This is a genomic window from Nonomuraea zeae, from assembly GCF_005889725.1.
Lineage (GTDB): Bacteria > Actinomycetota > Actinomycetes > Streptosporangiales > Streptosporangiaceae > Nonomuraea > Nonomuraea zeae.
Genome location: NZ_VCKX01000014.1, coordinates 1 through 89,376 on the forward strand (window position 1 = coordinate 1; position 89,376 = coordinate 89,376).

Sequence of the window (89,376 nt, forward strand, 5' to 3'; positions counted from 1 at the left end):
AGATGTGTATAAGAGACAGGTGCTGGGAGCTGAACCACGACGACGGCTCGGGCGCCGCGGGAGCGCCGTCCAGCGACGGGTGCCCGAAGGAGGGCGCGGGCGGCGGGCCCTGCCTCGGCACCTGCACGCGCGGCTGGCGGACGGGCAGCCCGCCGGTCTGGGGGTGGCGCGCGGGCGACGGACCGGCCTGCGGCTGGCGGGCGGACAGCCCGCTCGCCTGCGGCTGGCGCGTGGGCAGTGCGCCGGGCTGGGCACCGGGCAGTGCGCCGGGCTGGGCACCGGGCTGGACGCCGAGCTGGGCACCGGACTGCGCGCCGCGGGCCGGCATCGTGCCCGGCACCGCCGTGAGCAGCATGGGCGGCACCAGCACCATGGCGGTCAGCCCGCCGATGTCCTGGCGGCGCAGCTGGACCCTGATGTTGTGCCGCAGGGCGAGCCGGCCGACCACGAACAGGCCCATGCGCCGCGACACCGACACGTCCACGACGGGCGGGTTGGCCAGCCGCCAGTTGGCCTCCGACAGCTCCTCCGGGGTCATGCCGATCCCGTGGTCGGTGACCGACAGCATGAGGCTGCCGCCGTCGATGCGGCTGTCGGAGATGATGACCTTGGTGTCGCGCGAGGAGAACGAGACCGCGTTCTCGATCAGCTCGGCCATCAGGTGCACCACGTCGGTGACGGCCTGGCCGGCGATGGCGATGTCCGAGTGGACCTGGATGCTGACCCGGTCGTAGCTCTCGACCTCGCCGAGCGCCGCGCGCACGATGTCCATCAGCTCGACCGGCTCGCTCCACTTGCGCGCGGCCTCCTGGCCGGCCAGGACGAGGAGGTTCTCGCTGTTGCGCCGCATGCGGGTGGCCAGGTGGTCGAGCTTGAACAGGTCGCCGAGCCTGGTGTCGTCGCGCTCGCCGACCTCCAGCTTCTCGATCAGCGAGAGCTGCCGCTCGACCAGCGTCTGGCTGCGCCTGGACAGGTTGACGAACATGGCGTTGACGTTCGAGCGCAGCCGGGCCTCGTCGCCCGCCAGCCGCACGGCCTCGCGGTGCACCTCGTCGAAGGCGCGCGCGACCTCGCCCACCTCGTCCTTCGAGAAGATCCCGATGGGCGGCACCTCGGCGTTGACCGCGCCGTCCCGCGACTCGCGCAGGTGCTGCACGAAGTCCGGCAGCCGCCGGCCCGCGATCTCCAGCGCCTCACCGCGCAGGCGGCGCAGGGGTCGCACGAGCGACCTGGCCACGCCGGTGGTGATCAGCAGGACCGCGACGAGCAGCGCGAGCACGGCGATGGCGGTCACGAACGCGCGCTGCCGCTCGTCGGCGCTGAGCGCCTCGCTGCGGGCCACGATGCCCTGCGCCTGGCGTTCCTCGACCTTGCGCATGGAGTCGACGACCACGGCGGCCGCGTCGAACCACTCCTTGGCGTCGTCGGGCCTGGCCAGGTCGAGGCGGCGCAGCGGCAGCCCGTTGGCGGCCCTGATCAGCACGAGCTCGCGCAGGAACAGCAGGCGGTCGGCGGATCTGCCGTTGACGGTCTCGTCGAAGAAGCGGCGCTCCTCGGCGGTGGCCTCGGCGGCGAAGCCCTTGCGCTCGCCGGCCTCCCTGGCCTGCTCGCCGAGGAAGCGCTTGAGCTGGTCCTGGTCGAAAGCCCCCTCGACGAGCACCGTGGTGATCAGCGCCTGCTGGTAGGAGAGGCTCTCCTTGGCGCGGGCCAGCCCGTCGAGCATGCGGGTCTGCCGGAACAGCTCGTCGTCCGCGCTGCCCTTGATCAGCTCGGTGTGGACGGAGAGCAGGTCGCCGATCACCGTCGTGTAGAGCTCGACCGCGGGTCCGGCCAGCAGGTTGGCGTCGAGCGCCTGCTTGCGCAGGCCGGCCAGGTCGTCCAGGCGGCTGAGCATGTTCTCGATCTGGTCCGCGGTACGGCCGCTCGACTCGGTCAGCAGCTGTTGCGCGATGCCGCGTACCTGCTTGATCGACAGGTCCACCTGGGCCATGTGCGCCTGCACGCCGGCCAGGCCGTCGGCGGGCCGGTTCCGCGCGATGTACCAGGAGGTCCTGGCCCGCTCGGTGGACACCAGGTGCGTGAGCTCGCCCAGCTCGGCGGACAGGCGCGCGAACTGGTTGGTACGCGCGTAGTCGCCCGCCGCGGACGTGGAGGCGAGCACCTGGATGCCGCCGAGCAGCACCGCGGCGGCCGTCGGGATCAGGATGAGGGCGACGAGGCGCGCGCGGACGCGCCAATTGCGCAGCCGCCAGCCGCTCTGGCCGGCCTGCCTCTCACCCAGCTCTGTACTCACCGAACACACCTCGCCCGAATCGGCGTATATGAGAGGGGCTGTGCCCCTTGGGGGGAAATCAGTAAGTGCCGGTAATTGGAACACATCCCATGGCTGGTGGCCAACCGAACATAACGCGACAAATTTAGAGTGGTGTGACTCCTGGGAAGAGAACCTGGGGCTCCATGCTGCCATGATCTCTGGTGCGAAATAAACCCCCATCACGCGTCATGTCCACTTATGGGCGATTAGCGCGTTCCAAACGCATAACACCAGAGGAGCACCCAGATCTCTGGACGGTCACAGCGTTGAGATTCTCGTTATTCACGACATATGTTGAGCCACGGCAAAACGAGGAGGCGAGTGTGCGGGATTCTCCCGACAGCGCGGCTATCACCGTTCAGGGCCTTTGGAAGATCTTCGGATCCAGGGCACAAAAGGTGCTGGACAGCGAGGACAAGCAACTCGAACAGGCCGCGCTGAGAGAGAAGACCGGGTGCACCGCCGCCGTCAGGGACGTGAGCTTCGAGGTACACCCCGGCGAGGTCTTCGTCGTCATGGGTTTGTCGGGCAGCGGCAAGTCCACCCTCGTCCGCTGCCTCACCCGGCTCATCGAGCCCAGCGCCGGCGAGATCAGGATCGGCGGCGAGGACATCCGCGGCGCCTCCCCCGCGCGGCTCCGCGAGATCCGCCGGCACCGGGTCAGCATGGTCTTCCAGCACTTCGGCCTGCTTCCGCACCGCAAGGTGATCGACAACGTCGCGTACGGGCTGGAGATCCAGGGCACCGCCAGGGCGCCCAGGCACGCCCGCGCGGCCGAGATCCTCTCGCTCGTCGGCCTCGACGGATACGCCGACGCCTATCCCGACCAGCTCTCCGGCGGCATGCAGCAGCGGGTCGGCCTGGCCCGCGCGCTGGCCGTGGAGCCGGAGGTGATGCTGTTCGACGAGCCGTTCAGCGCGCTCGACCCGCTGATCAGGCGGGACATGCAGGCCGAGGTGATCCGCCTGCACCGGGAAGTCGGCAAGACGATGGTGTTCATCACCCACGACCTGTCCGAGGCGCTCAAGCTGGGCGAGCGGATCGCGATCATGCGGGCGGGCTCGATCGTGCAGCTCGGCACGGCGGAGGAGCTGGTGGGCGCGCCGGCCGACGACTACGTGGCCGACTTCGTCCGCGACGTGCCCAGGAGCCACGTGCTGACCCTGCGCTGGATCTGCCGCGACCCCGAGCCCGGCGAGCCGCTGGACGGCCCCGTGCTGCCGGTCACCACCGTCATCAAGGACGCCATCGCCGCCTCGTCGGCCTCCTCCCGCCCGATCAGGGTCGTGGACGGTGACGAGCTGGCGGGCGTCGTGGACCGCGTGGACCTGCTCTCCTTCCTGTCGGGACAAGACGTCTCCGCGCGGGCCACGGCATGAGCAGCGCCGCCGTCAGCGCTCCGTCCGGGCTCCGGTTGCCGAGATGGGCGGCCCCGGCCGGCGCGGCGGTGCTGTTCGCGGTGGCGTACCTGGTCTTCCGCGGCACCGGCACGCTGCCGCACGACAAGGAGGCGCCGCAGTTCCTGGCCGTCACGGACCTGCGCGAGTGGATCGACGACCACCGCAACGACAACCCGCTCTTCCTGTACTTCCTCAACTACATCCGGCTCTTCGTGGGCGGGCTCTACGACCTGTTCCAGAGCGTCCTGTACGCGCTCGGCTGGCCGGGCATCACCGGCGTCATGGGCGCGCTGGGCTGGCTGGCCGGCGGCTGGCGGATCGCGCTGCTGGCCGTAGGCGGGGTGAGCGCGTTCGGGGCGCTCGGGCTGTGGCAGTCGAGCGTCGACACCCTGGCCCTGGTCTCGGTCGCGGTGCTGCTGTCGCTGGCGATCGGGATCCCGATCGGCATCTGGGCCGGGTTGTCGCGGCGGGCGGGCAAGGTGGTCACGCCGGTCCTGGACGTCATGCAGATCATGCCGACGTTCGCGTACCTGGCGCCGCTCGCGCTGTTCTTCCACATCGGCGCGCCGGCCGGGGCCATCGCCACGATGATCTACTCGATCCCGCCCGCCATCCGCATCACCGCGCTGGCCATCTCGGAGGTCTCGCCCACGGCGGTCGAGGCGTCCTCGTCCCTGGGCGCGACGGGCAGGCAGACGCTCTTCAAGGTGTACCTGCCGCTGGCCAGGTCCACGATGGCGCTGGCGGTGAACCAGACCATCATGATGGCCCTGTCCATGGTCGTCATCGCGAACCTGATCTCGGCGCCTGGGCTGGGCGGAGACATCATCCGCGGCCTGTCGCGGGCGCAGGTGGGCATCATGCTCCCGGCTGGCGTGGCCATCGTGATCATGGCCGTGGTGCTCGACCGGATGATGATGTCGGTCGCCCGCAAGGAGCTGCACGTCAAGCGCGGCCGGGCCGATCTCGCCGCGGCGGGCGTGCTGGCCGCCGCCGGGCTCGCGCTCATCCCCGTGCTGCCCGCCGCCTGGCCGGAGAGCCTCACGGTCAACCTCGTCGCCGAGGTGAACGACGTCGTCCGCTGGGCCGAGACCAACTGGTTCACGGTCACCACGTTCATCAAGGACGTCACCTCCCACGCCCTGCTCAACCCGCTGGAAGCGCTGCTGACCTCGGCCCCCTGGTGGCTCGTCGCGCTCGCGGTCCTGGCCCTGGCCTGGCGGGTCAGCGGCCTGCGCCCGGCGCTGACGGCGCTGGCCTGCCTGCTGGCGATCGCGGCGCTCGGCGTCTGGGAGCACGCCATGCAGACGATGACCACGGTCACCGTCGCGGTGCTGGTCACCCTGCTCATCGGTTTGGTGCTCGGCGTGGCCGCGGCCCGCTCGCCGCGTTACTCGGCGATCCAGCGGCCGATACTCGACGCCGCCCAGACCATGCCCGCCTTCGTCTACCTGCTGCCGGCGCTGGCGCTGTTCGAGACCACCAGGTTCACCGCGATCTTCGCCTCGATCATCTACGCCGTGCCGCCCGTCGTGCGCCTGGTGGAGGACGGCATCAAGGCCGTGCCCGCCACGGTCGTGGAGGCGGCCGCCTCGGCCGGCTCGACCTCGGGCCAGCTCCTGTGGAAGGTGCAGCTGCCGATGGCCAGGCGGGCCATCCTGCTGGCCGCCAACCAGGGCATCGTGATGACGCTGGCCATGGTCGTCGTCGGCGGCCTGGTCGGGGCCGGCGCGCTCGGCTACGACGTGGTCGTCGGGTTCTCCCAGCGCACCGACTTCGGCATGGGCTTCGTGGCCGGCATCGCGACCGTGCTGCTCGGAGTCATGCTCGACCGCATCACGCAGGGCGCCGACAGGCGCCCTTCCCCCCGAAAGAGGAAGTTCACATGAAGATTCGCCTGCTCGCAGGCATGCTGGCACTCGGACTGGCCGCGGCCGGCTGCGGCGGCGCCAAGGTCGAGAGCTCCCCCAGCTCAGCCGCTCCGCAGGCCGGCGCCAGCAGCGCCGCCGCCACGGGCACCGTGAAGATCGCGATCAACCCGTGGGTCGGATACGAGGCCAGCGCGAACGTCGTCGCATACCTGCTCAAGAACGAGCTCGGCTACACCGTCGAGCTCCCCGAGATCAAGGAGCAGCTGGCCTGGGAGGGCTTCGAGACCGGCGACGTCGACGTCATCATCGAGAACTGGGGCCACCCGGACCTGAAGAAGCAGTTCATCGACGAGAAGAAGACCGCGCTGGTGGCGGGCTCGACCGGCAACAAGGGCATCATCGGCTGGTACGTGCCGAAGTGGATGGCCGACAAGTACCCGGACATCACCGACTACAAGAACCTGAACAAGTACGCCGACCTGTTCAAGACGTCGGAGTCCGGCGGCAAGGGCCAGCTGCTCGACGGTGACCCCAGCTACGTCACCAACGACGAGGCCCTGGTCAAGAACCTCAAGCTGAACTTCAAGGTCGTCACGGGCGGCAGCGAGGCGGCCCTGCTCAAGTCCGCCACGCAGGCGCAGGAGCAGCAGAAGGCGCTGCTGTTCTACTTCTGGACGCCCCACTGGATCTTCGACAAGGTGGACCTGGTCCGGGTCAACCTGCCGGCCTGGACCGAGGGCTGCGACGCCGACCCGAAGAAGGTGGCCTGCGACTACCCCGAGATGGACCTCGACAAGATCGTGAGCAAGAAGTTCGCCGACACCGGCGGCAAGGCCTACGAGCTGGTCAAGAGCTTCAACTGGACCAACGAGGACCAGAACGCCGTCGCCAACGACATGACCAACAACGGCATGACGGGCGAACAGGCCGCCAAGAAGTGGGTCGAGGCCAACACCGCCAAGTGGCAGGCCTGGATTCCCAAGTGACCCCTGCCTGACCGCGGCTCCCCCAGGCGGGGAGCCGCAGTCGCGGAGACCTCTCATGATCCGACACAAGACACTCGCGGGGCCGCTGGTCGCGGCCCTGCTCCTGGCCGCCTGCTCCGCCGAGGAGCCCTCCTCCACCGCCGGTTCCAAGGGAACCGTCAAGATCGACGTGCATGCCTGGGTGGGGTACGAGGCCCAGGCCGCCGTGCTGGCGTACCTGCTTGAGCACGAGCTCGGGTACAAGGTGAACAAGAGGTCCGAGAAGGAGGACCAGTCCTGGAAGGACTTCGAAGCCGGCAAGGTCGATGTGATCGTCGAAAGCTGGGGTCACAACGATTGGAAGAAGGAGTTCATCGAGCAGAAGAAAGTGGCGCTGTCGGCGGGCCTCACGGGCAACAAGGGGGTCATCGGCTGGTACGTCCCGGAGTGGATGGCCAAGAAATATCCTGACATTACGGACTACCGAAACCTGAATAAGTACGCACCCCTCTTCCGGACCGATAAAACCGGAAATGCCGGACAGATCCTGGACGGCGATCCGACCTTCGTCACCAATGACGAGGCGCTCGTCAAGAATCTGGGGCTGAATTACCAGGTCGTGTACTCGGGCAGCGAGGCCGCGTTGATCAAGGCGGCCCAGTTCGCGACGAAGAATCGGACGCCGCTGCTCATGTATTTCTACGAACCGCAATGGCTGTTCACCAAGGTCAAACTGGTCAAGATCGCACTGCCCCCGTACGCCATGGGCTGCGACGACGACCCGGCCAAGGTCGCCTGCGACTACCCGCCGTACCTGCTGGACAAGATCGTCAGCAAGAAGTTCGCCCAGACCGGCGGCAAGGCCTACGAGCTGGTCCGCAACTTCAACTGGACCAACGACGACCAGAACGCCGTGGCCGGTGCCATGATCAACGAGAAGCTGACCGCCGAGCAGGCCGCCAAGCAGTGGGTGGAAGCGAACAAGATCGTGTGGAAGGACTGGATCCCCCGTTGAGGTTCGACTACGTCATCGTGGGCGGCGGCTCGGCCGGCTGCGCCCTGGCCAACCGGCTGAGCGCCGACCCCGCGGTGTCGGTCCTGGTGCTGGAGGCAGGCAGGCCCGACTACCTGTGGGACGTGTTCATCCACATGCCGGCCGCGCTGATGTTCCCGATCGGCAGCCGCTTCTACGACTGGAAGTACGAGTCCGAGCCCGAGCCGTTCATGGACCGCCGCCGGATCTACCACGCCCGCGGAAAGGTGCTCGGCGGCTCCAGCAGCATCAACGGCATGATCTTCCAGCGCGGCAACCCGCTCGACTACGAGCGCTGGGCGGCCGATCCCGGCATGAAGAGCTGGGACTACGCGCACTGCCTGCCCTACTTCAAGAGGATGGAGACCTGCCTGGCCGAGCCGGGCACGGACTTCCGCGGCGGTGACGGCCCGCTCCTGCTGGAGCGCGGCCCGGCCCGCGGCCCGCTCTTCGAGGCGTTCTTCGAGGCGGTCCAGCAGGCCGGCCACCCCCTGACCGACGACGTGAACGGCTACCGCCAGGAGGGCTTCGCCGCCTTCGACCGCAACATCCACCGCGGCCGCCGCCTCAGCGCCGCCCGCGCCTACCTGCACCCGGTACGCCACCGCCGCAACCTCACGGTCAAAACCCGCGCCTTCGTCGAGCGGATCCTCTTCGACGGCACCAGGGCGACGGGCGTGCTCTGCGACGGCGAGCGCATCGAGGCCGGCGAGACCATCGTGTGCGGCGGCGCCGTCAACTCCCCGCAGCTCCTGCAGCTGTCCGGCGTCGGCCCCCGCGAGCTGCTCGAACCGCTGGGCGTGGAGATGGTCCACGACCTGCCGGGCGTGGGCGAGAACCTCCAGGACCACCTGGAGGTCTACGTCCAGCACGCCTGCACGCGGCCGGTCTCGCAGCAGCCGTCCCTGGCCAAGTGGCGCAGGCCCTTCATCGGCGCCGACTGGCTCTTCCGCAGGCGCGGCCCCGGAGCCACGAACCACTTCGAGGCCGGCGGCTTCATCCGCTCCAACGACGAGGTGGCCTACCCGAACCTGATGTTCCACTTCCTGCCGATCGCGGTGCGCTACGACGGCTCCGCCCCGGCCGGCGGGCACGGCTACCAGGTCCACATCGGCCCGATGTACTCCGACGCCCGCGGCTCGGTCCGCATCACCTCGCTCGACCCCAGGCGGAAGCCGGCCCTGCGCTTCAACTACCTGTCCACGGACCAGGACCGCCGCGAGTGGGTGGAGGCCATCAGGCACGCCAGGGCCATCCTGTCCCAGCCGGCCTGGGCGGACCTGGACGGCGGCGAGCTCTCGCCCGGCCCCGGCGTGCGTACGGACGAGGAGATCCTGGCCTGGGTGGCCCGCGACGGCGAGACCGCGCTGCACCCGTCGTGCACCTGCAAGATGGGCACCGACGACATGTCCGTGGTCGATCCGGAGAGCCTGCGCGTGCACGGCCTGGACGGGCTGCGCGTCGTGGACGCCTCGGCCATGCCGTACGTCACGAACGGCAACATCTACGCGCCGGTCATGATGCTCGCCGAGAAGGCCGCCGACCTCGTCCTCGGCAACACCCCGCTGCCACCCGAGCCCGTGGAGTTCCACCGCCACGGGCTCGGGTGAGCCTGGCTCACCGGTCGAGGCGCTGGTAGCGGCGCACCGACAGGACGAAGAACACGACCGTGATCGCGACCGGCCAGAGCACGGCCATCAGCACCGCGTGCTGGGCCACCCACGAGTCCCCGCCCCACCCGGGATTGCCGAACAGCTCCCTGGTGGCGGCGACCGTGGACGACAGCGGGTTCCACTCCGAGATCGCGCCCAGCCAGCCGGGCATGGTGCCGGGGGCGACGAAGGCGTTCGACAGGAACCCGATGGGGAACTCCAGCGTCTGCACCGCCACCACCGCGCCCGGGTCCTTGGCGAGCAGGCCCAGGTACATGCCCATCCAGAGCAGGGAGAAGCGCAGGAGCAGCAGCAGGCCCACCGCGCCCAGCGCGCCCGTCAGCGTGGCGGGCCGCCAGCCGATCGCCAGCCCGCAGGCCAGCAGCCCGGCCAGGACGAGCACCGAGTTGAGCAGGTCGGCGATCGCCCGGCCGATCAGGACGGCCGAAGGGGCCATGGGCATCGAGCGGAAGCGGTCGGTGACGCCCTTGGCGGCGTCGGTGGTGACGGCGACCATGGTGGCGCTCAGCCCGAAGAGCATCGTCATGCCGTACATGCCGGGCATGAGGAACGCGAAGTAGTCCGCCCCTGCGGGCACCTTCACCGCGCCGCCGAACAGGTAGCCGAACGCCAGGGTGATCACGATGGGGAAGACCACCCCGAACACCACCGTCATGGGCTGGTTGGCCCAGTGCATGAGGTCGCGACGGGCGACCGTCCATCCGTCGGCCAGCGCCCATCTCAGCCGCGTGGCCGGGCCGTCCTGAAGGGTCATGGTGGTCATTCGGCATCGCCTCCGGCGTCGGTGAGGTTGAGGAAGACTTCGTCCAGCGTCGGGCGGCGCAGCGCCACGTCCTCGGCCTCGATCCCGGCCGCGGCCAGGGCCGCGAGCACCTCCGTGAGCACCTGCACCCGCCCGCTCCCCGGCTCACTCGCCAGCCCGCCCACCGGCCCGCTCACTGGCCCGCTCATTGGCCCGCTCATTGGCCCGCTCATTGGCCCGCTCACTGGTGCGCTCACGTGCCGGGTGTCCCGATCGACCTCGACCGGGCCCTTCACGACGGAGCCGATCACCGCGGCGGCCTGCGCGACCCGGGCCGGGTCGTGGATCACCACGTCGAGCCGGTCGCCGCCGAGCTTGGACTTCAGCTCGTCCGGCGTGCCCTCGGCCACCACCCGCCCCGCGTCGATCACGGAGATCCGGTCGGCCAGCTGGTCGGCCTCCTCCAGGTATTGGGTGGTCAGCAGCACCGTGGTACCGCCGGCCACCAGATCGCGCACCGCGCGCCAGATCTCGGCCCGGCTGCGCGGATCGAGCCCGGTCGTCGGCTCGTCGAGGAACAGCACGGGCGGCGCCAGGATCATGCCCGCCGCCAGGTCGAGCCGGCGCCGCATGCCGCCCGAATACTCCTTCGCCGGCCCGGTGTGCTCCAGCCCGAACCGGTCGAGCAGCTCAGCCGCCCTCGCCCTGGCCGCGGCCGGGCCGAGGTGGTAGAGCCGGCCGAACAGCTCCAGGTTCTGCCGCCCGGTCAGCAGCTCGTCCACCGCGGCGTGCTGGCCGACCAGGCCGATGCTGCGGCGTACCTGGCGGGGCTGGGCCGCCACGTCGAAGCCCGCCACCTCCGCGCGCCCGCCCGAGGCGCGCAGGAGCGTGGTCAGGATGCGGACGGCCGTGGTCTTGCCTGCGCCGTTGGGGCCGAGCAGGCCGTAAACCGTGCCCTCTGCCACGTCGAGATCGACGCCGTCCAGCGCCGCCTTGTCGCCGTACGTCTTGCGCATGCCCTGCGCGAGCACTGCTGACATGCCGCCTCCTTGTGAATCGTACAGCGTACCGTACAACATACGATTCACTTCGGCAACCGTACGGTGTACCGTACGGAGGTGACAGTTGAGTATTCGGGGAAGGGCGACCCCGCGCGCAGCCTCGCGCTGCTCTGGCGGACCAGCGAGCGCACCAGCCGCAAGGGCAAGCCCGAGCTGAGCGTCGACCGCATCGTGCGCGCGGCCATCGAGGTGGCCGACGCCGAGGGCCTCCAGGCGCTGTCCATGCGCCGCGTGGCCGAGCGGCTGGGCGTGGGGACGATGTCGCTCTACACGTACGTGCCGGGCAAGCCGGAGCTGTTCGACGTCATGCTGGACACCGTCTACGGCGAGAGCGACCGCCCGGAGGACGTGCCGGGCGGCTGGCGGGGCAGGCTGGAGCAGATCGCGCGCGAGAACTGGGCGCTCTACCTGCGCCACCCATGGCTGCTGCAGGTGGCCGCGAGCCGCCCGGTGCTCGGCCCGAACGTCACGGCCAAGTACGACTACGAGCTGCGGGCCGTGGACGGCATCGGCCTGTCCGACCTGGAGATGGACTCGGTGATCACGCTGGTCACCGGCTTCGTGCACGGGGCGGCCCGTGGCGCGGTGGAGGCCGCGCAGGCGGAGAGCCAGACGGGGATGAGCGACGAGCAGTGGTGGGCCGCGCACGCCCCCTTCTTCAGCAGGATCGCCGACCACGGCCGCTATCCCGTCGCCACCAGGGTGGGCCAGGCGGCCGGGGAGGCGCTCAACGCGGCCTACAGCCCGGAGCACGCCTTCGAGTTCGGGCTCCAGCGCGTGCTCGACGGCATCGAAGCCCTGGTGAACAGCCGCTCGACCGGCGACTGACCCGCCGCGCGCACCCGATCCGGCCGCGCCGGGCCGACCCCGGCCCGGACCGCAATCAGCTCACGGGGCTCAGCCGGACAGGGCGCTCTCGTAGGCGCGCAACGTGTCCACGAACATGCGCCGCTGCTCGGGCGTGAGCGGCTCCAGCGCCTGCCGCCACGCCTTGGCGCCGTAGCCGAGCCACTCGTTGATCGCCGTCTGGTGCGCCTGCGCGATGCTGACGATCGTCCTGCGCCGGTCGGCGTCGTCCTCGCGCCGCTCCAGCACGCCCTTGCGGCTCAGCTCCCCCACCATCAGGCTCACCGTCGCGGGCGCCACCTCCAGCCGCGCCGCCAGCTCGTTCACCGTCATCGCGCCGTCGAAGAGCAGGTAGGCCAGCAGCGACAGGTGCCGGGGCGCCAGCGACAGCGACTGCAGCTCGGCGGGCACCCCCAGCTTCTTGGCCCGCCCCACCATGCGCGGCATCAGCAGCAGCAGCGTCCTGATCCCGTCGTCCACGCTCAAGCCGTCAGTCGACATGCCCGATGTCCTGCCCACCGTCCGCGCGTGACATTCGTGCCTAGTGCACGGGAGCGGCGCGCAGGCGTACGACGTGCTCGACGAGCGAGATCAGCGTCGCCTTGACCGAGTCGCGGTTGCGGGCGTCGGTCCGCACGATCGGCACCTGCGGCGAGAGCGCGAGCGCCTCCCTGACCTCCCCGTCGGTGTGCGGGAACTGCCCGTCCCAGCCGTTGATGCCCACCACGAAGGGCAGCTTGGCCTCTTCGAAGTAGTCGATTGCGGGGAAGCTGTCGGCCAGGCGGCGGGTGTCGAGCAGCACGACGGCGCCGATCGCGCCGCGTACGAGGTCGTCCCACATGAACCAGAAGCGGTGCTGCCCGGGCGTCCCGAACAGGTACAGGATCAGGTCGCGGTCGAGCGAGAGCCGGCCGAAGTCCATGGCCACGGTGGTGGTCTGCTTGTTCGGGGTCATCCCGAGGTCGTCGATGCCCGCGGACGCGTCGGTCATCACCGCTTCCGTGGTGAGCGGGAGGATCTCCGACACCGCCCCCACGAACGTCGTCTTCCCGACGCCGAAGCCTCCGGCCACGACTATCTTCGTCGAGGTGAGGCCAGGGCTAGAGCCTGCGTAGTCCACTGAGCACCCTTTCGAGCATGTTGAGGTCTGGTTGTCCCTGGCTGAGGCGTGGCTGGTGCAGGCGGACAAGCCCTTCGTCGGACATGTCCGCCACGAGCACCCTGGCCACGCCCAGCGGGACGCGGAGCAGGGCCGAGATCTCGGCGACCGACCGGAACGACCTGCAGAGCTGCATGATGGCCTCCTGCTCGGGGGTGAGCATGGCCATCTCGGCGTCCGGGATCGACATGGACGAGATCAACGTCTCCATCGCGAGGTGATAGCGCGGCTCGGATCGGCCGCCTGTCACCGCGTAAGGACGAAACAGGGGCTCGTCGTCCCCGGCCCCGTCAGTGCCGTACACGGCCCTCTCCCATCAGGTCCATCACATCACCGGGTCCTCGCGGCCTGCAGCTCTGCGCGCAGGGCCGGCGTGAGCGCCTGGCCGGCCCTGTCCACCAGCAAGGTCATCTGGTAGGCCACGAGACCCATGTCGCAGTCCGGGCCGGCCAGCACGGTGAGCACGGACCCGTCGCTGATCGCCATGACCAGGAGCAGGCCACGCTGCATCTCGACGACGGTCTGCGTCACAGAGCCGCCCTCGAACACCCTTGACGCGCCCACGGTCAGGCTCAGCAGGCCCGCGGAGACCGCGGCGAGCTGGTCGGCCCGATCGGGCGGGAAGCCTTCCGAGGCGGCCAGGCACAGGCCGTCCGCTGAGACGACGACGGCATGCGCGACTCCGGGCGTGTTGCGGACGAAGTCGGTGATCAGCCAGTCGAACCTGTGCGCCTCATGGCTAAGGGTTGTCACGCATCCTCCCCGGCGGGACGCTCACTCACTCTTGTTCCTCCTGTCCACGTACTTCCTGGCGGCCCCGTCGCACACCCTGCTGGTAGCTGGCCATCCGGCTGCGGATCCGGTCCGCTGAGACCGGTGGCGCCGGAGCCTGCCGTTGCGGCTGTTGCGGCTGCGCGGGCTGGCTTGCGGTGCCGGGCACCAGGTTCGCCTTGGGGGTGCGCTTCGGGAGCCCGGCGGCGGTGATGCCGCCGAGACTCGGCTCGCTGGCGGCGGCCGCCGCCTGCCAACCGGCGTCAGCGGCCGTTCGCCACGCTTCCTCCCCAGAGGGTACGGCTTGTGCGGGCTTCGACTCACCCTCAACCGGGGCGGGCGTCTGCTCCTCGGGCGGCCTGCGGAACCAGGCCGACTCCACCGAGGCGAAGATCGGCAGGTATTCCTCCTGCTCAGGCTCCATCGGCGACACGTCGACGGACGGCGTCGGCTCCGGCCTGCGCACGTCATTGGTCGGATACGACGGCACGGGCGGCGGCGTCTGGAACGCGCCATTACCGGATGGGAAAGAGCCCGTGCCCGGATACGACGGGTAGGAGCCCGAGTCGAAGGAGGGGGGCTGCCGCCGGTAGGAGCCGCCGTCGGTGTCGGCCGTGAAGCCGTTCACCCCCCGGCTGCCCGGGTCGGAGTTGAACACCCCGGACCCCGGCCTGGGCGTCCCAGGCGTGCTGTCGAACGTGCCCGGACCCTGCTGACCCGGACCCTGCAGACCCGGACCCTGCTGACTCGACCCTGGCCGGCCAGGACCCTGCGGTCCCGTACCCGCCTGGCCCGGGCCCTGGCGGCCGGAATCGGGCCGGCCCGGCCCCTGCTGGCCTGGATTGCTGGGGAAGGCGCCGCTGTTGAACGGGCCGCTGTTGAAGGCGCCCGGCCGCTGCGGCAGCGAGCCGTTGTCGAACGGGCTGCCCGGCCGCGCCGGACCCGGCCGCGCCGGACCCGGGCGCGCCGGCCCGCTGTCGAAGGAGTCGAAGCTGTTGAACGACCTGAACGACCCGTTCTGCACGGGCGGCGGCCCGGCGGGAGGCCCCACGGGGGTCTGGGCGGGCGCGGTCCCGCCGCCGAAGGCCGGACGCTGCGGCAGCGGCTGCTGCGTGCCGTCGGCCACCAGCGTGGGCGGCAGCAGCACCATGGCGATCAGGCCGGCGCCCTCGCCCTTCCTGAGCTGGACCCTGATCCCGTGGCGCAGCGCCAGGCGGCCGACCACGAACAGGCCCATGCGCCGCGACACCGACACGTCCACGACGGGCGGCTCGGCCAGGCGGCGGTTCGCCTCGGCCAGCTCGTCCTCGGTCATGCTGATGCCGCTGTCGGTCACCGAGAGCAGCGCGCCGCCGCCCTCGATGAGGCTGCTGGTCACCGTGACCTGGGAGTTGCTCGGGGAGAACTGGATGGCGTTCTCGACCAGCTCGGCGACGAGGTGGACCAGGTCGTTCGCGGCGCTGCCGAGCACGGAGGTGGCCCGGTGGACCTTGACCTGCACGCGCTCGTAGCCCTCGACCTCCGACAGCGCGGCGCGGACGACGTCGACCAGCTTGGCCGGCTGGCTGCGCCGGCGGGTGGCCTCGTGCCCGGCCAGGACCAGGAGGTTCTCGGAGTTGCGGCGCATGCGGGTGGCCAGGTGGTCGAGCTTGAACAGGTCGGCCAGCCGGCCGCCGTCCTGCTCGCCCTTCTCCAGGCCGTCGATCAGCGAGATCTGCCGCTCGACCAGCGTCTGGGTGCGGCGCGAGAGGTTCACGAACATCGAGCTGATGTTGCTGCGCAGGTCGGCTTCCTCGCCCGCCAGGCGTACGGCCTGCCGATGGACCTGGTCGAAGGCCCTGGCCACTTCACCGATCTCGTCGTTGCCCTCGACCTCGATCGGGCGTATGTCGCCGACGGACGAGTCGCCGCTGACCCGGAGCTGGTGGACCACGTCGGGGAGGCGGAAACCGGCGATCTCCAGCGCCTCGGTGCGCAGCCGGCGCAGCGGGCTGACCATGGAGCGGGCGATGGCCACGGTGAGGAGCAGGACGAGCAGCAGCAGCGCGAGGACCAGGGAGCCGGCGATGATCGCGTTGCGGATCTCGGACTCGCGCAGCTCCTGGCTGCGCAGGTTCACCTGGGCCGCCAGGTCCTTCTCGATGCCGTGCATGACGTCGATGCTGGTGGTGTTGTCGTTGAACCACTGCTCGCGGCTGGCCCGGGCGGAGATCAGGTTGTCGTTGATCCGCGCGCCGGGCTCCCGGCCGCTGGCCAGCGTGATCGCGCGGGACTTGGTGAGCTGGACGTTGACGTACTCGTTCTTGGAGGTGAGCTGCTGCGACAGGTCCAGGCCGATCTCGACGCCGGCCTCCGCGCCCACCGTCGCGATGTCGCTCTGCTGGCGGGCGTTGGAGGCGATGAACTGCTCGACCTCCTTGGCGTCCACGTTCTGGGCGTCGTAGGAGGCTTGGAGGAGCTGGACGCGCTGCCTGGACATCTCCTCCTTGGCGGAGGCGAGCGCGCTCAGGGCGCGGAACTGGCCGACGATCTGCGAGTCGTCGGACAGCAGGCTCAGCTCGTCGTGCAGCTTGAGCAGGGAGTCGGCGAGGAACCCGTACCGGCTGGTGTCGATCTGTCCCTCGGCCCTGATCCTGGGCAGCCGGCTGAGGTCGGACCGCGCCTGCCCGGCGGCCTTCACCACGCGGGGGCCGTAGGAGTCGTCGATCGTGTCGAGGTCGGAGCGCACGGTCTTGACCAACGCGTCGACGGCCGCCTTGCGCTGCTCCAGCGGCGCGGAGAGCTTCTTGCGCATCGCGCGCGAAGCGCCGATCCAGCCGCCGGTGTCACGCTCCAGCCCGAGGGCCTGGACGAGGTCGCGGACCCGGCCCGCCTGCTCGGCCGCGGTCGCCGTACGGTCGTAGTCGGCGATGCTCTGCACCGAGCCCACCACGCGCGCTCCCCCGAGCACGACGGCGGCGATGGTCGGAACCAGGATGAGCGCGGTCAGCCGCCATCTCACACGCCAGTTACGCAGGCCGAGACGTGGCAGCGGCCGCTTCCCGCGGTCCCGCTTCGCGGCATGGCCGCTGTCGGAGTTCCCCGTAGTCACTGCTCCCGCTACCCCTCAATCGTCCCGTTAGTAACGGGCTCTTCAAGCCGTCCACAAGGTATCCGCAGCATCTGACTTAACCGGCATATCGGGCACAATCGTTACAAATGTGACCGGTAGTTGTGTGCTGTTGGTTATCGCAGTGCGGCAAGAACCTGATCGCGGACTTGAGCCCTCTGCGCGTCGTCGCTGAGGGGGCGACCAGCGCGGTCCACAACATAGAAGACGTCCACCGCCTCCGCGCCGAGAGTCTCTACGCGGGCGGCTCTCACGTCAAGACCGCATTCACCGAACGCCCGCCCAATACGCCACAGAAGTCCCGGCCTGTCATGGGCTCTGACTTCCACCACGGTGGCCGTCGCGGAGGCGTCGTCGACCAGCGTTACCCGAGGTGGAGCCACAGGTACCCGGGGCGGCCGCATCGCGCGGGCGCGGCGGGCCAGCCGCTGCTCGATGTCAAGGCGTCCAGCAAGGACGAGACGGAGGTCGGACTCCAGGGTGGCGGGGTCGGGAGGGGAGCCGTATTCGGGGATGACCGAGAACTCGATCACGGCCGTGGACCCCGCCGAGGCGGACGAGGCCGAGCGCACGACGAGCCGGTGCGCGGACAGCACGCCGGCGGCGCTCCACAGCAGCCCCACCCGGTCGGGGGCGACGACCGTGACGGCTCCGCCGTTGACCCGGACGGCGCCGCCGCCGTGCCTGGCCAGCGCGGCCTGCGCGGTGGACAGCGTCGGCGGCTTGGGCGGCGCCGAGCCGGCCAGCACGGACCTGACGCGGCGCACGAGGTCGGCGACGAGCCCGGCCTTCCAGCTGTTCCAGGCGGCCGGCCCGGTCGCGTTGCCGTCGGCGACCGCCAGCGCGGCCAGCAGGTCGAGCACCTCCCTCGTGCCGACGGTGGCGGCGACCTTCTCGATCGTGACGGGATCGTCGAGGTCCCTGCGGGTGGCGGTCTCCGGCAGCAGCAGGTGGTGGCGCACGACCGTGGCGAGGGTGTCCACGTCCTGGGCGGGCAGGCCGATCCGGGTGGCGATGTCGCGCACCACGACCTCGCCGGTGGCCGAGTGGTCGCCGGGCCAGCCCTTGCCGACGTCGTGCAGGAACGCCGAGATCAGCAGCAGGTCGGGACGGGAGACCTCGCGGGTGTGGCTGGCGGCGTTGGCGGCGGCCTCGATCAGGTGCCGGTCGACGGTGAAGCGGTGGATCGGATTGCGCTGCGGGCGGTGGCGTACGCGCTCCCAGTCAGGAAGCAGCTTGACAAGGATGCCCGCCTGGTCGAGCTCCTCCCACACGGGCACGGCGGCACGGCCGGCGCCGAGGATCGACACCAGGGCGTCGCGTGCCTCCTCGGGCCACGGCACCGGCATCGGGGGCGACTGAGCAGCCAGGACGGACATCGTGGCCGGGGCCAGCGGCAGCCCGGAGTCAGCCGCCGCGGCGGCGGCCCGCAGCACCAGTACAGGGTCTTTGCGGGGGTTGATCCCTCTGGCGAGCACCACTTCGCCGCCGTGCTCCACCACGCCGTCCGCCAGGGGGCGGCGGCCTCGGGGAGCCGGGCCTGACAGGAGCCTGTCAACGGTGCGCCAGGTGGCGTCGAAGGCGTGCGAGACCGTGCGGCCGGCCTCGGCGAGCCGGCGCATCAGCGCCTCGGCGTCCAGCAGCCCGAGCAGCCCGGCCACGGCGTCCTGCTCCTGCAGCACGAGCCGGTCGGTGCCGCGGGCGGTGACGACGTGCAGCGCGTGCCGCACATCGAGGATGAACTCGTACGCCTCGCGCGCCCTCGGCCCCGGCGCGGAGGCGACCCAGGCGGCCGCCACGGCCTGCATGGCCTGGACGTCGCGCAGCCCGCCGCGCCCGTCCTTGAGATCGGGCTCCAGGAGGAAGGCGAGCTCGCCACTGACCTGAGCCCGCTTGTCGGCCGCGTCGCGCAGCTCGCCGAGCCTGCGCCGGGAGTCGGCGCGCCACTCGGCGAGCACGGCCTCCCTGGCCTTCCTGGTCAGCTCGGGATCGCCGGCCACATGCCTGGCCTGGATGAGGCCGAGCACGGCCTTCAGATCCTGCCTGGCGACGGCCACGGCTTCTTCCACCGTGCGTACGGAATGGTCGAGATTGACGGCCGAGTCCCAGATCGGGTACCAGATCCGGTCGGCGACCCTGGCCACGTCGGCCCGGCCGTTGTGGAGCAGGACCAGATCGAGGTCACTGCCGGGTGCCAGTTCGCCCCTTCCGAGGCTCCCGACGGCGACCAGTGAGACGTGGTCGCCGTCGCTCGCCGTACGAAAGAGGTCTTTGAGCCAGCGATCGGTGTCCGCGGCCCGCTCCTTGCGGGCCGCGGCGTACGAACGGGCCTCTCCTCTCACTGCTGTGCCCCCTTGCCGAGCGCCGCCCGGACGCCGTCGTCCGGGCCCCGCCGCGGATCCATCGAGAAAGCCCTGCCGTGCTCTGCCCTGACGCCGTTGTCCTGGCTTCGCTGCGGATACATCACAGGGCTTCCGGGCCCCGTTCTCCCGTGCGCACACGGATGACGGTGTCCACGGGCACCGACCAGACCTTGCCGTCGCCGATCTTGCCGGTGTGCGCCGCCTTGACGATGACGTCGATCACGTCCTCGGAGTCATCCTCTTCGGCAAGAACTTCCAGCCGGACCTTGGGCACCAGGTCCACCTGGTACTCGGCGCCGCGGTAGACCTCGGTGTGACCGCGCTGACGGCCGTAGCCGCTCGCCTCGCTGACGGTCATGCCCTTGATGCCGAACTGTTCCAGTGCGGCCTTCACGTCATCCAGTTTGAAGGGCTTGATGATCGCGGTGATCAGCCTCATGCGTCCACCTTCTTCTGTGCCGGGGCGGTGGGACCGTTGGAGGAGGCCACGCCGGAGGCGTAGACCGTGCCGAGGTCGTAACCCGTCTCGGCGTGTGTGGTGACGTCGATGCCGGTGACCTCGGCCTCTGCCGGCAGCCGGAAGCCCATCGTCTTGTCGATGATCTTACCGAGCAGCCAGGAGACCACGAAGGAGTAGCCACCGACCGCGACCGGGCCGAGCACCTGAAGGCCGAGCTGGCTGATCTGGCCGCCCTCGATCAGGATGCCCTTGTTCTGGCCGGGCAGGAACGGGTAGGCCGCGACGAAGCCGAGCGCGACCGCGCCGATCACACCGCCGACGAGGTGGACGCCGACCACGTCGAGAGAGTCGTCGAAGCCCAGCTTGTACTTCAGGCCGACGGCGTAGGCGCAGCCGACACCGGCGAGCAGGCCGATGACCACGGCGGCCCACGGGTCGACGAAACCGCAGGCGGGCGTGATGGCGACCAGGCCGGCCACCGCGCCGGAGGCGACGCCGAGCGTGGTCGCGTGACCGTCGCGCAGCTTCTCCACCACCATCCAGGCACCGGCGGCGACGGCCGTGGCGACCTGGGTGTTCATGAAGGCCAGACCGGCGGTCTGGTCGGGGGCGAGCTCGGAGCCCGCGTTGAAGCCGAACCAGCCGAACCACAGCAGACCGGTGCCGAGCAGCACCAGCGTCAGGTTGTGCGGCCGCATGGGCTCCTTGCGCCAGCCCTGGCGCTTGCCCAGCACGAGCGCGAGCGCGAGCGCCGCGGCGCCGGCGTTGATGTGGACGACCGTTCCTCCGGCGAAGTCCTCGATGCCGAGCTGGCCGAGCCAGCCGCCACCCCAGACCCAGTGCGCGACGGGGAAATAGACCACCGTGGCCCACAGCAAGGAGAACAGGACCCAGGCGCCGAACTTGGCGCGGTCCGCGATCGCACCACTGATCAGCGCGACGGTGATGACAGCGAAGGTGAGCTGGAAGGCGGAGAAGACCATGAGCGGGAAGTTGTCCGCCGCGGCCGCCTCGGCGGTGACGTTGCCGCCCTCGACGATGAGGCCCTCGTAGACGGCGTTGAACACCCCGCTGAGGCCGACGTAGTCCAGTCCACCGACAATCTTGTTGACGATGCCTGCGCCGTCGCCGGCCGTGTCGAACGCGAGGGAGTAGCCGTAGAGGACCCAGGCGACCGTCACGACGATGATGCTGACGAACGACATCATCATCATGTTCAGGACGCTCTTGGCCCTGGTCATTCCCCCGTAGAAGAACGCGAGGCCCGGAGTCATCAGCAGCACCAGGGCGGTGCATACCAGCATCCAGGCAGTAGTGCCGCTGTCGATCATCGAAGCGACCCTCCTTACATGTGACGTGTGGCCACAGCGTGTTCTCCTGGGGTTTCGTGGCTCGACCAGGTGTGTTTCACATTCGTGAATCTCGCCACGCTGGTGTTTCACCGGCGTTTCGGGCTTCTCACACGACCGATTTAGGCGCGGCTATATCGGACGTGAAATACTTAGGTTCGCCTTACCTAACCGATCAAGGAATGCCCATGCGTCTCAGGCTGGCCGTCACCGCCATGCTCCCCGTCTTCGCCCTCGCCGCGTGCGCGAGCTCCGGCTCCTCAGGCTCGGAGGAGGCGGGCGCCACCCGTACCGTGAAACACGCCATGGGCGAGACGAAGGTGCCCATGACCCCGAAACGGGTGGTGGTCCTCGACACGGACAAGCTCGACACCATGGTCACGCTCGGCCTCACCCCCGTCGGCGCGGCGCAGGCCGCGGAGAACCAGGCCTGGCCGAAATACCTCGGCTCGGCCCTGTCGGGCACCAAGGCCGTGGGCACCCTCCAGCAGCTCAACATCGAGGCCATCATGGCGCTGAAGCCGGACCTCATCCTCGGCACCAAGTTCCGGCAGGCCGCGTTCTACGACAAGCTCAGCAAGATCGCGCCGACCGTGTTCACCGAGCGGGTCGGCGTCACCTGGAAGGAGAACTTCCTGCTCGACGCCGAGGCGCTGGGCAAGAAGGACCAGGCCGCCCAGCTCCTGTCCGCGTACGAGACGCGGGCCAAGGAGGTGGGCGCCAAGTTCGCGAAGCTGAAGGTGGGCATCGTCCGGTTCATGCCCACCGAGATCCGCATGTACGGGCCCGAGTCGTTCAGCGGCATCGTGGTGGGCGACGCGGGCATCCCCCGGCCGGAGGTCCAGCAGCTCGCCGGCCAGGAGGACAAGCGCTTCGGCAAGCTGAGCCAGGAGAACATCGCCCAGGCCGACGCCGACGCCGTCTTCTACAGCGCCTACGGCGAGGCCGCCGCCAAGTCGCAGGCCACGGTGACCGGCGGGCCGCTGTGGAAGAACCTCGAAGCGGTCAAGTCAGGCAACGCCCACAACGTGGACGACGAGATCTGGATGCTCGGCATCGGCGTCACGGCGGCCGGCAAGATCCTGGACGACCTGGACAAGTACCTCACGCCACTAGCCTGACCGGATCGCCCTGCGCGATCCGGCCCGGGCGGGTCACGCGGGCATAGACGCCCAGGCAGGGCTGCGGACCCATGTCCAGCACCGGCACCCGGTTGTGCCTGGCCACCGTCCGCAGGGCGTCGGTGTCGCGCCCGAGCTCGCCGTGGGCCAGCGTGGGGATGGCGCACCGCGGGCTCGGCACGATCACCTCGATCTCCGCGACGTCGCCGATGCGCAGCCGGCGCCCCACCCAGTCGTTCTCAAGGAAGCCCTCCTCCACCGTGCCGATCACCAGATTGGGCCGGTAGCGGAGGGCTTCGACGGTCCCCCGCGGGCTGAGCGCGCCGACCCTGGCGATGGCCGAGGTGGAGACCAGGTGCAGCGGGGCGAAGTCGAAGAACGTCCCTTCCGGCGCCGCCCCGCCGAGCCGCCCGACGGTGTACGGGACCTCCGCCTCGATCCCCTCCGCCAGCACCCGCTCCGGCACGGAACGCTCGAACTCCGCGCCGTCCGGCGGCACGTCGATCAGGCGCACTTCGCGGCCGAGCAGGCGGGACAGCTCCTCGTCGCCCGGGACGCCGACGCCCTCGATGGCCAGCAGCCCGCGCCACAGCCGGGGGTTCTTGGCACTGGCGATCTTCCCGGTCGCGACGTCGAGCACCGCCCGCACCCGGTCGCCCGCGAGCCCGCGCTCGGTCATCTCGGCCTGCGCGACCTCCTCCCCCAGCATCGACTTGACGGGGTAGCGGCGCAGGGTTGCCAGATGCATGAAACCCACCTTACGGGCGGCCGGCCGGCTCCCTTTCCCAGAACCGGCGCAGGTGCGGCACCAGCTCGGCGGCCCGCTCGTCCGGGAAGAACAGCCGCCCGCCCTCGATCTCGACGATCTCCTTGACCCCGGGGATCGTGTCCCGCAGCCAGCGCGCCCAGCTCACGTCGAAGAACACGTCGCCGGTCCCCCACGCCACCAGCGTCGGCACCGTGAGCACGGTGAGCTGCGGCTCGATCGCGATCAGGTCCTTGGCGTCGATGGCGGTCAGCAGCCGCTCGAAGGCCCGGCCGCCGCCCGGCTTGTCGAAGATCGGCCGCAGGTACGCGTCCACCAGCACCTTCGGGTCGGCGATCCGCTCGTAGCCCTCGCCGAAGGCGGTCCGCGCGAGCAGCTCGGGCTGGTCCAGCACGGCCTCGGTCAGCGCCGCCAGCTCGCCTCTTTCGGCCAGCTCGACCGTGGGCCTGAACGCCTCTGGCGGCGTGTTGGTGTGCACGTCGCAGTTGGTCAGGGTGAGCGTGCGCAGGCGAGCGCGATGGCGGACGGCGAAGACCTGGGCCACGGCGCCGCCGGTGTCGTTGGCGACGAGATCCACCTCGGTGAGGCCGAGCCCGGCGCACAGCTCCTCCACCGCCTCGGCGAGCGCGGGGATGGACAGGTCGTCGCGCGAGGCGCTGCCACCGTGCAGCGGCAGGTCGATGGCCACGCAGCGGCGCTCGTCCTTGAGCTCGGCGATGACGTTGCGCCACAGGTAGGAGCTGGTGCCGACGCCGTGCACGAACAGGGTGACGGGGCCCTGGCCCACGTCTGTGTAGGCGATGCCGTCCATGGGTTCCTCCGTTTTCACAAACCGACTGTCGGTCTATGAAATTACCGACCGACAGTCGGTTTGTCTATAGTGGTTCCATGAACCTCAAGGCGGAACGCGGCGCGGCCACCCGCGACAGGGTCCTGGCGATCGCCACGCGGCTGTTCGCCGAGCGCGGCTACGACGACACCTCGATCGAGACCGTGCTGCAGGAGTCAGGGCTGAGCAGAGGGGCCCTCTACCACCACTACGCGGGCAAGGACGCGCTGTTCGAGGCGGTGCTGGAGGCCACGGAGTCGGCGGTGGGCGAGCAGATCATGCAGGCCGTGCGCGGGATCACCGACCCGGCGCAGTCGCTCGAAGCAGGCGTCCTGGCCTGGATCAGGCTCGCCGGCGATCCGGTCATCCAGCGCATCGTGCTCATCGACGCGCCCGCGGTGCTGGGGTGGCAGCGGTGGCGGGCCATGGAGGAGCGCTACTCGTTCGGGATGCTCAAGGCGGCGCTGGCGGCGACCCGCACGGTGCCGCGCGAGTTCCTGGACCTGCACGCGCACATGCTGCTGGCCGCCATCAACGAGAGCGTCCTGCTGGTGGCCAGGGGCGGCGAGCGCAGCACGGCCGAGGCGGCCGTCCAGGAGTTCCTGCGCCGCCTGCTGCGCGGGAGCCGGGAAGCACCCACCGAAAGCTGAGCGCCGCGCCCACGCGAAGAAGCCCTGCGCCGGCTCGGCCGGTGCAGGGCTTTCGTCCGGATGGGGTCAGGCGGCGGCGGTGGCCATCTTGCGCAGCCGCGCCAGCGCGTCCCGCTCGATCCGGCGGGCGCGGTCGCGCCCGATGCCGTAACGCTCCCCGACCTCGGTGAGCGTGTGCTCGCGGCCGTCCACCAGGCCGTAGCGCCAGCGCAGCATCTCGCTGGTGTCGCCCTCGAGCCCGGTCAGCCACTCGTCGAGCCGCTCCCGCTCCAGGATGTCGATGGCCTGCTGCTCGGGATCGGCCCACGTCTCGTCGGCGATCATGTCGCCGAGCTCGGTCTCGTCCTCGTCGCCCACGCCGAGCTGCAGCGAGACGGGGTCGGAGGCCCACCGCCGCAGCTCGCGGACCCGCTCGATCGGCAGGTCGAGGAGCCCGGCGAGGTCGTCATCGGTGGGCTCGGCGTCGAACTCGGCCAGGATGTCGCGCCGGACCCGCATCAACCGGGTCATCTGCTCCCCGGCATGGGTCGGCAGCCGCACCGGCCGCGCCTGCTCGTGGATGGCCCGGCCGACCGACTGCCTGATCCACCACGTCGCGTAAGTGGAGAACTTGTACCCCCGCCGGTAGTCGAACTTCTCCACCGCGCGGACCAGGCCCAGATTCCCCTCCTGGACCAGGTCGATCAACGGCATCCCGCGCCCGGAGTATTTCCTGGCCACCGCCACCACCAGGCGCAGGTTGGCCTGGATGAACTCGTCCTTGGCCCGCTGGCCGGAAATGGCCAGGCGCTCCAGCTCCTCGTCCGCCGCGTCCCCGATCCGCGGCTCCGAGCCCCCGCTGTCGAGCAGCTGCTCTGCGAAGAGACCCGCCTCGATCCGCTTGGCGAGCTCCACTTCCTCCTCCGCCGTGAGCAGCGGGACCCGGCCGATCTCGGCCAGATAGGTCCCCAGCAGATCGCGATCAGCGACGTGCTGCTCCTGCGTGCGACTCCCCGTAGGCCTTGCCATCCCCTGGCACCTCGTTCCGCAGCTGCGTTCTATACCCGGCCAACGTCCGGCCAGATGCAAAGATTCCCTAAACAACTACGACCGAGGGATGGTTCTGGATGTCCTCCTAAAGGAGGAGACCCTCGCGAAACACCTGGTGGACAAGGGGAACGCCGGGTCTGTAAGCGAGGTGTACGTAAGAGGGGGCCGCCAGCACGACGAGGTCGGCGCGGGCTCCGCGCCGCACCCAGCCTACGTCCGTGCGCCGCAGCGCGCGTGCCCCGCCGTACGTCGCCGCCCTGATCGCCTCCAGCGGCGTCATCCGCATCTCGCGGACGGCCAGCGCCACGCAGAACGCCATCGACGAGGTGAACGACGACCCCGGGTTGCAGTCGGTCGCCAGGGCCACGGTCGCGCCCGCGTCGATCAGCCGCCGGGCGTCCGGATAGGGCGACCGCGTCGAGAACTCGGCCCCCGGCAGCAGCGTCGCCACCGTGTCCGAGCCCGCCAGCGCGTCGACGTCGGCCGCCGTCAGATGGGTGCAGTGGTCGGCGGAGGCGGCGCCCAGCTCGCACGCGATCCGCACCCCCGGCCCCGCGCCGAGCTGGTTGGCGTGCACCCGCGCCCCGAGGCCCGCCTTCAGCCCGGCGCTCAGGATCTCGCGCGTCTGGTCGCCGTCGAAGGCGCCGCGCTCGCAGAACACGTCCACCCACTTCGCGTACGGTGCGCACGCGTCGAGCATCTCCCCGGCCACCAGCCGGACGTAGGAGTCGGCGTCCATGTCCGCGGGCACGACGTGCGCCCCGAGGAAGGTGGTCTCGTCGGTCAGCCCGGTGGCGATCTCCAGCGTCCGCCGCTCGTCCTCGACCGACAGCCCGTAGCCGCTCTTGATCTCCACGGTGGTCGTGCCCTGCGCGAGCATCTCGTTCACCAGGCCGAGTGCCCGGGTGGCCAGCGCGGCGTCGCTCGCCTGCCGGGTGGCGGCGACCGTGGTCCTGATGCCGCCTCCGGTGTACGGCTCGCCGGACATGCGGGCCTGGAACTCGGCCGTCCTGTCCCCGGCGAAGACCAGGTGCGCATGGCTGTCCACGAAGCCGGGAATCACGCAGCGGCCGGCCACGTCCACCCGCTCGTCGGCGTCGGGAGCCTCGCCGGCGGGCCCGGTCCAGGCGATCAGGCCGTCCTCGACGACCACGGCCGCGTCCCGGATCTCCTCGCGCTCGGGGTCGCCGGTGTACAGCAGCCCGATCCCGTCGATCAACGTCGTGGTCATCGCAGGCTCCCTATCGTTTCGGCCAGCATGGATCCGACATCGCCGAGCCGGTGCCGGCCATCGGCGACCACCCGGCGCCCGCCGGTGACGACCGAGTGCACGTCCGCCGCCGTGGCCGCGAACACCACGGCCTCCAGCCCCTTCGCACCCGCCGTACGCACGGAGTCCATCCGTACGGACACCAGGTCGGCCCACGCGCCGGGCACCAGCGACCCGGCGTCGGGGAAGCCGAGCGAGGCGTGGCCGGCGCCGGTGGCGGCGGTGAGCAGGTCGGCGGCGGGCCAGTGGCCGCGCTGCTCGGCGGCCAGCCGCTCGTTCAGCTCCACGGCCCTGGCCTCCTCGAACAGGTCGATCACGGCATGGCTGTCGGAGCCGAGCGTGATCTGCGTGCCCCGGTCGGCCACCGTCCTGGCCGGGCCGATGCCGTCCGCGAGGTCGCGCTCGGTGGTGGGGCACATGCACATGTACGCGCCGGACTGCCCGAGCAGCTCGACGTCCGCGTCGGTCAGGTGGGTCGCGTGCACCGCGGTCGAACGCGGCCCCAGCGCCCCGCGCTCCTGCAGCACCTGCATGGGCGTGGCCGCGTACAGCTCCACGCAGGCGGCGTTCTCCGCCCGCTGCTCGGAGACGTGCACGTGCAGCGGCGCGGCCTGGTGGGCGGAGAACTCGGCCACTACCGGCATCTGCTCGGGCGGCACCGCGCGCACCGAGTGGATGGCCGCGCCGATCTCCACCTCGGGCCTGCCCTCGTAGGCGGCGGCCAGGTCCTCGGTGCGGGCGGCCCAGCGGTCGGCGTCCCCGTCGCTGAAGCGCCGCTGCGTGCCGGACAGCGCCGCGCCGACGCCGCCCGACACGTAGCAGGTGTCGAGCAGCGCGATGCGCAGCCCGGCGTCGAGCGCGGCGGTGACGAGGGCGTGGCCCATCGCGTTGGCGTCCGCGTACGGTCGCCCGTCGGGCTGGTGGTGCAGGTAGTGGAACTCGCCGACACAGGTGACCCCGGCCAGCGCCATCTCGGCGTAGACGGCCCTGGCGAGCCGGAGGTAGCTGTCGGGGTCGAGCTCGGCGGCCACCTCGTACATGCCGTCGCGCCAGGTCCAGAAGTCGCCCTTCCCCTCCTGCGTGCGGCCGCGCAGGGCGCGGTGGAAGGCATGGGAATGGGCGTTGGCCAGGCCGGGGATGGTCAGCCCCGCCAGCCGCTCCGCCGCGCCCGGCTCCCCCTGGCCGACCCTGGCGATCCTGGTCCCCTCGATCTCGACGAGCACGCCCGGCGTGACGCCGGTGGGCAGCCAGGCCTGCTCGCACCAGTAGGTCAGCGACACAGATCCTCCAGCACGTCCGCGAGTGCCACCACTCCCGCCTCGCAGTCTGCCCGCTCGGCGTGCTCGTCGGGGGAATGGGAGACGCCCGTGGGGTTCCTGACGAACAGCATGGCGCTCGGGATGCCCGCCGTGGCGAGGATTCCCGCGTCGTGACCGGCTCCCGTGGGCAGGATCGGCGCGGGCGTGTCGCCGCCCGCGATCCCGGCCAGCCGGTCCCTGAGCGCCGTGTCGAAGTCGACCACCGGCGTCCACGACTCCTCCCTGACGCTCACACCCGGGCCACCCGTCCCGTCCGCGGCGCCCGCCGGCTCAGACAGCTCCGCGAGCCCAGAGAACCCGGCGAGCCCAGAGAGCTCGGCGAGCTCGGCGACGAGGGCCCGGACCGCGTGCTCGTCGGCCCCGCGCGCGTCGAGCCAGGCCGAGACGAGGCCGGGCACCGCGTTGGCGTTGCCCGGCGAGACGCGCACCTTGCCGACCGTGGCCACCACGCCGCGCCGGGCCGCGGCCTCCCGCGCGGCCAGGACCATGCGGGCGAACGGCAGCATCGGGTCGTCCCGGTCGGCCAGCCTCGTGGTGCCCGCGTGGTCGGCGCGCCCGCGGAAGTCGAAGCGCCACCGCCCGTGCGGCCAGATCGCCTGGGCCACGCCCACCGGCCGGCCCTCGGTCACCAGCCCGCGGCCCTGCTCGACGTGCAGCTCCACGAACGTGCCGACGGTGGCCAGCGTCTCGTCGTCGCGCCCGAGCCCGTGCGGCTCCCGCCCCGCCCTGGCCAGGACGTCGGCCAGCGTGTCGCCCTCGTCGTCGGTCAGCGCGAGCGCCCTGCCGGGGTCGAGCACCCCGGTCAGCAGCCGCGAGCCCATGCAGGGGACGCCGAACCTGGCGCCCTCCTCGTCGGTGAAGCAGGCCACGCCCAGCGGCACCGACGGATCGAGGCCGCGGGCGCGCAGGAGATCCAGCGCGGCGAAGGCGGACACGACGCCGAGCGGCCCGTCGTACGCGCCGCCCTGGCGGACGGAGTCGAGATGGCTGCCGGTCACCACGCCCGGGCGGCGGGACGGGTCGCCCCACCACGCCCACAGGTTGCCGTTGCGGTCTTCGCGCAGGTCCAGACCGCGCCGGGCGGCCTCGCCCGCGAACCACTCGCGCAGCTCCATGTCGGCCGCCGACCAGGCGTCCCTGAGGTAGCCGCCGGTCGCAGGGTCTCGTCCTATGTGCGCGAGTGGTTCAAGCATGGCCCCACTCTAGTGAATGGACCCATTCAGTTCAGTTGACGGGACCGCCTCTGGGCCGGACGGTCAGCTCGGTGAGGTGGGCGTCGGGGCCGGCGTTCACGGCGGCCAGCAGGGCCCGCGCGACGGTTTCCGGGGTGAGGTACTTGCCGGGCTCGAACTCGCCGCCTTCGTACTCCCGCACGCCGCGCTGCATGTCGGTGGCGGTCCTGCCCGGGTAAACGGTGGTGACCCTGAGCCGCGGCTCCTCCAGCCGCAACGCGTCGGCGAAGGCCTTGAGCGCGAACTTGCTGGCCGCGTAGGCGGCCCAGTCGGGGTTCGCGCGCTGCCCCGAGCCCGAGTTGACGCACACGACGTGGCCGCCCGCCTGCCGGAGCGCCGGCAGGAGCAGCCTGGTCAGCTCGGCCACCGCGACCACGTTGACCTCCATGGTCCTGCGCCACACGTCGGCGGGCTGGTCGGCGATCCTGCCGAGCACGCCGATCCCGGCGCTGTGGACGAGCACGTCGAGCCGCCCGATGCCCGCGACGTCCGCCTCCGTGACCGCGGTCAGCTCCACCGGCCAGGGCTCGGCGTCGGGCAGCTCCGCCGCCACGGCCGCGAGCGCCTGCTCGTCCCTGCCGCCGAGGATGACGTGGTGCGTCGGGCCCAGGGCCCTGGCGACGGCCGCGCCGATGCCCCGGGAAGCGCCTGTGACCAGCGCCGTTGGTCGTTCACTCATGAGGCCAGCCTATTTGAGGTTGACGATCACTCAAATTTGAGTACAAACTTGAATACATGTCATCGACCCGCATCCTGATCCTCGGCGCCCTGCTCGACGGCCCCATGAACGGCTACGGAGTCCGCCGGCGCCTGGAGGTCATGGGCGCCGACAACTGGGCGAACGTGGCGTTCGGCTCGATCTACCACGGCCTGGGCAAGATGGCCGACGAGGGCCTGCTGGAGATCGTCGAGGCCGGCAAGGGCGGCAAGGTCGTCTACGCGCTCACCGAGGACGGCCGCATGGAGTTCCGCCGGCTGCTGATGGGCGCGTGGTACGAGGTCAAGCCGATCGTGGACCCGTTCCAGGTGGCGATGACGTTCATGGACCGGCTGGAAAACCAGGAGCTTCTGGCCGCTCTGTATGGCAGGATGACGCAGCTCAAGACGAGCGTCGACACCATGGGCCATGTCATCGACCTCAAGCATCACCACGGCGCTCCTGATCACATTCGCGAGAACCTCCGCCTGACGAGAGCCATGCTCCAGGCCCAGCTCGACTGGGTCGAAAAGGCGATCAAGCAGGTTGAGGCCGGCGAACTGCCTTGAAAAAGCAAGGAGCTGAACACCTCAATGATCATCGAGGCACAGGGTTTACGTAAGACGTTCACCACGAGGAGCAGGAAGGGCACCCAGACCGTCGAGGCCGTGCGCGGCGTGGACCTCGACGTGGAGAAGGGTGAGATCTTCGGTGTGCTCGGCCCCAACGGCGCCGGCAAGACCACCACGATCAGGATGCTCTCCACCCTGATCACCCCCGACGCGGGCACGGCCGTCATCGCGGGCCACGACCTGCGCAAGGACCCCGCGGCCATCCGGCGCGAGCTCGGCTACGTGAGCCAGGCCGGCGGCGTGGAGGACACGACCAGCGCCAGGGCCCAGATCATGATGGCCGCCAGGATCCACTCCGTCGACGACCCGAAGGGCGCGACGGCCGGCGTGCTGGAGCGCTTCGACCTGGCCGAGATCGCCGACCGTCCCGGCCGCACGCTGTCCGGCGGCCAGAAGCGCCGGGTCGCCATCGCGATCGGGCTGGTGCACAACCCGCCGCTGCTGTTCCTCGACGAGCCGACCACCGGCCTCGACCCGCAGAACCGGGCCAACCTGTGGGAGCGCATCAGGCAGCTGCGCGAGGCGGGCACCAGCGTGCTGCTCAGCACCCACTACCTCGACGAGGCCGACGTGCTGTGCGACCGGCTGATGATCGTCGACCACGGCCTGGTCGTGGCCGAGGGCACCCCGGCCGCGCTCAAGCGCGAGGTCTCCGGCGACGTCATCACGCTCAGGGTGAACGAGCTGGAGCGGGCCGCCGAGACACTCAAGCCGCACGCCCGCGAGACCCGCGTGGACGAGGACGTGCTGCGCGTCTACGTGGACGACGGCGAGCACACGCTGCCCGCCCTGCTGCGCGCGCTGGAGGAGCAGGGCCTGGCGCTGACCTCGATCGCGCTCGACCGCTCCACGCTGGACGACGTGTTCCTGGCCAAGACCGGCCGCACCCTCCGCGACGCTGGAGCCGCCGCATGATCCGCCACGCCGCCCTGTTCACGGGCTACGAGCTGAAGAAGTCGTTCAGCAATCCCATCTGGCCGCTGTTCGGCATCATGCAACCGGTGCTCTACCTGCTGATGTTCGCGCCGCTGCTGAAGTCGCTGACCCCGGGCGGCACGACGGTCGACGCGGTGCGGATGTTCACCCCGGCGGCGATGATGATGATCGCCGTGTTCGGGTCGCTGTTCTCCGGGTTCGGGCTGATCGCCGAGCTGCGCAACGGCTCTCTCGAACGCTATGCCGTCAGCCCCGCGTGGCGGCCGGCCATCGTGCTCGGGCGGGTGGCCAAGGACATGGTCATGCTGGTCTTCCAGGCCATCCTGGTGCTGATCGTGGCCGTCGCGATGGGGGTCAGGATCGGGGCCGTCGAGGTGGTGCTGGTGCTGCTGCTCATGGCCGCGACCGGGCTGTTCGCCTCGGGGCTGTCGCAGGGGCTGGCGCTGACCGTGCGCGACGAGAACGGCATGTCGCAGACGCTCAACCTGTTCATGCTGCCGATCATGCTGCTGGCCGGGATGTTCGTGCCGATCGCGTTCGCGCCCGGCTGGATGCAGACCCTGGCCCCGATCAACCCGCTCTACCACGCGGTCGAGGCCGGGCGGGCGTTGTTCGACGGGCGGCTGTCGGACTCGTCGATCCCGATCGCGTTCGGGCTGTTCGTCGGGCTGGCGGTGCTCACCACGATCTGGTCGATGCGCTCACTGCGCAGGATCGCCGGATAGGAACGTACCGGTCTCGTCGGTCATCCGCTCGTACTCCTCCAGCCTGGCCTGGGTGCGCAGCGGCGCGGCGTCGGCCATGGCCTCCACCAGGGCCATGGCCAGCGCCAGCGGCGCCGCGTGGGAGTCGAACACGAGCCGGTCGCCGACCGGCGCGTCCAGCACGACCTCGGCCGGGAAGTCGGACCTGTCAGTGATCGCGGCCACCCGCAGGCCCATCTTCTCCGCGTATTCCAGCGCCTGCACGGCCTCGGTGGGATAGCGCGGCAGCACCACGGCCACCACCCACTCCGCGCCGGCCCGCCGCGCCGCGTGCAGCCCGTCGGTCAGCTCGGAGCCGCCGTGGGTGAGCAGCCGGACGTCGGGATGGATGCGGCGGGCGTAGTAGGCGAAGGTGGTGGCCAGCCCGCACGAGACGCGCAGCCCGAGCACCGGCAGCGGCTCGGTGGCGGCCAGCTGCTCGCCCAGCTCCTTCAGCGGGAACGCCGGCAGGCGCTCCCTGACCAGGGCCAGGTTGCGGATCTCACCGTCGATGGCGCCGCGCAGCAGGCTCTCCTGCGGGCCCTCCACCCCGCCGCCCAGCACCAGCGGCCGCAGCGCCTGCCGCAGCTCGGGATAGCCCGCGAACCCCAGCACCATGGCGAACCTGGTCACCGACGGCTGGCTGACCCCCGCCCGCTCGGCCAGCTCCACGCTGGACAGGAAGATGGCCTCATCGAGATGCTCGCCGAGATAGTGCGCGATCCGCCGCTGCACGGGTGACAGCCTCCGGCCATCCAGCAGCACGCCCAGCCCACCGTGATATCCGTCCGCCACGCCACCTCCAACGTTGCCTGACCGGCATTCTCATCCCTCAACCTGAGAACCGGCTCCCAGGTGGCGAGGTCAGGACTCGCGCATGGGGATGCGGACCCCGCGTTCGGCGGCCACCTCCGCGGCCGTGTCGTAGCCCGCGTCCACGTGCCGCATGACGCCCGTGCCCGGGTCGTTGGTGAGGACCCGGTTGAGCTTCTCCCCCGCCAGCGCGGTGCCGTCGGCCACGGTCACCTGGCCGGCGTGGATGGAGCGCCCGATGCCGACCCCGCCGCCGTGGTGGATCGACACCCAGGCCGCCCCCGAGGCCGTGTTGAGCATGGCGTTCAGCAGCGGCCAGTCCGCGATCGCGTCGGAGCCGTCGGCCATGGCCTCGGTCTCCCGGTAGGGGGAGGCGACCGAGCCGCTGTCGAGGTGGTCGCGCCCGATCACGATGGGCGCCCGGAGCTCGCCGGAGGCCACCATGTCGTTGAACCGCTCGCCCGCGATGTTGCGCTCGCCGTAGCCGAGCCAGCAGATGCGCGCGGGCAGCCCCTGGAAGTGCACCTTCTCCCCGGCCTTCCTGATCCACCTGGACAGGGGCTCGTTGTCGGGGAAGAGCTCCAGGATGGCCCGGTCGGTGGCGGCGATGTCGGCCGGGTCGCCGCTCAGCGCGACCCACCTGAACGGCCCCTTCCCCTCGCAGAACAGCGGCCTGATGTAGGCGGGCACGAACCCGGGGAAGTCGAAGGCCCGCGCGTATCCGGCCAGCTGGGCCTCGCCCCTGATGGAGTTGCCGTAGTCGAAGACCTCGGCGCCCGCGTCCTGGAACCCGACCATGGCCTCGACGTGCCGCGCCATCGAGGCCCGCGCCCGCTCGGTGAACCCGGCCGGGTCCTTGTCGCGCTCGGCCGCCATGTCCTCGAACGCCACTCCCAGCGGCAGGTACATCAGCGGGTCGTGCGCCGAGGTCTGGTCGGTCACGATGTCGATCTCCGCGCCGGAGGCCAGCAGGCCGGGCACGGCCTCGGCGGCGTTGGCGACGACGCCGATCGACAGCGGGCGGCGGGCGTCGCGAGCCTCGTAGGCCAGCCGCAGCGCCTCTTCCACCGACGACGCCTGCACGTCGAGGTAGCGGTGCTCGATGCGGCGGGTGACCGAGCGCGGGTCGCAGTCGACGCAGATGACCACGCCGCCGTTCATGGTGACGGCCAGGGGCTGGGCGCCGCCCATCCCGCCGAGCCCCGCGGTCAGCGTGATCGTCCCGGCCAGCGATCCGCCGAACCTCTTGGCCGCGACCGCCGCGAACGTCTCGTACGTGCCCTGGAGGATGCCCTGCGTGCCGATGTAGATCCAGGAGCCCGCGGTCATCTGGCCGTACATGGTGAGCCCGGCCGCCTCCAGCCGCCGGAACTCCTCCCAGTTGGCCCAGTCGGGCACCAGGTTGGAGTTGGCGATGAGCACTCGGGGGGCCCACTCGTGGGTGCGGAACACGCCCACGGGCCGCCCCGACTGCACGAGGAGGGTCTCGTCGCCCTCCAGCGTGGTGAGCGTCCTGACCATCGCGTCGAACGAGGGCCAGTCACGCGCCGCCTTGCCTGATCCGCCGTACACCACGAGCTGCTCGGGATGCTCGGCCACCTCGGGGTCGAGGTTGTTCTGGATCATGCGCAGCGCGGCCTCCTGCGGCCAGCCCTTCGCGGTGATCGTGGTGCCGCGCGGGGCGCGGACGGTCCTGCTCATGGGCGGTCCCTTCGTGAATGAACCCATTCACGAAGAGACTAACCCCGACTACCGAGATCGGCAGCATGCGACAGCGCGCTCAGCTGACCAGGAACTGCGTGGCGGCCAGCTCCCGGTACAGCTCGTCCGCGCCGACCAGCTCGTCGTGCGTGCCGACCGCCCGTACGCCGCCGCCTTCCATGACCACGATCCGGTCGGCGTTGGTCACGGTGGACAGCCGGTGCGCGATGACCAGCACGGTCGTCTCCGTCGCCACCTCGGCGATGACCTCGCGCAGCCGCAGCTCGTTGACCGCGTCGAGCTGCGAGGTGGCCTCGTCGAGCAGCAGCAGCCTGGGCTTGCGCAGCAGTGCCCTGGCGATGGCGACGCGCTGCCGCTCGCCGCCCGACAGCAGCACGCCGCGGTGCCCGACCGCCGTCTCCAGCCCCTCGGGCAGCCGGGAGACCAGGTCGTCGAGCCTCGTACGGGCGATCGCGCGGGTCAGCTCCTCCTCGGTGGCGTCCTGGGCGGCGAAGAGCAGGTTCTCCCGCAGCGTGCCGGCCAGCACGGGGGCGTCCTGCTCGACGTACCCGAGCGTGGCCCGCAGCTCGCCCAGCGGCCAGTCGCGGATGTCGCGCCCGCCGACGGTGATGACGCCGCCCTGGTGGTCGTAGAAGCGCTCCAGCAGCCCGAAGACCGTGGACTTGCCCGCTCCCGACGGCCCCACCAGCGCGGTCAGCCCGCCGGGCGGCACCTCGAAGGTGACCCCGTCGTGCACGATCGGCCGGTCGTCGCCGTACCTGAACTCCACGTCCTCGAACGTCACCCCGACCGGCTCGGCGCTCTCGGCCACCGCGACGCTGACCGGCTCGGCGGGCAGGCTCTCGATCTCCTTGATCCGGCTCATCGCGGCCAGCCCGTTCTGGAGCTGCACTCCGCCCTGGACCAGCTGCCCGATGGGCGGCACGAGGTAGAACAGGTACAGCAGGAACGCGATCAGCGAGGAGACGTCCAGCGCGCCCGAGGCGACCCTGGAGCCGCCGACCGCCAGCACGCACAGGAACGCGATCTGCACCGCCATCCAGGTCGCCACCCCGGCCAGCGAGGTCCACCCGGCGACCTGCAGCCCCCGGTCGCGGGCCCGCACGGCGGCGTCGCCGACCACGGCGATCTCCCGCTCCTCCGCGCCGCTCGCCTTGACCGTCCGGTACGCCTGCAGCGCCCGGTCCAGCACCGCGCCCATGTCGCCCACGGCCTCCTGCGCGGCCAGCTGCGCCCGCTGGATCTTCGGCATGATCAGCGCGACCAGGCCGCCGATCACCACCACCACCAGCAGCGTGACGAGCAGCAGCACCCCGTCCATGGTCGCCATCATGATGATGGCGCCGACCAGCATGAACGCCGCGCTGACCGATTCGACGATGCCGTTGGTCAGCACCGCGCGCAGCAACGTCGTGTCACCGGTGACCCGCGACAGCAGGTCGCCGGGCTTGAGCCGGTCCACGTCGGCCACCTTGAGCCGGAGCATCCGGTCCACCAGCTTGCGCCGCGCGCCGAGCACGATGCCCTCGCCCGTGCGCTCCATCAGATAGCTGCCGGAGGCCGACACGACGGCGCCGACCAGCACGGCGACGGTCAGTCCTAACAGCGGCCCGGCCATGGACTGATCCTGGCCGAACGCGTCCACCACGTACTTGGCCAGCAACGGCATCGCGAGGCCCGCCACCGAGCCGATCAAACCCAGCAACCCGCCCAGGACGAGGATCTTCCGGTGCGGGCGAATGTAGGCGAGCAACTCCTTGACCACCGCATCTCCTTTCACGACATTTCTCGATTTGCTTCAACGAACGGGACCGCGCGATCCGCACCCCCCGATGACGTCAACCTAGATTGACGACCTAAGTATGTCAACTTTGGTTGACCCCTCCTCCTTGAGGAGGAGACACCGAGGAGGAGAGGGCGTCGAAAAAAGCCGCGAGAGTGGCGACATCCAGAAGGCGGCCCTTGGACGAATAGGGCGTCGAGGAACCCGGCCGGAACCTCGTACCACCCGATCAGCCCTTTGGAAAGGACCGAACCATGGAGCTCCGGATCCACCGGCGCGCTCTTGTCGGAATTGGCCTCGCCGCAGCGGTAGCCGCGTCGTCGTTGGCCGTGCTCCGCACCGACTCCGGCATCGCTTCCTCACACCGTGAGGCCCCGGCCATCTCGGCCGACCCGCAACACGACAACACCGACGTGTACGCGTTCGTCAGCCCGGACAAGGCCGACACGGTGACCCTGCTGGCGAACTGGATCCCGTTCGAGGAGCCTCAGGGCGGCCCGAACTTCTACCCGTTCGCCACCAAGTCCCGCCACAACATCAAGATCGACAACGATGGCGACGCCAAGCCGGACATCACCTACGAGTGGGTGTTCCGCAACGAGGACAAGCGCGGCAACGACACGTTCCTGTACAACAAGGCGCCCGTCACCTCGCTGAACGACCCCGACCTGCTCTTCCGCCAGCGCTACACGCTCAAGCGCATCACGCCGAGCGGCTCCACGACGCTGATCTCGGACGGCATCGTCGCGCCGAGCAACGTCGGCCCCGCCTCGATGCCGAACTACGGCACGTTGCGCGCCCAGTCCATCAGGAACCTGCCGGACGGCGGCAAGACGTTCGCCGGGCAGGCGGACGAGGCGTTCTTCCTCGACCTGCGCGTGTTCGACTGCCTGTACGGCTGTGACCTGTCCGAGGTCGGCCAGGACACCACCAAGGGCTACAACGTCAACACGATCGCGTTGCAGGTGCCCGCTTCGGACCTGGCCATCAAGGGCGACGCGAAGAACAACCCCGTGATCGGCGTCTGGTCCACCACGGACAAGTTCAACGGCGAGAAGTTCGTCCAGGTCTCGCGGCTGGGCAACCCCCTGGTCAACGAGGTCGTGGCTCCCGCCGGGCTCAAGGACGCGTTCAACGCCCTGCCTCCGGAGAAGGACGCCGATGTGGACGCTCTGGTCAAGCGGGTCACCGACCCCGAGCTGGCCAGGCTGCTGCAGTCCTCCTACGGCATCAAGGCGCCCGCCACCCCGCGCAACGACCTGGTCGAGATCTTCCTGACCGGCATCGCCAAGGCCAACGGCCCGATCAAGGCCGACCTGAACTCGCAGAGCCTCAACAAGGACGCGGCCAAGCTGCGCCCCTCCGAGATGCTGCGGCTCAACATGTCGATCCCGCCCACGAAGGACCCGAACCGGCTGGGCGTGCTGGGCGGTGACCTCCAGGGGTTCCCGAACGGCCGCCGGCTCTCCGACGACGTCGTGGACATCGAGCTGCAGGCCGTGGCGGGCGCCGCCCAGTCCGGCAAGCTCGTGCCGGGGCTGACGGACAAGGTGGACAGGAACGACCGGCCCTTCCTGCAGTCGTTCCCGTACATCCCGCTCCCCAGCAACGTCGCGGTGAACAGGCGATAGCGACCTGACCGGCCTGCTCCCTCTCCAAGCAGGCCGGTCCTTCCGGCGGCAGACTCCCGTCTCCCATCGTCTGCCGCCATAGAGAGGGCCGGCCGGCCGTGTTCCCCGTCACGGTCGGCCGGCCCCGTACCCAGCTCTGGAGCATTGGACATGCGCGCCTTCGCGATAATCGCCGGACTTGCCCTCTTGGGGGCCATGGCCTTCACGATCTTCTCCTTCTCCGCCGCGCCCGCGCCGGAGCCGGTGGCGGACCGGCCTGCCGCCGAGACGCTGCAGGCGCGGCTCAAGCGCCTGCCCGCCGACTACCGCGGCTGGGCCCAGCTCGCCTCCCAGTACGTCGACCAGGCCAGGATCACCGGCGACCCGTCGTACTACACCAAGGCGGAGGGCGCGCTGGCCACCGGCGCCAAGCTCGCGCCGCGCGACGACACCGTCCTCGCCGGCCAGGCGGCGCTGGCCGCGGGCCGCCACGAGTTCTCCACCGCGGTCCGGCTGGCCGAGCAGGCCATCGCCGTCAACCCGTACGGCACTCCCGCCTACGGCGTGCTGGCCGACGCGAAGACACAGCTCGGGGATCTGCGCGGCGCCCAGCAGGCCGTGGACAAGATGCTGGGCCTGCGCCCCGGAGTGCCGGCCTTCGCCCGCGCCTCGTACGCGGCCGAGCTGCGCGGCGACACGGACGGCGCCCGCCGCTACCTCGAACTCGCCCACAACGACGCCTGGCTGCCCGCCGACCTCGCCTACGCCCGCTACTACCTGGGCGAGCTGGCGCTCCACTCCGGCGACCTGGCCACGGCCGGCGCCTGGTACGCCAAGGCCCTGCAGGCCTACCCGGCCTACACCCCCGCGCTCGCGGGCCAGGCCAGGACCGCGGCGCTGGGCGGCCGGCTGACCGAGGCGCTCGACGTCTACCAGACGGTGGTGGACCGGCTGCCGCTCCCCCAGTACCTCATCGAGCAGGGCGAGACCCGGCTCAAGGCGGGCCAGGCGGCCGACTGGACGCTGCTCAAGGCGCAGCGCAAGCTGTTCCAGGCCGCGGGCGTGCGCGACGACCTGACGTGGGCCGAGTTCGAGGCCGACCACGGGGATCCGGCGCTGGCCGTGCGGCACGCCAGGACCGAATACGCCCGCAACCCGAACCTCGTCGCCGCCGACGCCCTGGCCTGGGCCCTGTTCAAGGCCGGTCGGCCGGCCGAGGCGCTGCCGTACGCGAAGAAGGCCACCGCGACCGGCTGGCAGAACCCGCTGTTGCGCTATCACCGCGCCACGATCGAGCGGGCGCTCGGCCGCTCGGCCCGCGTGGATCCCGGCTTCGACCCGACGCTGTCCGCACTGGCGAGGTTCTCATGAGATTGGTCAGGCTCGGCCTGCTGTCCGTCGCGACGGGCCTGGTGCTGTCGCTGTGCGTGAGCCTCCTGCTCGTCGCCGCCGCCCACGCCGCGACCACGGCGCACCCGCTGGGGAACTTCACCGTCAACCACTACAACGGCCTGCGGGTCTCGCCCTCCGACATCCGCAACCACGCCGTCGTGGACATGGCCGAGCTGCCCACCCTGCAGGCCAGGCCGGACGTGGACGGCACGTACGCGGCCCGGCGCTGCACCGCGCTGGCCGCGGCCCAGCGCCTGGAGGTGGCCGGCCGGCCGGTGCCGTGGCGGGTGACCCAGTCGTCCTTCGCCTACACCCCCGGCCAAGGGGGTCTCCAGACCAGCCGACTGGTGTGCCGGCTCGTGGCCGAAGTCCGTGCCGCGGGGGCCGTGGAGTTCACCGACGGGTTCGAGCAGGACCGGATCGGCTGGCGTGAGATCACCGCGGTGGGCGACGGGGTACGGCTGACCGATTCGTCGGTGCCCACGACGAGCGTGAGCAACGAGCTGCAGTCGTACCCCGAGGATCTGCTGACCGACCCGCTCGACCAGCGCACGGCCACGTTCACCGTGTCCGGGCCCGCACTCGGCGGCGCGCCCGCGGCCGGGGGCGGCACGGGCGCTCCCGCGAGCGGCCTGCCGTCCGGGATCGAGATCGGCGGGCCGATCGGCGACGCGCTGGCCGCGCTCGACCGGACGTTCACCGGCCTCATCGGCTCCGACTCGCTGACCCTGCCGCTCGGTCTGCTGGCGGTCGGGCTGGCCGTGGTGCTGGGGGCCGGGCACGCGCTGATCCCCGGGCACGGCAAGACCATCATGGCGGCGTACCTGGCCGGCCGGCGCGGCCGCCCGCGCGACGCGCTCGTGGTGGGGGCGACGGTGACGGCCACGCACACGGTCGGGGTGCTGGTGGTGGGGCTGCTGCTGAGCGTCTTCACGGCGCTGGCGGGAGAGTCGGTGCTGGCCTGGCTGGGGCTGGCCAGCGGCGTCCTGATCGCCGTCATCGGCCTCCGCCTCCTCCTGAACGCCCGCCACACCTCCCTGCACGGCTTCGGCCACGGCCACGGCCACGGCCATGGGCACGGTCACGGTCACGGCCATGGGCACGGTCACGGTCACGGCCATGGACACGGGCACGACGGCGACGGCGACGGCGACGGCGACGGCGACAGCGACAGCGAGGGCGAGGGCGAGGGCAAGGGCGAGCGGAAGCGGAAGCGGACGGGGCTGATCGGCCTGGGTGTGGCGGGCGGGCTGGTGCCCAGTCCGTCGGCCCTGATCGTGCTGCTCGGCGCGATCGCGCTCGGCCGCACCTGGTTCGGAGTGGCGCTGGTGACCGCGTACGGCGTCGGCATGGCGGCCACCCTCACGCTCACCGGCCTGCTCCTGGTCAAGCTCGTGGACCGGCTGGAGCAGCGCGCCTCGGCCGGCCGCCGCCTGGCCGCCAGGCTGTCGGGCCTGGCTCCGGTGGGCACGGCCGCCATGGTCGTCCTGCTGGGCGCCGGCCTGGCCCTCCGCTCGGTCGCCTCCTTCTGACGGGCGGCCACCCCGTCAGTCGATGCCGGGCAGGTCGGGATCGTCGTGCTCGGCGTCCCCGTCCTCGACCCTGCGCAGCTTGATGTCCTCCACCCAGGACTGGGCGAAGAGCCGGATCTCCCTGATCCGCTCCTCGCCCACGCCGTAGTCCTCGAACGCCGCGTCGTCCATCATGTCGACGAACTCCAGCCGCACGAGCAGCTCGTCGAGCGAGAAGCGCTCGTGGTGCGCGACCGCGAGCTGCTCGAGCTCGCGACAGGAGTATGTGCCCGCCACGGAGGCGACGTCGATGACGTCGCGCACGAGGCCGCGCTCGTGCAGGGCGCGCATCTTCAGCCCGACCGCGTCGTCCAGGCCGAGCACCTTCACGGGCCCACAGGTGACCGGGCGCTGCCGGAGGGCCTCGCGCAGCAGGCCGAACCCGCACTTCTCGCCGGTCTCCACGTCCCGCACGACCAGCCGGCCCATCCGCGGCATGAGCTCGACGACCGACGCGGCCAGACCCGCGGCTCCGCACGCTCCGACGACGCCCTCGGCCACGGACGGCAACGGGATCTCCGCGGCGGTGGCGAACTGGAGGCCCTGGCTGGGCCGGTCGGTGAACCCATGGGCCCTGATCGCGTAGCCGCCCGCGAGCACCAGGCCGTAGCCGTCGCAGACCGGCAGCACGGCCTCCAGCACGCGCCCGTGGAAGGGCGGGAGGCGCATCAGGCCACTGTGGCTCACGTGTGCCGTCTCCCGCGCCGCGTCGACGGGAGATCGTGCCGCCCCGAGAGGAACTCCTGGAAGGCGATCTTGACCTTGATGACCGGCCGCCGCCACCGCTCCTCCCGATGGATGGCCTTGGCCATCTTGCGCGGCGAGCGCCTGGCGAAGAACCAGTGCGCCCACGGCGAGCCCGGCCGCGCCAGCCGGACCGCGCCGACGAGGAGCATCGGCGGGACGAACAGGCCCGCCATCCCCGTCCAGATCTTCCCCTTGAGCAGCGTGACGACGGCTAAAGCCAGGTTCGCGACGATCAGCGCGGCCGGGTTGACCAGGGTGCCGTAGTCCCAGGTGAGCGGGCGCAGGCCGATGAGCAGCAGGCCGGTGACGGCGACGGCGATGAAGACCGCGTCCACCGAGGTGCGGCCCTCCTCCTCCCAGTACACGTCGTGCAGGTGCAGGATCAGCGCGAACTCGTCCAGCACCAGCGCGGAGCCAATGCCGAAGATGCAGGCCGCGGCGCTCGGGCCGACCTGCGAGGCGGGTGAAGCGGGCGAGACGATGAGGCCGGCGACCCCGCCGACGAGCATCAGCACGACGCCGAACACGACGTGGTGGATGTGCATCTCGCCCACGTTCAGGTTGCGGAACCAGCCGATCTTCGCCCTGATCAGGCGCACGTTGATGCGCGTGGCGATGAACGCCACGATGAGCGTGACGAAGTAACAGAACAGCGGCAGCCGTCCCGTGGCGACGATACTTTGCTGGAACCAGTTCCCCATGACCCTGAAACTGATGGTACGAGCCCCCTGCCCCTTCTAGGTCACTTGCCGGGACCATCGTCGTCGTACATGCTCACGATCGTGAGACGGCGGACCGCCGTGGCCGCCGTGGCGCTGATCGCTTTGGCGACGCTCAGCGCCCTGGTCATCGGCAGCATGGATGCGGGCGCCGGCGTCGATCTGGGCGGCGTCGCCCAGGTGCTGCTCGGCCGACCGCCTGGCCAGGGACCCGGGCCTGCGCTCGCCACGGTACGGCGATGACGCGCCCGCCCGGCTGGCCCGCGACGGTCCAGGAGGGGGACGCGCGCTCACCGGCGCCGCCATCATCCTGCCGAAGGCGCTGACCCCGCAGGCCGCCTCCGACTACCTGGACTCCTGCCTGCCGGCCATGTCGTCCCGGCCCTCATCGCCGCCAGGCCGCCCGCCAAGGGCCCGTTCCGCCCGCGCCGCCGCTGGGCGCCGGAGGACGCGACGCGGTGGCTCGGCACGCTGGCCCGCGACCGGGACATCACCTGGTGGCGGCTCGCCGGGCGGCCGGGCGACGCGCGAGCTCTGATCGGCGGCGCGGTGCCCGGGGGCGGCCTGGCCGCGCTCGTCGCGGTCGTGCTCGCCTGGCCCGTCTCGCTGCTGTTCGGGCTCGCCTTCGGCGGCCATCACGCGTGTGCCGTCGGTCCCGTCTACCAGTTTCGCCACGAGCGGCTGCGCCGCCACCTGTCAGGAGAGGAAACCCCGTAAGAGGGCGGCAGTCCCTTCCAGGTGCTCGGCCACCGCCCGGCGAGCCGCGTCCGGGTCGCCGGCGAGGATGGCGTCCACGATGGCCTGGTGCTGCCCGGCGGCGTGGTCCAGGTTGACCTGCAGCATGGGGATGGCGTTCAGCAGGTCGCTGACCCTGGAGCGGGCGTCCGCGCACGTGGTGGCCAGCAGGGTCGAGCCGGTCAGCTCCGCGATGGACAGGTGGAAGGCCGTGTCGAGCCGGCGGTAGTCCTCGATGGCGGCCTCGTTCAGCTCCGACAGGCGGCGGACGAGCACGGCCCGCTTCTCCTCCGTCAGCTCGGAGGCGGCCAGCACCTGCGCCGCCCCGCACTCCACCGCCAGCCGGAAGGTCAGGGCGTCCGACAGCTCGGCCAGGCCCATCTCCCTGACCGCCTGCCGCAGATCGCCGTCCTCCGGCTGGGGCGGGGCGTAGGTGACGAAGGCGCCGCCGTAGCGGCCACGCCGTACGTCGAGGTAGCCCGCCTCGGACAGCGCGCGGATCGCCTCGCGCAGGGTGACCCGGCTGATGCCGAGCCGGACGGCGAGCTCGCGCTCGGGAGGCAGCTTGTCGCCCGGCGGGACCACGCCCAGCTTGATGGCCTGGAGCAGGCGCTCCACGGTCTCCTCGAAGGCGTTACCCGCCCTGACCGGGCGCAGCACCGTCATCAAACGCGCCGACTCGTCCAACGTGTCCTCAGGTCTTGACAAGCGATCCCGCCATGCACATCAATGGTCTGAGACTAGCCCAATTAACGGGAAAGCGCGTCAGGCCAGATCGGAGCGACGTAGCGTGAGCCAGTCACCGGGCACCGGATTCCTTTCTGTCGGCGACCTGTACGACGAGGTGACGGCCGGGCGGATCGACACCGTGCTCCTCGCGATCGCCGACATGCAGGGCAGGTTGCAGGGCAAGCGGCTGTCCGCGCGCTATTTTCTGGACGAGGTGCTGGAGCACGGCTCGGAGGGCTGCAACTACCTGCTCGCGGTGGACGTCGACATGAACACCGTGGCCGGCTACGCGATGTCGTCCTGGGAGCGGGGCTACGGCGACTTCGTCATGAAGCCGGACCTCGCGACGCTGCGCCGGGTGCCGTGGCAGGAGGGGACCGCGATGCTGATGGCGGATCTGGCCTGGGAGGGCGGCGGCGACGTGACCGCCTCGCCCCGCCAGATCCTGCGCCGGCAGATCGCCCGCCTGCGCGAGCGCGGGCTGGCCGCGTACGTGGGCACCGAGCTGGAGTTCATCGTCTACGAGGACAGCTACGAGGACGCCTGGAAGCGCGCCTACCGGGACATCTCACCGGCGAACCTGTACAACGTCGACTACTCGCTCCTAGGCACGGCCCGCGTCGAACCGCTGCTGCGCCGCATCAGGCGCGGCATGGAGGGCGCCGGGCTCTACGTCGAGTCCGCCAAGGGCGAGTGCAACCTGGGCCAGCACGAGATCGCCTTCCGCTACGACGAGGCGCTGCGGACCTGCGACCACCACGCCATCTACAAGAACGGCGCCAAGGAGATCGCCGCCCAGGACGGCAGGTCGATCACCTTCATGGCCAAGCCCAACCAGCGCGAGGGCAACTCCTGCCACGTTCACATCTCGCTGCGCAGCCTCGAAGGCGACCCGGTCATGGCGGGCTCGGAGCCGTACGGGTTGTCCCCGCTCGGCGCCCGCTTCATCGCCGGTCAGCTCGCCTGCCTGCGCGAGCTGACCCTCCTGTACGCCCCGAACATCAACTCCTACAAGCGCTACGTCCCGGGCAGCTTCGCCCCCACGGCCGTCAAGTGGGGCGTGGACAACCGCACCTGCTCCCTGCGGCTCGTCGGCCACGGCCTGTCGCTGCGCGTGGAGAACCGGGTGCCGGGCGGCGACGTCAACCCGTACCTCGCCGTGTCCGCGCTGATCGCGGCCGGGCTGCACGGCATCGACAACGAGCTGCCGCTGGAGGAGCCCTTCGCGGGCAACGCCTACGACTCCGGCGCCGAGACCGTGCCGCACACGCTGCGCGACGCGCTGGCGCTGTTCGAGGGGTCGAAGCTGGCCCGCGAGACGTTCGGCGATGACGTGGTCGAGCACTACGCGAACAACGCGCGGGTGGAGCTGGCCGCGTTCGACGCGGCGGTGACGGATTGGGAGCTGTTTCGTGGTTTCGAGCGGATGTGACGGGCAGGCATGAAGATCATCAACCCCGCGACTGAAGAGGTCCTGGCCGACGTCGAGGCGGTGGACGCGGCCGAGGTCGACCGGGCGGTGGAGCGTGCCAGGGCGGCCTACGGGAGCTGGCGCGAGGTGTCACCCGGCGACCGGGCGCGGCTGCTGCGGCGCTTCGCCGACCTGGTGGGCGAGCACGGCGCCGAGCTGGCGGGGCTGGAGCTGGCCAACGCCGGGCATCCGATCGGCAACGCGCGCTGGGAGGCCGGCGCCGTACGTGACGTGCTGCACTTCTACGCCGGAGCCCCTGAGCGCAACCACGGCAAGCAGATCCCGGTGCCCGGCGGCGTGGACATGACGTTCCAGGAGCCGCTGGGCGTCGTGGGCGTCATCGTGCCGTGGAACTTCCCCATGCTGATCATGTCGTGGGGCGTGGCCCCCGCGCTGGCGGCCGGCAACACGGTGATCGTCAAGCCGGCCGAATGGACTCCGCTGACCGCGCTGAGGCTGGCCGAGCTGGCCCTGGCGGCGGGCCTCCCCGAGGGGGTGCTCCAGGTGCTGCCTGGGGCAGGGGAGGTCGCGGGAGCCCGCCTGGTGGAGCATCCCGGCGTGGCCAAGATCGTGTTCACCGGCTCGACCGAGGTGGGCAAGGAGATCGCGGCCAAGGCCGCGGCGCAGGTGAAGCGGGTCACGCTGGAGCTAGGCGGCAAGTCGGCAAATATCGTCTTTGCGGACGCAGATCTCGAAAAAGCGGCCAAAACCGCTCCTTATGCCGTTTTCGACAACGCGGGGCAGGACTGCTGCGCCCGCTCCCGCCTCCTCGTCCAGGCCGGCGTGTACGACGAGTTCATGGAGCGCCTCGGCGCGGCCGTCCGCGACGTCAAGGTCGGCGACCCGCTCGACGAGAGCACCGAGATGGGCCCGCTGATCAGCGCCGAACATCTCGACCGCGTACGCGGCTTCGTCGAGGGCACCCCCTACCTGCAAGGGGCCTGCCCCCAGGGCAAGGGCTACTGGTTCCCGCCGACCGTGCTGACCCCCGCCGTCACCGACCGGGCGTTCACGGAGGAGATCTTCGGCCCGGTGCTGTCGGTGGCGCCGTTCGAGGACGAGGCGGAGGCCGTACGCATCGCCAACGACACCCCCTACGGCCTGAGCGGCTCCATCTGGACCCGCGACGTCGGGCGGGCGCTGCGCGTGGCCAGGGCGGTCGAGTCCGGCGCCCTCTCTGTGAACTCCCACTCCTCCGTCCGCTACTGGACCCCGTTCGGCGGCTTCAAGCAGTCCGGACTCGGCAGGGAACTCGGCCCGGACGCCCTGGCGGCGTTCACCGAGACCAAGAACGTCTTCATTTCCACGGAGTGGTGAACGACCCATGAGCAGGGAGTGAATGTGCAGCGGTTGCAGGATCGGGTGGCGGTCGTCACCGGCGCGGGCAGCGGCATCGGGCTGGCCACGGTGCGCAGGTTCGCCGACGAGGGCGCCAAGGTGGTCTGCGTGGACATCGACGAGGAGGCGGGCGTCAAGGCCGCGGCCGAGGTCGCCGGCATCTTCGTCAAGGCGGACGTTACCGACGAGGACGACGTCATCAGGATGTTCGGGACGGCCTTCGACACCTACGGCAGCGTCGACATCGCCTTCAACAACGCCGGCATCTCGCCGCCCGAGGACGACTCGATCCTGGAGACCGGCATCGACGCCTGGCGCCGCGTCCAGGAGGTCAACCTGACCAGCGTCTACCTGTGCTGCAAGCACGCCATCCCGTACATGCGCCGCCAGGGCAAGGGCTCGATCATCAACACCGCCTCGTTCGTGGCGGTGATGGGCTCGGCGACCTCGCAGATCTCCTACACCGCCTCCAAGGGCGGGGTGCTGGCGATGTCACGCGAGCTGGGCGTCCAGTTCGCCAGGGAGGGCATCAGGGTGAACGCGCTGTGCCCGGGCCCGGTCAACACGCCCCTCCTCCAGGAGCTGTTCGCCAAGGATCCGGAACGCGCCCAGCGCCGGCTGGTGCACATCCCCGTGGGCCGCTTCGCCGAGGCGTCGGAGATCGCGGCGGCGGTGGCGTTCCTGGCCAGCGACGACGCGTCGTTCATCACGGGCAGCGAGTTCCTGGTGGACGGCGGCATCTCGGGCGCCTACGTCACACCGCTCTAGGAAGGCCCTCTTCGTGCCGCGTCCCCAGCATCCCCGGCGTCCCGTCATCGGCATCACGTCCTACGTCGAGCCCGCGCGGTTCACGGTGTGGGACATGACCGTGGCGCTCCTGCCGTACATGTACGTGGAGCAGGTCGTACGCGCCGGCGGCCAGCCCGTCATGCTGCCCCCGGCCGGCGATCCCGCGCCGCTCGTGCACCGCCTCGACGGCCTCATCCTGGCCGGCGGCGGCGACGTCGACCCGGCGCGGTACGCGGAGCTGCCGCACGACCGCACCAGCTACGTCCGGAAATTTCGTGACGAGGCGGAGTTCGCCGTGCTGGCCGCGGCGCTCGACGCGAACCTGCCCTTCCTCGGCATCTGCCGCGGACTCCAGGTGCTCAACGTCGCTCTGGGCGGCAGCCTGCACCAGCACCTGCCCGACGTGGTCGGCCACCCGGAGCACTCCCCCGCGCCGGGCACGTTCGGGGCGCTACCCATCACCCCCGTGCCCGGCACGAAGCTGGCCAAGGCCCTGGGGACGGGCCCCGTCACCGTCCCGCACTACCACCACCAGGCCATCGACCGCCTCGCCCCCGGCCTCACGGTCGCCGCCACCGCGCAGGACGGGACGATCGAGGCGGTGGAGATGGACGCGCGCAGCTTCACGCTGGCCGTGCAGTGGCATCCGGAGGCCGCCGCGGACTGCGCGCTCTTCGAGGCACTCGTCGCGGCCTGCTGAGCCGTTACTGGAAAGCTTCTTTACGAATATCTGGGCCAGAAAACCCGCAAAACCCCAGGAAAACGGGGCCATAGCGCGACGTTATGGGAAGTTGTTGGGTACCGCACTCTGCCGCACCGGTGTCAACCTGAGGGCATCCCCAGCCGGCCGGGGCTCTTCCACTCCACACCCCCCTGAGGAGCCAGAGAGTGAACCCCAAACTCAGGTTGGGGGCTGCCGCAATGCTCGCGTTAGCCCTGACCACCAGCTCGCTGGCGGCGGCCGCGAGCACCCAAGCCTCGCAGGCGGCCGGACCGCCCAGTCCCGACGAGCGCAGGAACGCGATCTCCACCACGCGGAACGCGATCCTGGCGGACCCGCCGGCGCTGCTGGCCTCCGGCAAGGACGCGTTCACGCTGACGTCGACCGTGGCCGGCGTCCGCGGCCTGCAGTACCTCACCTACGCCCGTTCGTACGCGGGCCTGCCCGTCTACGGCGGCGACGTGATCGCCGCCACCGACGAGTCGGGCGCGGTGGTCAACACGCTGACCACCGGGCAGCGCGCCGAGATCGCGGTGCGCACCGAGCCGAAGGTCGGCGCCCCCGCGGCCGCGCTGACGGCCAGAGCCAGGGTGGCCAGGCCCGAGACGGTCGCCACCCCCGTGCTCTCCGTCCACGCCGCCGCCGCCAGGCCCCGCCTGGCCTGGGAGGTGGCGGTCGCGGGCGCCACCGAGAAGGGGCACGAGACCCGGCTGCACGTCTTCGTGGACGCGGTCACCGGCAAGGTGATCGACGAATGGGACGACGTGCGCGACGGCACCGGCAACGGTTACTACAACGGCACCGTGACCATCGACACCACGCCCTCGTACACGATGCGCGACCCGCGCAGGAGCGGCGTCGCGTGCGGCGGCCAGAACGGCACGCCGTACACGAAGACCACCGACACCTGGGGCAACGGCTCGGGCACGAACCTGGAGACCGCCTGCGTGGACGCCTTGTACGCCGCGCAGCGCGAGTGGGACATGCTGCGGGACTGGCTGGGCAGGAACGGCATCAACGGCCAGGGCGGCGGATACCCGTCCCGCGTCGGGCTGAACGCGGTCAACGCGTACTGGAACGGCTCCTACGGCTCGTTCGGCCACAACTCCGCCAACAGCCAGCAGCTCACCTCCATGGACGTGGTCGGGCACGAGTTCGGCCACGGGATCTTCCAGTTCACCAGCGGCGGCGCGGGCAGCGGCAACGAGACCGGCGGCATGAACGAGTCCACCGGCGACGTCTTCGGCGCGCTCACCGAAGCGTTCGCGAACAACCCCAACGACCCGCCGGACTACCTGGTGGGCGAGGAGGTCAACCTCTCGGGCTCCGGCCCGATCAGGAACATGTACAACCCGGCGGCGCTGGGGCATCCCAACTGCTACAGCGCCTCCATCCCGAGCACGGAGGTGCACGCCGCGGCCGGGCCCCAGAACCACTGGTTCTACCTCGTCGCCGAGGGCACCAACCCGCCGGGCAAGCCCGCCAGCGGCCGCTGCGACAACGGCGCGGCGATCACCGGCATCGGCATCCGCAAGGCCGGCGAGGTCTTCATGTCCGCGCTGAACACCAAGACCCAGCCGTGGACGCACGCCAAGGCGAGGGTGGCCACCCTCCAGGCCGCCAAGACGCTGTACCCGGGCAGCTGCGCCGAGTTCAACGTGGTCAAGAGCGCCTGGGACGGCGTGAGCGTCCGCGCCCAGACCGGCGAGCCGACCTGCCAGCAGGGCGGCAACGACTTCTCGATGGGGCTGGAGCCCGCCTCCGGCAGCGTCACGCCGGGGCAGAGCGTCACGACCACGGTCAGGACCACGGTGACCGGCGGCTCGGCGCAGTCGATCACCCTGCGGACCGGAACGCTGCCCGCCGGGGTGACGGCCACGGTCAACCCGGCCACGATCAGCGCCGGCCAGACCGCCACGCTGACGCTCACCACGTCGCCGGGCAGCCCTCAGGGCAACCACGCCGTCACGATCACCGCCGACGGCGCCGACGTGGACCGGCAGGCCACCTACAACCTGCAGATCGGGCAGACCTCCCAGGACGACTACTCCTTCAGCGTGAGCCCGTCCTCGGCCTCCGTGCAGGCGGGAGAGTCCGCCACCGCGACGATCAGCACGCAGGTGACCTCCGGCCAGGCGCAGAGCGTCACGCTGTCGGCGGGCAACGTGCCCGCGGGCGTGACCGTCGGGTTCAGCCCGCAGACGATCACGGCCGGCCAGACGTCCGCGGTGACGATCGCGACCACGAGCGGCGTCCCGCCGAGCACGTACACGATCAGCCTGAACGGTGACGGCACCGCTGCCGACCACTCGGCCTCGTTCAGCCTGACGGTGGGCGGCGGCCAGGACACCACGTGGCAGACGTACACCGCCTACGCCGTCGGACAGACGGTCACCTATCAGGGCGTCAGCTACCGCTGCCGGCAGGCGCACACCAGCCTGCCCGGCTGGGAGCCGCCCAACACGCCCGCGCTCTGGCAGCGGGTCTGATCGCAGGACCTGGGCGGCCACGCCGGGGTGGCCGCCCAACCCCTCACCTCCGGGAGCCGTGGAACGTGCCCGCACTCCGGGCGCGGGCCCGGCCCCCACGAGCTGCCGCGCGCGGGCTGACCTGCCATGACCGGCCCGCGCGCGGCCTTCCTCTCACCTGACCGGCTTGAAGGTGTCCTCCAGCGCGAGAACGTCCTGGCCGTACTTCTCCGCCAGCCGGCTCCGCAGCTCCGCCGAGGCCAGCCAGACCTGTGCCTCCACCCGGTTCCGCGTGACGTTGAGCGAGGAGGAGACCGGCTCGGGCCCGACCCGGTCGATCCAGCCGCCCGCAAACTCCCCCGCCGGCCACGTCGGGGCCGGCGCACTGCGGCGGGAGCGACTCGGCGACCGTCGTGCGGAGCTGGGGTCCGTGGCCGCCGCCTTCGAGCACCGTCAGGCCGGCCGTGTAGCGGGCGCGGCCGGTTCCGGACGCATGCGACAGATCAACACGCGACAACGACCCCATGACGGCACTAGGCTTACGGACATCACCGGCGAAACCGTGCGGGAGAGCACCCTGACAGCCGGTCAGGTGTCCCTGAAGGAGCAAGCCCTCCCCGCGAACCTCTCAAGGCAAAGGACCGCACGGACGAGGTGACCTCTGGAAAGCAGGCCTGCGGGGCCTCGCCGAAGGTGAAAGTCCGGCAAAGCTCGGGCGAAGCTCTCAGGCATCCGTGACAGAGGGGGAGGATGCTGGCATCCGATCCTGTCCTGAGGTGCGACAAATGTCCCGACCTACACCGCTACGTGACGTTCACCAGAGCCTCGGCGCAACGCTCACCGACTTCGCGGGGTGGCTCATGCCGCTCCGGTACGGGAGCGAGTCCGCGGAGCACAAGGCCGTTCGCGAGGCGGCCGGGCTGTTCGACCTCTCGCACATGGGCGAGATCTTCCTGACCGGCCCCCAGGCCGGCGAGGCCCTGGACTACGCCCTGGTCGGCCACCTGTCGGCGCTGGCGCCCGGACGGGCCAGGTACACCATGATCGTCAATGAGCAGGGCGGGGTGCTCGACGACCTCATCGTCTACCGGCTCGGTGACGAGGAGTTCATGGTCGTGGCGAACGCCTCAAACTACGAAAAAGTCGGGCACGAGCTGAAAAATCGTGCCAAGGCGTACGACGTGGTGGTTGAGGATCGCTCGGACCAGTACGCACTGATCGCCGTGCAGGGCCCGCGCTCCCAGGAGATCCTCGCCACGCTCACCGACGCCGACCTCGCCGGCCTCAAGTACTACGCGGGCCTGCCCGGCGTGGTGAACGGGCGGCCCGCGCTCATCGCGCGCACCGGCTACACCGGCGAGGACGGGTTCGAGCTCTTCGTGGCCAACGAGGACGCGGTGCCGCTCTGGACCGCGCTCACCACGGCCGGCGAGCCGTACGGACTCAAGCCCGCGGGCCTGTCCAGCCGCGACACCCTCCGGCTGGAGGCGGGCATGCCCCTGTACGGCAACGAGCTCGGCGCCGACCTGACCCCGTTCGACGCGGGGCTGGGCAGGGTGGTGAAATTCGACAAGCCCGGCGACTTCGTCGGCAGGTCGGCACTCGAGGCGGTCAAGGACGATCCGCCACGGCGCCGGCTCGTCGGCCTGGTCGCGCAGGGTCGCCGGGTGCCACGCCATGGCTACCCGGTCACCAAAGACGGCGCCGTCGTCGGCGAGGTCACCAGCGGTGCGCCCTCCCAGAGCCTGGGCAGGCCCATCGCGATGGCCTATGTGGACACTGGCGCCGAAGCAGGCCTGGCCGTGGACATTCGGGGCAGCCATGAACCTATGGACCTGGTTGAGCTGCCCTTTTACAGGAGGAACAAGTGAGCAACATCCCTGACGACCTGAGCTACACCAAGGAGCACGAGTGGGTCGCCGGACTCGACGACGGCCTCACCGTGACCGTGGGCATCACCGCCTTCGCCGCCGACTCCCTTGGTGACGTCGTCTTCGTGCAGCTCCCCGAGGTCGGCGCGGCCGTCGAGGCGGGCGACTCCGTCGGCGAGGTGGAGTCGACCAAGTCGGTGAACGAGATCTACGCGCCGGTCGGGGGCGAGGTCGTCGAGGTCAACCAGGCCATCGTGGACGACCCCAGCCTGGCCAACAGCGACCCGTACGGCGAGGGCTGGATGTTCCGGGTGCGCATCGAGGGCGACCCGGAGAACCTGCTGTCACCCGAGGAGTACACGGCACTCACCTCCGGCGAGTCCTGACCCGAACCACCAGGAAGCCGGGGCCCGGCACGGGCCCCGGCCCTTCATGAAGGGCGCACATCAATGGCGATCAGCGTCTTCGACCTCTTCAAGATCGGCATCGGCCCATCGAGCTCCCACACGGGAGGCCCGATGGCGGCAGCGCACAAGTTCGCGCGCGGGCTGCACCAGGACGGGCTGCTGGATCGAGTCGCCCGGGTCGAGGCCATCCTGTACGGCTCACTCGGCCTGACCGGCAAGGGCCATGGCAGCGACAAGGCGGTCCTGCTCGGCCTGTCCGGCGAAAAGCCCGAAGAGGTCGACGTGGACACCATTGACGGACGCATCGCCGCCATGCGCGAGTCCGGCACGGTCAAGCTGTACGGCACGCACGAGATCCCCTTCGTCATCGGTCTCGACCTCGTCTTCGAACGCAAGATCTCGCTCCCCGAGCACCCGAACGGCATGCGCTTCACCGCCTGGGACGCCGACGGCGGCAAGCTCAAGGAGAAGGTCTACTTCTCGGTCGGCGGCGGCTTCGTCGTGGACGAGAAGGCCACGGGGGCCGACCGCATCAAGCCGGACGACACCGTGCAGCCCTATCCCTTCACCACCGGCGAGGAGCTGCTCAAGCACTGCTCGAACACCGGCCTGTCGATCTCCGCCCTCATGATGGAGAACGAGAAGGCCTTCGGCCGCACCGAAGCGGAGATCCGCGCCGGCATCCTGCGGCTCTGGCAGGTCATGTCGGACTGCGTGCGTCGCGGCATCGCCACCGAGGGCGTCCTGCCCGGCGGCCTCAAGGTCAAGCGCCGCGCCAACCAGCTGCACCGCCGCCTGCAGTCGGAATCGGCCGAGAAGGACCCGCTGCAGGCCATGGACTGGGTGGCGCTCTTCGCGCTGGCGGTCAACGAGGAGAACGCGGCGGGCGGCCGCATCGTCACCGCCCCCACCAACGGGGCCGCCGGCATCATCCCGGCCGTGCTCACGTACTACACCCGCTTCGTCCCGCACGCGGACGACGAGGGCGTGGTCCGCTTCCTGCTCACCGCCGCCGCGATCGGCGTGCTGTTCAAGGAGAACGCCTCGATCTCGGGCGCCGAGGTGGGCTGCCAGGGCGAGGTGGGCTCGGCCTGCTCGATGGCCTCGGCAGCGCTCACCGAGGTCCTCGGCGGCACCCCCGAGCAGGTCGAGAACGCCGCGGAGATCGGCATCGAGCACAACCTGGGGCTGACCTGCGACCCGATCGGCGGCCTGGTCCAGATCCCGTGCATCGAGCGCAACGCGGTGGCCTCGAACAAGGCCATCACGGCGGCCCGGATCGCCCTGCGCGGCGACGGGAAGCACTACGTGGCGCTGGACAAGGCCATCAAGACGATGCGCGACACCGGCCGGGACATGCTCGACAAGTACAAGGAGACCTCGCGGGGCGGCCTGGCCGTCAACGTCATCGAGTGCTGACCCGCGCGGCCCGGCCGGAGGGCCGGGCCGCTCAGCGGCGGACGTGCAGGCGGACGAGCGTGGCCGCCTCGTCGTCGCGGACCTCGCGGCGGATCTTGCCCACGATGTCCTGGTCCAGCTTGCCCACCACGGCCCCCACGTCGGCGGCCGACGGGCAGGTCAGGCCGATGCGCAGGCCGTCCTCGCCGACCCGCACCGCCGCCCGGCCCAGCCCCTCCACGTTCTTGAGCCCGACGCACAGCATCGCGGTGCCCGTCCCGTTGTGGGCGCCGCGACGGCCCCAGCCCAGGCAGAGCAGCAGCCAGCGCAGCGCGACCAGAGCCAGCAGCAGCAAGCCGAGCGCCAGCATCCACAGCGGCCAGGGCTCCTCGGCGAGCACCCGGTAGGCCTGCGCGGGCAGGACCCTGGAGTTGGGCGGCAGGTCGAAGAAGCGGTCCTGGCCGCGCAGATACACGTACGTGCCCAGCGCCGCCAGCGTGCCTCCCACGACGGCCAGCCCGACGCGATTGCCCGCGTATTGCCGGATCGAGCGCCCGTTCCCGCTCGCCATCAGACCGCCTTCCTGCGCAGCCGGACCACGACCTCGCCGGTGCCGAGCGTGCCCACGCCCGCCAGCCGGTCCCCCACCGCGCTGCCCACCTGCCTGAGCATCGTGCCCGAGCTCTCCGCCCCCGTCACGACGGTGACCTCGATGGTACGCCTGCGCAGCCGTACCGAAGCCTTCTCCACCCCCGCCACCTGCTGGGCGGCCGCGCGCAGCGTGCGGCGGAGCCCGGAGCGGGTGATGCCGATGACGATCAGCGGGTCGGACGTCTCCACCGGCACCAGCCTGGAGCGGCCCGGCACCACCGCCAGCGCCAGCATCAGCCCGCCCGCGCCCGCCACGTACAGGGCGGCCTCGGACAGCTCCGGCCATGTGGTCTTGCCCGCGGCCTCGACGATCTCGTTCACGGGGACCCAGCCGAGCGGCTGCCCGAGCAGCCCCGACACCACCTCGGCGGCGGTCGCACCCAGTCCCGCGGCCAGCGCGAGCGCCACGGCGGCGCCCGGGACGGCACGGGCCGGCCTGAGGGCCCTGCTCGCCCTGCGCAGCCCGGTGTGCTGCGTGGTGACGCCGGCACCGGGCAGTATCTGCTGAAGCGTGGTCATCACAACAACAGACGTACATGGATCCCGCATCGCCTGAACCGCGCCCTCGCCGCCCATTTGCCCGAACATTACGGGGCCGCCGATTAATATGAACACCTCTCATATTCATTTGCCCCATATGCCGTTACGCTGCCGGTATGGATGACCGCCAGCGCTACGACAGCGCCACAGCGGCGCTCGAACCCCCGTTCGCCATCCTCGACCTGGCGGCCCTGCGGTCCAACGCGGCGGACCTCGTCCGGCGCGCGGCGGGCAAGCCGATCCGGGTGGCCAGCAAGTCGGTACGCAGCCGCCCGGTGCTCGAACGGATCCTGGCCATGGACGGCTTCCAGGGCATCATGGCCTTCACGCTGCCCGAGGCCCTGTGGCTCGTCTCGCACGGCTTCACGGACATCCTCGTGGCCTACCCCACGGCCGACCGGGCCGCACTCGCCGAGCTGGCCGGGGACACGCGGGCCGCCGAGCACATCACGCTGACCATCGACTCCCCCGCCCACCTGGACTTCATCGAAGCCGCCGCGTCCCGGGCGCACCCGCGCGCGGAGATCCGGGTCTCCATCGACCTCGACGCCGGATATATCGCCCTGGGCGGGAGATTCCGCGCGGGCGCCCTCCGCTCCCCCATCCGCGAGCCCGAGGACGCCGCCGACCTGGCCGCCGCCATCGTCAAGCGCCCCGGCTTCCGCCTGGCCGGGCTGATGGCGTACGAGGCCCAGATCGCCGGCGTCGGCGACGCCCCGCCCTCGAACGCCGCCTACACCCGCGCCATCAGGGTCATGCAAGCGCAATCAGCCAAGGAGCTCACCATCCGGCGCGGGCGCATCGTGAACGCCGTCCGCCGCGTCACCGACCTCGAGTTCGTCAACGGCGGCGGCACCGGCTCCGTCGAGCGCACCGTGCGCGAGAAGGCGATCACGGAGGTGGCGGCCGGGTCCGGGTTCTTCCATCCGAGGTTGTTCGACTTCTACCGCCACTTCGAGGGGCGCCCGGCGGCCCTGTTCGCGCTGCCGGTGGTGCGCCGCCCGGGCCCGGACGCGGTGACCGTGCTCGGGGGCGGCTACCTCGCCTCGGGGGCTCCGGGACCGAGCCGCCTGCCCCAGCCGTACCTGCCCGCCGGCCTGCGCTACACCCCGGACGAGGGCGCGGGCGAGGTGCAGACCCCGCTGCTCGGCCAGGCGGCCCAGGACCTGCGCATCGGCGACCGGGTGTGGTTCAGGCACGCCAAGGCGGGCGAGATGTGCGAACGCTTCGACACGCTGCACCTCATCGACGGCGACACCGTGGTGGAGTCGGCCCCCACCTACCGTGGCGAGGGCCGCACCTTCCTCTGACCTCCGGCGCCTGGCCTGCGGCTTCCGGCCTCCGGCGTCTGACCTCCGGCCTGCAGCCTGTGGTCTCCGGCGTCTGACCTCTGGCCGAGTCGCCAGCCGGGCGACGCTGACGACCGCCCGCCGGGCGGATGTCAGCGGCGCCTGCGTCGCCGCCAGAGCACGATCGCGGCCCCCACGACCAGCACCGCCCCGATCCCGATCAGCACCGGCGCCAGGTCGGGCCGCTCGTCCTCCCACACCCGGTCCGGATCATCCCCGTACTCGACCGGCCGCGGCGTCACGCCCAGCGCGTCCCCCACCGAAGCCACGAAGTGCCCGGCTCTGCTCTTGACGTCGGCCACCGTACGCTCGGCGACCCGCTTGGGGCTCACCCGGTCGGCAATGGCGTCGACCGTCTGCGCCAATTCCGCGCGCGTACGCGCGATCCGCCGCTCGAGCTCGTCGGGATCGGTGTCAGCCATGGCTCTCCTCTCGACCGTACGCGTGGTCGCGCCCGCTCCGCGTGCCGTGCGAGCTCCGTCCGTTCTGGTCGTGATCAGTCTGTCAGGTCAGGGCGCCGTACGGCACGGCGGCCAGGCCGGTAGGTTGGCGGGAAGAACTCAGGAGGGCCATTGACCGAAACCAAGCTCGCGCCCGGCGACGCCGCGCCCGAGTTCACGCTACCCGCCGCCGACGGCAGCACCGTCTCCCTGGAGACCTACCGCGGCAAGCGAGTGATCCTCTATTTCTACCCTGCCGCGATGACACCCGGCTGCACCAAGCAGGCCTGCGACTTCCGCGACAACCTCGGCCAGCTCACCGGCGAAGGCTTCGTCGTGCTCGGCGTGTCGAAGGACAAGCCGGAAAAGCTCGCCAAATTCGTCGAACGCGACGCCCTGACCTTCCCCCTGCTGTCGGACCCGGAGCTGGCCGTGCACCAGGCGTACGGGGCATACGGCCCCAAGAAGCTGTACGGGAAGCTGATGGTGGGCGTGATCCGCTCGACGTTCGTCATCGACGGCGACGGCAAGGTGGAGCAGGCCCTCTACAACGTGAAGGCGACCGGCCACGTGGCCTCGCTCAAGAAGAAACTCGGCCTCTCCTGACCCACCACGCGGGCCCCCTGCGCGGGGGTCCGCGCCGGCCCGGCGAAGCCGGCCGCCCCATCGCCGCAGACGCCTCTCCTCCCCCTGCTCGGAGCGCTAGAATGACTCAGGCCCGCTCAGGCGGGGGTTGCGCGGGCGTGGCGAAATGGCATACGCGGCAGGTTTAGGTCCTGTTGGTGGAAACACTGTGGGGGTTCGAGTCCCCCCGCCCGCACACCTACGCGCCCGACCTGCCCCTGTTGCGGCCGGCGAATGTCGCCGTCTGCGAATGACAGTTGGGGCACAGCAACCTCAGGTTTTCCCGGCGATTGTCGAGCGGGTCTCCGTTGAGATGATCGACCTCCAGCGTCAGCGGCTCCCCCTGCCAGCTGTCGCCGACACCGCACTTCGCACAGTCTGCGGGCACCCCGATCTCGCTCAGGGCCCGGCGCAGCACCCTGCCTGGCGTGCGACCCGTGCCGTCCGGGCGTCGCACGAGAACGGCCGCAGGATCCCGGCGCGGTATGCCCATCACCGAGCTGGTGAGCTCCCGGTCGAAGTGGGACGTGTCGATGGCGTACCGAGCGATGCACCGCAGCAGCCGCCGCCGGCTCGTCTCTCCGACCGGCAGGTCGAGCCGGCGCATCATGGACGCCACCGAGCGTGACTCCCGGGCCGCGGCTTCGACCTCTTCCGCGCCGAGCCGGACCCGCCGGAAGCCGCTGGGCTCGTCGAGACCGAACGAGCGGAGCTGGCGGCGGACCTCCTCCCGAGCTCTCCCGGACTCGGCCGCTCCCAGACGCCGCAGGATTTCACGCATGCTCCTCGCGCCCTGCACGGCCGCTTCGAGAGCCTCTCGATCGAACTCGAGAGGCGCGGCCGGTCGGCGGCCGGGAAGGTGGGAGAAGTGCGATATGTCGATGCCGAAAGCTTTGATGCGGCGGCTGATATGCGAATGAGCGCCGCCGCTGCGCGGAATCTCCAGGCGGTCGAGAACTTCGTTGACGCTCGTCGACACCGCAACCGCCGCGGACAGGCGCTCGATCGTATATTTACTCCGCGGTGTGCGCCGGAAATGACTGGTGTCGATGCCGAGCGCGGCTATCCTCCGCTGCAGGCTTGCCCGCCGGCCGCCGGAGCTCCCCAGGCCCAGCAGGGACAGGACCTCCGTCACCGACCGAGCCTGGCTGACGCATCGGGCCAGCTCTTCTGGCGCGGGATCGCTGTTCGACATGCACGCAGACTAGGGATGGCCACCGACACTTTTCCGGAAACCGAACCTACCGCTTTTCGATAACCCGACGTTTCGCGAAATGAACTGATTTATCGCGTCAGCCAGGCTCAATAATGCCTCGGCGGCAAACCTAACCCGTGCGGGTCGGCGCGGCAGTGAAGGTCGGGGTGGGAGGTGGCGCGACCGACATGGTCGGGACCGGTTTCGGCACCACGTACGGCGGAGCGACGCAGTAGACCCCGTCCGGCCCAGGCCGGCAGCTCGGCTCGATACGCTGCGGCTGCGGATAGGGGTAGACGCCCTCCCGGCGATGCCCGAAGCCCGGATACTCCTCCCAGTACGCCGGGCGCACGTCGTCCCGGTCCCCGAGGTTGCTGACGACCGCCACCGTGGTGCCGCCGATCAGGGCCCCGAGCACGAGGCCGAGCAGCCCCGCGCCGATGATCTGGGCCGGCTTCTGCCGGACGAAGTCCCTGAAGGAGTCCGAGCGCGGCGGCGCCCCATAAGCCGGCAGTCCGGGCATGGTGTGCGCGTTCGACAGGTAGTCCTGGTGGGAGCCGGGGGCCGTGCGTGTGGCTCCGGGTGGCTCGCTTCCTGCGGCCTGCCCGTACCTCAGCCCGACGAGCAGGCGCTCCCGCTCGTCGTCCGGCCGATCCCCGGCGGGATCCTGGGCCGGGTGCCGGGTTGTGGTCTCCGACGGGGTCGGGTCGCGCGGTGCTTCCTCTTCACCGCGCGACCCGGCGTCGCGATCATGATCCGCCATCACGATCTCCCTTTACTCACCCGCTAGGGGCGCTCCCGATAGATAGGATGCCGAACCCACCGTAAGCCTGGCGTAAGACCTGAACCATGTAAGACCTGGGTCGTAGTCACACTTCACCCTCCAGGCGGACCAATGCCGCTCTGGGCCTACATATCGTGATGATGTGTTCGGCAAGGTACGGGCGTGGTCGAGACGCCATGAGAAGCTGGCAGGCGCCTTCCGCGTCGCGCCGCTCGCCGTGTTGTGCTTGATCATCGCGGTCCCCTACTCGAGCCTCGGCCCGCCCGGCAGCGATGCCTTCCTCAGCCTGGGCGGCTACCTGGCTCTGTCGGCGACCCTGCTGGTGCCGCTGACCTGGCGCGACCGGCCGCTCGTCGCGTTCGCCGTCATCTCGCTGATCAGCTTCGGGCAGTGGCTCGCGGACTTCGCCCCGATGCCCGCGAACCTCGCCGTCCTGATCGCGCTCTGGACGGTGGCCTACCGGTGCTCGATCCGCTGGGCGCTGGCGGCGGGGCTGGTGGCGGAGCTGGGGACGTTCCTGGCGCTGGTCCAGTGGAACACGGTCACGCCCGGCATGTTCTTCAGCGGCTCGATCTTCGTGGTCACGGTCTGGCTGACCGGCCTGTACGCCAACACGCGCAGGCGCTACCTGGAGGGCCTGGAGGAGCGCGCCGAACGGGCGGAACGCGAGCGGGACCAGCAGGCCAGGATGGCCGCCGCCGCCGAGCGGGCCAGGATCGCCAGGGAGCTGCACGACGTCGTGGCGCACAACGTCAGCGTCATGGTGGTGCAGGCCGACGGCGCGGGCTTCGCCATGGACAGCGATCCCGAGCAGGCCCGCCTGGCCGTCAGGAACATCTCCAAGACCGGCCGCGCCGCCCTCGCGGAGATGCGCAGGCTGGTCGGCGTCCTGCGCGAGAACGAGAGCGGGGCCACCGACTACACCCCGCAGCCCGGCCTCGGACAGCTCGAAGAGCTCGTGAACGGCTCGGCCGTGCCCGCCCTGCTGCGGATCGGCGGCGTGCCCGGCGAGCTGCCCGAGGGCCAGCAGCTCACCGTCTACCGCATCGTCCAGGAGGCCCTCACCAACGCGCTCAAGCACGGCGGCCCGGGCGTCCGCGCGATCGTGGAGATCGACTACGGCTCCGAGCTGGTCGTCCGGGTGACCGACGACGGCCGGGGCGCGGCGGCGCCGGCGAGCGCCGACGGCCACGGCCTGATCGGGATGCGCGAGCGGGTCGGCATGTACGGCGGCGCCATGTCGGCGGGTCCCCGGCAGGGCGGCGGCTTCGAGGTGCTGGCCACGTTGCCCGTGGTCAGAGCGGCGTAGAGGAAGGCGGCCGGGTGATACGTGTCATGCTCGTCGACGATCAGCAGCTGCTGCGCGCCGGGTTCAGGATGGTGCTCGGAGCGCAGCCGGACATCGAGGTGGTGGCGGAGGCCGGGGACGGCGCCGCGGCGCTGGAGCTGCTCGCCGGCATCGAGGTGGACGTCGTGCTCATGGACGTCCGCATGCCGAACATGGACGGCGTCGAGGCCACCAGGCGGATCAGGGGGCCGAAAGTGCTGATCCTGACCACGTTCGACCTGGACGAGTACGCCTTCTCGGCGATCAAGGCGGGCGCGGCCGGGTTCCTGCTGAAGGACGTGCCGCCCGCCGACCTGGTCGACGCCATCAGGCTGGTGCACGCGGGCGACGCCGTGGTGTCGCCGGGCACGCTGCGCCGGATGCTGGACCGCTTCGCCGCGCAACTGCCCGCCGAGGAGCTCTCCGCGGCGACCGACCTGACGCCGCGCGAGCGCGAGGTGCTGCTCATGGTGGCGCGCGGGCTGTCCAACACGGAGGTCGCCGCCCGGCTGGAGGTCGCCGAGGCGACCGTGAAGACGCATCTGGGCCGGGTGCTGGCCAAGCTGGGGCTGCGCGACCGTGCCCAGGTGGTGGTGTACGCGTACGAGGCCGGCATCGTCGTGCCGTCGCATCGGCCGATCGGACAGGCACCCGGGAGCCCGTCCGGTGGCCGGCCTCATCAGCCGAAAGTCTGACCGGGGTCGTCCACGGTCCTACGCGAAGTCCCTCCTCAGGACCCATAGATCCCGAAATTTCCACTCCTAGCGTGGTTCGCGTTGATAAATCACGACAAGGAGTGACCGTGACGCTCACCGAAACCCGGCGCCAAGCCCCGCCCGCCGTCGTGGCCAAGGACCTGACCAAGGTGTACGGCGACGGCGACGCCCGGGTGCACGCCCTGCGCGGCGTGGACGTGTCCTTCGCGACCGGCGCGTTCACCGCCATCATGGGCCCGTCGGGCTCCGGCAAGTCCACCCTGATGCACTGCCTGGCCGGGCTGGACACCGCCACGTCGGGCACCGTGCACATCGGTGACGTGGAGCTGACCGGCCTGAGCGACCGGCAGCTCACCCTGCTGCGCCGGGAGCGGATCGGGTTCGTCTTCCAGGCGTTCAACCTGCTGCCCACGCTGACCGCCGAGCAGAACATCCGGCTCCCGCTGGAGATCGCCGCCCGTCAGGCGGACCAGCCGCTGTTCGACCGGGTGATCGAGACCGTCGGGCTGAGGGACCGGCTCGCGCACCGGCCGAGCGAGCTGTCGGGCGGCCAGCAGCAGCGCGTGGCCGTGGCCAGGGCCCTGATCAGCAAGCCTCAGGTGATCTTCGCCGACGAGCCCACCGGGAACCTCGACTCCCGCAGCGGCGCCGAGGTCCTGTCCTTCCTGCGTACGTCGGTGCGCGAGCTCGGCCAGACCATCGTCATGGTCACGCACGACCCGGTGGCCGCGGCGTACGCCGACCGGGTGGTGTTCCTGCGCGACGGCGCGCTGGTCACCGAGATCGCCGCGCCGACGCCGCAGTCCGTGCTGGACACGCTCGTGAAGCTGGAGGCGTGAGGTGCTGAAGACGGCACTGGCCGGGCTGCGCGCGCACAAGCTGCGGCTGCTGCTCACCTCCTTGGCGATCATGCTGGGCGTGGGCTTCATCGCGGGCACGTTCGTCCTGAACGACACCATCCAGGCGGGCTTCTCCCAGCGGGTCACGGCCGACGCGGGCAAGGTGGACGTCGTCGTGCTCGCCAAGGGACCGGACGGCGTGCTGCCCGAGCGGGTCCTCGACCGCGTACGCGCGCTGAACGGCGTCAGCGAGGCCCAGGGCCTGATCCGCGACAGCGCGCCGCTGCTGGGCAAGAACGGCAAGACCGCCGGGAACGCCCCCACCACCGCCCTGTCGGTCGTGCGCGGCCCGCTCGACCGCACCGCCATCGTCTCGGGCACCGGCCCCGGCACCGACGACCAGGCCGCCGTGCTGGACGAGAACACCGCCAAGGCCCAGGGCTTCCAGGTGGGCGACACGATCACCGTGCTCGACAGCCGCCAGGCCCCGCACCGGTTCAAGCTGGTCGGCCTGCTCGACCCCGGCGTGGACCAGGAGCTCGCCTACACCGGCGCGCTCGGCTTCACCACGGCCACCGCTCAGCGGATGACCGGCGCGAAGGGCTACCGCGAGATCGACGTCGCCGGGACCGCCCCCGGGCTGGAGCAGGCCGTCAAGGCGGCCGTCGGCGACGGGTACGTGGTCAAGACCGGCGCCGAGCTGGCCGCCGACCTGGCCGGGGCGGCCGGGGTGGAGATGCAGTCGTTCACGCTGGGCCTGCTGATGTTCGGGATCGTCGCGATGATGGTGGCCGCGCTCGTCATCTACAACACCTTCAACATCCTCGTCGCGCAGCGCACGCGGGAGATGGCGCTGCTGCGCTGCATCGGAGCGACGCGCGGGCAGGTGTTCGGCTCGATCGTGCTGGAGTCAGTCGCGGTCGGGGCGCTCGCCTCCGTGCTCGGCCTGGCCATCGGGTACGGCCTGGCCGCACTCACGCTGACGGTGCTCGGCGCGTTCGACGCCCCGCTGCCCACTGACGCGGACGTCGCGCTGACGCCGGCCACGATCGCGATCGGCCTGGCCGTGGGCCTGCTGGTCACGCTGGGCGCGGCCCTGCTGCCCGCCAGGTCGGCGACCCGGGTCCCGCCCATCGCGGCGCTGCGCAGCCAGGTGGAGGAGCAGACGTTCAGCGCCGGGGTGCTGCGCGGGGTCTTCGCCGCGCTCTTCCTGGTGGCCGGGCTCGGCACGACCGCCGTGGGCATGCTGGCGTTCGAGCCCGGTCAGGAGATCGCGCTCTTCGTCGTGATGGCCGGGGGCGCGCTGACCTTCCTGGGCGTGCTGATCATCGGCCCTACGCTGATCAGGCCGCTGAGCGCGGTGGCGGGCTGGATCCCGCGCAAGGTCTTCGGGGTGCCCGGCCGGCTCGCGGTGGACAACTCGGCGCGCAACCCCAGACGGGCCGCGACCACGACGGTCGCGCTGACGATCGGCGTGACGCTCATGACGCTGATCTCGGTGGTCACCGCCTCCACCAGGCTGACGATGACCGCCAAGCTCGACGAGCAGTTCCCCATCGACTATCTGCTGGCCAGCCAGGCCCGCGACTCCGTCATCCCGAGGTCGGTGGCCCAGGAGCTGCGTACCAGGCCGGAGCTGGCTTCGGTGGCGCTGATCCGCGAGGCCAGGGCGGGCGTGGCGGGCATGGCGGGCGGGGGTGAGCGCAGCCGCTTCGACGTGGGCACGTACAGCGGGCCGATCGAGCCGTACGTGACGGCCGGCTCCATGACGGGCTTCGGGGCGGGTCAGGTGGCGCTCGACGAGCCCGCCGCCAGGCGGCTCGGCGTGCGGGTCGGCGACTCGGTGTCGCTCACGACGACGAAGGCGGGCGAGGTCACGCTGCGGGTGGTCGCGCTGCTCGACGGGGTCCAGTCGCAGCTGCCGCCGGTCACGGTCGCGGAAGCGCCGTTCGACGCCTACTTCGGCGCGGTGCCCGACTCCCGCGTGCTGATCGGCATCAAGGACGGCGTGCCGCCGGAACGGGCCCGCGCGGTGGTGGACGCCGCCACCGCGGCCTATCCCGTCGTGCAGGTGACGAGCTCGACGGAGGTACGCGGGCAGTTCGACGAGACGCTCGACATGATGCTCATGATCATCACTGGGCTGCTCGGGCTGGCGATCCTGATCTCGCTGCTGGGCATCGCGAACACGCTCTCGCTGTCGGTGCACGAGCGTACGAGGGAGTCGGCGCTGCTGCGGGCGCTGGGGCTGACCAGGGCGCAGCTCCGGAGCATGCTCTCGATCGAGGCACTGGTGCTCGGGGTCATCGGGGCGCTGGTCGGAGTCGCGCTCGGGGGCTTCTTCGGATGGGCCGCCATGACGGCGATGCTGAGCGATGCCGTGTTCTCGGTGCCCGTGGTGCAGATCGTGCTGTTCGTGGCGCTGTCGGGGCTGGCCGGGGTGCTGGCCGCCGTCCTGCCTGCCCGCCGTGCCGCGCGGGCGTCGATCGTGGGCTCCCTGGCGACGAACTGACCCGGACGAAGTTCTCTTAGGCGAATAAAACCGAAATATCCGGATAGAGGGCATACGGGCTGCCCCGGTGCGTATTCGCCCGCCGCAGCCCGTACGCGGAGGGTCGGGCGTCTCATGGGGGCGGCGCCCGGCCTTCTCCCGGCCCGCACAGCCACCTCGGACGCGGCCGCTGATCCCCCGGACCCGCACCACCGTGGACGGCCCTCGGCCGGTCTCAGCGGGGCGTGCGGCCGGGCCAGAGGTCGGCGACCGTCTCGGGGTCGAGCAGCGGCCGGGCCACCACCTCACCCGTGGCCCGGTCGATCACGATGCACGCGCCCCCGACGGTCTCCGGCAGCCTGGCCGGATCGTCGGGGTCGAGCTCCCGCACCCAGGCGACATATCCGTCCGCGAACCCGTGCACCCCCACCGGCAGCGCCTCGCCCGGCGGGCGCACCCCGTTGAAGTACTCCTCGGCCAGCGCCCTGGCCTGGTCCAGATTCATCGCGGCCGTCCCCGCCGGTCGAGTATCACGCAGAACACCCCGGTCACCGTCGTGTACGGCGGCTCGACCGACATGTGGCCCCGCTGGGCGTCGATCCAGATCACCTCGCCGCCGGAGTTGACGGCGTTCCAGGCGTGGGAGCCACCGCCCGGCCAGCGCACCACGATGACGGCGCTCGCCCCGTGCCCGGCATCGAGCAGCCGGCGCGCGATGATCGGGTAGGCGTGCCGGCCCTGGCCCAGGTACTGCAGGCGCTGCCCGACCCACTGCTCGATCCGGTGCACGCTGCCCCGCTCGCCGGTCAGCGCCGGACGGCCGATCCTGTCGTACTCGGGCAGCCTCGGTGCGGCGGTGGCCGGCTCGCCGTGCCAGGTGGACAGCACGGCCAGCGCGCAGTCGGCGGCGTTGGAGGCCCTGAACGGGTCGTCGGCGGGCCCGCCGCCGTTGACCAGCCGGATCCAGGTGCCGCGCGGGTCGGGGAAGCGGACGCCCGGCGACAGCGCCTCGGCCAGGTCCCGCTCCACCTGCGGGTCCGGCTGGGCCAGCCCGCCACGCACGCCGTACGGGCGGCAGTCCGCCAGCCTCGGCGGCCGCTCCGGCAGATCGAACCAGTCGTCCGCCAGGGCGGTCTCGCCCGGTTCCCGGGCCGCACGGGCCTTCCCGGAGTCCCTGGACCCTAGGGGGTCAACGGTCTCGACCAGGCCGACCGACCCGGCAGACCCGGCAGACCCGCCCGGCCCGACCGGCCCGACCGGCTCGACGGACCCGACCGACCCGACCGGCTCGACGGACCTCCCGAGCTCGCCAGGCTGCGCGAACTCCCCGAACTCGCCGAACTCGCCACCGAGATCGCCCAGCCAGAAGCCGTCAGGCGCGTGCCCGCCCTCTAAGGTGGCCCAGCTCTCCTGGGCCTTCAGCGGAACGGCACCGGGGCCCCCACCAGAGCCACTGCCTGCACCGCCGTCGGCGCCGAAGGGTGGACGGGCGGCGGCGGTGCCCGGCTTGGAGCCGGAATCGGCGCTGGAGCCGGTGTCGGGGCCGAGCTTGGAGTCGGTGTGCGTGCCGGGATCGGCGTCAGGGTCGGCGGCCGACTCGTAGTCGAGCCATCGCACCCCTTCGCCCACCACCGGGTTGTACTGCCCGTCTGGAAGGACCCACCGGACGCTCGGCTTACGCTCGCGGGACACGGCTGCCTCCTGTCGTACTCGACGACCGATCGTAGAGGGACCACCGTGACAGGGAGGCGAAGTCAGGAAGATTCGCCGTCCGAACCCCACGCCCTACCTGGGCAAATCACCTGAACCGCGACGAACGCTCAGGCGACCTTGACCGTGATCGTGTGCCAGCCGGTGGCTCCGTCGGGCGCGGGCGGCGCCTCCTGCTCCACCTGGGTACGCCCGGCGGCATCGGTCGCCCGCACCTGGATCGTGTGCTCCCCCGGCGTGAGGTCCCAGTCGATCGACCACTGCCGCCAGGTGTCCGGGCCGGGCACCTCGGCCAGCTTCGCCTGCCGCCACTGCTCGCGATCGACCCGCACCTCCACCGCGTCCACCCCGGTGTGCTGCGCCCACGCCACCCCGGCGATCGTGGCCCGCCCGGCCTTCAGCGAGTCGCCCGACTTGGGCACGTCGATCCGCGACTGGGTCTTGATCGGGCCCTTGGCCGCCCAGCCGCGCGGCGTCCAGTACGCCTCGTCCCGGTCGAACCTGGTCACCTTCACGTCGACGACCCACTTGGTGGCCGACACGTACCCGTAGAGCCCCGGCACCACCTGGCGCACGGGGAAGCCGTGGTCCACGGGGAGCGCCTCGCCGTTCATCGCGATCGCGTACAGCGCCTCGCGGCCGTCCATCACCACGTCCACGGGGGTGCCACAGGTGAAGCCGTCGGCGGAGGTGGACAGGAGCATGTCGGCGTCGGAGCGCAGCCCGGCCCGGCGCAGCACCTCGGACATGCGGACGCCCAGCCAGCGGGCGTTGCCGGCGAGCTCGCCGCCGACCTCGTTGGAGACGCAGGTCAGCGTGATGTCCGCCTCGGTGAGCGGCATCTTCAGCAGGTCGGCGTACGTCAGCTCGACCGGCCGGTCGACCAGGCCGTGGATGCGGAGCTTCCACTCGTTCGGATCGACCTGGGGGACGACGAGCGCCGTATCAACCCGGTAGAAGTCCTGATTTTTCGTAAAGAACGGGGTTATGCCGTTGATGCGGAGGTCCGCGCCCGCCGGGACGGGCTTGGCGGGCGTCGCCGGCTTGGGCAGCGCCAGGCTGACCCGCGCGGCGTCCACCGCCTGCCGCCCGCCGAGCTGGCGGCCGATCACGGCGGCCGCCCCCGCGACCACCACGCCACCGGCGACCCCGGTCAGCAACCTCCGCCGATCGAAGGCCCGCAGATCCGCCCCCGCCCGCATCACAGCCGGCCATTCGACCTCAGCCGGCCGCTCAACCCCAGCCCGTGGCTCAGCCTCGGCCGGCCGTTCAGCCTCAGCCGGTGGCTCGACTTGAGACGGCCGCTCGGCTGTGCCGGCGGGCGCGGCGGCGGCGGCCGGCGTGCTCACGGTTGCGCGGCGGAGGAGCCAGAGCAGGGCCCAGGCGCCGACGGCCACACCGGCGACGGTCGGCAGCGCGTCCAGCATCCCCGCGTCCGGCCGGGTCAGCACCGCGAGCAGCCCGACCACCCCGAACGCCGCCAGCCCCGCGACGCCGTACGCGGGCCTGCGCCGCGCCAGCACCCCGATGAGGGCGGCGATCAGCGCGAGCACCACGAGCACGCCCCCGACCAGGACCGTCTTGTCGTTCTCGCCGAACGTCGTGATCGCGAAGTCCTTGACCGGCGCCGGCGTCAGATCGACGGTCACATCGCCCACGGCCACGACGGGAAACGTCTCGGGCCCGACGAGCCCGGCCACGAGCTGCGCGACCCCCAGGGCCACGCCCCCGGCCACCAGTCCGGCCAGGGCTCCCGCCCAGGCGGGCACCATCTCATTCCTCTGCACAATGCGAAGGTACGTCGCCCAGGGCCAAGGGGTTCTTACGCGATGGTTACGAGCTGAGCAGCTCTCTGACGATCGGCGCCAGCGCGCGGAAGGCGCGGCCCCGATGGCTGATGGCGTCCTTCTCCTCCGGCGCGAGCTCGGCCGTGGTGCGCTCGTCGCCGTCGGGCACCAGGATCGGGTCGTAGCCGAACCCGTTGGTCCCCCGCGGTGTGGTGACCAGGCGGCCGGGCAGCAGGCCCTCGACCGCCACGGACTTCCCCGACGGCAGCGCCAGCGCCGCGACGCAGGTGAAGTGGGCGGTCAGCCGGTCTTCGGGCACGTCGGAGACCTGCGCGAGCAGCAGGTCGAGGTTGGCCTGGTCGTCACCGTGCCGCCCCGCCCAGCGGGCGGAGAAGACGCCCGGCATGCCGCCGAGCACGTCGACGCACAGCCCCGAGTCGTCGGCGACCGCGGGCAGCCCGGAGCCCTGCGCCACGGCATGCGCCTTGAGCAGGGCGTTTTCCTCGAACGTGACCCCGGTCTCGGCGATCTCGCCGATGGCGGGGAACTCCTCCAGCCCGACGATGTCGAACCCGTCCAGGATGCGCCGCAGCTCCGCGATCTTGCCCGGGTTGCGCGTGGCCAGCACGATCTTCATGAGCTCAGGGCCTCCTGCTGGATCAGGGTGAGCTCCTCACAGCCGGCGACGGCCAGGTCGAGGAGCTGGTTGAGGGCCGCGCGGTCGAAGGGGGCGCCCTCGGCGGTGCCCTGCACCTCGACGAAGCTGCCCTCGCCGGTCATCACGACGTTCATGTCGGTCTCGGCGGCGACGTCCTCGGTGTAGCAGAGGTCGAGCAGCGGCACCGAGCCGACCACGCCGACGGAGACGGCCGCGACCGAGCCGATCAGCGGGTCGCCGGGGCACATCCGCCGCTCGCGCATCCAGGCGACGGCGTCGGCCAGCGCGACATAGGCGCCGGTAATGGCGGCGGTCCTGGTGCCGCCGTCGGCCTGCAGGACATCGCAGTCGAGCAGAATGGAGTTTTCGCCCAACGCTTTGTAATCGACGCAGGCGCGTAGCGAACGTCCGATCAGCCGAGAAATCTCATGGGTCCTGCCGCCGATTTTCCCGCGGACCGATTCGCGATCGTTACGGGTATTGGTCGCCCTGGGCAACATGGCGTATTCGGCCGTAACCCAGCCCTGCCCGCTGCCCCTGCGCCAGCGGGGCACACTGTCCTGAACCGACGCCGCGCACAAGACCCTGGTGCCGCCGAATTCGACCAGCACCGAGCCCTCGGCGTGGGTGAGCCATTGCCTCGTGATGGTAATGGGGCGGAGCTGGTCAGGGTTGCGGCCATCCTGTCGGGACATGCAGTTCACCCTATCTCCGAGCCGCGACACTCTTGACCAAATGTGTCCGCGACATGGATCCTTACGCAATGACAACGGGGGTGTTGCGAAACCCTGACTTCCTCCGGTTCCTCAGTTCGCACGTCGCGAACGAACTCGGGGCGAATATCTCACGCGTGGCACTCCCGCTGGTGGCCGTGCTGGTTCTGCATGCCGGTCCGGCGGAGGTCGGGCTGTTGTCAGCGCTGCAGACGACCGCGTTCCTGCTGATCGGCCTGCCCGCGGGGGTGTGGGTCGACCGGATGCGCAAGCGCCGCGTGCTGATGGGATCGGATCTGGCCAGGTTCGCGCTCATCGGGAGCCTACCGCTGGCGGGCGAGTTAGGGCTGCTGTCGATCGGGGTGTTGTTCGTGGTGGCGCTGCTGGTGGGGGTGGCGCAGGTCTTCAACGACGTGGCGGATCCGACGTACCTGCCGGAGCTGGTCAGCACCGAGCAGCTCAGCGACGGCAACTCCAAGCTGGAGGTGGTGCGGTCGGGGGCGTTCCTGGCCGGGCCCGGCCTGGGCGGGCTGCTGGTGCAGTTACTCGGGGCGCCGCGCACGCTGGTCGCCACCGCGGTGGCGGGGCTGGCCTCGGTGCTCTTCCTCAGCACCATCAAGGCGCCGGACAAGCCGCCGACGGTCACCGAGCACACGCCGCTGGTGCGGGGCATCGCCGAAGGGCTCGGGTACATGTGGCGCGACCGGCTGCTGCGCATGTTCGTGGCGACGACGGCGACCGTCAACCTGTGCATCAGCGCGGTGCTCGGCCTGTCGGTGCTGTTCCTGGCCGAGGAGGTCGGGCTGGCGCCGGGCATCATCGGCCTGCTGCTCATGTCGGGCGGGGTCGGCGGCCTGATCGGCGGTCTCTCCGGCGGCTGGCTGTCCAGGAGGTACGGCAATGCCAGGATGACGTGGCTGGCGGTCGTCCTGGGCTCGCCGGTCGGCCTGCTGCTGCCCATGACGCAGGCCGACTGGCGGGTGGTGTGCTTCGCGATCACCTCGATGGTGCTGTCGTGGAGTGCGGCCCTGTCGAACGTCGGCCAGGTCACCTACCGGCAGACGGTGACTCCCGACCACCTGCTCGGCCGGGTCAACGCGTCGGTGCGGTTCGTCGTGTGGGGGCCCATGGCGCTGGGCGCGCTGCTCGGCGGTCTGGTCGCCGAGCAGATCGGCGTGCGGGAGGCCCTGTGGGTGTTCATGGTGGGCCGGCTGCTGGCCTTCGTGCCGCTGCTGTTCTCGCCGCTGCCACGCATGCGTGACTTCACGCAGGCTCAGGCGAGGTCGTAGACGGCGCCGCTGCGGGCCAGCTCGACCGGGCCGTCGTAGCCGCCGCCCGCGGCCTGTTCGAGCACGGTGGCCTGGTCGTTCCACGGGACGAGGTGGGTGAGCACGAGCTGGCCGACACCGGCCTTGGCGGCGTGCTCGGCGGCCTGGCGGCCGGTCAGGTGCAGGCCGGGCGGCAGGTCGGGGCCGTCCAGGAAGGACGCCTCGCACAGCAGCAGGTCGGCACCCGCGGCCAGCTTGACCAGCTCGCTCGACTCGCCGGTGTCGCCGGAGTAGGCCACGCACTTGTCGCCGTTCGCGACGCGGAAGCCGTACGCCTCGACCGGGTGGTTCACCTGACCAGCGGTGACGGTGAAGGGGCCGACCTCGAACGTGCCGGGCGCCAGCCCGATGAAGTCGAAGGCCGTCTCAAGTCCGGGCTCCTCCGGCATGCCGTACGCGGCCCACAGCCGGCGCGGCGCGTCAGCCGGCGCGTAGACGGGCAGCAGGGGGTACGGCGCCGCCGGCCCGTACGTCCGGGCCACGTGATAGGCGCAGAGATCGAGACAGTGGTCGGCATGCAGATGGGTCAGGCAGATCGCGTCCACGTCGTAGAGCCCGATGTGGCGCTGGAGCGCGCCGAGCGAGCCGCTGCCGAGGTCGAGCAGCATCCTGAACCCGTCGGACTCGAGGAGGTAGCAGGATGCGGGGCTGTCCGGCCCGGGATAGCTGCCCGAGCATCCGACGATGGTCACCTTCATGTGGGCCTCCCGTTAAAGGTAGTACCCCCCACTGGTGCGACTTCGACCACATCGATCTCCGGGCCCAGAAAACGTCGCCCGAGCCGGGCGAAGAGCAGAGAGTCGCCGGTGGCGCGGAAGCGGTGCCGGGGGGTGGCCTCGCCTCCCGCCGCCAGGTCGCGGTCGTGCAGGATCCGATAGACGTCCTTGGCCGTCTCTTCGGCGCTGGAGACCAGCGTGACCCCGTCACCGGCGACATAGGAGATGGCGCCGGTGAGGAGCGGGTAGTGGGTGCAGCCGAGGATGAGGGTGTCGCACCCCGCCGCCCTGATGGGCTCCAGGTATTCGCGTACGACCTCGATGAGCTCCTCGCTCGTCGTCTCTCCTCGTTCGACGTACTCCACCAGGCGTGGGGCGGCCACGCCGGTGAGCTGGACGTCGGGTGCCGCGGTGAAGGCGTCGTGATAGGCCATCGAGTCGATGGTGGCCCTGGTGGCGATCACGCCGACCCTTCCGGTGCGGGTGGCTCGCACCGCGCGCCTGGTGGCGGGCTGGATCACCTCGACGACCGGTACGTCATAGCGCTCGCGGGCGTCGCGCAGCACGGCGGCACTGGCGCTGTTGCACGCGATCACGAGCATCTTGACGTCGGCCTCGACGAGGTGATCCATCACCTCCAAGGCGTAGGCACGCACCTCCGCGAGGCTTCTCGGCCCGTACGGCTGACGGGCCGTGTCGGCCACGTACGTGATCGATTCGTGGGGCAACTGGTCGATGATCGCTCTGGCGACCGTCAAGCCGCCGACCCCGCTGTCGAAGATCCCAATACTCGCGTCCGGCACGCATTAGAGGGTAGGCGACCTGCACGATCAACACTGCGTAAGAATGCTCACAGGTGCGACTCGTGAGCATGATGCGGTGTTGTCTTTGTCACATCCCCGCATGTGAGAGGCGCTCAGCCGCGTCCCACCCGGGCGAGCTGGCGCGCCTGGGCGACGAGCCGGCCGGTCGAGTCGCGCACCTCGACCTCCTCGTCGAACCACCCGTCGGAGATCAGCCGCCCGCTGCCGAGCAGGGTGAGCCAGCCGGGCGCGGGCAGGGCGCGCAGGTGCCAGGTGAGGTCCACGGTGGGCGCCCAGCCCCGCATGCCGGCCGAGAACACCACGGGGGGCAGCGCGTCCACGGCCAGCGCCAGCACGTACGGGTCCGCGTCCTGGGGCTCGGTCATCCTGAAGTACGCCCGCGACTCCGGCCGGCCGGACGGCTCGCCCTTCAGCCAGCCGATCGTGGGCGGGTCGAAGAGCAGCTCCATCTGGGCGTTCAGCGTCATGCCCGACTCCGGCTTGGGGATCGGCAGCTTGACGCACTCCTCGATCGGCGGCATGGCGGCGGACGGCGCGTCGGCGTAGACCGGCTCCACCTCGTTGAGCGTGGCGGTGGTGATCAGGCCCTCGATCTTCGCCGTGCCGTCCTGCACGAGCGTGGCCCGGGCGAAGGCGGCCGTCCTGCCCGCCTTGAGCGGCTCCACCCTGACCTGCGCGGGCCCGGGGACCGGCGCCTTCAGGAACTGCGCGGTCGTGCTCACCGGGTGCTCGAACGGGGTGGCGTCCACCGCCGCCCGCAGGATCACGGCCATCAGGTAGCCGCCGTTGAGCGGGCCGCCGATCGAATAGCCGGGGTCCAGGCACACGTCATAGGTGTTCTCGTCGACCCGGATCGCCTGCGTGGCCTCGTCGAACTTGGTCATCCGCGCCTGCCTCAAATCTGGAACTATATTCTAGTAACCCCATACCTTACGGCGGGCCGCGCCCGGCGGCCTAGCGCAGTACCGGGATCTGTCCGGCGGCATCCCGCTATCAGCGCGCCTACCTGCGAAAACGTGATTCGACTGAGAAAGTTCGATCATGGCAAGTGTCACCGAACTCATCGGTCAGTCCGTCTGGGACTCCAATGGGGTGTGGGTCGGTTTCGTGGTGGACATCCGGGTGGTGAAGCACAAGGGCGAGCTTCAGCAGAGCCACACGGTCTACGGTCTCGTCGTCTCGAGCCTGCGTGCTCCGCTCCTGCTCGGCCTCACGCGCGACCGCCATGGACGCTCCGCGTGGTTCTCACGGATGCTGGCGCGGATCGTCTACGCGGGGTGCACGTTCGTGCCGTGGGAGAGCGTGGCCGACTACGGCGGCGGCGAGGTGCACATCGACGTGCTCAGAAATGAGCTCAGCCGGGTCTGAATCGAACTTCAGTACATTGCAAGCGGCCATCTAGCAACATCAGCTACCTTCTCTGTGGTCAAAAGTCCACATTGTGAGTTGAGTGATGTCTGCGAATAATCCCCCATATGGCCAGGATCCTGACCGGACCACGGCGTACAACTGGAATCAGGGGCAGCAGCAGGAGCACCCCGAGACGATGCCGCTGTCACAGCCGTACCCGCCGCAGCAGCCATACCAGCAGCAGGACCAGTACGGCCAGCAGCCCGCGCAAGGGCAGGGGGGCTATGGTCAGCAGCAGCCGTCCTATGGCCACCAGCAGCAGCCGTACAACCCGCAGCCGGCCTACGGCCAGCAGCCTTCCTACGGCGCTCAGCAAGGCTACGACCAGCAGGGATACAGCCAGCAGGGGTACGGCCAGCAAGGATATGGCCAGCAGGGCTACAGCCAGCCGAGCCAGCCGAGTCAGCCGAACTGGCAGCAGGGCCAGCAGCAGCCGCAGGACCAGTACGCGCAGGGCGGCTGGCAGCAGGAGCAGAGCTGGCAGCAGCAACAGCAACCTCAGCAGGGCTGGCAGCAGGAGCAGCAGGGCTGGCCGCAGGACCAGTACGCGCAGGGCGGCTGGCAGCAGCAGGGCCCCGAGGGCTTCGGCCCCGGCGAGCCGGCCAAGAAGGGCCGCAAGACCTGGGTGATCGCCGCCGCGGCGGCGCTCGCGGTGGTGCTGCTCGGCGGCGGCGCGGTGTGGGCGGTCGGCGCCATCGGCGGCGGCGGCACGCAGCCGAACGACGTCCTGCCCGTCAACTCGATCGCCTACGCCCGGATCGACCTGGACCCGGCCGCGAACCAGAAGCTGGCGCTGTTCCAGCTGGCCAGGAAGTTCACGGTCACCAAGGAGTCCTTCTCCGGCGAGGACCCGCGCAAGGCGCTGTTCGACTCTCTCAACGCCGACTCCGACAACAAGGTCGACTTCGCCAAGGACGTCGACCCGTGGCTGGGCAACCGGATCGGCGTCGCCGCCGTCCCCTCCGGCAAGGAGGAGCCCGACTACGCGGTGGCCGTGCAGATCAAGGACGAGGCGCAGGCCAAGACCGGCATCGCCAAGCTCATGGACGGCGACAAGTACGGCATCGCCTTCCGCGACGACTACGCGCTGATCACCGAGACGCAGCAGCTCGCCGACAAGTACGCGCAGGCCGACGGCAGCCTCGCCGACAACGCCGAGTTCAGCGACGACATGGGCGCGGTGGGCGAGCAGGGCGTTCTGTCGTTCTGGGCCGACCTCGGCGGCCTGATGGACCTGGCCAAGAAGGAGGTCACCGCCGACCAGGCGGCGTACCTCGACAAGATCAAGAACGCCCGGTTCGCCGGCGCGCTGCGCTTCGACAGCGCCTACGTCGAGCTGGCCGGCGTCGTACGGGGCGCCAAGGGGATGACCCCGGAGGGCGACCTGCCCGTGGCGAACATCGGCACGCTGCCCGGCACCACGGCCGGCGCCCTGTCGATCTCCGGCCTCGACCAGATCGTCAAGAAGCAGTGGGCCGAGATCGAGAAGCAGGCCACGGCGGCGGGGGCCGCGGAGGTCAAGCAGCTCCTCGATTCCGCCAAGACGCAGTACGGGCTGGAGCTGCCCGGCGACCTGGCCACGGCCGTCGGCCAGAACCTCACGATCGCCGTGGACAGCCAGGGCCTGGACAGCGACCAGATCAAGGGCGGCGTGCGCATCGTCACCGACCCGGCCAAGGCGCAGGCGATCGTCGACAAGATCCAACAGGCGATGACCGCCAGCGGCCAGCCCGCGCCGCAGATCGCCAAGGTCGCCGGCGACGGCGTGTTCACCGTGGCGACGACGGACGAGTACGCCAAGAAGCTCGCGGAGGAGGGCACGCTGGGCGAGTCGGAGACGTTCAAGACGGCCATCGCCGACGCGGACGACGCCAGCTACGCGCTCTTCGTGGATCTGGACAAGGTGGAGAACCTCTACCTCAACTCGATGTCGGGCGACGACAAGGCCAACGCCCAGGTGCTCAAGGCCGTCGGCCTGAGCGGCAAGCTGAGCGACAGCGAGGCGTCGTTCTCGCTCCGGCTCCTGGTGAACTAGCGGGTCACGACCCGAACGGCGAGGGGCGGCCGGTTCCCGAAGAACCGGCCGCCCCTCCGCACGTCGTCCTCAGGCCCAAAGCTGGCCTTCCAGCCGCTCTTCCGCCTCTTCCAGGGTGCCCTCGTAGGCGCCCGTGGACAGGTATTTCCAGCCGCCGTCGGCGACCACGAACGCGATGTCGGCGCTTTCTCCCGCCTTGACCGCCTTCTGTGCCACCCCCAGCGCCGCGTGCAGGGCCGCGCCCGTCGAGACCCCGGCGAAGATGCCCTCCGAGGTCAGCAGCTCGCGGGTGCGCCGCAGCGCGTCGGCCGAGCCGACCGAGAAGCGGGTGGTCAGCACGGACTCGTCGTAGAGCTCGGGGATGAAGCCCTCGTCCACGTTGCGCAGCCCGTAGACCAGCTCGCCGTAGCGCGGCTCGGCGGCGACGATCTGCACGCCGGGCACCCGCTCGCGCAGGAACCGCCCGACGCCCATCAGCGTCCCCGTCGTGCCGAGCCCGGCCACGAAGTGGGTGATCCCGGGCAGATCCTCCAGGATCTCCGGGCCGGTGCTCTCGTAGTGGGAGCGCCAGTTGGCCGGGTTGCCGTACTGGTAGAGCATCACCCAGGAGGGGTTCTGGGCGGCCAGCTCCTTGGCGACGCGCACGGCCTCGTTGGAGCCGCCGGCGGCCGGCGAGGAGATGATCTGCGCGCCCCACATGCGCAGGAGCTGCCGCCGCTCCTCCGAGGTGTTCTCCGGCATCACGCAGATGAGCTTGTAGCCCTTGAGCTTGGCCGACATCGCGAGCGAGATGCCGGTGTTGCCGCTGGTGGGCTCCAGGATCGTGCAGCCGGGCGTGAGCAGCCCGTCCTTCTCCGCCTCCTGGATCATCCAGAGCGCGGGCCTGTCCTTGATCGACCCCGTGGGGTTGCGGTCTTCGAGCTTCGCCCAGATCCGCACGTCGGCGGACGGCGACAGCCTCGGCAGCCCGACGAGCGGGGTGCCGCCGACGGAGTCGATCAGCGAGTCGAACCGCATGTCACCCGCCGGCCACGGCGGGGAGCACGGTCACCGTGTCACCGTCGGAAACGGGCGTGCCGAGGCCGCCCAGGAAACGCACGTCCTCGTCGTTCAGGTAGACGTTGACGAAACGGCGTAGGGCGCCCTGGTCCACCAGGCGGTCCTTGATGCCGGGGTGCCGCGACTCAAGATTGCTGATCAGCTCTTCGAGGGTGGCGCCCTCGGCGTCGACGGCCTTGGCGCCGTCGGTGTAAGTGCGCAGGATGGTCGGAATGCGAACCTCGATGGCCATCGCGGTCAGTCTCCTCAGGTCATGTCTTCGTCCCATCGGCAGCAACGCCGACGGCTGGATGTGGATTCCAGGTCAGCGACAGTCGTAGACGACGACGGTGGGAGTATGCGCGAAGAGGAAGCTCTGCACAGCCCTGACCATCATGGGAGAAATCTTACCTCTTCCTCCGTAATCACCCCGTCGAGGATCCGGTACGACCGGAACTCCGTCTCGTCCTCTTCCCGCGTGGAGACCAGGACGTAGTGGGCCTCGGGCTCGGAGGCGTAGGACACGTCCGTACGCGACGGATAGGCCTCGGTGGCCGTGTGGGAGTGGTAGATCACGACGGGCTCCTCGTCGCGGTCGTCCATCTCCCGCCAGACCCGCAGCTGCTCCATCGAGTCGAAGCGGTAGAAGGTGGGCGAACGCTCGGCGTTCTCCATCGGGACGAACCGCTCGGGCACGCCGCCCTTGCCCGCGATGACGCCGCACGCCTCGTCGGGATGATCGGCCCGTGCGTGCGCGACGATCTTGTCCACCAGTTCCTGCGAGATCGACAGCATGCCCGGAAATTACCAGAGGGCCCGCACCAGGCTGTCCTGGAGGTAGGTCAGCCAGTCGTAGGTGACGAAGGCGGGGTATCGGGGGTCGTCCTCGGACATCAGGGCGATCTCGTCGTGGACCTCCTCGGTCACGTCGAGCTTGACGCCGAGCGTCAGGCGTACGTCGTTGAGCGCGCGCAGCCACGCCTGGGCCTGCTCGGGCGTGAGCTCGGCGCGGCCGGACTTGGCGGTGTCGAAGACGGTCTGCGCGTCGGCCCGCTTGCCGTCGCGCAGCGTGGCCTCGGTGTAGCGGCGGAACTCGGCGGCTTCCTTGTCGTCCTCGTACGCCGAGGGGAACAGCCGCGCCAGCACCGGGTCCGACGGCTTCGCGGCCTCCCCGATGCCCAGAGCGCGCTCCAGCGGGTCGTCGCTCGTCTCCCCCGGCGAGACCAGGCCGAGCATCATCGAGACCAGCGAACGCAGCAGCGAGACCTCCGCCGCCTCGAACTCCGCGATGACCGCGCCGCCCCTGCCCTGCGAGAACCCCGAGCTCACCAGTGCCGCCTCACTTGACCGAATCCGGCTGGACCGTCGCCCAGAGGCCGTAGGAGTGGAGAATCTGCACATCGCGTTCCATCTCTTCACGTGTGCCGCTGGACACGACCGCCTTGCCCTTGTGGTGCACGTCCAGCATGAGTTTCTCGGCCTTCTCCTTGGTGTAGCCGAAGACCGTTTGGAAGACATAGGTCACATAGGACATGAGGTTGACCGGGTCGTTCCAGACGATGGTCACCCACGGCAGATCAGGCCGGACGTCCGATGACGGACGCTCGACGGCGATTGGAGCGGTGCTACCCACATCCCCGAGTCTGCCCTATCTGAGCCGTAGTCTTCGAGTCGTGACAATGACCATGAGCACTGCGTTGCTCACAGATCACTATGAGCTGACGATGCTGCAGGCCGCCCTCCGGAGCGGGGCGGCGCACCGGCGCGCCGTTTTCGAGGTGTTCGCCCGGCACCTGCCGGGCGGGCGGCGCTACGGTGTTGTCGCCGGTACGGGACGTGTCCTGGACGAGCTGGATCGCTTTCGTTTCGGTGACGAGGAGCTCACCTACCTGCGCCAGAATCAGGTCGTCGACGATGCCACTCTGGCGTTTCTCGCCGATTACCGGTTTTCCGGGAGCATCTACGGCTATCGCGAGGGCGATCTGTACTTCCCCGCCTCCCCGATCATGGTCGTGGAGGGCACGTTCGCGGAGGCCGTGCTGCTGGAGACCATCGCGCTGTCGATACTGAACCACGACTGCGCGATCGCCTCGGCCGCCTCACGCATGGTCAACGCGGCGGGCACCCGGCCGCTCATCGAGATGGGCTCGCGCCGTACGCATGAGAGGGCCGCCGTGGCCGCCGCACGGGCCGCGTACATCGCCGGGTTCGCCTCCACCTCCAACCTGATGGCCGGACACGTGTACGGCGTCCCCACGGCCGGTACGGCCGCGCACGCGTTCACGCTCCTGCACGACTCGGAGCGGGCGGCGTTCGAGGCCCAGATCGCCACCCTCGGCCCGGAGACGACGCTGCTGGTGGACACCTACGACGTGCCGGAGGCGGTGCGCACGGCCGTCGAGCTGGCCGGGCCCAAGCTGGGCGCGGTCCGCATCGACTCGGGCGACCTGGCCGCGGCGGCGCAGGAGGTGCGCGAGCAGCTCGACGCGCTCGGCGCCTTCAACACCCGCATCCTGGTCACCTCGGACCTGGACGAGTACGCCATCGCCGCGCTCGCCGCCGCCCCCGTGGACGGCTACGGCGTGGGCACCTCCCTCGTGACCGGCTCGGGCGTCCCCACGGCCGCGCTGGTCTACAAGCTGGTGGCGCGGGAGACGGCCACGGGCAAGCTGGAGGCCGTGGCCAAGCGCTCGGTGGGCAAGCCGTCGCGCGGGGGCCGCAAGGAGGCGTACCGGCTGATGGACGAGTCGGGCCACGCCGACACCGAGCTGATCACCACCGGCGGGCTCGCCCCCGAAGGCGGCACACCCCTGCTGCACGAGCTGGTCCGCGACGGAGTGGTCGTCGGCAGGGAGCCGCTGACCGCCGCCCGCGCCCGGCACGCGCAGGCCGTCGCCACACTCCCCCAGGACGCCCTGCACCTGGGCAGGGGGTACGCGGCGATCCCCACGGAATTCGCCTGACGTATCGTGCTACATATGGGCACCGCGTTGATCATCGTCGATGTGCAGAACGACTTCTGCGAGGGCGGCAGCCTGGCCGTGGCCGGCGGCTCGGAGGTGGCGGCGGCGATCACCCGCCACGTGGCCGAGCACGGCTACGACCACGTGGTGGCGACCCGCGACCACCACGTGCAGCCGGGCGACCACTTCTCCGCCAGGCCCGACTATGTCTCCACCTGGCCCGCGCACTGCGTGGCCGGCACCCCGGGCGCGGACTTCCATCCGTCGTTCGACGTCGCCGGGGTGGAGGAGGTCTTCAGCAAGGGCGCCTACGAGGCGGCCTACAGCGGGTTCGAGGGCACGTCGGGAGACGGGGTGGCGCTGGCCGACTGGCTCAGTGAGCGCGGGGTGCACGAGGTGGACGTGGTGGGCATCGCCACCGACCACTGCGTGCGGGCCACGGCGCTCGACGCGGTCAAGAACGGGCTGGCGGTGCGGGTGCTGCTGGATCTGACGGCGGGCGTCTCGCCCACCACGACCGAGGCGGCCCTGGCCGAGATGAAGGACGCGGGCGCCGTCCTTCGCGGAGCGCCCCTGCTCGGCTGAGACGCCGCCAGGCCGGGCTCCCGGGCGGGCGTGGGCTTCGTTGATCGCGAAGAGTACACAGTTCGCAACTCTGCGGTGATGTGATATCCAAGAGGGCGAACCCTCTCCGACGCCGGAGTAATACGGAGAGTCAACTGTTCTCTGACTCGCGGGAGTTCTCCATGCTGGCCGTCTCACTTGGTGTGGCCTGGCTCCTCCTGGCCCCGCTCAGCCTGTGGCTGCTCGTCAAGGGCACCAACCGGGAGCGAGCGGGCGCGGTCGTGACGCTGGCGCTGCTGGAGTGCGCCACGTTCACGATGGACTCCGCCCTTCACCCGTCCACCCCGTTCCGGCCCGCGGTGGCGCACGCGCTGCCGGCCGCGCCGCGCGCCTGCGAGGCGGGGTTCCCGGTCCCCCGGTCCGCCCGGGCGGGCAAGGATCTCGTGCTGACGTGGGCGGCCGGGCCGCGGGAGTGCGGCACCGCCGAGGCCGCCGTCCGTACCCAGGGCAGGAAGGTGCTGGTCTGGCTGCGCGAGGACCCGCGGCTCGACGCGCGCCGGCCGGCGCACGCGCCGGGGCACAAGCACGTGTTCACCCTGCCCGTACGCGTCGAGGACGGCGAGGCCACGCTGACCGTCCCCTTCCACGTCAAGCCCGGATACATCCCGGTGGACGGGCGCACCGGACGGCGGATCCCGGCGCCGGCCTCCACGAGCCGCTAGCGAAATGACCCGCGCCGCCTGGAATAGGGTTCTCCGCCATGACCGAACCCGACTTCCTGCGCAGCACCCGGGCCTCGTACGACGCCGTGGCCGCCGAATACGCCAAGATCTTCCACCACGAGCTGGCGGGCAAGCCGCTGGACCGGGCGATGTTCGCCGCGTTCGCCGAGCTCGTCCGGGCCGGCGGCGGTCCTGTGGCGGACATCGGGTCGGGGCCGGGGCGCGTCACCGAGCACCTGCACGGGCTCGGGCTGGAGGTGTTCGGGGTGGACCTGTCGCCGGAGATGGTGGCGCTGGCCCGGCGCACGCACCCGGGGCTGCGGTTCGAGGTGGGCTCGATGCTGGCGCTCGACCTTCCCGACGGCGGGCTCGGCGGGCTCGTGGCCAACTACTCGATCATCCACCTCCCGGAGGACCGCCTGCCCGGGGCGTTCGCGGAGTTCCACCGGGTGCTGGCCCCTGGCGGGCATCTGCTGGTCGCCTTCCAGGTCGGTGACGAGCGCAAGCACCTGACCGAGCGCTTCGGCCGCCGGATCGACCTGGAGTTCCATCGCCGCCGCCCGGACCACGTCGCGGACCTTCTGGTCAAGGCCGGGTTCGCGATGACGGCCCAGCTGGTGCGCGAGCCCATGGAGGGGAGCACGGAGCCCACTCAGCAGGCGTGCCTGCTGGCCCGCAGGCCGGCCTGACCGCGGGCCCGGAGCCGCGTTCAGGTGCTCGCGACCGACAGCCGCAGCGCGTCGTCGAGGCGCGCGAACACCTCGAACGCGTGCCGGAGCCCGGTGATCGACAGCACCCGCGCCATGACGCCGTGCACGCCGCCGAGCAGCAGCCGGGTGCCTCTGGCCTCGCACCGCTGCATGACGCTGATGAGCTCGTTCATGCCCATCGAGTCGCAGAAGGTCACCGCGCTGAGGTCCACGATCAGGAAGGGCTTGGGGGGCAGGTCCCAGATGCGCTGCAGATGCTCTTGCAGCACCGGCACCGCGTCGACGTCCAGCTCGCCTTCGAGCCTGATGATGATGGCGTTTCGAGAGAGGCCGGAAGTGACGCTCAGCGCCGGCTTGCCGGTGGCCTCAGACGACATGGCTTTAGTCCTTCTGCGTGTCAAGACAGCCAAGAGAGGTTGTTGCCACTCCTGTCGAGCTTCTAACCGGAGGTCACTGCTCTGTGACCAAATGGCAGAGTCACGGGGACGTGACTCGCGGCTTCTCGCACTGCCCGGCTCGGGCCGGACCTCTACGCGCGCAGCGCTGGGGGGCGGAGCGCCGCGCGCGACGGCGGCCTCAGGGGGTTCCGAGGGTGATCAGGTAGGCGACCACCAGGACGGAGAGGACCACGAGCAGCGCGCTCGTGCCGGTGATCACCATGACCACCTGGGTCCGCCGGAGCAGTCCGCGGATGCCCGCGAGCGCCAGTGTGATCATGGTTGCCAGGATGAGGAGGGTCACGTGCTTGGTGTCGGCTGAACCGGGAAGTGCCACCGAGAGGTGGAGGGTCAGTACGGTCATGAATGCTTTCCCTGCTGCGGAGACGCTTGACAGAATCTCGGGTGCGGGCACCTTCGCGCCGATCAGGTGCTCCGCGGTCTTTCCGCGTGGGATGCCGCTCTTGGTCGGGTGGGGCTCACCTGGCTATCACCGCGTATCACCTCCCCTATTCAGTGAACTTAAGCTACTTAACTGAAGCTTCTCTTTATTATGGCCTACCCCTGCCTGAACTCAGATATTCGCGCGCGTTCGCCACAGATTTCTGGCTAGAGTGGAGTCTCTTATGGGTTTGTTCTCGCACGTTGCCGTTCCGTTAGGGCCTAGCTGCGAATTCTTCATGGACTCCAGCGCCGTACAGAGGTTAACTAGACTTCCCTGAAGTTCACACGAATGAGGCTGGCATGAGCGTCGACGATGACGCGCGGACCCCGCTGGCGCGTCGACTGCGCGAGCTCCGCAGCCGCCACTGGCCTGATCAGCCGATCACCCAGGCCCAGCTCGGCGAGGCGCTGGGGGTGAGCGTCCCGCTGATCTCGTCCTGGGAGTCGAGACGCGGCAGCATCCCGCCCTCCGCCCGGCTGGAGACGTACGCGGCGTTCTTCGCCACCCGCAGATCGGTCTCCAACGGGCACACCCGCGTGCTCCCGCTCTCCGAGATGACACCGGAGGAGGCCGACGCGCACGGCACGCTGCTCGCCGAGCTGACCTGGCTGCGCCAGGAGGCGCTGCGGCTCCACAGCTCCGGCGCGCGCGGCGGCCCGGCGCCGGCGCAGGTCCGCCACCACGATGATCCGCTGCAGTTCGGCGACGGCGAGCCGATCACGATCATCTGCTCCCAGGTCCCGGAGGAGGACCGGGCCAAGATCCCGTACGCGTCGCCGCTGATGCCCGACTACATCGAGCTCTACCGATACTCCGACCTCGACTCCCTGTTCGAGCTGCACGGCCATCTCCGGGCCGCGAACCCCACCAGCCTGGTCGCCCTCCGATCCGCCGAGGACCTGCGCTCCGACGACCTCACCACCCACCTGGTGCTGCTGGGCGGGGTCGACTACAACGAGGCCACCGCGTCCATGCTGGAGCGGATCGCGCTCCCGGTGCGTCAGGTGGCCGACTGGGACAAGGCCGACGGCGCCTACTTCGAGGTCCGCGCGGGCCGCGACACGCGCAGGCACTACCCCGTCGTCAAGGGCACAGGCGATAGCCTGCGACTGCTGGAGGACGTCGCCTTCTTCTACCGGGGCGTCAATCCCGACAACGTCGAACGCACTCTGACCATTTGCAATGGAATGTACGCCAGAGGTGTCTATGGGGCGGTCCGCGCCCTGACCGACGATCGGTTCCGCCGGCGCAACGCCACATATCTACGCGCGCGGTTCGACGACGCGAAGTCGTACGGCATCCTCGCCCGGGTGAGGATCACGGGCAACGTCGTCGTCACGCCTGACTGGACGCTCGACTCCGCGCGGCTGCACGAATGGTCGGAGCCCACCCATGGAGACTGAGACTGAGACAAAGCGGGTGAGCACCGGACGGGTGAGCACGGAGCTCCACCACGGCTCCCATCGGCACCTGGTGGACGTCTTTCCCTCGGAAGTCGCGCCCGTGCGGCCCGGCGTCGTGGACGCGATCGTCGTGCCCACGATCAGGCACCACCGCTGGCTGCGGCACGCCGCCCGGCTGGCCGCCGCGCTCGGCTGCCCGCTCGTGTCCCTGCACAGCCGCAACTGGAGCAGCGCCGAGAACGCGGCCATCCTGATGCCGCAGGGCGTCCGCTTCATCGCCATCGACATCGACAACCCGGCCCGGCTCAACCTGCCCGACTTCGAGACGACGGCGCTGCTGAAGGCCACGCCGTTCTTCCGCACGACCGACCTCAGCTCCAAGCGCAACACCGGCCTGCTCCTCGCCCGGCTGATGGGCTGGCAGCGCATCGTGTTCCTGGACGACGACATCGAGGTCGGGGGGCACGAGGAGGTCGCGCGGGCGGCGGCGCTGCTGGACACGTACGACGTGGTCGGCATGAACATCGGCGGCTATCCGGACAACTCGGTGGTGTGTCACGCGCACCGGCTGACCGGCGGGCAGCAGGACTCGTTCGTCGGCGGGGGCGCGCTGGCCGTCGAGACGACCAGGAGCCCCTCGTTCTTCCCCAACATCTACAACGAGGACTGGTTCTACCTGCTCGGCGAGACCTCGTTGCGCCGGCTCGCGGTGACGGGGAAGGTGGCGCAGCGCCCGTACGACCCTTTCGACCAGCCAGTTCGCGCCCGGGATCAGGAGTTCGGCGACGTCCTGGCCGAAGGCGTCTACTGGCTGCTCGACGGCGACGACAGCGGGGGCTGGCAGGCCGCGACCGACCCGGCGCACTGGCGGAGATTCCTGAACCGGCGCCGCGGGTTCATCGAGGACGTGCTGCACCGCGTCCGGCGGCTGCCGCTGGGTTCCACGCTGAGCCGCCAGGCCGTGGAGAACTCGCTGCTGGCCGCGCTCGGCCGGCTCAACCGGATCGACCCGGAGTTCTGCGTCTGTTATCTCAAGGCGTGGGTGGTGGACCGCCGGCAATGGACGGCACATCTCACCAAGATTCCACAGCTCGACTCGAGCGCGACGGACGCGGTGAAATGGCTGGTCAAGGATGGTGCCAGGCAATTGCGGTGGTGGTCGTCGGCGGATATGGTCCGTTGATTCGCGTGCGCGTCATCCGGGAATCTGTCGTCCGTGGGGGCACTCGAAATACGCCAGGCCGTCCATTCCGAGCTTCCTGCCATGGTCCGGTCACTCGGCCAATGGGCCTATTTCTCCGACCGCCTGACCAGGCAGGACGCCGGCCACGGGTTCCTCCTCGTCGCCTGGGAAAGAGGCGTGGCCGTGGGCGACGTCTATGTCTGGCTGGCGCCCGCGGAAGAGCCTGAGCTGCGCGTTCATTTACCTGGCGTGGCGTTGCTCACGCATCTCGAAGTTCTGCCCAGGCGGCGTAACAGGGGAATCGGGAGCGAGCTTTTGTGGTCGGCCGAGGAGCGGCTCTTCGCGATCGGCCACGAACAGGTCGCGCTCGGCGTGGGCCTGGACAATTTCGCCGCGCGGCGGTTGTACCGGCGCCGGGGATATATCGAATGGCCGCACGGCGAGGTGGCCACGACCGAGGTCATATACCGCCCTGACGGTGGTCACGAACTGCGGCCCGAGTTATGCCGCATCATGGTCAGGCAGCTCGGCGAGGACCATTCCGAGAAGAGCGACGACCGGCACGCCGGCTGACCTCCAGCCCCGCACCCCGGGCCTGCTCACGAGACGGCCGCGGCCCCACGGGCCCGCATCCGGCGCGGGCCCGCGTCAACGAGTCAGCGGCCCCGCACCTCGGTCGCCCCGGCCCTGTTTCCGGTCAGCGGCCCCGCACCCGGCTGCTCCGGATCGGGGCCGCGTGCACGGTCAGCGGCGTTGGGTCGCCCAGCGGCGGATGGTGTCGATGCGCTCCTGGATCTGCTCGGCCGTGGCCTGCGCGATCGGCGGCCCGCCGCACGCCCGGCGCAGCTCCGAGTGGATCACGCCGTGCGGCTGCCCCGTGCGGTGGTTCCAGGCGCCCACCAGGCCGTTGAGCTCGCGCCTGAGCTCCGCGATCTGCTCGTGCGGCGCCAGCCGCTCCTGCGGCTCGTCGGTGGTCAGCTTGCGCTTGGCCGCCTGCTGATCCGACTGCCGCTTGCGCAGCAGCGTGGCCACCTGGTCGGGCTCCAGCAGGCCGGGCAGCCCGAGGAAGTCTTCTTCCTCGGCCGAGCCGACCTCGGCGCCGGTGCCGAACTCGCCCCCGTCGAACAGCACCCGGTCGAACGTCGCCGAGGTCTCCATCGTCTCGAACGGCAGCTCGTCGCCGAGAACGTCGGGATTGTCCTTCTGCCGGTTGGCGTCGTCGAGCAGGCTGTCGTCGAGCCCGTCCTCCGGAGGCTTCCGGTTGAGCACGTGGTCGCGCTCCACCTCCATCTCGTTGGCCAGCCCCATGAGGGTGGGCACCGAGGGAAGGAAGACCGAGGCCATCTCACCGCGCTTGCGGGCCCGGACGAACCGGCCCACCGCCTGGGCGAAGAACAGCGGGGTCGAGGTCGAGGTGGCGTAGACGCCCACGCACAGGCGAGGGATGTCGACGCCTTCCGACACCATGCGGACGGCCACCAGCCAGCGATCCTCGGACGCCGTGAACGCCTTGATCTTCTTCGACGCGCCGGGATCGTCGGACAGGACCACCGTCGCGCCCTCGCCGGTGATGTTGCGCAGGTGGCGGGCATAGGCGCGGGCGGTCTCGTGGTCGGTGGCGATGACCAGGCCGCCCGCGTCGGGAACGCCCCTGCGCACCTCCGTCAGCCGGCGGTCGGCGGCCTGCATGACCTGGCGGATCCAGTCGCCCTTGGGGTCGAGCGCGGCCCGCCACGCCTGCGAGAGCTGGTCCTTGGTGAGCGGGGTGCCGAGCGTGGCGGCGATCTCGTCGCCCGCGCGGGTGCGCCACTTCATCTCGCCGGAGTAGGCCAGGAAGATGACCGGGCGCACGACGCCGTCGTCGAGGGCGGGGCCGTAGCCGTAGGAGTAGTCGGCGATGCTGCGCTTGAAGCCCTCAGCGTCCTCCTCGTAGCCGACGAACGGGATCGGGTTGTCGTCGGACCTGAACGGCGTGCCGGTGAGCTGGAGCCTGCGGGTGGCGGGCTCGAACGCCTCGCGCACGCCGTCGCCCCACGACTTGGCGTCGCCCGCGTGGTGGATCTCGTCGAAGATCACCAGCGTCTTGCGCCCCTCCGTGCGCGCCCTGTGCAGGGCGGGGTGCATGGCGACCTGCGCATAGGTCACCGCGACGCCCGTGTAGTCGCGCGAGGTGGTGCCCTGGCTGTTCTTGAACTCCGGGTCGATGCCGATGCCGACCTTCCCGGCGGCGTCGGCCCACTGCCGCTTGAGGTGCTCGGTGGGCGTCACGACCGTGACCGCCCTGATCACCCCGTTGGCGAGCAGCTCGCTGGCTATGCGCAGGGCGTAGGTCGTCTTGCCCGCGCCCGGCGTCGCCACGGTGAGGAAGTCACGCGGCTCGCGCCTGAAGTAGAGGTCGAACGCCTGCTGCTGCCAGGCGCGCAGTTTGGGGGCGGTGCCCCACGCGGCCCGGTCGGGATAGGAAGGCGAAAGGTGGGACGCGGCGAAGGTGCTCACCGCATCACCTCTGGGGTTCGTGTGCTTCGCTCTCTCACAGTGACCCAAGAGTAATCGGGCCCACCGACAAGACGTGCCGTGAGCCGTGGATTCTGGCCAAGGTCTTCCTTACGTGCTATGCGCCTTATCGGATGCTCGTCATGACCGAGTCGAGCGCCTTCCTGCTGGTGTTTTCCTCCGGCTGGAGCAGCCCGACCAGCAGCACGGCCTTGTCGTCGCGAGTGAGCAGCATCACTCGGAGGAAGGCCGGCCGGTTGACCACGTCCTGATATTCCGCCCGCAGCGCACGGGTGTGGCCGCCGGGGATCTGCCGGTCATCGACGATCGCCACGCGGTCGCCTTTGAGCAGGAGCCTGGAGTAGAGCTCGGCCGCCTCCGCCGTGGCCTTCTTCGCGTTCTCGACCGGCCCGGGGACCGGCCTGGCCATGACGAGCCCGCCGCCGCCGTCCCTGATGACCGAGGTGAACCCCGTCACCGGCGCGACCGGCCCCGGCTGCCACCCCTGCGGCAGCGCCACCGAGATCCCGGCCAGCGCGTCGCTCAGCCGTCCGGTCTGCGGCGGCGGGGCGGTGAGGCGTAGCACCGCCATGGTCGCCCCCGTCACCAGCGCGGCCCCGGCCGCCAGCGCCACCAGCACGCCCGCCCAGCGCCGCC

At 70.6% G+C, this 89,376-nt stretch carries 86 protein-coding genes, 1 tRNA gene and 2 riboswitches; of the genes, 41 read left to right on the plus strand and 46 right to left on the minus strand.

All coding sequences use genetic code 11. The features are described from left to right. The coding region (locus ETD85_RS06755; protein ID WP_138688732.1) for a sensor histidine kinase at nt 1-2,293 on the minus strand (2,293 nt) is incomplete at its 3' end. Nucleotides 2,294-2,664: 371 nt separating this feature from the next. Here ETD85_RS06755 and ETD85_RS06760 point away from each other — a divergent pair. From ETD85_RS06760 to betA, 5 genes are read left to right on the plus strand one after another with little or no spacing between them, the layout of a single operon-like run. Continuing rightward, nucleotides 2,665-3,693 (plus strand): quaternary amine ABC transporter ATP-binding protein, encoded by a 1,029-nt coding sequence (locus tag ETD85_RS06760; RefSeq protein WP_420847234.1) that lies wholly within the window; start codon nt 2,665-2,667, stop codon nt 3,691-3,693. Then, the gene (locus ETD85_RS06765; protein ID WP_138688734.1) at nt 3,690-5,603 is read left to right on the plus strand and encodes an ABC transporter permease; all 1,914 of its coding nucleotides are present in this window, start codon (nt 3,690-3,692) and stop codon (nt 5,601-5,603) included. Before ETD85_RS06760 ends, ETD85_RS06765 begins: the two co-directional genes overlap by 4 nt. Continuing rightward, a complete protein-coding gene (locus tag ETD85_RS06770; protein ID WP_138688735.1) occupies nt 5,600-6,571 on the plus strand; it encodes an ABC transporter substrate-binding protein in 972 nt (323 codons plus the stop codon). Before ETD85_RS06765 ends, ETD85_RS06770 begins: the two co-directional genes overlap by 4 nt. Before the next feature lie 55 nt (nt 6,572-6,626). Next, complete coding sequence (locus ETD85_RS06775; RefSeq protein ID WP_138688736.1) at nt 6,627-7,565, plus strand: ABC transporter substrate-binding protein; 939 nt, start codon at nt 6,627-6,629, stop codon at nt 7,563-7,565. After that, nucleotides 7,562-9,193, plus strand: coding sequence for a choline dehydrogenase (gene betA, locus ETD85_RS06780; protein WP_206058141.1), 1,632 nt, complete (start codon nt 7,562-7,564; stop codon nt 9,191-9,193). Before ETD85_RS06775 ends, betA begins: the two co-directional genes overlap by 4 nt. A 7-nt stretch (nt 9,194-9,200) precedes the next feature. Here betA and ETD85_RS06785 read toward each other — a convergent pair whose 3' ends face one another. Both ETD85_RS06785 and ETD85_RS06790 read right to left on the minus strand, forming a co-directional pair. After that, complete coding sequence (locus ETD85_RS06785) at nt 9,201-10,010, minus strand: ABC transporter permease (protein ID WP_240779000.1); 810 nt, start codon at nt 10,008-10,010, stop codon at nt 9,201-9,203. Nucleotides 10,011-10,015: 5 nt separating this feature from the next. Beyond that, nucleotides 10,016-11,038: an ATP-binding cassette domain-containing protein gene (locus ETD85_RS06790; protein ID WP_138688738.1), complete on the minus strand. Its 1,023-nt coding sequence runs from the start codon at nt 11,036-11,038 to the stop codon at nt 10,016-10,018. Nucleotides 11,039-11,116: 78 nt separating this feature from the next. Between ETD85_RS06790 and ETD85_RS06795 the strand changes: the two genes are divergently transcribed. After that, complete coding sequence (locus ETD85_RS06795; RefSeq protein ID WP_138688739.1) at nt 11,117-11,887, plus strand: TetR/AcrR family transcriptional regulator; 771 nt, start codon at nt 11,117-11,119, stop codon at nt 11,885-11,887. 69 nt (nt 11,888-11,956) lie between these two features. Here the strand turns inward: ETD85_RS06795 and ETD85_RS66700 are convergent, their stop codons facing one another. The 8 genes from ETD85_RS66700 to ETD85_RS06835 form a co-directional block, all read right to left on the minus strand. Further along, entirely contained in the window at nt 11,957-12,406 is a 450-nt protein-coding gene (locus tag ETD85_RS66700) for a MarR family winged helix-turn-helix transcriptional regulator (protein WP_138688740.1), read from the minus strand. Nucleotides 12,407-12,446: 40 nt separating this feature from the next. Beyond that, nucleotides 12,447-12,977 carry a GTP-binding protein gene (locus tag ETD85_RS06805; RefSeq protein ID WP_206058142.1) on the minus strand — a complete coding sequence of 177 codons (531 nt, stop codon included), beginning with the start codon at nt 12,975-12,977 and terminating at the stop codon, nt 12,447-12,449. 28 nt (nt 12,978-13,005) lie between these two features. Beyond that, complete coding sequence (locus ETD85_RS06810; protein WP_138688742.1) at nt 13,006-13,368, minus strand: DUF742 domain-containing protein; 363 nt, start codon at nt 13,366-13,368, stop codon at nt 13,006-13,008. Between the two features lie 26 nt (nt 13,369-13,394). Further along, the gene (locus tag ETD85_RS06815; RefSeq protein WP_138688743.1) at nt 13,395-13,817 is read right to left on the minus strand and encodes a roadblock/LC7 domain-containing protein; all 423 of its coding nucleotides are present in this window, start codon (nt 13,815-13,817) and stop codon (nt 13,395-13,397) included. 25 nt (nt 13,818-13,842) lie between these two features. Next, nucleotides 13,843-16,836, minus strand: coding sequence for a nitrate- and nitrite sensing domain-containing protein (locus ETD85_RS66705; RefSeq protein ID WP_170246539.1), 2,994 nt, complete (start codon nt 16,834-16,836; stop codon nt 13,843-13,845). Nucleotides 16,837-17,060: 224 nt separating this feature from the next. Then, entirely contained in the window at nt 17,061-19,286 is a 2,226-nt protein-coding gene (locus tag ETD85_RS06825; protein ID WP_138688745.1) for a [protein-PII] uridylyltransferase, read from the minus strand. A 121-nt stretch (nt 19,287-19,407) separates the two neighbouring features. Next, a complete protein-coding gene (locus ETD85_RS06830) occupies nt 19,408-19,746 on the minus strand; it encodes a P-II family nitrogen regulator (protein WP_103955876.1) in 339 nt (112 codons plus the stop codon). Beyond that, entirely contained in the window at nt 19,743-21,098 is a 1,356-nt protein-coding gene (locus ETD85_RS06835; protein WP_138688746.1) for an ammonium transporter, read from the minus strand. Before ETD85_RS06835 ends, ETD85_RS06830 begins: the two co-directional genes overlap by 4 nt. Before the next feature lie 206 nt (nt 21,099-21,304). Here ETD85_RS06835 and ETD85_RS06840 point away from each other — a divergent pair, with 206 nt between their 5' ends. Further along, on the plus strand, nt 21,305-22,237 hold the full coding sequence (locus ETD85_RS06840; protein ID WP_138688747.1) for an ABC transporter substrate-binding protein: 933 nt from the start codon (nt 21,305-21,307) through the stop codon (nt 22,235-22,237). Here ETD85_RS06840 and ETD85_RS06845 read toward each other — a convergent pair. Together ETD85_RS06845 and ETD85_RS06850 are read right to left on the minus strand one after the other, a co-directional pair. Further along, nucleotides 22,221-22,985: an MOSC domain-containing protein gene (locus ETD85_RS06845; RefSeq protein WP_170246540.1), complete on the minus strand. Its 765-nt coding sequence runs from the start codon at nt 22,983-22,985 to the stop codon at nt 22,221-22,223. The two genes, ETD85_RS06840 and ETD85_RS06845, sit on opposite strands and share 17 nt — an antisense overlap. Nucleotides 22,986-22,995: 10 nt before the next feature. Further along, the gene (locus ETD85_RS06850; RefSeq protein ID WP_138688748.1) at nt 22,996-23,814 is read right to left on the minus strand and encodes an alpha/beta fold hydrolase; all 819 of its coding nucleotides are present in this window, start codon (nt 23,812-23,814) and stop codon (nt 22,996-22,998) included. A gap of 77 nt (nt 23,815-23,891) precedes the next feature. Between ETD85_RS06850 and ETD85_RS06855 the strand changes: the two genes are divergently transcribed. Continuing rightward, nucleotides 23,892-24,482, plus strand: a complete 591-nt coding sequence (locus tag ETD85_RS06855; protein ID WP_138688749.1) for a TetR/AcrR family transcriptional regulator — start codon at nt 23,892-23,894, stop codon at nt 24,480-24,482. A gap of 66 nt (nt 24,483-24,548) precedes the next feature. Here ETD85_RS06855 and ETD85_RS06860 read toward each other — a convergent pair whose 3' ends face one another. The 5 genes from ETD85_RS06860 to ETD85_RS06880 form a co-directional block, all read right to left on the minus strand. Further along, on the minus strand, nt 24,549-25,490 hold the full coding sequence (locus ETD85_RS06860; RefSeq protein WP_138688750.1) for a sigma-70 family RNA polymerase sigma factor: 942 nt from the start codon (nt 25,488-25,490) through the stop codon (nt 24,549-24,551). Nucleotides 25,491-25,596: 106 nt separating this feature from the next. Further along, nucleotides 25,597-26,742 carry an imidazolonepropionase gene (gene hutI / locus ETD85_RS06865; protein ID WP_138688751.1) on the minus strand — a complete coding sequence of 382 codons (1,146 nt, stop codon included), beginning with the start codon at nt 26,740-26,742 and terminating at the stop codon, nt 25,597-25,599. Next, on the minus strand, nt 26,739-28,061 hold the full coding sequence (locus ETD85_RS06870; protein WP_138688752.1) for a formimidoylglutamate deiminase: 1,323 nt from the start codon (nt 28,059-28,061) through the stop codon (nt 26,739-26,741). Before ETD85_RS06870 ends, hutI begins: the two co-directional genes overlap by 4 nt. Then, nucleotides 28,052-29,293 carry an allantoate amidohydrolase gene (locus tag ETD85_RS06875; protein ID WP_138688753.1) on the minus strand — a complete coding sequence of 414 codons (1,242 nt, stop codon included), beginning with the start codon at nt 29,291-29,293 and terminating at the stop codon, nt 28,052-28,054. Before ETD85_RS06875 ends, ETD85_RS06870 begins: the two co-directional genes overlap by 10 nt. A gap of 31 nt (nt 29,294-29,324) precedes the next feature. Beyond that, entirely contained in the window at nt 29,325-30,011 is a 687-nt protein-coding gene (locus ETD85_RS06880) for an SDR family oxidoreductase (protein ID WP_138688754.1), read from the minus strand. A 56-nt stretch (nt 30,012-30,067) separates the two neighbouring features. Between ETD85_RS06880 and ETD85_RS06885 the strand changes: the two genes are divergently transcribed. Genes ETD85_RS06885 through ETD85_RS06895 form a run of 3 tightly spaced genes read left to right on the plus strand, consistent with a single transcriptional unit; the run spans nt 30,068 to nt 32,322 of the window. Then, a complete protein-coding gene (locus ETD85_RS06885) occupies nt 30,068-30,598 on the plus strand; it encodes a PadR family transcriptional regulator (RefSeq protein ID WP_138688755.1) in 531 nt (176 codons plus the stop codon). A gap of 24 nt (nt 30,599-30,622) precedes the next feature. Then, entirely contained in the window at nt 30,623-31,576 is a 954-nt protein-coding gene (locus ETD85_RS06890; RefSeq protein ID WP_206058143.1) for an ATP-binding cassette domain-containing protein, read from the plus strand. Continuing rightward, the gene (locus ETD85_RS06895) at nt 31,573-32,322 is read left to right on the plus strand and encodes an ABC transporter permease (RefSeq protein ID WP_138688756.1); all 750 of its coding nucleotides are present in this window, start codon (nt 31,573-31,575) and stop codon (nt 32,320-32,322) included. The genes ETD85_RS06890 and ETD85_RS06895 overlap by 4 nt, the downstream gene beginning before the upstream one ends. On the opposite strand, the gene ETD85_RS06900 is transcribed toward ETD85_RS06895, so the two are convergent. From ETD85_RS06900 to ETD85_RS06910, 3 genes are all read right to left on the minus strand, one after another. Then, nucleotides 32,299-33,135 carry a MurR/RpiR family transcriptional regulator gene (locus ETD85_RS06900; RefSeq protein WP_138688757.1) on the minus strand — a complete coding sequence of 279 codons (837 nt, stop codon included), beginning with the start codon at nt 33,133-33,135 and terminating at the stop codon, nt 32,299-32,301. The two genes, ETD85_RS06895 and ETD85_RS06900, sit on opposite strands and share 24 nt — an antisense overlap. Before the next feature lie 69 nt (nt 33,136-33,204). Beyond that, nucleotides 33,205-34,854, minus strand: coding sequence for a urocanate hydratase (gene hutU / locus ETD85_RS06905; protein WP_138688758.1), 1,650 nt, complete (start codon nt 34,852-34,854; stop codon nt 33,205-33,207). Between the two features lie 79 nt (nt 34,855-34,933). Further along, nucleotides 34,934-36,640, minus strand: coding sequence for an ABC transporter ATP-binding protein (locus ETD85_RS06910; RefSeq protein ID WP_240779001.1), 1,707 nt, complete (start codon nt 36,638-36,640; stop codon nt 34,934-34,936). Between the two features lie 347 nt (nt 36,641-36,987). Here ETD85_RS06910 and ETD85_RS06915 point away from each other — a divergent pair, with 347 nt between their 5' ends. The 3 genes from ETD85_RS06915 to ETD85_RS06925 all read left to right on the plus strand — a co-directional run bounded on the left by ETD85_RS06915 (nt 36,988) and on the right by ETD85_RS06925 (nt 41,192). Continuing rightward, nucleotides 36,988-38,289 carry a DUF4331 domain-containing protein gene (locus ETD85_RS06915; protein ID WP_240779002.1) on the plus strand — a complete coding sequence of 434 codons (1,302 nt, stop codon included), beginning with the start codon at nt 36,988-36,990 and terminating at the stop codon, nt 38,287-38,289. A gap of 195 nt (nt 38,290-38,484) precedes the next feature. Continuing rightward, nucleotides 38,485-39,639, plus strand: a complete 1,155-nt coding sequence (locus ETD85_RS06920; RefSeq protein ID WP_138688761.1) for a tetratricopeptide repeat protein — start codon at nt 38,485-38,487, stop codon at nt 39,637-39,639. Continuing rightward, nucleotides 39,636-41,192, plus strand: coding sequence for a nickel/cobalt transporter (locus tag ETD85_RS06925; protein WP_138688762.1), 1,557 nt, complete (start codon nt 39,636-39,638; stop codon nt 41,190-41,192). Before ETD85_RS06920 ends, ETD85_RS06925 begins: the two co-directional genes overlap by 4 nt. 15 nt (nt 41,193-41,207) lie before the next feature. Here the strand turns inward: ETD85_RS06925 and ETD85_RS06930 are convergent, their stop codons facing one another. Next, on the minus strand, nt 41,208-41,900 hold the full coding sequence (locus ETD85_RS06930) for a hypothetical protein (protein ID WP_170246541.1): 693 nt from the start codon (nt 41,898-41,900) through the stop codon (nt 41,208-41,210). A gap of 14 nt (nt 41,901-41,914) precedes the next feature. Next, on the minus strand, nt 41,915-42,679 hold the full coding sequence (locus tag ETD85_RS06935) for a hypothetical protein (protein WP_138688763.1): 765 nt from the start codon (nt 42,677-42,679) through the stop codon (nt 41,915-41,917). An 81-nt stretch (nt 42,680-42,760) separates the two neighbouring features. Here ETD85_RS06935 and ETD85_RS06940 point away from each other — a divergent pair, with 81 nt between their 5' ends. Then, complete coding sequence (locus ETD85_RS06940) at nt 42,761-42,940, plus strand: hypothetical protein (RefSeq protein WP_138688764.1); 180 nt, start codon at nt 42,761-42,763, stop codon at nt 42,938-42,940. A gap of 306 nt (nt 42,941-43,246) precedes the next feature. Then, nucleotides 43,247-43,414 (plus strand): hypothetical protein, encoded by a 168-nt coding sequence (locus ETD85_RS62915; protein ID WP_170246542.1) that lies wholly within the window; start codon nt 43,247-43,249, stop codon nt 43,412-43,414. Here the strand turns inward: ETD85_RS62915 and ETD85_RS06945 are convergent. Further along, nucleotides 43,394-44,098 (minus strand): FadR/GntR family transcriptional regulator, encoded by a 705-nt coding sequence (locus tag ETD85_RS06945; RefSeq protein ID WP_138688811.1) that lies wholly within the window; start codon nt 44,096-44,098, stop codon nt 43,394-43,396. The genes ETD85_RS62915 and ETD85_RS06945 overlap by 21 nt on opposite strands. Before the next feature lie 166 nt (nt 44,099-44,264). On the opposite strand from ETD85_RS06945, the gene ETD85_RS06950 reads away from it, so the two are divergent. From ETD85_RS06950 to ETD85_RS06990, 8 genes are all read left to right on the plus strand, one after another. Beyond that, the gene (locus tag ETD85_RS06950) at nt 44,265-45,593 is read left to right on the plus strand and encodes a glutamine synthetase family protein (protein ID WP_379507383.1); all 1,329 of its coding nucleotides are present in this window, start codon (nt 44,265-44,267) and stop codon (nt 45,591-45,593) included. 9 nt (nt 45,594-45,602) lie between these two features. Beyond that, entirely contained in the window at nt 45,603-46,949 is a 1,347-nt protein-coding gene (locus tag ETD85_RS06955) for an aldehyde dehydrogenase family protein (RefSeq protein WP_138688766.1), read from the plus strand. A 24-nt stretch (nt 46,950-46,973) separates the two neighbouring features. Beyond that, entirely contained in the window at nt 46,974-47,738 is a 765-nt protein-coding gene (locus ETD85_RS06960) for a 3-oxoacyl-ACP reductase (RefSeq protein WP_206058144.1), read from the plus strand. Between the two features lie 13 nt (nt 47,739-47,751). Continuing rightward, nucleotides 47,752-48,459, plus strand: a complete 708-nt coding sequence (locus tag ETD85_RS06965) for a gamma-glutamyl-gamma-aminobutyrate hydrolase family protein (RefSeq protein WP_138688768.1) — start codon at nt 47,752-47,754, stop codon at nt 48,457-48,459. Between the two features lie 221 nt (nt 48,460-48,680). After that, the gene (locus tag ETD85_RS06970) at nt 48,681-50,969 is read left to right on the plus strand and encodes a M4 family metallopeptidase (RefSeq protein ID WP_138688769.1); all 2,289 of its coding nucleotides are present in this window, start codon (nt 48,681-48,683) and stop codon (nt 50,967-50,969) included. A 534-nt stretch (nt 50,970-51,503) separates the two neighbouring features. After that, nucleotides 51,504-51,602, plus strand: a riboswitch (glycine riboswitch). Next, a riboswitch (glycine riboswitch) is annotated at nt 51,603-51,699 on the plus strand. A 34-nt stretch (nt 51,700-51,733) separates the two neighbouring features. Then, nucleotides 51,734-52,819, plus strand: a complete 1,086-nt coding sequence (gene gcvT / locus ETD85_RS06980) for a glycine cleavage system aminomethyltransferase GcvT (RefSeq protein ID WP_138688771.1) — start codon at nt 51,734-51,736, stop codon at nt 52,817-52,819. Next, entirely contained in the window at nt 52,816-53,205 is a 390-nt protein-coding gene (gene gcvH / locus ETD85_RS06985; protein WP_138688772.1) for a glycine cleavage system protein GcvH, read from the plus strand. The genes gcvT and gcvH overlap by 4 nt, the downstream gene beginning before the upstream one ends. A 63-nt stretch (nt 53,206-53,268) precedes the next feature. Then, the gene (locus tag ETD85_RS06990; RefSeq protein ID WP_138688773.1) at nt 53,269-54,645 is read left to right on the plus strand and encodes an L-serine ammonia-lyase; all 1,377 of its coding nucleotides are present in this window, start codon (nt 53,269-53,271) and stop codon (nt 54,643-54,645) included. 31 nt (nt 54,646-54,676) lie between these two features. Here the strand turns inward: ETD85_RS06990 and ETD85_RS06995 are convergent, their stop codons facing one another. Then, nucleotides 54,677-55,195: a hypothetical protein gene (locus ETD85_RS06995; RefSeq protein ID WP_138688774.1), complete on the minus strand. Its 519-nt coding sequence runs from the start codon at nt 55,193-55,195 to the stop codon at nt 54,677-54,679. Next, nucleotides 55,195-55,794 (minus strand): DUF6286 domain-containing protein, encoded by a 600-nt coding sequence (locus tag ETD85_RS07000; protein ID WP_138688775.1) that lies wholly within the window; start codon nt 55,792-55,794, stop codon nt 55,195-55,197. Before ETD85_RS07000 ends, ETD85_RS06995 begins: the two co-directional genes overlap by 1 nt. A 137-nt stretch (nt 55,795-55,931) precedes the next feature. Here ETD85_RS07000 and ETD85_RS07005 point away from each other — a divergent pair, with 137 nt between their 5' ends. Then, on the plus strand, nt 55,932-57,125 hold the full coding sequence (locus ETD85_RS07005) for an amino acid deaminase/aldolase (protein WP_138688776.1): 1,194 nt from the start codon (nt 55,932-55,934) through the stop codon (nt 57,123-57,125). Nucleotides 57,126-57,256: 131 nt separating this feature from the next. On the opposite strand, the gene ETD85_RS07010 is transcribed toward ETD85_RS07005, so the two are convergent. After that, complete coding sequence (locus ETD85_RS07010; protein ID WP_138688777.1) at nt 57,257-57,586, minus strand: DUF3618 domain-containing protein; 330 nt, start codon at nt 57,584-57,586, stop codon at nt 57,257-57,259. A 150-nt stretch (nt 57,587-57,736) separates the two neighbouring features. Here ETD85_RS07010 and bcp point away from each other — a divergent pair, with 150 nt between their 5' ends. Then, nucleotides 57,737-58,210: a thioredoxin-dependent thiol peroxidase gene (bcp, locus tag ETD85_RS07015; protein WP_138688778.1), complete on the plus strand. Its 474-nt coding sequence runs from the start codon at nt 57,737-57,739 to the stop codon at nt 58,208-58,210. Between the two features lie 131 nt (nt 58,211-58,341). After that, a tRNA-Leu gene (locus ETD85_RS07020) sits at nt 58,342-58,424 on the plus strand. A gap of 3 nt (nt 58,425-58,427) precedes the next feature. On the opposite strand, the gene ETD85_RS07025 is transcribed toward ETD85_RS07020, so the two are convergent. Together ETD85_RS07025 and ETD85_RS07030 are read right to left on the minus strand one after the other, a co-directional pair. Next, nucleotides 58,428-59,423, minus strand: coding sequence for an HNH endonuclease signature motif containing protein (locus tag ETD85_RS07025; protein WP_138688779.1), 996 nt, complete (start codon nt 59,421-59,423; stop codon nt 58,428-58,430). 130 nt (nt 59,424-59,553) lie between these two features. After that, entirely contained in the window at nt 59,554-60,186 is a 633-nt protein-coding gene (locus ETD85_RS07030; RefSeq protein WP_138688780.1) for a hypothetical protein, read from the minus strand. 163 nt (nt 60,187-60,349) lie between these two features. On the opposite strand from ETD85_RS07030, the gene ETD85_RS07035 reads away from it, so the two are divergent. The 4 genes from ETD85_RS07035 to ETD85_RS07050 all read left to right on the plus strand — a co-directional run bounded on the left by ETD85_RS07035 (nt 60,350) and on the right by ETD85_RS07050 (nt 65,601). Further along, nucleotides 60,350-61,516 (plus strand): sensor histidine kinase, encoded by a 1,167-nt coding sequence (locus ETD85_RS07035; RefSeq protein WP_138688781.1) that lies wholly within the window; start codon nt 60,350-60,352, stop codon nt 61,514-61,516. A 14-nt stretch (nt 61,517-61,530) separates the two neighbouring features. Next, nucleotides 61,531-62,229 (plus strand): response regulator, encoded by a 699-nt coding sequence (locus ETD85_RS07040; RefSeq protein WP_240779003.1) that lies wholly within the window; start codon nt 61,531-61,533, stop codon nt 62,227-62,229. A 107-nt stretch (nt 62,230-62,336) separates the two neighbouring features. After that, entirely contained in the window at nt 62,337-63,089 is a 753-nt protein-coding gene (locus ETD85_RS07045; protein ID WP_240779004.1) for an ABC transporter ATP-binding protein, read from the plus strand. 1 nt (nt 63,090) lies between these two features. Then, a complete protein-coding gene (locus ETD85_RS07050; protein WP_138688784.1) occupies nt 63,091-65,601 on the plus strand; it encodes an ABC transporter permease in 2,511 nt (836 codons plus the stop codon). A gap of 214 nt (nt 65,602-65,815) precedes the next feature. Here the strand turns inward: ETD85_RS07050 and ETD85_RS07055 are convergent, their stop codons facing one another. The 5 genes from ETD85_RS07055 to rph all read right to left on the minus strand — a co-directional run bounded on the left by ETD85_RS07055 (nt 65,816) and on the right by rph (nt 70,430). Then, nucleotides 65,816-66,085, minus strand: coding sequence for a hypothetical protein (locus tag ETD85_RS07055; RefSeq protein WP_138688785.1), 270 nt, complete (start codon nt 66,083-66,085; stop codon nt 65,816-65,818). Beyond that, entirely contained in the window at nt 66,082-67,272 is a 1,191-nt protein-coding gene (locus ETD85_RS65545) for a toxin glutamine deamidase domain-containing protein (RefSeq protein WP_240779005.1), read from the minus strand. The genes ETD85_RS07055 and ETD85_RS65545 overlap by 4 nt, the downstream gene beginning before the upstream one ends. 128 nt (nt 67,273-67,400) lie before the next feature. Then, nucleotides 67,401-69,077 carry a molybdopterin-dependent oxidoreductase gene (locus ETD85_RS07065; RefSeq protein ID WP_379507331.1) on the minus strand — a complete coding sequence of 559 codons (1,677 nt, stop codon included), beginning with the start codon at nt 69,075-69,077 and terminating at the stop codon, nt 67,401-67,403. A gap of 46 nt (nt 69,078-69,123) precedes the next feature. After that, nucleotides 69,124-69,714 carry an RdgB/HAM1 family non-canonical purine NTP pyrophosphatase gene (rdgB, locus tag ETD85_RS07070; RefSeq protein WP_138688786.1) on the minus strand — a complete coding sequence of 197 codons (591 nt, stop codon included), beginning with the start codon at nt 69,712-69,714 and terminating at the stop codon, nt 69,124-69,126. Continuing rightward, the gene (gene rph, locus ETD85_RS07075) at nt 69,711-70,430 is read right to left on the minus strand and encodes a ribonuclease PH (protein WP_138688787.1); all 720 of its coding nucleotides are present in this window, start codon (nt 70,428-70,430) and stop codon (nt 69,711-69,713) included. Before rph ends, rdgB begins: the two co-directional genes overlap by 4 nt. Before the next feature lie 68 nt (nt 70,431-70,498). On the opposite strand from rph, the gene ETD85_RS07080 reads away from it, so the two are divergent. Further along, entirely contained in the window at nt 70,499-71,737 is a 1,239-nt protein-coding gene (locus ETD85_RS07080; RefSeq protein WP_240779006.1) for an MFS transporter, read from the plus strand. Here the strand turns inward: ETD85_RS07080 and ETD85_RS07085 are convergent. The 3 genes from ETD85_RS07085 to ETD85_RS07095 form a co-directional block, all read right to left on the minus strand. Beyond that, on the minus strand, nt 71,722-72,474 hold the full coding sequence (locus ETD85_RS07085) for an MBL fold metallo-hydrolase (RefSeq protein WP_138688789.1): 753 nt from the start codon (nt 72,472-72,474) through the stop codon (nt 71,722-71,724). The two genes, ETD85_RS07080 and ETD85_RS07085, sit on opposite strands and share 16 nt — an antisense overlap. Continuing rightward, nucleotides 72,471-73,295 carry a glutamate racemase gene (gene murI, locus ETD85_RS07090; RefSeq protein ID WP_138688790.1) on the minus strand — a complete coding sequence of 275 codons (825 nt, stop codon included), beginning with the start codon at nt 73,293-73,295 and terminating at the stop codon, nt 72,471-72,473. Before murI ends, ETD85_RS07085 begins: the two co-directional genes overlap by 4 nt. Before the next feature lie 113 nt (nt 73,296-73,408). Further along, a complete protein-coding gene (locus ETD85_RS07095) occupies nt 73,409-74,200 on the minus strand; it encodes a thioesterase family protein (RefSeq protein ID WP_138688791.1) in 792 nt (263 codons plus the stop codon). A gap of 157 nt (nt 74,201-74,357) precedes the next feature. Between ETD85_RS07095 and ETD85_RS07100 the strand changes: the two genes are divergently transcribed. Together ETD85_RS07100 and ETD85_RS07105 are read left to right on the plus strand one after the other, a co-directional pair. After that, nucleotides 74,358-74,684 carry a hypothetical protein gene (locus tag ETD85_RS07100; RefSeq protein WP_138688792.1) on the plus strand — a complete coding sequence of 109 codons (327 nt, stop codon included), beginning with the start codon at nt 74,358-74,360 and terminating at the stop codon, nt 74,682-74,684. 85 nt (nt 74,685-74,769) lie between these two features. Then, nucleotides 74,770-76,761 carry a hypothetical protein gene (locus ETD85_RS07105; protein ID WP_138688814.1) on the plus strand — a complete coding sequence of 664 codons (1,992 nt, stop codon included), beginning with the start codon at nt 74,770-74,772 and terminating at the stop codon, nt 76,759-76,761. Nucleotides 76,762-76,830: 69 nt separating this feature from the next. Here ETD85_RS07105 and ETD85_RS07110 read toward each other — a convergent pair whose 3' ends face one another. The 5 genes from ETD85_RS07110 to clpS all read right to left on the minus strand — a co-directional run bounded on the left by ETD85_RS07110 (nt 76,831) and on the right by clpS (nt 79,432). Beyond that, nucleotides 76,831-77,778, minus strand: coding sequence for a PLP-dependent cysteine synthase family protein (locus ETD85_RS07110; protein ID WP_138688793.1), 948 nt, complete (start codon nt 77,776-77,778; stop codon nt 76,831-76,833). Between the two features lies 1 nt (nt 77,779). Further along, entirely contained in the window at nt 77,780-78,052 is a 273-nt protein-coding gene (locus tag ETD85_RS07115; protein ID WP_138688794.1) for a MoaD/ThiS family protein, read from the minus strand. Between the two features lie 140 nt (nt 78,053-78,192). Beyond that, entirely contained in the window at nt 78,193-78,594 is a 402-nt protein-coding gene (locus ETD85_RS07120) for a M67 family metallopeptidase (RefSeq protein WP_138688795.1), read from the minus strand. A gap of 9 nt (nt 78,595-78,603) precedes the next feature. Beyond that, nucleotides 78,604-79,128: a DUF2017 domain-containing protein gene (locus tag ETD85_RS07125; RefSeq protein ID WP_138688796.1), complete on the minus strand. Its 525-nt coding sequence runs from the start codon at nt 79,126-79,128 to the stop codon at nt 78,604-78,606. A gap of 10 nt (nt 79,129-79,138) precedes the next feature. After that, entirely contained in the window at nt 79,139-79,432 is a 294-nt protein-coding gene (clpS, locus tag ETD85_RS07130; protein ID WP_138688797.1) for an ATP-dependent Clp protease adapter ClpS, read from the minus strand. 46 nt (nt 79,433-79,478) lie between these two features. Here clpS and ETD85_RS07135 point away from each other — a divergent pair, with 46 nt between their 5' ends. The 4 genes from ETD85_RS07135 (at nt 79,479) to ETD85_RS07150 (ending at nt 82,737) form a co-directional block, all read left to right on the plus strand. Next, nucleotides 79,479-80,762, plus strand: a complete 1,284-nt coding sequence (locus ETD85_RS07135; RefSeq protein WP_206058145.1) for a nicotinate phosphoribosyltransferase — start codon at nt 79,479-79,481, stop codon at nt 80,760-80,762. 15 nt (nt 80,763-80,777) lie between these two features. Then, complete coding sequence (locus tag ETD85_RS07140; protein ID WP_138688799.1) at nt 80,778-81,347, plus strand: nicotinamidase; 570 nt, start codon at nt 80,778-80,780, stop codon at nt 81,345-81,347. 161 nt (nt 81,348-81,508) lie between these two features. Then, a complete protein-coding gene (locus tag ETD85_RS07145; RefSeq protein ID WP_138688800.1) occupies nt 81,509-82,048 on the plus strand; it encodes a hypothetical protein in 540 nt (179 codons plus the stop codon). Nucleotides 82,049-82,086: 38 nt separating this feature from the next. After that, the gene (locus ETD85_RS07150) at nt 82,087-82,737 is read left to right on the plus strand and encodes a class I SAM-dependent DNA methyltransferase (protein ID WP_138688801.1); all 651 of its coding nucleotides are present in this window, start codon (nt 82,087-82,089) and stop codon (nt 82,735-82,737) included. A 20-nt stretch (nt 82,738-82,757) separates the two neighbouring features. Here the strand turns inward: ETD85_RS07150 and ETD85_RS07155 are convergent, their stop codons facing one another. Both ETD85_RS07155 and ETD85_RS07160 read right to left on the minus strand, forming a co-directional pair. Continuing rightward, nucleotides 82,758-83,135, minus strand: a complete 378-nt coding sequence (locus ETD85_RS07155) for an STAS domain-containing protein (protein WP_138688802.1) — start codon at nt 83,133-83,135, stop codon at nt 82,758-82,760. 199 nt (nt 83,136-83,334) lie between these two features. Then, a complete protein-coding gene (locus tag ETD85_RS07160) occupies nt 83,335-83,559 on the minus strand; it encodes a hypothetical protein (protein ID WP_138688803.1) in 225 nt (74 codons plus the stop codon). A 380-nt stretch (nt 83,560-83,939) separates the two neighbouring features. On the opposite strand from ETD85_RS07160, the gene ETD85_RS07165 reads away from it, so the two are divergent. The 3 genes from ETD85_RS07165 (at nt 83,940) to ETD85_RS07175 (ending at nt 86,799) form a co-directional block, all read left to right on the plus strand. Then, nucleotides 83,940-85,043, plus strand: a complete 1,104-nt coding sequence (locus ETD85_RS07165; RefSeq protein ID WP_138688804.1) for a helix-turn-helix domain-containing protein — start codon at nt 83,940-83,942, stop codon at nt 85,041-85,043. Further along, nucleotides 85,033-86,226, plus strand: coding sequence for a hypothetical protein (locus ETD85_RS07170; RefSeq protein WP_138688805.1), 1,194 nt, complete (start codon nt 85,033-85,035; stop codon nt 86,224-86,226). The genes ETD85_RS07165 and ETD85_RS07170 overlap by 11 nt, the downstream gene beginning before the upstream one ends. Before the next feature lie 81 nt (nt 86,227-86,307). Further along, nucleotides 86,308-86,799 (plus strand): GNAT family N-acetyltransferase, encoded by a 492-nt coding sequence (locus ETD85_RS07175; protein WP_138688806.1) that lies wholly within the window; start codon nt 86,308-86,310, stop codon nt 86,797-86,799. Between the two features lie 171 nt (nt 86,800-86,970). On the opposite strand, the gene ETD85_RS07180 is transcribed toward ETD85_RS07175, so the two are convergent. Together ETD85_RS07180 and ETD85_RS62920 are read right to left on the minus strand one after the other, a co-directional pair. Then, on the minus strand, nt 86,971-88,722 hold the full coding sequence (locus ETD85_RS07180; protein WP_206058146.1) for a DEAD/DEAH box helicase: 1,752 nt from the start codon (nt 88,720-88,722) through the stop codon (nt 86,971-86,973). A gap of 124 nt (nt 88,723-88,846) precedes the next feature. Then, nucleotides 88,847-89,376 (minus strand): hypothetical protein (locus ETD85_RS62920; protein WP_170246545.1); only part of this gene is annotated, 530 nt, incomplete at its 5' end.

Bases quoted from the DNA above. Each gene is read 5' to 3' on its own strand.
- ETD85_RS06765 (WP_138688734.1), top strand. From the start codon at position 3,690: ATGAGCAGCGCCGCCGTCAGCGCTCCGTCCGGGCTCCGGTTGCCGAGA.
- ETD85_RS06770 (WP_138688735.1), top strand. From the start codon at position 5,600: ATGAAGATTCGCCTGCTCGCAGGCATGCTGGCACTCGGACTGGCCGCG.
- ETD85_RS06775 (WP_138688736.1), top strand. From the start codon at position 6,627: ATGATCCGACACAAGACACTCGCGGGGCCGCTGGTCGCGGCCCTGCTC.
- ETD85_RS06785 (WP_240779000.1), bottom strand. From the start codon at position 10,010: ATGACCCTTCAGGACGGCCCGGCCACGCGGCTGAGATGGGCGCTGGCC.
- ETD85_RS06790 (WP_138688738.1), bottom strand. From the start codon at position 11,038: ATGTCAGCAGTGCTCGCGCAGGGCATGCGCAAGACGTACGGCGACAAG.
- ETD85_RS66700 (WP_138688740.1), bottom strand. From the start codon at position 12,406: ATGTCGACTGACGGCTTGAGCGTGGACGACGGGATCAGGACGCTGCTG.
- ETD85_RS06830 (WP_103955876.1), bottom strand. From the start codon at position 19,746: ATGAGGCTGATCACCGCGATCATCAAGCCCTTCAAACTGGATGACGTG.
- ETD85_RS06835 (WP_138688746.1), bottom strand. From the start codon at position 21,098: ATGATCGACAGCGGCACTACTGCCTGGATGCTGGTATGCACCGCCCTG.
- ETD85_RS06840 (WP_138688747.1), top strand. From the start codon at position 21,305: ATGCGTCTCAGGCTGGCCGTCACCGCCATGCTCCCCGTCTTCGCCCTC.
- ETD85_RS06845 (WP_170246540.1), bottom strand. From the start codon at position 22,985: ATGCATCTGGCAACCCTGCGCCGCTACCCCGTCAAGTCGATGCTGGGG.
- ETD85_RS06850 (WP_138688748.1), bottom strand. From the start codon at position 23,814: ATGGACGGCATCGCCTACACAGACGTGGGCCAGGGCCCCGTCACCCTG.
- ETD85_RS06855 (WP_138688749.1), top strand. From the start codon at position 23,892: ATGAACCTCAAGGCGGAACGCGGCGCGGCCACCCGCGACAGGGTCCTG.
- ETD85_RS06860 (WP_138688750.1), bottom strand. From the start codon at position 25,490: ATGGCAAGGCCTACGGGGAGTCGCACGCAGGAGCAGCACGTCGCTGAT.
- hutI (WP_138688751.1), bottom strand. From the start codon at position 26,742: ATGACCACGACGTTGATCGACGGGATCGGGCTGCTGTACACCGGCGAC.
- ETD85_RS06875 (WP_138688753.1), bottom strand. From the start codon at position 29,293: ATGCTTGAACCACTCGCGCACATAGGACGAGACCCTGCGACCGGCGGC.
- ETD85_RS06880 (WP_138688754.1), bottom strand. From the start codon at position 30,011: ATGAGTGAACGACCAACGGCGCTGGTCACAGGCGCTTCCCGGGGCATC.
- ETD85_RS06885 (WP_138688755.1), top strand. From the start codon at position 30,068: ATGTCATCGACCCGCATCCTGATCCTCGGCGCCCTGCTCGACGGCCCC.
- ETD85_RS06890 (WP_206058143.1), top strand. From the start codon at position 30,623: ATGATCATCGAGGCACAGGGTTTACGTAAGACGTTCACCACGAGGAGC.
- ETD85_RS06895 (WP_138688756.1), top strand. From the start codon at position 31,573: ATGATCCGCCACGCCGCCCTGTTCACGGGCTACGAGCTGAAGAAGTCG.
- hutU (WP_138688758.1), bottom strand. From the start codon at position 34,854: ATGAGCAGGACCGTCCGCGCCCCGCGCGGCACCACGATCACCGCGAAG.
- ETD85_RS06920 (WP_138688761.1), top strand. From the start codon at position 38,485: ATGGCCTTCACGATCTTCTCCTTCTCCGCCGCGCCCGCGCCGGAGCCG.
- ETD85_RS06925 (WP_138688762.1), top strand. From the start codon at position 39,636: ATGAGATTGGTCAGGCTCGGCCTGCTGTCCGTCGCGACGGGCCTGGTG.
- ETD85_RS06930 (WP_170246541.1), bottom strand. From the start codon at position 41,900: ATGCGCCTCCCGCCCTTCCACGGGCGCGTGCTGGAGGCCGTGCTGCCG.
- ETD85_RS06935 (WP_138688763.1), bottom strand. From the start codon at position 42,679: ATGGGGAACTGGTTCCAGCAAAGTATCGTCGCCACGGGACGGCTGCCG.
- ETD85_RS06945 (WP_138688811.1), bottom strand. From the start codon at position 44,098: ATGACGGTGCTGCGCCCGGTCAGGGCGGGTAACGCCTTCGAGGAGACC.
- ETD85_RS06955 (WP_138688766.1), top strand. From the start codon at position 45,603: ATGAAGATCATCAACCCCGCGACTGAAGAGGTCCTGGCCGACGTCGAG.
- ETD85_RS06970 (WP_138688769.1), top strand. From the start codon at position 48,681: ATGCTCGCGTTAGCCCTGACCACCAGCTCGCTGGCGGCGGCCGCGAGC.
- gcvT (WP_138688771.1), top strand. From the start codon at position 51,734: ATGTCCCGACCTACACCGCTACGTGACGTTCACCAGAGCCTCGGCGCA.
- ETD85_RS06990 (WP_138688773.1), top strand. From the start codon at position 53,269: ATGGCGATCAGCGTCTTCGACCTCTTCAAGATCGGCATCGGCCCATCG.
- ETD85_RS06995 (WP_138688774.1), bottom strand. From the start codon at position 55,195: ATGGCGAGCGGGAACGGGCGCTCGATCCGGCAATACGCGGGCAATCGC.
- ETD85_RS07000 (WP_138688775.1), bottom strand. From the start codon at position 55,794: ATGACCACGCTTCAGCAGATACTGCCCGGTGCCGGCGTCACCACGCAG.
- ETD85_RS07005 (WP_138688776.1), top strand. From the start codon at position 55,932: ATGGATGACCGCCAGCGCTACGACAGCGCCACAGCGGCGCTCGAACCC.
- ETD85_RS07010 (WP_138688777.1), bottom strand. From the start codon at position 57,586: ATGGCTGACACCGATCCCGACGAGCTCGAGCGGCGGATCGCGCGTACG.
- ETD85_RS07025 (WP_138688779.1), bottom strand. From the start codon at position 59,423: ATGTCGAACAGCGATCCCGCGCCAGAAGAGCTGGCCCGATGCGTCAGC.
- ETD85_RS07030 (WP_138688780.1), bottom strand. From the start codon at position 60,186: ATGGCGGATCATGATCGCGACGCCGGGTCGCGCGGTGAAGAGGAAGCA.
- ETD85_RS07055 (WP_138688785.1), bottom strand. From the start codon at position 66,085: ATGAATCTGGACCAGGCCAGGGCGCTGGCCGAGGAGTACTTCAACGGG.
- rdgB (WP_138688786.1), bottom strand. From the start codon at position 69,714: ATGAAGATCGTGCTGGCCACGCGCAACCCGGGCAAGATCGCGGAGCTG.
- rph (WP_138688787.1), bottom strand. From the start codon at position 70,430: ATGTCCCGACAGGATGGCCGCAACCCTGACCAGCTCCGCCCCATTACC.
- ETD85_RS07080 (WP_240779006.1), top strand. From the start codon at position 70,499: ATGACAACGGGGGTGTTGCGAAACCCTGACTTCCTCCGGTTCCTCAGT.
- ETD85_RS07085 (WP_138688789.1), bottom strand. From the start codon at position 72,474: ATGAAGGTGACCATCGTCGGATGCTCGGGCAGCTATCCCGGGCCGGAC.
- ETD85_RS07095 (WP_138688791.1), bottom strand. From the start codon at position 74,200: ATGACCAAGTTCGACGAGGCCACGCAGGCGATCCGGGTCGACGAGAAC.
- ETD85_RS07100 (WP_138688792.1), top strand. From the start codon at position 74,358: ATGGCAAGTGTCACCGAACTCATCGGTCAGTCCGTCTGGGACTCCAAT.
- ETD85_RS07105 (WP_138688814.1), top strand. From the start codon at position 74,770: ATGTCTGCGAATAATCCCCCATATGGCCAGGATCCTGACCGGACCACG.
- ETD85_RS07110 (WP_138688793.1), bottom strand. From the start codon at position 77,778: ATGCGGTTCGACTCGCTGATCGACTCCGTCGGCGGCACCCCGCTCGTC.
- ETD85_RS07115 (WP_138688794.1), bottom strand. From the start codon at position 78,052: ATGGCCATCGAGGTTCGCATTCCGACCATCCTGCGCACTTACACCGAC.
- ETD85_RS07120 (WP_138688795.1), bottom strand. From the start codon at position 78,594: ATGCTGTCGATCTCGCAGGAACTGGTGGACAAGATCGTCGCGCACGCA.
- ETD85_RS07135 (WP_206058145.1), top strand. From the start codon at position 79,479: ATGACCATGAGCACTGCGTTGCTCACAGATCACTATGAGCTGACGATG.
- ETD85_RS07140 (WP_138688799.1), top strand. From the start codon at position 80,778: ATGGGCACCGCGTTGATCATCGTCGATGTGCAGAACGACTTCTGCGAG.
- ETD85_RS07145 (WP_138688800.1), top strand. From the start codon at position 81,509: ATGCTGGCCGTCTCACTTGGTGTGGCCTGGCTCCTCCTGGCCCCGCTC.
- ETD85_RS07150 (WP_138688801.1), top strand. From the start codon at position 82,087: ATGACCGAACCCGACTTCCTGCGCAGCACCCGGGCCTCGTACGACGCC.
- ETD85_RS07155 (WP_138688802.1), bottom strand. From the start codon at position 83,135: ATGTCGTCTGAGGCCACCGGCAAGCCGGCGCTGAGCGTCACTTCCGGC.
- ETD85_RS07160 (WP_138688803.1), bottom strand. From the start codon at position 83,559: ATGACCGTACTGACCCTCCACCTCTCGGTGGCACTTCCCGGTTCAGCC.
- ETD85_RS07165 (WP_138688804.1), top strand. From the start codon at position 83,940: ATGAGCGTCGACGATGACGCGCGGACCCCGCTGGCGCGTCGACTGCGC.
- ETD85_RS07170 (WP_138688805.1), top strand. From the start codon at position 85,033: ATGGAGACTGAGACTGAGACAAAGCGGGTGAGCACCGGACGGGTGAGC.
- ETD85_RS07175 (WP_138688806.1), top strand. From the start codon at position 86,308: ATGGTCCGGTCACTCGGCCAATGGGCCTATTTCTCCGACCGCCTGACC.